Genomic DNA, 115,343 nt, shown 5'->3' on the forward strand with positions numbered 1-115,343 from the left:
ATTGTAACACATTTGAAAAAGGGATACATAACCATAGTTATACTAAGCATAATTAAAGGACCTGTTGTCCATTCACATGTTAAATATAAATCTATCTCTATAGGGAGAATTAAAACAATTTGCTATAAAAGAATCTAATTAGGTTTCCTTTCTTTGAAAGACAACAAACTTACAATAATTATCTAGGCTATACTTGATCAATCCTTCCTCCTCCGAAAAAACATCAGAGGAGGAAAAACAAATTCCTTAAGCCTTATCTCCAGATTTTAATTTAACTGGTATCCATACTTCAAAGTATTCATCCGGTTCATCCATCTTGTAGTAGGCTTCTATTTCCGGGCCTTCATCATGTTCATAGTTAGTGGCAGGGAACCACTCACTGAATATTTTTTTCCATACACTTTGGATGGAATCTGGCATGGGACCTTGTCCAGGAAAGATCGCCCATGTCTTAGCTTCAATAGCAAGAACTGTATCCATCTTATCTGAGGGAGTCTCTCCTTCAACACCAATCAGATATTTGAATTTTTCTTGGGGCATATCAAAATCGTAACAAATACCCAGTAATCCCTGGGATGTTGTCTGTGGAGTGATAGAAGCTATCGTTCCATCGTCCTCTTTTTTCTTCCAGAACTCTGGTATTATCCGTAGGTTTGCCCCATCCTTAGAGGTCACATCTAATGAGACCCCTATGGCTGTGAAGGCCTCTTTCTTTTCTATTCTGTAATCCATTCTTTCTTCTCCTTTCACTTGAATGATAAGTTTTAAGGGAGGCGTTGCTTTGAGGATGGATTGGGACGTTTGAGCCTGTATAGGTGTTTGGCCATGGAAGCGCTTAAAGGCCTTTGTAAAGGCGCTGCCACTTTCGTATCCATACTTGAGGGCTATGTCTATGATCTTTTTTTCCTCAGCCATTATCTCCTGGGCCGCTAGGGATAGACGTCTTTCCCTAATGTATTCTCCTAAGGTCTTCTCTGTGAGCATGGTAAATACTCTAAGGAAGTGAAATTTGGATGAATGGGCCTGTTTGGCAATTAATTCATAGTCAAAGTCTTCCAGTATGTGTTCTTCCACATAATCCAGGGCTCGATTTATATTTTTGATCCAGTCCAAAGCCTGTCTCCTTTGCGTTAATATAATGAATTATTATTGATAGTTTATCTTGTTCTGAATTGCTCTCTTGTGTCCATCTTTTATTTATTCGTTTAAACAATGGAGAGGCCCTTTTGTTTTTACTGGGCTTTTCAAGAATCTCGAAAGGGCCTTTCAAAAGTTTCGAATGGACCTTTCAAAAATCTCGAAAGGGCCTTTCAAAATGATAAAGCAGTACAGACTCCTCTTTTTACTAAGAGTAGAGAGGGACAAGGCCTGGCTGTCTTCTTATATTTTCTTATTTTTTTAGTAAATGCATGGATAGTCCCTGAAGAAAGGCTTAACTGAGATGAGAGTTATGACCAAGCTCATTACCATGTATCAATACAACGCTGGACTGACCTCCTCTTTTTTTCTTTTAAGATAATTCTATAGACAAGGTTCTATTTCCTTTTCAGTTCTTCCTTATACTCTATCTATTTAAAATAACAGAATCATAACTTAGATAAACCTCTGCAGATAAAATAATTTGATAAATAATCATTATTGCTTTGGAAAAAATAATAACCTGGTATATAGTATCTGACTGTATAGTCAATAAATGACTGTTAAGTCAGTTATCTGAAGACTATCGACGTCAATATTTTTGAATGTATTAAAGGAGTTATTTATGAAGAAATACATGGGAGTATTGTTTATTATCGTTGTTCTTCTTCTTTCAGCATGTTCTCAACCCACCAGTGGTGATAGTCCAAGTTTATAGTTTTGCTGAGATAACGTATGATCGTGAGTATAAGGATCTTTCAATTATTGCAAACGGTAAAAATTACTACAAATTTACTCTTCCAAAAGATAAAGATTTCGTGGTTACAACAGTGACACCAATGACTGGAGAGATAGATGTGGCCTTCACTCTCTATAGTGATGCTAAATTGGAAACTTCCATAGACGGTGAAATAGATAAAAAAGGTGCAAATTCTAGCGAGGCAGTTGGTTATCAGCCTCTATCAAGTGGGGGGACTTATTATCTTGTTATAAGTGAAAAATCAGGAAAGGATGGTACCTATGCGATATCTCTCTACCCAGGTTGGTAGATACATTGAATTTAACAATTGATCATGAAGTAAAAGCGCAGGGATTCCTGCGCTTTCATAGTATTCATTTAATCCTATTTCATTTTTTTCATGAACATTAATAATAAAAGTAAAGAAACGATAGCCATGAAAATATCTGAGGCGGCCTGGCTCAAAATGACTCCCTGGTAACCAGCTGCTCGTGATAACAGAAGCATGAAAACGGCAAAGACGATTCCTTGTCTTCCTGCTGACAATATAAAAGCTTGGGCGGCTTTCCCGACAGCCTGGAAGAGCACTGTTGAGACCAAAATCATTGCCATAAAGGTCATGGTTATCACTTGATAGCGGAACATTAGTGTCCCATTAGCGATAACACTGGAATTATCAATAAAGAACGTCATCAATTGGGGGGCCAATCCATAGAATAATATACTGAGAAGAAACGCTAAACCACCTACAAAGGTGAAGGTGAATTTGACAATTGATTTCAGGCGCTTCTTATTCCTTGAACCATAGTTATAGCCCATTAGTGGTTGGGCGCCAAAGGAGAACCCTAAAAGAATGAGGGTAATGATCAGGACAGATTTCATGACAATTCCCATGGCGGCTATCTTGTCTGTACCATAAGGACGTAGGTAATGATTCGTTAAAGCAAGGGAAAAGCCTTGCATGAAGTTCGTAATAGACGCAGGGATTCCAATAAGCAGTACTTGTGTGATATGGAAGGATGGAATTTTAAAGTAAGTTGGGTTAATAGAAAGTTTTTTGCTTTTCTTTAGTACAAACCATAGGAAGTAAATGTTAGTAACACCATATCCAATGATTGTCGCTATGGCTGCTCCAGCAGCTCCCCATTCCATAAGAAAGATAAAGATAGGATCTAGGATAATATTTATTACGGTCCCTAAAATGCTTCCCTTCATACTGGCAGAAGAAAAACCTTCGGATCTGACAATATTACTGGGGGTGAAACTTAAAATGATGAGTGGGGCTCCCAGGGCAATATAGTGATAGTAAGCTGCAGCATGGACCATTGTCGTTCCATCTGCCCCAAGTAGATGTAAAATAGGGGTTTGGAATATAAGCAAAAAGATTGCCACTATGATGCCAAATATAAGGGAACTATAGAAACAAAAGACACTAACCCTTTTACCTTCTTCATCCTTCTTTTCCCCAAATAATCTCGATATAAGGGAAGCTCCTCCTAAACCAAAAATATCTCCAACGGCTATCATAAAAGTGAATAGGGGCGCTCCAATGGATACTCCGGCTACAAGGGCTGTGTTATTAGTTTGGGCAATAAAGAAGGTATCAGCCACATTATATATAAGCGTTATGACCATGCTCATTACTAAGGGCAGGGCTAGGGTGAAGAAAGCCTTTGGAACAGGTGTCTTTTCAAATAATTCATTTGTTTCCATAATTAACCTCTCCTGGACTATAGGCGAAAAGTATATTTGAATAAGTGACATGTGTCACAAAAAGGAGAAAAAGGAAGACTCATGAAACTGATTAGGGATTCTGGTGCTATAGAAGATATTATGGAACAACATAATGTTCTCAAACACCTATATGATAAACAGTATCCTTTGAATTACTGTCATTTCTCCAAAGGGGAGTATATTGTTAATCCTGTAGAAAATCTGGAGAATTTGCTCTTTATTCATTCAGGAAGTATAAAACTATTTGGCATACGAGAAGATTCAAGTGAATATGCTGTGTGTCATTCAGATCAATTTACTTTATTAGGAGAGCTAGAACTTATCACTGGAGCACAGACCATTCTCTGGGTAGAAGCGCTCAGTGATGTAGCCTGTGTCTCTTTATCCTTTCAGTACAAAGAGGCTCTCATGGAGGATGTCGTTTTCCTAAGATATCTGGTTCAGGTTCAGTCTCGCAAGTTTTATGAATTATCCCAATCTATCTTCACTCATCAAAAACTGGAAGATCGATTAATTCATTATATATTAAGTGAATGTGAGGATCTGATCCTTGATAATCTTCAGGCGGCTCAGTTTCAACTTCACTGTAGTAGACGTCAGCTACAAAGAGTTTTAAAAGCTTTAGTTCTTGATCAAAAGTTAAGAAAAGTAGGTCGGGGACAGTATCAATGGAATGAGAATTCGCCTTCCCATCCTTTTTCTTTAGAAGGTTAGTAAATTCAATACCCTTATATTCATTTACTGCACTTAAAAACAAGTATTTATGCACAGAATTGCAAGAAACTCCTTGTGTCTCAATTCTACACTGAACTGTATGTAGATATGTGTAACTGAAAAGTTACTAAAGTATTAGGAGGATAAAAATATGAATTATAAAAAAACACTACTGTTATTTATAGGAGCTATCTTTATTTTTACAGGCTGCTCGAACCCCAGTAGTAGTGATGTAACTAAAACTTATACACTTAGCTATGATGACAATGGCTCAAACACTGGAAGTGTTCCTCAAAGTGGTACTTTTCGTGAAGGTGACAGTGTGACCGTTGCGGGTAATGAGGGAAATCTTGTAAAGACATCCTATCCTTTTTTTGTTGGATGGAATACAGCCCCAGACGGCTCAGGTGAATTCTTTCGTCCCGGAGATACATTAAAGATGCCCGGTAGTGATAAAACGCTTTTTGCTTATTGGGTTGGTGCTCATGAAGTTAATGTTTCTGGTGTGAGTGGAGGAGATGATTTCGCATTCTCTGTTGATATTGATGGAGATTATGCGGTATTCGGCGTTCCACAATATAAGGAAAAGGGAGCTGTCTACGTCTATCACAGAACAGGACCAAACAGTTGGGATTCAGGACATAGGTTGGATGGTAAGAAATCGGATTCTGAGTTTGGATATTCCGTTTCAATCAGTGGAGACTATATTCTTGTAGGTGCTCGATTTGATCTGGATGATACCAAAGGAGCTGCTTACATCTATGAAAGGACGGGAGTTAATAACTGGGGAAATGAAAAGGTCCTTAAAGCTTCTGATGGAGCCAAAGAAGATGAATTTGGTTATTGTGTTTCTATAGATGGAGATTCTGCTGCTATTGGTACTGGTTGGGCGGAGGCTGTTTATGTGTATAAGAAAGGTGATAATGGATGGAGTAATCCAAGTGAAACCATTATTGGCTCCTCTACAGAATTAAGAATACAATTTGGAAAAGCTATTTCTCTAGATGCAGATACAATTGCAATTGGCGCCTACAGTAAAAATTACCGTGGGGTTGTTTATGTGTATAAAAGAGCGGGAGACAATTCTTGGGGGAATAGAACGGAACTTTCTGCTCCAGACCTGAATTATAATAAGAACTTCGGTATCAGTGTTGCCTTGGATGGAGACTACCTTGTAATAGGAGACACAAACTTAAAAATTATGAACAACAGTGCTCAAGGAGGCGCTTATGTGTATCAAAGAATGAGTGGAAACAGTTGGGGAAATATCAAAAACCTAATCGCTTCAGATGGAAGAGCTGGTGACGAGTTCGGAACAGTGGCCATTAGTGGAGATACCATATTGGTAGGGGCTCAAAAAGTAACTATTGGTGAAAATACCTTTCAAGGTGCTGTTTACATGTTCTCCAGGACAGAAAGTAATAATTGGAATGCTGTAAGTAAACTTACCGACCCTAGTGGGGCTATGGACGAGTATTTTTCTATACCTGCTCTGAATGACAAATCTTTAGTTATTGGTGCTTTAGGTACTAAGTTGAATAAGGCTTTTGCATCAATCTACTTATATAAGTAATAAAATTTTATTTGTTTAGGCAAACTCATATTAGGGAAAACAAAAAGTCATCCACAAATGGATGGCTTTTTATAGATCATCATATTTCCTACTGTTTTTTGTGTGATATCTGCTATTGTCGTGAAGATAAATATTGTCGGGGAGAAACATTATACATTTCCTTAAAGCATTTTGAGAAATGGGAAGAGTCATTAAAACCCCATTGTAATGCAATCTCGGTAATCGTCCGTTTTGGATTCTTATTTCTAACAATTTCATGACGACATTGTTCCAATCTTTGTTGCCTAATCATCTGAGATACTGAGGTTTCTGTTGAGGAAAATAGTTGATGAAGTGACCGAAGGCTGATACCAAAGTCCTTTGCAATTTTTCCCGGACATAAATCAGGGTCGTTCAGGTTCTTTTTTATGTGTTTTGATATCTGATTAAATAACTTTGTTCTATGTCCTGTAGTTGTAACTGGATTTAGACGTAACATCCATGTACTCAGGAGTTCCAATGTCGAATCTGTTATAATAGATGTCGAATGTGGATCAAGTGTATCAAAACGGCTACTTAAAGTCATCAGATTTGAGTGAATAAATGGGCCAAGACCCTGTTTCCCATCAAATACTTTACCTATCATCTGAGTCACTTGAGGGAATAGTTTCTCGAGAAAATCTTTTTCAACAAATAAAGTGTTTTTCTCAATAGCTGAATATGAGCGGAAGGATAGCGTTTCATTTGTATCCCATAAATAAATGTCATTGTTTGAAATTTTCTGTTCTTTTCCACGTCTTTTTATGACTTCATAACCGTTCTGTACTGTGAGAATAGCATAGTAAGAGGTATTTTCTCTGGCTATCTGAGTTCCAGCTCTACTTCCACTGCAGGGGGAGTAACAACTGCAATTACTCAATTTGAAACGTCCCATACTATGCATTTTAATATACCCATAGACTGTATCGTCTCTTTTATCTAGAGACCATCCCATATGAGAGTTGTTGAGAGCTTCAGACCAAGCTTCAAATCGCTGTTTTTTATGATAATCTTTTGTCCATATCTTTAAATGTTCATTCATCATGTTTACAAGATGTAATATATCTCATTTGCAATTAAAAACAATTTTTTGTGTACTCCGAGTTATGATGATAATGGCTCAAACACTGGTAGCGTTCCCAAAAGTGGTACTATCACAGGATAGGAACAAACAGTTGGCTTCAAAGTTTTTTGATGCTGGATTTGGGTATTCTGTTTCAATCAGTGGAGATTATCTAGTTGTAGAAGGTCTAAAGTTTGATGTGGGAACAAATTTACGTTAACGAATTCCATAGCTTATCGAAACGGCTATCCATACAAACACTTAAATCTGTTGTCACAAATTTACCATTATAAAACAGGCTGAAGATAGTCGCCGGACTAGGCGCCTTTTGGGCCTGTTCCAAGGTTTCCAGCTTATGAATAGTAAAAGGTATCCCTCGCTTTTTTGCCGTTTCAACGAAGGATGTTCGAATATGATATTCGGAATAAGGACATCGGTTAGAGTAGTAAATAACAAGACCTTCCTGTTCTGGACAGGTTCCCTCAGTAGCCTCAGGAGCAAAAACTGGGATTGATGCTGATGTTGTAATCTTTTTTTCAAGAAGCAGGAAGCCTGACTTCGTTTCATCCACAATTGAGAAACCTTGCTTTTGAAACCATTTACCATCGCTCATAAAGTGAAATTTCTTTTTTCCGGCAACCGTTACAATCCCATCTTTCTTTTGCTCTCCTACAGCGTTCTCAACCTGATTTAAGAGTTTCTTTCCCAACCCCTTGCCTTTATATTTTCCTGATACCCAGAAACAGTTAATATTCAGGTAGTTATTAGCTATAATGGGTAGCCATGCTTTTTCTGCTGGACCATATTCGATAAAGACCTTTGCCCGTTCATTTAGTCGATAGAATACATAACCATTGGACAATTGTTCTTTTAGCCATTCTTTTTTCAATTGATAACTATCTGTGCATTTTTTATCAGAAAATGCACAACAGATATGCTCTGTATCAAGGTTTTCCTTTGTAATATTTGTAAATTGAAGCATATAGTTTTTCTCCTATTTCATTTTCTTTACAGGGACAGCGATTCTCACTATAGATTTTATTAAATCCTTGTCATAACAATCTTTGTAGTAATTTTCAAAACATAAACCATCAACAGGTTCCATTCCCATAGAGGGGAGGGTCTCTCGGAACAAGGATATCCAAGCTTTTCCATATTCCTCATTACTCAGGGTATAGCGGGCTATAAGATAATCATTCTCCCAAATCTTTAAGGCTCCCAGAGAAGCGTCATCAGTGATTTTGTCTTGAGAAATAACACCATAAGAAATCCTCTGTTTGTTATCTTCTGTAATCCCGTAGGAATCATGATATAGGGCAAAAAAACCTTTATCTTCCTCCCAATCAATGGAATTATTATTCAACTCTGCCAATAGCTTAAGATGAAGATCCATAAAGACTTTTGGGCTTCCACTAAAGGGGCCTATATTGCGTATATACACAAGTCGTCTTTCTGATATTCTCGAGACCTTTACCTCTTCTGCTCTTATTTTATTGTAGGGGATGGTCGTTTTGTTGACTTGATGATTCTTGCTATTTTTCTTTTGAATCCATGAAGAGGCGGAGCACCCGAAGCGTTTTTTAAAGGCTCGTGCAAAAACGGAAGAATCACTGAAGCCTACTATATAGGCAATGTCTGTTACATTATTTGTTGAAGTTAATAAGAGGGCTGCTGCTTTTTCTACTCGTAGGCGATTGATATAAGCATAGAGAGATTCTCCTACAAAGGCGGTAAATATTCTGTGAAAATGATAAGAGGAGAAACAAACTTCATTACTGATTTGCTCAATACTGAGTTTGCTGTCTAAGTGGGTATTGATATAATCGATGGCTTTATTAATTCTCAATTGATATAATTTTTGGGTATCTATTGCCATAGTTCTGACCTCCTCATAAAGAGAAATGTTTTTGCTCTGGAAAGGGTAACCTCTTATTATAGCTAAGTATAGATATAATAAGTACTGAAGAAATCAATGTAAATGAAGACTCTAAAAAACTGGGGTAACTTAGTTTTGGGAGATCAGTGTCGATATTATATTTCTGGCCAATTGCTTTTTTATGTAATAAAATATTGAACCATGTTTAATAAATTACGTTCAAATTTATTATTTTACAGCATAACCATTACTCTAATTACTCTTGTATTTGCGGTGTTTATCAGTTTTTTTACCTTCAAGGATCTTAGAGAAAATAATATTAAAGAAACCGTATACAGTAAACTTAAAATCATTGTTGATAACGTGGATATGAAATTAAAACTGGTAGACAATATGATTGTCTGGTTTTCTATTAATTCAGAAATAAATTCTCTTTTACGTACACCAATGGAACCGGAAGAGAACTTAAAACATAAATCTATGAATGCCTATAATTTTATAAGGAATTCTATATATACCAGTGGTCTTCATCAGTATATAAATAAAGTTCTGGTAGGTAATGCTTCGGGCTATTATATCCAGAGTGGATACGTAAATGGCGATTATAGTGATGGTTTAAGAGCTCAACAATACTTGAGTGGTGTCAATAATAGACTGGTAGAAGAACCTTTTAAATATTCAGATGGTGGATTAGTCTATGTAAGGCACAGGGCTTTTACCTCTGATACTAATAAATCAAAATATCTGGGAGATATTTTTATTACTGTTAACAGTAATATCTTTACTCAGTATTTTGATAGAGAAGACTTTTCGGATGATGAAACCTTTTTTATTGGTGTTGGAGATAAAGTCTATCATTTAAATAGGGAAGGACTTTCTCTTAGTTCCACTGTAAAACATAAAGAAATTTCAAATATTCTAATAAGCACTGAAGATAATACGATTCCAACTACAAAAATAAATATTAATGACCAGCAAAGACTTCTTGTCATATATCAAGGTTTGACTGATGGCTTTTTTATTGCAAGGACAGTACCTAGTATGAAATGGGACTGGGAAGGTTATATTTTCCTACGGTTCCTTTTTTTTGTGTTTTTCCTGATAGCTTTTCTAATCTTTTCCATTGTATTTCTTATTGATAAAACAATTAACATTCCTATCCTCCATATAGGAAATAGAATAGAGAAGATCTCAGAAGGGAATTTCACCATAGATAAATCGATAGAGTATGAGAATGAAATAGGTATTATTGGCAAAGGTGTTAATCAAATGATTAGCAGAATAGAGCAGCTTATTAATAAGCGAATTCAAGATGAAGAGATAAAAAAGAATCTAGAGTTCCGGGTCTTGCAAAATCAGATAAATCCTCATTTCCTCTATAACACATTAAACTCCATAAAATGGATGGCTATTGCTCAAAAGACGACAGGTATTCCGGAAATGGTAAACTCTCTCGCTACTTTGTTGAAATATATTTCAAAGGGTACAAATCAAATAATCTCATTAGAAGAAGAAATATTTTTGCTCGAACAGTATCTGAATATCCAAAGTATACGATTTGGAAGTATTGTTAAGACATCAATAGTTTTTGAATCTGAAGATCTTAAAAAATGCAAGATTGTAAAATTCAGTCTACAGCCTATTGTTGAGAATGCCATAACCCATGGTATTGAACCTAAACAAGTTCAAGGAGAGATAAATATCCATATTCATAAGAATAGTGATGATAATCTGGTTATTTCTATTAAAGATAATGGGATGGGAATTCCAGAGCACACACTAGCTAGTATCTTTGATGATCATAAAGGTTCTGAAAAATCCTTTAATCATGTTGGGGTTAGCAATGTTAATCTGAGGTTGAAATCATTTTTTGGAGAGGAATACGGCTTAACCATAGAGAGCCGTCTTAATGAATATACTATTGTTAATATTTTAATTCCAGGTAGGGAGGTTTTGACGAATGTACAAGCTGATAGTAGTAGATGACGAACCTTTAATTATTGCAGGGATTAAATCCATGATTGATTGGGACAAATACAACATAGATATAGTTGGCAGTGCTTCAAATGGAGAACAGGCATTAAAACTCATTGAGAATGTTAAACCTGATATTGTCATTACAGATATAAAAATGCCAGTTTTTACAGGTCTTCAGCTGATTGAAAGATGTCAGAGTATGGAAGATCAATCTATTAAATTCATTGTCTTATCCAGCTATGAAGATTTTAATATAGCAAGACAGGCCATGAGATTTAACACCGTGGATTATCTTGTAAAACTCGAATTGACACCTGATATTCTAATTGATTCAGTGAATAAGGCTTTATCTGGAATAATAAAAACGGGATCTAATAATGGTGATAAACTCAATTCAGCAACCAAGATCTTTAAGGAAATATTTTACATAAAACTCTTAAATAATGTGTTTATAGCCAAGGAGGATGTTTTATCTGCCAAAAAAATTGCCGGTGTTGACCTGGAAGGTTTAGAATATTCTGTTATATACAGCAGGATTACCTATAACAATGCAAAAATGTCTGAAGATGATAAAAATAAAAGTATGATTTCCACCATTCAGGTTATCAAAGAGGTAATGGAGAGATCTGTAAATATATATATTTTACCAATGGATGCTGAAAATTTTGTTACAATAGTTGGGGCAGGACAAGAGCAGGCGCTCGTTCTAAAGAGTGAGGATGAGCTAGGGACTATTCTAAAAAACTGTAATGTTCTGGCAGAAAAGTATTTCAATATAGGAATAGATAGTGGTATCGGCAGTATTTGCTACAATATTCAAGATATTTCCACATCCTATAAAGAAGCGAGAGCTGCCCTTAGTTACTGTAATTCTGAAGACCGAATTATTGTATATAAAAATATACAAGAAAGTGATATAAAAGTATCCCATGATGATCTTTTAGAAAAAAGGGAAAAGCTTAAATTATCTCTGGAAAGTTATGATATAGAGTTATTTACAGAGATTATTGATATTTTTATTACAAAACTTGATTCTGAAGAGGCTTTATTATCTGAAAGTTTTAATATTTGTTCTTCCATACTTTTTGAGATAATGACATATATGACTAATGCAGAAGAACTATTACAAAGGTGTTTTCGAGAAGAGAAGAATGGATATTACTCTCTTTATGAAATGACTTCAGTAAAACAGACAATTGACTGGATTAAAAAGATCAGAGCCGGTTTTATTGAAGAATTTAAAGAGAAACGAACAGGCTACACAGAGCTATTGGCTGATCAAATAAGAAAATATATCGATAGGAATTGCCTTAAAAAAATTGAATTAAAGGATCTTGGTTTGCATTTTAATATGTCTCCCAATTATCTTTGTTCTGTATTTAAAAAACACAATAATTACGGTGTTTCCTACTATCATAATCTAAAAAGAATTGAGAAGGCTAAGGATTTGTTAAAGCAGAAGGTCTACAAGATGTATGATATCTCTGAAATGACAGGTTTCGAGTCACAATATTATTTTAGTAAAGTTTTTAAAAAGATTACCGGAGTAAGTCCAAGCGCCTGGCTGGCTGACAATGAATGTAATGTTTAAACCCTTTTGAAATGATCGAATAAAAATCATTCCCCCGTTTCCCCTCTGTCCTATCTTAATATAGTGCAAAGTAGACATTAATATTTTACATGAAAAATTGGTGAATCATAATTTATTATAAATTTTATAGTAATTATTCACATGTCCAGAATTTTTAAAGTGAACTTATACTGATTGCAGAATTAATTAAGGAGAGCTAGAAATGAAAAGAAACTTATTGTTTGTTTTACTTATTTCTGTGATCAGTCTGGGGCTTTTTGCGAATGGAGACCAGGAAAGTACCGCTGATAATGGAAAAATCAATTTGCGTATGGTTGCATGGGATGTTAAACAGACTGTTTATCTACAACCACTAATAGATGCTTATACGGCACAGCATCCAGAGGTATCAATTGAACTAATCAATATTCCTGCAAACGAATATCAGGATAAGTTATCCATAATGTTGTCCGGTGGTGATGACCTTGATATTGTCACTGTAAAAGATATCCCCGGGTATTCAGGAATGATTAAGCGTAAACTTATAGATCCTTTAAATACTTATATTGACCGTGATAATTTTGACTTATCAAAATATAGTGGTCTCACAGATGATATCACAGTTGATGGTAATTTATATGCTATCCCCTTCAGAAGTGATTTCTGGCTAATGTACTATAACAAAGACATTTTTGATAAAGCAGGTGTTCCTTATCCTACAAACGATATGACATGGGATGAGTATGCTGCTTTGGCCAAAAAAGTATCTTCTGGAGAAGGTGCGGATAGAATATACGGCGGACACCATCATACCTGGAGATCTACAGTTCAATTAGGAACAGTACAAGATGGTAAGCATAGTATCATTTCTAATGATTACTCCTTTATGAAACCAATGTACGATATGATCATTGATCTCCAAAACAGCAAGGCCATAATGGATTATTCCTCATTAAAAGTAGGTAATCTTCATTACTCCAGTCTTTTCTATAATGATCGTATTGCTATGTTACCAATGGGCTCATGGTTTATTAGTACGTTAATTAAGAAACATGAAACTGGTGAAGCAACCATGGACTGGGGTCTTGTCAAATTCCCTCATCAGCCAGATGCTGTGGCAGGAACAACTGCTGGGACAATCACTTCTTTGGCTATAGGTTCGAATTCTAAGAAAAAAGAAGCAGCCTGGGACTTTATTAAATACTATACAGGAACAGAAGGAGCTAAAGTTCTTGCTCAAACAGGAAACTTACCTGCCATTAGAAATGAGAGTGTATTATCTATACTTTCTTCTATGAAAGGTTTTCCTGAAGATCCTGCAAGTAAAGAAGCATTAGCTACTGAGAAAGTAAGACTTGAATTGCCTATCCATCCTAAAGTAGGTGCGATAGAGACTATTTTAAACGAAGAACATGAACTTATTCTTATTGGGGAAAATAGTGTAGATGAAGGTCTTGCAGAAATGACAAGACGTGTTACTGAAGAATTAGCACAATAATAATTAAGTCTGCCCATAAGGCAGACTTATATTTTTAGCTATTAGGAATTGGCTATGACTATCAAACAAAAGAAAGAATTACGAAGCAATCTCGTCGGTTATTCCTTTTTATTACCGAATTTTATTGGATTTTTAATATTTACTTTTTTCCCTATTATATTTTCTCTTTTACTTGGATTTACATCCTGGGATGGTGTGAATGAGATAAAATTTGTCGGTTTGAATAACTTTATTCATATGGCAAAGGATGAAACTTTTAGAATATCAACTTTTAATACAGTTTATTATACATTGGGAACAGTACCTCTAACTCTGGTGTGTTCACTGGGATTGGCTGTTTTATTAAACAGTAAAATACGAGGTAGGAATATTTTTAGAACTATCTTTTTTTTCCCATACGTCGCTTCTTTAGTCGCTGTTGCTGTGGTTTGGAATATGATCTTCCATCCTACAATGGGGCCTATTAATAGCATTTTGTCAAAGATAGGTATTGAAAATCTTCCTGGATGGACAGCCTCCACAAAATGGGCGATGCCAACCGTTATATTAGCATCAATCTGGAAAGGAATGGGATATTATATGATCATTTATCTAGCCGCTCTTCAGGGTATTCCTAAATACCTATATGAGGTAGCTGAACTAGATGGTGCCTCCAAATGGAAACAATTCTGGCATATTACAAGACCCATGCTTACTCCTGCTACCTTCTTTGTCTCGATGATGTTAACAATCTCATGTTTTAAAGTATTTGATTTAATTTTCGTTATGACAAATGGCGGTCCAGGCCGGGCAACCAACGTTCTTGTTTATCACATATATAATCAAGCCTTTATACATTTTAAATATGGATATTCAAGTGCTATCGCTCTGGTATTATTTGCAATTGTTTTAATAGTAACACTGATTCAATTCAGAATGGAGAAGAAATGGGTAAGTTATATGTAAAACAGAAACAGAAAGATAGTATAAACAAGATTTTTCTGTATATATTGTTAATAGGTATATCTTTTACAATGATTATGCCGTTTTTATGGATGCTATCCTCATCATTTAAACTGGATAAAGACGTTTTCAGGTATCCCATTGAATGGATCCCATCAAATCCTCATTGGGAGAATTATGCCCTGATATGGACACGGATTCCCTATTTAACTTTTATTTTAAATACCTTTAAATTAACTATAATTATCACTTTGCTACAATTAGCTTCCAGTAGTTTTGCGGCATATGCTTTTGCAAAATTAAAATTCAAGGGGAGGGATATTCTCTTTCTAGCCTATGTTGGAACTATAGCTATCCCATGGCAAGTCTATATGGTACCTCAGTTTATAATGATGAGGGGCTTTGGATTAGTGAATACTCATATGGCTCTTATTGTTTTACAGGCTTTCAGTGCTTTTGGGGTCTTTATGATGAGACAGTTTTATATGAATGTTCCCAATGAGCTTCTGAATGCCGCTCGTATTGATGGATTAAATGAGTACTCTATCTATTCAAAGATTATGCTACCTCTCTCTACACCTGCCATAGCTACATTAACCATTTTTACTTATGTTTTTGTTTGGAATGATTTTATGGGACCTCTTATCTATCTAAATAGTGAGAAGTTAAAAACTATTCAGCTTGGATTAAGAATGTTCATTGCTGAATATTCTGCTGATTACGGGCTTATAATGGCCGCATCAATGATATCGTTAATCCCTGTAATAATTCTATTTATTTCTCTACAGAAATTTTTTATAGAAAGTGTAGCGTCAACAGGTATAAAAGGTTAATAAATGATCTATAAATCACTTTTTGATAATAAACTTGATAGTTTTGACAGTGCTTTAACTGCATTAAATGATAGTATGACTCCCTATCTAGAATTATTAAATAACCGCATAGATAACAGGGATAAAGGAACCAGTTTTAATAAGAAAGCAATGGATATGGAGTTTGTCTCAAGGTTTTTATGGGGATTTATCTCCTGGCTTGGGGGCAGTTCAGAATATAAACAATTCCAACCAGTTATAGATAAATTATGGTCGGGACTAGATCCGGACAGTAATAATTTCTGGGGGAATCCCAGGGATTTTGATCAGATTATTGTTGAGATGCCAACTGTTGCTTTAGCTTTATTTTTGAAGCCAAAAGTATTCTGGGATCCTGTTAACCCTGAGAAAAAAAAGACGATTGTCAAATGGCTATCTCAGGTTAACAGTGTAAAAGTTCCTCAATGCAATTGGCTTTTTTTCCCTTTACTTGTTAATGGTGTATTACTAAAACTGGCTCCTGAATATGCAAATACTTCTGTTATGGATGAGTGTATAAACAAGATAGAAAGCTTTTATGCTGGTAATGGCTGGTTCAATGATGGGGATAAGAGTGAGAGGAGAAATCGGGATTATTATACCCCCTGGGGGTTCTATCTTCTTGGATTAGTTTTTATCACAATATGTCCTGATTTTAGCCCAGATTTTACATCGACATTTAAAGAAAAAACAACTTTATTTGCACGACAATACAGAACTTGGTTTTCTCCTGAAGGTTCTGGGATAGCCTATGGTAGGAGTCTAACCTATCACTGTGCTCAGAGTGCTTTCTGGGGAGCCTTGGTTTTTGCCAATTTAGAAGCCCTGCCCTGGGACGAAGTACGGGGACTATGGGCGCGAAACATGAGATGGTGGTTTAAGCAGAGTATCTATAGTGAGACAGGAATTCAGCAAATTGGTTATGCCTATCCTAACTTATATATGAGTGAAAGATATAATTCCCCTTCTTCTTTGTTGTGGTCCTTTCAGGCCTTTTTGCCCTTAGCTATAGGAAAGGATCATCCTTTTTGGCAGGCAAAAGAGGCCCCTCTTGTGCAGAATAATAATATTTTTGTACAGAAAGAGACGGGATTTCTTATTCATAATATACATGGAAATAACCACAGTTATGTCATTGCAAATGGGCAGTTCACACCAGGAATAAGTAACGAACATAACCATATGAGTGAGAAATATGAAAAATTCGCTTACTCTTATAATTTTGGATTTAATATCGCAGTTGACCTGTTTGGTATAGACAAGCTGGCACCGGATAACATGCTGCTCGTTTCTAAAGAGGATGAATTCTACAGATTTAAAAAAGAAAGTTATAATCATTTCATATCAGAACAATATGGTTCATCCTCTTGGAAACCTTTTACAGATGTTGAAATAACCACTTATCAAATACCTGTAGATGATTGGATTGTAAGAGTGCATCATATAAAAAATGAAACTTCTCTTCGTACTGTGGAAGGAGGGTTTCCTCTTCCCTATGATGACAGAGATTTCTATAAGGAGATGAATCATTCTTATATCCAAACTGAAGCTGGAATAAGTTGTATCCATAATATAAGACCAGAACGAAATTCCAGAGGGGTAAATTCAGCACCCAATTCTAATCTAATGAGTCCGAATACCTATATTCCTATACTGGAGTGTGACCTTACTCCTGGAGAACATATTCTGATTAGCTGTGTCATTGCTAAAACAGTAAAGGTGTCAGAGAAGGAAATTATGAGTTCCATTCCAGATGTTTATAACTGTTGTCAATGTCTGCCACCAGAAGTGTTAGCTCTAGTGAATAAAAGATGAACAGGGGAGATAAAATGATATTAGAGAGTATACAAAATATCGAAAGATATAAAGAAGAGTCCACTTTTTCAGGGGAAAGTGTAAAAAAAGCTCTGGATTTCATTATAAGTAAAATAGATCAAAGTCTAGATACCTTTACGGATAAATTCCCAGCCGCTTCTAGTATCAATCTTGTCTATCCAGCGATTGACAATACCTGTTGGACTGCTTCCTTTTGGACAGGAATGTTATGGTTGGCATATGAGTATACTGGGGAGAATAAATATAAAGATGTTGCCATGAAACAGGTTAAAAGTTTTAGGGAGAGACTTAATCATGAAGATCTTATCAATACCCATGATATAGGTTTCTTATATACCTTATCCTGTGTGGCTGCCTATAAAATAACGGGAGATGAATTCGCTAAAGAAACAGCTCTATTGGCGGCAGATAAATTAATGAAAAGATATTTCCCTATTGCAGGAATTATCCAGGCATGGGGAGATCTGTCAGATCCCGAACAGCAGGGGAGGCTTATCATCGACTGTTGTATGAATTTACCCCTTTTATACTGGGCTTCAGAAATAACTGGTGATAATAAATACAAAGACGCCGCTGTATCCCATGTTAAACAAGCGGCAAAGTATATTGTGAGGGAGGATTCCTCAACATATCACACTTTTTATATGGATGTTAAAACAGGAGCACCACGGTTTGGCAGCACTTGTCAGGGCTTCTCAGATGATTCTTGCTGGGCAAGAGGTCAAGCCTGGGCCATTTATGGTTTTCCCTTAAGCTTTGGCTATACAAAGGACAGGGATATTCTTAATCTAACGTCCCATGTTGCCAACTATTTTTTAAACAGATTGCCTGATGATGATATAAGTTACTGGGATCTTTCCTTATCAGGAGATAATATTAACAGAGACTCTTCATCCTCAGCCATAGCAGCTTGCGGGTTATTGGAGTATTGCCGTTTTCTGGATAATGATAAGAATCTACAGAAAATATATAAAAACGCATCAATAAGTATGTTAAAAAATCTAACTGATAAGTGCGCAACCGTTACTCATCCCGAGTCCAATGGATTACTTCTTCATGCTGTTTATGATATGCCTAAAAATGTAGGTGTAGATGAATGTAATATATGGGGCGACTACTTCTATTTTGAAGGTCTGATGCGATTGAATAGAGATTGGAAAAAATACTGGTAGCTATATGATACTGAAATACAAATTTCTTGGATATGATGAAGGAAAGCAGACCTTGGGTACTTATGATACGACTAACCCAGATTGGGGATGGACTCTTAATATAGATGATTATCCTCTAGCTCGGGACCTTCAACATATTGGTACTAACTTAGCTCTGGTCGGTTTTGATCGGGGCTATTTTGAATTAGATAGCAAATCAGGCCAAATCCATAAAGTTGTAGATAGATGGAAGGACGTTTCCTCCTGTAGGCGTATGGAAAACGGGAATACCTTAGTTACTGGACTTGATCTTGAAGAGAAAGGAATTAATGTCCTTACTCTAAACCCCAGAGATGAACTTGTAAATGTTGCTACAAGGGAGGGGGTCTATGTCAGAATGATGAGACCAACAGATTCAGGGACATTCCTAATAGGCTCTGATTCTCATTTTCTTGAAACTAACAGTGAACTTATAGAAATCCAAAAACTATCTCATGATAAATTTCTACATGCATGGCTTGCTCATAGATACAAGGATGGATCAACAATTGTTTCTGCAGGATATGGTGCCTTTATGGCAAAATTTGATAAAGCAGGCCAATTGCTAGAAACATTCGGTGGACATAATGAAGTCCCTGAAGAGATAGCCCCTTTTTTCTATGCTGCTTTTGAAATTCTCCCTGATGGTGGTGTCTTAGTAGCTAACTGGCAAGGTCATGGCCGGGATAATGGAACTAAGGGTAAACAGTTAGTGGAATTTGATATAAATGGTAAGTATAGAGGTTCATGGTCAAATCCTGAAAGGATTTCCTCTTTACAGGGACTTTTACTGTTATAGCGAAGGACTATCCCTTCGCTATTTTAGCCCTCTTGGACTTGTATCGTATCCTTATGAATACCCTCTGGATACTCTGTAAATATCTTTTTGACACATATATCAAATATCCGAAATAAAAATCGTCCCCACTGTCTCGGGGTAACCGCATAGGGCTTGAGTTGACCCTGTTGAATCATATTTTACACAGGGTATAAACTGAATATGTCGACATCCCTTTACCCAATATTATCGATAAATTAAATCAGGGTTATCAGCCACTACATTATTCACCAAACATAAAATATTAAACATTAACTAATTCACTGAATTTTTTATTCTCAAAGGGGCAAAGCTATTCCTCTGTGATTTTGGACATAAAAAAAGCACTCTACTAAATAGAGTGCTTAAAATGGGCCCACTTGGACTTGAACCAAGGACCGCCTGATTATGAGTCAGGTGCTCTAACCAACTGAGCTATAGGCCCAACGTGAGAACTATTAAGCCAAAAAATGGATTTTATGTCAACACATAAATTAAAGTGTTTTTTTGACTTTTCTAATAAATGTAATAAACTGTGTAAGTAGGGATATAAGTTTTTCTTAAGAGGGTTCCTGTATGAGTAAAACTGTGATGGTTGTAGAAGATGAGTCAATCATTAGACTTCATTATGAACAGATATTAAGAAAAGCTGGTATGACGATTGTCAAAGGTACTGGCTCAGGTGAACTAGCGGTTGATATGATTATCCATTCAAGACCGGCTTTGGTTTTTATGGATATAAATCTACAAGGTCAAATGACTGGTATTGATGTTGTTGAAAAGGTTAAAGAAAGTATTCCTGAGCAAAAAGTGATCTATGTGACAGCCTACAATGATCAAGAAACACAAAAACGTGTGGAAGCAACAAAGCCTGTTGGAATTTTTGCTAAACCATTGACGAAGCTTGCTATATCGCAGATTATCAGTAATTATCTATAAGGATTTTACTGAAATACTAATATGATACAGACCACAAAGTCTCACTTTATTAAAGATGGTTTTATAGCTGGTATTCCTATTTTTCTGGGATATTTTGCTGCGGCTATCGCCTTTGGATTATTAGCTCAAGAAGCAGGTATTCCCTTAGTTCCAGGTGTAGGCTTTTCCATGCTATGTTTTACTGGGGCTGCTCAATTTCTTATGATAAATTTAATTTCTTCTGGTGTAAGTCCTATTGAAATCATCTTTACCTTTTGTTTGGTTAATTTTCGCTACTTTCTTATGTCTTCCAGTTTGCAACCTCGTCTGAAGAATAGTTCCCTTGGTGTGAGACTGGCTTTAGCTTTTGGTATTACTGATGAGAACTATTCTGTAGCTTCTCTGCGAAAAGGAATTCTCTCCCCTTATTTTCTGGGGGCTCTTGCCTTTGTTTCCTGGTCCGGTTGGGTCGGAGGATCTTTGGCTGGTTACTTAATAGGTAGTGTCCTTCCTAGTAGCCTGCAAGGAGCGGTAGGAGGCAGTTTATATGCTCTCTTTTTGTCCCTTTTGATGCCTGAGATTAAGAAAAATATACTAGCCTTGGCTATAGCCGGTTTTGCAGGTTTATTAAATACAATATTTGTTGTTTGTCTTAAAATATCTATAGGCTGGGGTATTGTACTCTCTATGGTTCTGACTTCAGCGCTTTTTACTTATATAAAATTGAGAAAGGGTAACTAAGTTGAATAATATTTGGGTCATTCTTATTATATCAGCCATCATTACTTATATTATAAGAGTTCTTCCTGTTTTTATTTTTGCCAAATTGAATCTCAAGCCCTGGGCACAGGAGTTTCTTGATCTTATGCCTTTGGCTGCCTTAGGAGCTTTGATTCTTCCTGGTGCCTATCTTGATTTGCCAGGGGAAGCTCTTTCCGTGACCTGTGGATTAGCCGGGGCAGGTTTTATAGCCTGGTTTCGTGGTGGTTTGATCCTTCCTGTTCTGACTCAGATTGTAATAACTTTTGTTATGCTACAATATTTGTGATAAGGAGTGTGTTGTGTCTTTAAATTTGAATGAGGCCTTTGTTCTTATTCTGCTAGGTGGATATATAGCAGGTAAGATTGCGGACAAACTTCGACTTCCCAGTGTATTGGGAATGACCTTATGGGGAGTAGGGCTCTCTTATTTTCTTAAGTCGGCTATGCCAGATTCTTTATGGCAAATTAGCCCTTTCCTTAAGAATTTAGCTTTAATTATCATCCTTTTACGTGCGGGTTTAGGGATAAAGAAGGAAACTCTTCACAAAGTGGGGAAGACGGCAGGATTATTTAGTTTTGTACCGGCTACTTTTGAGGCCACTGCTATTATTCTATCCTGTCATTTCTTACTAGGTTGGTCCTGGGCCGTCAGCGGGATAACAGGGTTTGTTATTGCTGCTGTTTCACCTGCTGTTGTTGTCCCTAGTATGCTGGTACTCATTGAAAAGGGATTCGGACGACGACGAGAGGTTCCTACTCTGATACTTGCTGGAGCCAGTCTTGATGATATCTATGCTATCACCATGTTCACTATGTTCTTGAAGATGGCAACCCAACATTCTGTTGAGATAGGTAAAGCTCTCATTTCTTTACCTATTTCTATAGTAGTTGGTGTGGTTTTAGGATTGATTCTTGGATTTGCTTTAAGTGAATTGTATAAGCGTCTTCATCCTAGTATGAGAGCCACTGAAAAGGTCCTCCTTGTCCTGGGTTGTTCCGTTATTCTACTTCAAATCGGTGATATGACAGGAACCGCAGGGCTTCTGGGAATAATGACTGCTGGATTTATCCTATTAGAACGATCTCCCGAGGTTGCTAAGGAATTAGCTACAAAATTGAACAAGGCCTGGGTTTTTGCTGAGATCATGTTATTTGTTATTATTGGATTATCAGTTGATGTTAATACTGCTGTCTCTGCTGGTCTCAAGGGCTTGATGGTATTAGGAATTGGTTTGGCCTCGAGAAGTGTAGGTGTTGTTCTCTCCACTTTGGGAAGTGGCATGACTATGCGTGAGAGGATCTTTTGTGTGATTGCCTATCTTCCAAAAGCGACTGTTCAAGCAGCTATAGGTTCTGTTCCTCTTGCTGCGGGAGTAGCCGAGGGAGAAATCATTCTGGCTTTTGCTGTTTTATCCATTGTTATTACAGCACCTTTAGGACTTTTAGGAATCCGTTTAGCAGGTGAACCTTTATTAAAAGAACCGGAAGAAGCCTAGAAGGGGCTTCTTACCAATACTGATGAATACCCGGCCTGGCGTAATTGTCGCTTAAGGTCGGGAATTTCCGATTCTGGAACAGCCTTTATATAGACACGAATAACTCCCTCTGCTCGATGAGTGTGGGCATTAAAACCTTTTTCTTTTAGTATATTGACTTGATTTTGAGCATTCCTGGGGCTTTTATAAGAACCTATCTGGATTATTTTTTGTATCTCTTCTGGATGTTCCACTATATGCAATTCAACATAGGCCACACCTGAATTTAGCATATCTAATTGGGAAGCGGCTTTGCGAGTTAAATCAATAATACGACCCTTGATAAAAGGTCCTCTGTCGTTTACCCGTACTTCTACAGATTTGCCATTCTCCAGGTTGGTCACCTTGACAATGGTACCAAAGGGCAAAGTCTTATGAGCCGCTGTCAGGAGATTGGTGTCAAAGACTTCTCCATTTGAAGTTAGCTTGCCTTGGAACACGCCCCCATACCAACTGGCATAACCTTTTTCGCTATATACCATAATGGTTAAGCTTGTTATTAATAATGTTAAACAGATTAGCTTTTTCATAACAAACTTATCGGCATTAAGTGAGTCGTGTTTGATCCAATCCTTCAATCTGTAAAAGTAATGTTTTAAGTTTGTATTCAAGAACCTCATAAGAAAAATACCGTTGGGCTATTTCCAAGTTCCTCTTACCCATCTTTTGGGCTGTTTTTTTGTCCTCTAAAACCGTTCTGAAGTCTTCCACAACTTGATCTGTAACATATCCGTCCATAGCTACCACATCAAAACCTAAAGGTTCTATATCCATTTCATAGATGCTGTATCTATTCACTAGGAGTGGTTTTTGGAACCATATGGCTTCCAGAAGGGCATTCCCAAATCCTTCATAAGTAGAGGGATAGGTCACTATATCAGCATGGGGATAGGCATCCCACAAAGAATAGACCCTTTTTTTATCCTTAGTATATCCCCTTACTTTACCGATCAAGTCGGGTTTTAATATAAGGTCAACTCCCATTATTTGGGCATAAGATTCGATACGTTTCTGATAAGAGTATCCTTCATCTCCTGCTTCGTGGGTAATGACTAATTTTGCTTTTGGATTATTGAGTCGTGCAACGATTTCAATGGCATGTTCAATTCCCTTCCTGGCCACTACTCTCGTAGGTTGCAGAATCAATAAGTCATCATCTTTAATACCTAAATCTTCTCTAAAGTGCTTAGTAAAATCGTCAATTCCCGGTGGTTCGGAATTAAAGTCGATTACATTGGGAATGACCATAGCAGATAAACCTGTTCTAAAACTCAATTGTTGGTCTGCGGGAGTATTGATGACCACATGTCGTATACTGGGAAGGGTGGGGGGAAAGGCCATGGAAAGAAAATCAGGTACACAGTTCACCATAAATCGTTGACGTTCCCAATAGAAGTCATGATGATGAGCTATCGTAGGGATACCTGTTTCTGCTATTAATTCGGTTATAGCCGTTCCCAAAGGTATATTCATGGGTATGGTCAGGGCATTCTCAGGTATGATCAGATCAATGGCAAAGGTCGTAATAAACTCATACAGTGCTTCTTTTAATAAAAGCCTAAGATGGTGTATTTCTCCAGTCAATTGACTAGGACGTTTCTGTTTACCAAAGCATTCCTTCTGTAGTTCTTTAATAGTAGGATGATCAAAGAAGGCCTCAGGGCAGACCATGGTTTTTTCTTTGTCCCAATCAGATTGACCGGCAAAAAAGAAACAGTTGTATCCATTCTTTTCCAATATTGTTACCCATTTTGCTGTTTCTAAGGTGACACCATCTGTACCTTGAAGCCGGGTAGATATGAAACCGATGTTTTTTACTTTTCCTTGCATGAAACCTCTCTTTATCATTTTATGTATCAATATGATTAAAGTATTATAAAAATATAGTGCTTTTGCAAAATTAGGTACCAGTATAACACCTTGCCTTGTCAAAGGTTAATGAAATATCTATAATCGGCCATTATGAAACCAAAATCATCGCATTGGGCGGATATTAATGCCGCAAAGATCGTCCGGGAAAAGGGCGAGAAAGATATCTATGTTTGTGCCTCTGGAATTACTCCTTCCGGTACTATCCATATTGGTAACTTCCGGGAAATCATGAGTGTGGACCTGGTTGTTAGGGCTCTTCAAAGTTTGGGAAAACAGGTCAAATTCGTCTATTCCTGGGATGATTATGATGTGTTTCGTAAAGTTCCCAAAAATATGCCAGCTGAATTGGAACAGTACCTGCGTCAACCTATTACTTTGGTTCCCGACACTACTGGCGTGGCTGATTCTTATGCAAGAGCTAATGAGATTGAACTAGAAACACAGCTTCATAAAGTAGGAATCGATCCTCATTATATATACCAGGCCAATGAATACCGAGCAAGTAAATACGCAGAAGGTATTAAAATCGCCTTACAAAAGAAAGAAGAGATTCGAGCGGCCCTGGATGAGCACCGAACCACTCCTCTTCCTTCAGACTGGATGCCTGTGAGTGTCTTCTGTAATTCCTGTAATAGAGATACGACTAGGGTAACGGCCTATGATGGAGATTATGGGGTAAGTTATGAATGTGAATGCGGTCATAAAGAGACTGTTGATCTTCGGAACACTAAGGCTGTAAAACTTCCTTGGCGTATTGATTGGCCTATGCGTTGGAAACACGAAAATGTGGACTTTGAGCCAGCGGGTAAGGATCATCATTCTGAAGGGGGATCTTTTGATACCAGTCGAAATGTGGTAAAGGTCTTTGATGGGGAGGCTCCTGTCACATTCCAGTATGACTTTATTTCTATTAAAGGGCGTGGTGGTAAGATCTCTTCTTCCAGTGGTGAAGTTATATCTTTGAGGGATGTATTAGAGGTCTATACTCCGGAAGTCTGTCGTTTCCTTTTTGCTGGAACCAGACCTAATACAGAGTTCTCAATTAGTTTTGACCTGGATGTTCTTAAGATATATGAAGACTACGATAAGTGTGAACGTATTTATTTTGGTGTTGATGTTGCTAATGCAAAGAAGAAGGAAAAGAATGACCGAATCTATGAGTTAAGCCAGACCCATGATGTTCCAAAGGAAATGCCTTTTCAAGTCCAAATCAGACACTTAACTAATCAACTTCAAACCTTTGATGGTGATATTGAGAGAACCATCGCTTCCTTTGGTGATCTAACAGAAGCACAAAAAGAGTCTCTTCGAGGACGTGCGGTTTGTGCCTGGAATTGGGTAAAGAACTTTGCTCCTGAAGATTTTCGTTTCTCTATTAGAAAACCTACTGACCCAGCACCTTCTATTAGTGAAGACCATACTGCTGCTGTCAAATCAGTCTATGATCTTATTGATAAAGAAATGGATACCCTGGATGAGAAGGCTTTAAATAATAGAATTTATGATATTGCTCATGAGAATAATATTGAACCTGTTGAATTGTTTAAGACACTTTACCTTTTGATTGTGGGTAAAGAAAAGGGCCCTCGTTTAGCCAGTTTTCTCAAAATCATCGGTAAAGAAAGATTATTACCACTATTAGGATAGATCTGTGAATAAAATGAAACAAAATGTTGGTTATGCTGCTGTTGACCAATTCATAAAATCGGGAATGAAAATTGGAATGGGAACAGGTTCTACTTCTCTGTATGCAGTAGAACGTTTAATTCAAAAAGTAAAGGCAGGAGAAATAACTGATATCTATCCAGTGGCCACTAGTTTTCAGACGGAATTTGCCCTCCAGCAGGCGGGCATTCCTGTTTACACCCTAAATAGTCCTGAAATCGAAGGGAAACTTGATGTCGCCATCGATGGGGCTGATGCTATTGATCCTCAATTGTGTTTAATTAAGGGAGCAGGAGCAGCTCAACTGATTGAGAAGATTGTTGAATCATCAGCTGAACATTTTATTGTTATTGGAGATGAGTCCAAGCTAGTAGAATCGTTAGGTTCCACGGTGCCAGTACCTCTTGAAATTTTACCTGCAGCACGTCAATTTGTGATCAACAAATTAGAAGAGGTAGAGGCCCAGGTAACCATAAGAGAAGGTTCTGGTAAAGCTGGTCCTGTCATATCTGATTCAGGTAACATTATTGCTGATGCTCTTTGGAGTGAAGATATTGATCCTATCAAGATGGATCAGTACATGAATAACATACCCGGACTAGTAGAACATGGTTTGTTCTGCCATATGGCTAAGACCGCCTTGATAGGTTACCAAGACGGCTCTGTTAAAACAATGACAAAATAAAGGCTTTAGGATTGGGATGAGAGATATTCTTCAATGGCTATACCAACCTTTTGATATATCTCTCTTCTTAATCCATCATTCACTTCAAGAAGCGTCATTCTAAATCCCTTAAGAGGACTTGCGAAACCTGATAAGGGAACTACACATATCCCTTGTTGTGCTAATAGGTAATAGACAAAACGTTTGTCCCATTCCAGATTATTTATGTTTGATTCAATGAATATTCTTAAATCATCATTAGGAATACTAAGGTATTGACCGTCCTTTAATACTCCCTCTTCAAAGACAATGGTAAAATATAGAGCTCCCTTTGGTTGAATCATTTTGATGCCGTTAATCTTATCAAATATCTGAGAGGCTTCTTTGGCTCTATCTTCAAAGACTTTGGCTCTCTTTTCTAAATGTCCAGGATAATTAGGATGTCCTAGTAAGGCTGGTATAGCTTTCTGGGGCAGGGATGTGGAACATACCTCAAGGCGTTTGGCATTGAGTAGACTGTTTATGTATTCAGAAAAGTTATCATCACTATCTTGGTTGAATACTTCTATCCATCCACATCGAGCTCCTGGCCATGGGATTTCCTTTGATAGACTACGTAATGCAATTCCCGGTACTTCACCAATGACTTCACTAAGAGCTGCTGTTCTATACGAAGGGAAGACGATATTAGCATAGGTTTCATCGCAGATGATAAAGATATTGTATTTACGAGCGATTTCCACTATCTGAAGTAAGGTCTCTTTAGGATAGACAGCCCCGGTCGGGTTATCAGGATTGATAAGAAGAATACCTGCTATAGCATCATTGTATTTTACTTTATTTTCTATGTCCTTAAGATTTGGTTGCCAACCTTGATCAGGATCTAAATCATAAGTGAGATGGGCATATCCAGAATGAGCCGCTTCAGCAGAGGATAAGGTTGAATAAGCTGGGGAAGGCCCAAGAATTCTTGCTTCCCTTTTGAGAAAACCAAATAATTTGGCAACTGCATCTCCCAAGCCATTAAAGAAAATAATATCATTTGGAGTGATCTGTGCTCCACCCCGTTTATTCACTTGCTGGGACAGAAACTCTCTCGTTGTCTGAATTCCTTGGGTATCCACATAGCCATAGCTGTCATCCTGAAGAGTTAGTTTGCTGATTATCTCTTTGATCCAACTCTCTATCTGTTCTCCCTTTGCAATAGGATCTCCAATATTTTCCCATATGATGGAAATATCCCATTGGCCAAGTTTTTTGGCAAATTCAACTATTTCTCTGATCTCATAGCGTAGTTGCCCGGCACCGGGATGCACAATATCTCGTCTCATGATGTAACTCCTTATAGAGCCACAGGTGGGATCTGGACTTAAAAAAAAGCCGCAGAACCTTAAGGCCTGCGGCTGTTGTTTACTATATAGTGAACACTAATTACCGCTTGCCTGAGTAATGGCTGCGGCTGCGGCTACTGCTTCAATTAATGGAACTGTTTGCAGATTGCTATTAATATTCATTAATTTGATATTAGGTTAACTAATACTTAACTGTCAATAGGTGGCTTGTAGATTTATAATATCCCATAGATCCAAATCCTGGGTTTGTTTTGATATTTCTCCAATATCCCAACCGGGTGTAGTCATCTCTACAAAGTAGTAATTGGTCATTTTCCAGGTTTTATAATAGCCAGTTGATGGTAGGTTAATACCGAGCATGGCATGTTTATAAAAGAAACTAGTGTATATCACACATTCATAGCCGAGTCGGCTTAGAATGACAAAGGCTAACAACGATTTGGAATCACAGTCCCCATAATTCCTCGTTAGAACTTCTATTGGAGAAGCCAGGCCAAAAGGGCGTTCGGGGATTTCATAGGGAATATTTTGAACATAATTGATTACTAATAGGGCCATTTGTCTATCTGTGAGATTGTTTTTTTCCTTAAACCATAGAAAAGCTTCTGCTATATTTCCTAGATAAGGTTCATCCCATTCCCACAAGGATTTGAATACACCGGCAAAGACGGTCTCTCTTCCTTTTGCTGTTGTTGTATAAGGCAAACCTTTTGTATAGAGATCTTTTGTGATGAAAGAATCCATTCTCTCAATATCCTGTTGTAATTGATCTTCTTTCACATGCCAATAAGTGGACCAGTCCTTGTAAAAAGATGGCCATCCTTGTTTGTGGGCTGTGATAGCTGAACTTTCGTAATCAGGGTATCTATCGATATAGTTATCAAGGCTTTCGCTGTAATCTCTATAGGTATAAAGATCCCGGCCGTTGTATCCGTACTTTAACAAGGAGTATAGAAATACAGTAATGATACAAAGAATGATAGTTATATTTTTGCCTTTTAATGCCATAGCAGTCTATCCAAAGGGAGTAAGAGATTGGTTTTGAATTCCCGGTTGGTACATTAGCACCTGCAACAACTTATCTATCCCTTCTTCTATGAATAAGGCCAGAGTAATGATGACCACACCCATTAGGATTGCAATAGCAATATTGTTGTTCTTTATTTCTTCAAACTCATCTATGTCTCTTGTTAAAGCGGTGAAGACCTTAAGTCCTAACCATAGGGATAGTATGGATATAAATAGGGTTATCCCAAATTGGATAAGAATGATGATGATTTGAATCAATAGTGTTTTATAGCTGCTTGATGGGTGGAAAGCTATGCGGAACAATGATTGAACAAGAGGGATTAAGGAGCTTTTAAATATATACCCAATTGAGAAAATCATTGCTCCTGATACTATCGCTACGGCAATGTTGTTATCTAAAAGACATTCTTTTTCATTAATGTTTCTATTGAATTTACCAAATACGGTAAATCCAAAGTAGAGTATAAATACTCCCAGTACTATAGCAATAAGTACGGTTATGATACCGCTTAATAAGATTATTATGTCCATTGATTATCCTTATTTGAATTGTTCCGCATATTTTCCAGGTGAAATACCTGTATATTTTTTAAAAGTTCTAATGAGAGTAGCAGAATTATTAAAGCCTGATTTAGTTGTTAGGACATTCAATTTGATTGTTGGATCTGCCTGAATGATATCTTTACAGGCTCTCACCCGTTCAAGACTGAGCAGATCCTTGAAGTTTCTTCCAGCGTGTTCTTTAAATATTCTACTAATATAGGTGGGCGATAGCTTAAAATTATCTGCTATATCTATAAGAGCTAGATTAGGATCCTGATAATTATCCTTAATGTATTGTACTAATTTGATATTAAAGCTCTCTTCCTGAAAATCTCCTGAGTCTTTAATCTTGTCCACTATCTTTTTAGTTAATTCAACTGCTTTATCGACCTGTTCTAGACGGCTTCCATATTGAAAGTATTCACCAAGGCTTTCGTTTTGTTCAAAGTAATAGGATTCTGATTTATTCAACTGCATGAAGATACGTTTATAGGTTCTTATTAAAGCAGTAAATAAATTGTCCCATTCTTGAGTATTCAGGCCTAACTTACGGTTTTTGTCCAAGATGTTATGAACCAGGGAAGGAGCTTCTGATTTAGCTGTTGTAATATAGTCAATAATGCGTTGTTCTGTTTCCAACGGATAAAAAAAGCTCACCGTTGAAGCGGATACTTCTGGTATAGTGAGTCTTTTGGAAGCAAATAGATAATTATGAATTTTATCTTGTTTGGTCTCGATATGCCAGCTGATACGAAATAACTCGGAAGAATCCAGATAGGGGCTTATTTCGGTCATTAGATCCTGAATATTGATTTGAGGCATTTCCCATATGAGAAGAGCCATTTCAAAGGGTGTTAAATCGAGAAAAGAATATTCCCCAAAGCCTTCAAGAATTTCTCTATATAAAGATTTGATATGATCTTTAATGAGATTAAGATGGTATAAGCCTTCTTGTTCTGTATGAATGGTTAGCAGAAGTAAGTTCTGTAGGGATCGTGTATCTTGTCGATTCCAAAGGCGTCGGAGTTTCTTTTCACCCTTTAAGGCTGTTGTAGATAGTTTTCTTCTTCGAAACAAATTCGTTTTACTCATAATCGTTAATTATTTTTATAAACACTTTTTGTCCTGGTCAACCAATAAAAGCAAAAATCGTCAATAACTTTAAAAACTGGCTCTTCATGAAGATAAAACTCCCTAATAGAATGATATTTACGAAACATTAGTCAAGGAGACCTTCAAAGTGAGTAAAGTTGTTACCATGGGCGAGATAATGCTCAGATTAAAAAGTGCTGATAATCTTAAATTATTTCAGGAAAGTAGCCTAGAGGCAACCTTCGGTGGAGGAGAAGCTAATGTGGCTGTTTCTGTCAGCAATTTTGGCCTGGAAGGGAAATTCGTTTCTGCCATACCAGCTAATCTTATTGGTGATGCTTGTATTGGTGAGTTAAGACGCTATGGGGTCGATACTAGTTCCATCCTACGTCAAGGGAAGCGATTAGGTATATATTTTCTGGAAGCTGGTGCGAACCAGAGACCTAGTAAAGTCGTATATGACAGAGCCGGATCTTCTATCTCTGAAGCTGTTATTGAAGATTTTAACTGGGACAATGTCTTTAAAGACGCTCAGTGGTTTCATATATCAGGCATTACACCTGCCATTTCACAAAGTGCCGCAGATTTATCCCTGTATGCTGTCAAAGAAGCTCAAAAAAGAGGTATTAAGGTTTCTTTGGATCTCAACTATCGAAAAAAATTATGGTTATATGGTAAATCTGCTACAGAAGTTATGACGGAACTGGTAAAACATGTTGATGTTATCATTGCCAATGAAGAGGATTGTCAGAAATCCCTTGGTATTGAGATGGAAGATATTGATGTAACAGCAGGAGAATTATCAACAGAACACTTTAAGAAGCTATCCAGTAAAGTTCTAGAGACTTATCCAAACGTTAGTTCTATTGCCATTACTATGCGAGAGAGTCTCTCTGCTAATCATAATAATTGGGCTGCTTCTTTTAACAATCGATCTGATTTTATAGTCAGTAAGAAATACGAAATTCACAATATAATAGACAGAGTAGGGGGCGGGGATTCCTTTGCCGCTGGTCTCATATATGGTCTAATAAGCTTGCCAACACATCAGGAAGCTCTAGAGTTTGCTGTGGCAGCTAGTTGTTTAAAACATTCTATTTTAGGTGATTTTAACCTGGTAACTAAGGACGATGTCTTGGCTTTAGCAGGGGGAGACGGATCCGGCCGGGTTCAAAGATAAGCAAAGATTTTGTTCCTTGCTATAATATGCCCACCAGCCACCTCCGGGTTGGTGGGCTTTCAGAAACTATTAATCAAGTTTGACGATCTTCCCATTTTTAATTGTATGTGGAATTAAAACAGAATCGTAGTCACCAAACTGATTAAAGTGATATTCAGATATATAGCCTTTTAGATTTTTTCCTTCTAATAGCTCTGCTTTTATTGCTTCTATATCTGGGCTTTTTGCACTCTTATATGCACTATACAGAATATTGACGGCATCATAGCTTTTGAGACTCTGATAGGTAGCCTCACTTCCAAATCTATTATAATATTTGTCTTTGAATTGGAGATAATCCGTATCGTCTTCGAAAGCCTGTTCCAGGAAAAAAACTGTATCTTCAACAGCTCTACCGCCGTTTTGTATCAAGTCCTGGGTTACAGCAAAGGAGGATAACAATATGGGAATGTCATGTTGATACAGTTGTTGACATATCATGGCAGCATCAAAAGGCACTGTTATCAGTAAAATAATTTGTGGCTTTGAATCAATGATTTGAGTCGCTATTTTTTTATAGGATGTTTCCTTAAAAGAATCAAAGTTTATGATATTGATGTCTATATCATCATAAATATCAAACCCTTTTATAAGCATATTAGAATAGGACAAATTGTTTATATTGCGAACAATAGTGAGATACTGATAATTTTGATCCTCTATATATTGTCCTAAAACTTCACCATAGCGGGAGGTTCCATTGGTCAATCTAAAAAAATTATCATCTTTATTAGAGAACTCATCTGAAGATATAACAGGAGAAATGACTAGTATATTATGTTCATCCATGTACTTTTCACTATAACTATAGGCTTCACTTGATGTCGCCAGTATGATTGTTTGACATCCCTTGTTATGGAGCTCTTCCATGGCTTCAATGGTTAAATCGACTTGACTTTGATTATCTGCGACTATTAAATTTACCTTATCCTTTCCCCGTGCATTTAATTCTTCTACCGCTAATATCGCTCCATTTTTATTTGGTATCATAATAGTCCCATACTTACCAGTTAAGCTTCCCAGGTAGCCAATGTTCAGAACTTCCTGTGAACAACTAGAAAGAGTTATTGTTAATACAAAATAAAATAAAAAAGACTTTTGTTGCATGATGATTTTAAGTCTATTATTATAAAATAGTTGATGCAAATATTTCATAGAAGTTTTAAAGGACATATCGTTTTAACCTATATTCTATTCTCCTTTATTACTGTGTTTTCTGCTTCTTTTCTATTCACTTTATTCAATCGCCTTTATACACAAAGAATCCATAACGAAATGTCTAGTGTTGCGGCAATAATAAGTCAGAATGTAGATAATTTCTTTGATAATCCTGAAGGGAATTTACAAGAAATAGAACAAAAAATTGACCTGTATCCCGATGGGGGAGCTATTCTGGATAATTATATAGGGAATATTCTCGAAATAATTCCTAGTTTTGAGAATATATTTTATATGAACTCTCATGGGATAGTGGAGAATATCTGGCCTAAGAATGATGATTTTATTGGGGCGGATTTATCATTACAAACTTTCTATGTAAATTCAAAAAAGAAGGGAGATGTTTATTGGTCTGATTCTTTTATCTCCTATCAGAGTGGCCTTCCCACGATCGCTTTATCAACTAAGACAGATAACGGGGTGGTCGCCGCTTTTTTTAAACTAAGTGAATTAAATAAATTTGTTAACATAAAGCTCAATTTTAATGAAGAGTTTATAGCTATTCTAGAAAGTCGTGGAGAAGTGATAGCTCGAACTGAAAGACTCAATGGAGATCCCACAGTTAATCTTGGTTATATGAATACCTTTAAATCGGCGAAGCAAGGCCAATTTGGTACAGGGGTAGAGTATTATAAAGGTACAAAAGGATTAGTTAATGTGAATCCAGTCCCTAAAAGTGGTTTCTATGTTTTGGTATTTCGGTCGTATAAACACTTGGTTGGTGAATTAGAAAAATTATATTTCATATACCTGGGCATATTACTGTGTATAGTTATTTTCTGGGGGGGAATGAATATCTATTTGGTTAGCAAATCTTTTAAACCATTAGATAATCTGATTGATAAAATGCAACTGGCTACGAAAGGAATTTATGAGCAGGTACAATTAGCTACTTACGATGAGTTTAATATTTTGAATGACAATTTTGGACAGATGGTCAAGAAAATAGAGCAAAGAGAAGTTGATCTCCAGCAATCGGTTAAAGAAAAAGAGACTTTGCTTCGGGAACTATATCATCGGACTAAGAATAATATGCAGGTCATATCCAGCCTAATGATGCTCTATAATGGGCGCTATGATAGCGCTGAAGTGACAGAATTATTGATGAAACTAAGGTCTAAAATTGAATCTATTTCCCTGGTTCATCATAAGCTCTATGAATCAGAGAATCTAACCAATGTGAATCTAGGTGAGTATATTCGTGATGTTATTGATCCTCTTGTTTATGGGATGAGTTATGATCATGGTCATCTTACGTATACAGTTGATATGAGTGGGGTTTACGTTCTCGTTGATTATGCCGTCCCAATGGGCTTGGTTATCAATGAACTGATCATCAACTCATTGAAGTATGCTTTTCCAGAGGGGCGTGATGGTCATATATTAATCACTGGTAGCATAGACTATACAAATAAAAGATTGAAAATATTTTATCGTGATAATGGTGTTGGTTTTCCTGAAGGTCAAGCGATAGAAGCTAGTTTTAATATGGGATTAACGATAGTCCATAACTTAGTAGAGGAACAACTGGCTGGTTATATAAGATTTCCATCCTCAAAAGGCTTTTGTTGTGAAATCGTCTTTCCTCTCACTTCTTATAGTGTGCGAATCTAAAGAGTTGGGTAAACAAAAAAATACTCGAATATGGTTTAGATTAAAAAAAAAGCATCATCCTAAGATGATGCTTTAATTGCGGTCGACTGGACTTGAACCAGCACGGACGCAATGTCCACTAGCCCCTCAAGCTAGCGTGTCTACCAATTTCACCACGACCGCATAAAATGCTCTGCTAACATACCGAAATCGGAAGATCTTGTCAATATATTTATCTATTTAACTAAGCAGCTCTTTGAACTCCTTTAGTAGGGAGTCAAATTGAGTCATAGCTTTATCAATAACACCGGGTGTTCTCAGATCAACGCCAGCTTTTAACAAGGAATCTAGAGGGAATTCACTTCCTCCTGATTTAAGAAAGTTAAGATATTTAGAGGTCGCTGATTCCCCTTCTGTTAGAATATTTTGACTAATGGTGATAGCCGATGAGAGTCCGGTTGCGTATTTATAGACATAGAAAGCATTATAGAAGTGAGGAATCCGCAGGGCTTCTAAATCACTTTTCTCATCTAGATTAACTTTGGGACCAAAATATTGTTCTAGCAACTTACGATAAGTCTTTCTAAGAGACTGTGGTGTAAGGGGTTTTCCTTCTTCCATCATTTTATGAGCTTTGTATTCAAACTCCGCAAACATGGTCTGTCTAAATATGGTGGCAATAAAATCATCGATTTGTTTACCAATAATATAAGTACGAATTTGGGGATCATTATGTGTTTTCAATAAATGGGCTGCCAAGAGTTGTTCATTCACTGTAGACGCTACTTCAGCCTCGAAGATTGTGTAGTTATATTGAGGAAAGGGGTTATTTCTTACGGAATACCAACTATGCATGGAGTGGCCCGCTTCATGGGCGAGGGTAAAGAGGCTTCGAATAACCTCATCCTGATAGTTAATTAATATATAGGGATCTCCTACATAACTTCCTGCTGAGAAGGCACCAGAACGTTTTCCCTTGTTTTCATATTTATCTACCCAGCCTCCAAGTAATCCTTCTTCAAGTGTTTGCTGGTATTCCGTCCCTAAAGGGGCAACAGCTTCTTTTATCACGGATACGGCTTCGTTATAGCTGTGTTTGAGTTCAACATCGTCAACAAGGCTTACATAAGCATCCCAGTGATCCATCTTTTCTTTGCCAAGAAGTTTCCCTCTTAGTTCATAATAGGAGTGGAGTAGGGGAAGGTGATGATGGACTCTTTCAATAAGTGTGTCATATACAGAAGTGGGGACATCATCCCGGAATAGGCTCATTTCCAATGCAGAAGGATAGTTTCTTACTTTAGCTTTATAGATATCTTGTTGATAACTTCCTTCCAATAAACTGGTAAGAACATTCTGATGACCTTCAAATGTATCATAGAATTTGTGAAAAGCTTCCTCCCTAACTGCATTGTCTTTATTTTCCATAAAAAGAGAATAGGTACTTTGTGTAAGTTCTTTTTCTCCTTCTTCTGTTTTGACAGAGCCAAAACTAAGATCAACATTCGTGAGTTGTGCAAAAGCTTTTTGAGGAGTCTGGTTCGCTTCAGATTGAAGGGCCAATAGCTTCTCTTCTGCATCACTAAGAACATGGGGTTTGTAACGGGTAATCTTCTTAAGAAAAACCCAATAGTCCTTTAGGGCGGGAGCCGTTAAATACTCTTCAACTTTGTCTTGTGGTATCAATTGGATCTCAGGGGTTATATAACTGGAAGCACTGCCAATGATGGTGGCCACTCTAACATATCTTGCAAAGCGGTCATTAGAGCTGTCATTTGACAAGTCTTCTGTTTGACGTAAATGGGCATAATAACCCAGACGTTCATCCAGTAAGTCTATTTGAGTCATAAATTCTAGGTTTTTCTTTAATGTAGGAAGATCTGGAGCAAAGTTCCCTTTTAAAGCGGAGATCTTTTCTCCATAAGATTCTAGGGTTTTAAGATCCTTTTCCCATTGCTCATCAGATGTGTATAGTTTATCCAGATTCCACTTATCTGTAGCGGGTATTTCTGAGCGTGATTTAGCCATTTTGTTCTCCTGAAATCATTTGAAATATTTTTCTCACAGCTTTTCCCCGGTGGCTAATAAGATTCTTTTCTTCAGCCGATAGTTCTGCAGCCGTTTTTTCAAGATGGGGAAGGTAGAATATAGGATCATAACCAAAACCGCCTGTGCCTGCAGGTTCACTAATGATTTGTCCATGAAAAGTTTCCTGAACACTATAGTAGTTATCAAAACCTTTGTAATAAACCATATTGCAAACATAATGTGCCTTACGGTTCTCAGTCTTACCCATCTTGCTTAGAAGATACTCATTTCTCTGGGGATCAGTCAATTTTAAGCCATTTTCATTACCAAAACGAGCTGAATAGATACCGGGAGCTCCTTTGAGGTAATCCACAACGATTCCTGAATCATCAGCTAAGGTGGGGATTCCTGTTATATCAAAAAAGGCTTTGGCTTTGATAAGAGCATTTTCTATAAATGTTGAACCAGTTTCTTCTGGATCAATATCAATGCCCTTATCTCGAGGTGTGATGATCTGATGCTCTTTAAAAATTTGTCTAATCTCATCTGCTTTGTGTTGATTATTTGTAGCTAAAAATATTGTCATGCCTAACAGAATAGGCTGTTTTGATCATCAGGAAAAGACTTTTCTATCTCTTTCCTGAGATAAAATAGTGAGGAGTCTACGCTCCCTTTGGGTAGACCAATAACTTCGGCTATTCTACGATGAGAAGGGGTAGGGCTATAGTCCTTAATCCGTTGATTAATGCTATCTAATTTTGCCATGAGCTTTTTTATTTGTTTTGCATTATCATCTTCCTTCTCAGCTTCTAATTGCTTGAGTTTAATCAGTACCTTATTACGTCTTGGAAAGAAGGGTTGTTCATTATATTCGTCAGTTAGTTCTTTACGGACTGGTTCTATAAAATCAAATAATTCTTTTTCTGTTTGTCCCAATAATAGGGCATAACCTTTAATATGATAATCTTTGATAAAGTAGGCATTTTTTACTAGTAAAATAAGTAGTCTTTTTTTTAGCAGATGATTAGTTAAACATCCCTTGTCATTGATCTCCCATTGAGAAGGCAGCTGACTATATTGAAGGGCTGGTTCCTTTTTGAAGTCCGTGTTGTAGGCTACTTCCTGTTCAGCGACCATCCCTATTTCATTATCCCTTAGGCGATTCTTTTCTTCCTTCTGAAACGTTCTGAAACGATAATTAATGGTCGTATAGAGATAGTTTTCAAAAAGAATGCCCCTATCAATAAAGCGTAGTACCATATTAGGAATTTTGTCATGGAAGTAAAGGATAAAGTCCCCAATAAGATCAGGATCGCCACGTTTGACATTGACCAGGAAAGAATAAGTTTTCCCCAATATTACGTTGATCAATTCTGTAGATACTTTTCCTTCTTTTTGGGACAGCAGTACTTTTTCTGTTAATAACATTTTTTATTCTCCTTTTATATCATGCTTATAAAACCGGCAAATCAAGAAGAAAGCTTCACCAATTATTAACAAAAAAGAGTAAAAAAATAAAAAATGTAAATAAAAAGAGATTATTCCTTAGGCGGTAATCTGAATTCCGGTTTCTTAAAAAGCTGAATAAGCTGTGCTTTTATATCATCACGCTTACCTTCATAGGCGAATCCTGCCGCTCTTTTATGTCCGCCACCACCAAATATCTTAGCCATTTCACCCATATCTACGGTTGTTCTAGAGCGTAATCCCACAGAGCCATTGTAGATCGTATCCTCTCTAATGAGAATGATGGCTTCCACATCATCTATGGCCTGAAGCATTTGATAGAGTGAGTCAGAATCTCGATTTTGAATATCTAGTTCAAAACGGTCGCTAGCATCTTCATAAGTGACTACCACCTGGCCCTCATAGTAGGATTCCATTCGTCCTAAAAGGCGGCCAATGAGTTTCTGACTACCAAAAGATTTTCCTGAATACATCTTGGCAAAGGTTTTTTTAGGGTTTGCTCCTGCAGCCACTAAATCGGCTGATACTTGGAAAGCCTCTGATTGTCCAGATTCTAAATGTCTATAGAAGCCCGTATCTGTACATAACCCCAGGTAAAGAAGTTCTGCTTCCTGTTGGGATACTTCTTCTCCCATCGCTTTAATAATACGATGAACAAGAATGGTAGTCGCCGGACAAGTGGAATCGATATATCTATAATCACCAAAAGGATGTCCAGAGGTATGATGGTCGATGACCAAAGTGGGTAGGCCCGCTATTTGATTGGCCAGTTGCCCTGTTCTATCGGCTGTCGAACAGTCCATAACAACTGCTAGAGGATTGTTTAGCTTCTCTGTTGGTGGGATATCCTGTTCAAACTGGCCTGCCAAGAAAGCTATTTCATTTCTTTTAAAAGGGCCGGGACTATACACCAATGCCTGCTTGCCTAATCTTCTTAAAAAATAGGCCATTCCCAACTGAGAACCTAAACAATCACCATCAGGTTCTTCATGCCCAATAATGATGAATTTGTCATTCTTGGTTAATATATCTATAACTTCGTTCAGTTCCATTATCGTTCCTTCTATAGCAAAAAAAAAGCTAGATCCTTATCCAGGTCTAGCTAGGACAGCAAAAATATAATTTTTTTCTGTCTAAAATTCTAGAGTTTCATTAGTAAAAGTTCCATCCAGGTTCTCCGGGTTTTGTAAGGATCCCCAGGATTTATCACTGATATCTGAATTAACAAACAATCTAACATGACTGAACTCACCATTCTCCCAATACACTTGCATATAGGGAAGTGAAGAATCTTGTCCGTACAGAATTTCAGCCTTTGAACCAGCTCCATAGAACCAATTTACAGGAATATAGATAGTCTTTGTGTCAAATCCTCTCTGCATATAGACCACCTTATATCCTTCTTTATGGGGATATATCTTGTAAATTAGATAAGTCTTAGCAAAATAGCTGGGTGCACCTTGGTTTTCCTGAGAGGATATAGGGAATACACTCATAACCAATATAAATAATATCAGAAAGTACTTCAGTTTCACAGGTTCTAGCCTCCTTCTACACCCTACATTATAGGACAGGGTTTAAAGTCAATTCAAGAAAAAACTTAAAGAGTCGCAAGCATCAAAGCTTTTATTGTATGTTTGCGATTTTCCGCTTGATCCCACACTCTTGATTGAGCACCATCAATAACATCAGCTGTTACTTCATAATCCCGTTCTGCTGGTAAACAGTGGAGGAATATGGTGCTATCTTTGCCAGTATTTTTTAAAAGCTCACTATTAACTTGATAAGGACGTAAGAGTTTAATCCTTTCTTGTTTTGATGCTTCTTCCCCCATACTGGCCCATACGTCTGTATAAAGGGCATCAGCCCCTTTTACCGCTTCCAGGGGATCATCTGTTATGACTAATTTTACAAAAGCTTCTTCCGCTTCTTTTTGGCAGTATTCAACCAATCCGGGATCTGGTTGTAATTCCTTTGGTGCCGCAATAGTAAAGTTAACACCCATTTTGGCACAACCAATCATAAGGGAATTAGCCATATTATTACGTCCATCACCGAGATATACCATTTTATGACCTTGAAGCTGACCGCTAACCTCTTCTAAGGTCAACAAGTCTGCTAGTATTTGTGTTGGATGGTAAGTATCGGTTAAGCCGTTATAAACAGGTACACCAGCGTACTTTATCAAAGTCTGTACTGTAGAATCTTTGAAGCCGCGAAAGGCAATGGCATCAAACATCCTACCTAAGACACGAGCTGTATCTTCAAGGGTTTCCTTACCACCTAATTGTATATCATTCTTACCCAGGAATACAGGATGTCCACCTTCTTCTCCAAAAGCTGTTTCAAAGGATGCTCTTGTTCTTGTGGATGTCTTTTCAAATAAAATGGCCAAGGATTTACCTAGAAAGCGGCTATGAACTTCACCATTGTGTTTTTCATGTTTAACTTTATGAGCCAAGTTAAGTAGTAACCTGATATCTTCGGCACTATAGTCTTTGAGGGAAAACAGGGATCGTCCCTTTAAATCTCCAATCATAACCATCCTCCGTTTTTATGTGTTTTCCATTTTAATGGCAAATCATTTAGGGTCAAGAGGATTCTGAAAATAATATTTTCAATGCTTCCTGTACAGAATCAGTGAATTGAAAAGTCATACCTCTACGGACTTCCATAGGCAGCTCATCCAAATCCTGTTCATTTTCCTGAGGAAGTAGAACTTCAGTAAAATGATTTCTATGAGCAGCAAGAACCTTTTCCTTGACGCCACCTATAGGTAACAGTCTGTCGGTTAAGGTCACTTCCCCGGTCATGGCGATATCTTTTTTGACATTCTTACCAGTAAGAGCACTGGTGAGGGCACAGGTCATTGTTATACCAGCACTGGGCCCATCTTTAGGAATAGCTCCTTCAGGAAAGTGAATATGGATATCATTTTTTTCATAGAAATCGGGATCAATACCTAAGGCTTCTCCATGGGATCTTAAGAAGGACAGAGCAATTTGAGCACTTTCCTTCATAACGTCACCTAAAGATCCTGTGAGAATTAAGTTCCCTTTTCCCTTTAATAGACTAACTTCAACTGGAAGGACTGTTCCTCCCACTTCTGTCCAGGCTAAACCATAGGCCAGACCGGGACGTAATTCCTGTTTTACTTCACTGCGTTTTGGTGGAGGCCCCAGGAACTCTATGACATCCTTGATCTGGACATGATAACGGAACCCACCGAGATTGAAGGGATATTTAAAGGGAGTAGGATAGGTATGATACTCATAGGAACTTTTTATCCGTTCTTCCTGTAATATCTGCGTTCCCTCTTCCAGAGCTTTCCGGGCAATCTTACGCATAACCTGACTAATCCGACGTTCCAGATTACGAACTCCCGATTCCATCGTATAGTGTTGTATAATATAACGAATGGCTTCATCATCAAAGCTCAAGATGCCTTTATCGAGACCGTTCTCTTTTTGTTGCTTTTGAATAATAAATTGTTTGGCTATTTCAGCTTTCTCAAACTCTGTATAGCCTGGTATCTGGATGATTTCCATTCTATCCAAGAGTGGTCGAGGAATAGGGTGTAAGCTATTGGCTGTCGTTACGAACATAACCTTACTGAGGTCATAGTTCACTTCCAGATAATGATCCATGAAGGTTGCATTTTGTTCTGGATCCAACACTTCCAAAAGGGCCGCTGCCGGATCACCACGGAAATCAGAACTCATCTTATCAATCTCATCTAGTAAAAAGACAGGATTAATCGTGGCGGCTTTTTTCATTGACTGAATGATCTTACCAGGGAGAGCTCCAATATAGGTTTTACGATGTCCCCGTATTTCTGCTTCATCCCTCACGCCACCTAAACTGATTCGTATAAATTCACGACCCAAGGACCGGGCAATAGATCGTCCTAAACTGGTTTTACCAGTACCGGGAGGGCCTACAAGGCAAAGAATGGGACCTTTAGTTGTTTCTTTTAACTGACGCACAGCTATAAAGTCTAAAATCCTTTCTTTTGCTTTCTGCATATCATAATGATCCGCATTAAGGATCTTTTCTGCTTTAATAATATCTTTATTTTCAGCGCTAATCTCTGTCCATGGTAAATCTACGATCCATTCCAAATAGGTTCGTAGAATACCCGCTTCAGGAGCCATAGGCTGTAATCTGCCTAATCGTTTAGCTTCTTTCAGGGCTTTTTCTTTGACTTCCTCAGGTAAGTTCTTAGCCTCGATTTCTGCTAAGAGTTCTTTTGATCCTGAAGGGTCTGAATCCCCATTACCTAATTCTTTTTGTATTTCCTTCATTTGCTCATTAAGGAAATACTCCTTCTGTGTCTGTTCAATCCGTTTTTTGACTCTTTGATCAATATCATTCTGGAGAGCCTTAACTTCATTTTCCACTTCCAGGGTTATGGCCAGGTTTTCTAAACGTTTGGCTGTATCAATTTCCAAAAGTAGATCAAGTTTTTTGTCTAGTTTGAAATCAACAGCCCCAGTTATAAGGTCAACAAGCTTATCCGGAGTTTCTGCTTTCTTAATAGCATCTATGTTATTACGTGATACTTTCTTACCCGTTTTGAGGTATTTTTGAAAAGAATTATGAACGGCCTGCATACGGCTAGCCATTTCCTGGGTAACTGAAGGGGCTAAGTCAAGTGTCTCTACCTGGGCACGGAATATACCCTTCTTTTCAAAGGACTTTTTAAGGGTAACCCTTTGCTTTGCTTCCGCTAAGACACGAATAGATCCATCAGGTAACTTAAGGATCTGCATAATATGGGCTTGAACACCTATTTTATGTACATCCTCAGCATCAGGATGATCACTGCCAGATTTTTGGGGTACTAAAAGGATCTTACGATCTGCAGCCATAGCTTCTTCTATAGCTTTTTTAGAAATATCCCTTCCTACAAAGAAGGGACTTACCATATGGGGAAAAATAATAAGCTCCCTCATAGGTATGAGAGGGAGCTCCATGCGTTCTTTCTTACGCAGAGAATTGATCGGTAATTTCATGTAGTTCTCTATTCCAAGGTTTATTCATTTCTTCAGGATCTGTAAGAACTACTGGATTTTCACCATCTTCGATTACTTCTTTTGTGACAACTACTTTCTTTTTGCCTTCAATAGAAGGAATCTCAAACATGACATCGATCATGGCGTTTTCAACAATAGACCTGATACCTCTAGCACCGGTTCGTTGTTTAATTGCTTTTTCTGCAATGGCATCAATCGCTGCTGCTTCAAAAACAAGGTCAACACCGTCAATAGCCAAACTGGCCTGATATTGTCGTAATACAGAATTCTTAGGCTCTGTAATGATTTTCTTTAAGGCATCCTTATCCAATTGATTCAAGGAAACATGGATAGGTAAACGACCTATAAATTCAGGGATCAATCCGAATCGTACAAGATCATCGGGATGAAGATGCTTATAAAGCTCTTCTGCCTCTGTAGAGGCTTTGTCATTAAGCTGTGCCCCAAAACCCATAGGTTGTTGAGCTACACGTCTCTCTATGATCTTATCAAGACCAACAAAAGCTCCACCAGCAATAATCAAAATATTAGCCGTACTGATCTTGAGCATTTCCTGATTAGGATGTTTTCTTCCTCCCTGGGGAGGTACTGATGCTTCAGTTCCTTCAATAATCTTAAGAAGAGCTTGCTGAACACCTTCACCGGAAACATCACGTGTAATACTGACGTTTTCACCTTTACGGGCTATCTTATCGATTTCATCAATATAGATAATACCCCGTTCTGCAGCGGCAATATTATTACCAGAGGCCTGAATTAACTTAAGAAGGATGTTTTCTACATCCTCTCCAACATAACCGGCTTCCGTGAGTGTTGTGGCATCAGCAATAGCAAAGGGGACTTTGAGCTTACGTGCCAAAGTCTTAGCCAGGAGAGTTTTACCTGTTCCTGTTCCTCTCAGTATAAGGACATTTGCTTTTTCAAGTTCTACATCTTCTTTGATGGAATCTTTCTGGGCAATTCTTTTATAGTGATTATAAACAGCAACTGAAAGAACTCGCTTAGCATCATCCTGACCAACGACATATTGATCTAGGTACTCTTTGATTTCCTTTGGTAAAGGAACTTCATCCAGGAACTCATCATCAAGAACATCGCCTTCTTCGTCTAGAATCTTTTTGCAGACATCAATACATTCGTCGCAAATATAGACACCAGGTCCGGCAATGAGTCTTTTAACAAGATCACTTCCCTTACCACAGAAGGAACAAACTTTTACTTCGCTTCCTCTCGTCCTTGCCATTCTTTATCCTTATTATTGTATACTTTATCAATGATACCGTATTCTACACCTTCTGAAGCTGACATGAAATAATCTCTTTCCATATCTTTAGCTACTTCTTCAGCGTTTCGCCCTGTATGACTGGCAAAAATATCAATGCTGAGTTTCTTTAATCTTACAATTTCACGTGCATGAATATCTATATCCCTTGCTTGACCCTGTGCACCACCCCATGGCTGGTGAATCAAGATTCTGGAAGAGGGGAGGGCTAATCGCTTACCAGGAGCCCCTCCAGCTAGCAATAGAGCTCCCATACTGGCTGCCTGACCAATGCAGATAGTCTGTACGTCAGGTTTAATGTATTGCATGGTATCATAGATAGCCAAACCAGCAGTAACGGAACCTCCAGGTGAATTGATATATAAGCTAATATCCTTTTCAGGATCTTGTGACTCAAGAAATAATAGCTGAGCTACAACTAGGTCTGCATTTTCATCATGAATCTGACCATCTACAAAGACAATTCTATCTTTGAGTAGTCTAGAAAATATATCGTATGACCTTTCCCCAATTCCCGTTTGTTCAACTACCATGGGAACTAAGCTGTTCATTTGCTCGTTCATTTTTATGGGACCTCTTTGTTTTAGATTCTAAATTAAAACTACTGCTTTCCTTCCATCAAGTCCAGGTATTTTATTTTTTTCCCTTTCTTCACATTAGCATTTTCCAATAGAAAATCTACTACTTTTTTGTCTGTAATACTGTGAACTAAATATTCTTTCATTTGGGGAGATTGAAAATACTCTTTTGCCTGATCTAAAGGAAGATTAGCTGCTGTAGCCTGATTTTCGATTTCCTTATCCAATTCATCATCGGAAGCTTCAATTTTTTCGTTTTCGATGATACGGCCCATGATCAATCTTTCTTTAAGTCCTTTAATGGCGTTAGGTTCCCATTCTTTAAGAAGATCTTCTTTGCTTCTACCATCAGCGGATAAGAATTCAACCAACTGATCAGGTGACATTCTTGTCTGGCCAGCAAAGTTGTTCCAGCTGTTTTCTAATTCTGCTTCTATCATGCTTTGAGGAATGACAATTTCTGTGTTTTCAACAAGTTTAGTCATTAATTGCTCAAGAGTTTGGCTTTTTAGCTTTTCTTCAGCTCGTTTTTTCATCTTGTCTTTGATGTCTTTTGTCAAATCTTCCAATGTTTCAAAATCATCAGAGATGTCCTGAGCAAAATCATCATTGATTTCAGGAAGCTGCTTTTCTTTTACAGCGGTTATTTTAACTTGAAGTTTAATACTCTTACCCGCAAGGTCAGAATATTCAAAATCTTCTGGATATTCTTTTTCAATGACAAATTCTTTGTCTTTCTTCTTACCAACAAGGTCATCATCAATTTTGTATAGGTTGTAACCTGTACCAATTGTAAATACAAAACCTTCCCGTTTCGTGTCTTCTTTGACATTGCCTTCTTCATCAAGCTCTGCAAAGTCGATTGTTACGATATTGTCTTTACGAACAGTACCATTTTCTTTGTCCATAACTATGGCTTGTTGATCTTGAAGCTTTTTAAGTTCTGCTTCTTCGTCTTTTTTAAGTATACTTACGGAATCCTCTTCTACTTCAATACCTTTGTACTCGCCTAATTCAAAATTAGGGAAAGTGTCATATTTAACACTGAAAGTAAGATCCTTATCCAAATCAATATCCAATTTCTCGTCAACTAATTCAGGTTGTGCATAAGGAAGTGGTTTTTCTTCAATAGTATCAAAGGCTTCTTTTAAGGCATCATCCACTACATTATTTAAAGTTTCTGCCTTAAGGCTTTCACCGAATTTAGAAATCAATACATTAGCTGGTACTTTACCTTTTCTAAAGCCAGGGATTTGAGCTTGTTTTGAGTATTTTTTGACAAGTTCATCATAATTTGATTTGATATCCGCGCTGGCTACAGTGAGGGTCAGTTTCACAGCGGATTTCTCTAAAAGTTCTACGTCTTTCTTTGCAATCACCTTTGCTACCTCTTAATTTTTCTTTGTGAATCTGAAAAAACAAAAAAAAAGCGATCCAGATACAACATCCGGATCGCCTTAACTAAAAAGCGAAAGACGGGATTTGAACCCGCGACATCCACCTTGGCAAGGTGGAGCTCTACCACTGAGCTACTTTCGCAAAAGAGTTGCGGGAGAAGGGACTTGAACCCTTACACCTCACGGCACTAGATCCTAAGTCTAGCGTGTCTGCCAATTTCACCACTCCCGCGTTATATCGACTGAAAGCAGGTTAATAATTCTTGCTTTCTTTGTCAAGGCGTTGGCCTTAAGTGAGCCGCAGAGGGATCGAACCTCTGACCCGCAGATTAAGAGTCTGCTGCTCTACCAGCTGAGCTAGCGGCCCATACAAGTAAAAAAAAATTAAAATATACGCCCGGCAGGATTCGAACCTGCGACCTACGGATTCGAAGTCCGGCGCTCTATCCAGCTGAGCTACGGGCGCATAATCTTAATCTATAGGGTGGATGACGGGATTTGAACCCGCGACAACCAGAACCACAATCTAGCGCTCTACCACTGAACTACATCCACCATGTTTTAGGCTTCGGTATATTGCATGAGAAGTGTTCTTTTGTCAAGTAACTTCGTTTGCAATCTTTATTAACCTACAGTCCATTTTCATGACGTGTTAAATATTTACCTACTTTTAATTAAAAAGTCAATATTTTATACTTTGAAAATCAACTGCTTTTGGTTCCATGTTACAGGCCTATTAACTATATCATCAGCCAAGAGTTTATATATATCTTCTACTGGTGCGTTTATACTCTGTAAATATCCAGCCAATCCTTTTTTGTTAGATCCGCCTTTTATAAGCCATGCCTGAAGCATTTCCTCGGTTATAAACCTTTCTTCCTTTATGGTCAAGCTTTCTGCTAATGTCAGTTCCATAGAGTCTTCCTGAAAAGCCTTTTGCAAAGACTCGATCGTCCAAAAGAGAGGATGCTCTGTTTGGTAAAATCCATCTTCCCATTCTTTGAACTCAGGAAAGCTTGTATTTAAACGGGAAGATAAATCACTTAAACGTTGACCTTCCAAGGGCCAAACCTGGCTAAAAACCAGTTTTGTGTTCTCTTTGCGCCAACGGTGGATATCAGAGAGAACCTGGTTCCATCGTGTATGGTCTGTAAAAAGATCCCTGAAGAGCAGAGCATCATATGGTTGGTCTAACTCTTTTATTTCCTCACCTAAAAGGAGGGGCCTCTCTGGTTCATCCAGACTTGAAGCATAGGCGTTTAAAATGGCCAAGTCATCCTTATTGGTTACATAAGCAGTTACACCACCTTCGGGAACCTTTCTCAGGGCTTCCCACAGGAGTAATCCTGTTGATTCCTTTATTATAAGAAGACGATCATGTCTTTGAAGAGACAGGTGTTCAAATATTTTATCTCGAATGGCATAGAGTATATCCCTTTGACCGCTTTGGGTCCGTTTAAACCATTGTTCTTTGTTCTTATCCGGTTTGGTATAGGTAAGAACTTCCTGTCTGGATTCTTGCATAGCGGCCAATGCGGCTTCTCTTTTTCTTAACACTTCTTCTCGAATCTCATGTTCATAACCTTGTTTGGAAGGTTTATAGAAGAGACGGCCTCTTAAGTTTTCGGGAAGATAAGCCTGGGATACCCAGTGATCCTTGAAAGCATGGGGATATTTATAATCCTCACCGTGACCAAAGGCATGTTTATCCCGGGAAGAATCTTTTAGGTGATTCGGTATATCCTGGAGTTCTTCTGCTTCAATAGACTTGAGCGCATCAAAATATCCAAGTGAGGAATTAGACTTAGGAGCTGTTGCTAGATAAAGCGCCGCTTCGGCCATGAAGAATTGTCCCTCAGGCATTCCTACCCTATCAAAGGCTGAGGCTGCTGAAGAGACGATAGAAATGGCTCTGGGATCGGCTAATCCCACATCTTCTGAGGCGGAAATGAGCATACGTCTAAAGAGGAATTTGGGATCTTCTCCTGCCCTGACCATTCTGGCGAGCCAGTAAAGAGCCGCATCAGGGTCACTACCTCTTAAGCTTTTGATAAAAGCACTTATTGTGTCGTAGTGATAATCCCCCTCTTTATCATAGAGGACAACTTTCTTTTGGATGCTTTCTTCGGCCGCTTTCATGGATATAAAAAGGGGAGTGGCTCCTGAAGATTCCACAGCCAATTCTAAAGCACCCAACAAACTTCTGGCATCGCCGGCTGCTGTTTTAACGATATGTTCAAGGGCTCCTTCTTCAAAGCTGATATCCAGCTTTCCATAACCCCGTTCTTTATCTTTTAATGCTTGATGAGCAATCTTCATGAGATCCTCATCGGTTAAACTAACTAACTGGAATACCCGACTTCTACTAACCAAAGCGGAGTTCACTTCAAAATAAGGATTTTCTGTAGTAGCCCCAATGAGAATGAACGTCCCATTCTCGACCCAGGGAAGTAAGGCATCCTGCTGGGCTTTATTCCAGCGATGTACTTCATCTACAAAGAGGATGGTTTTCCTGTTATGGAAATTCATTTGATCTTTGGCTTCTTTAATGGCTTCCCGGATCTCTTTGACACCACTTAGTACAGCATTCACTGTGACAAAACGACTCTTCGTCGTTCCAGCGATCACTCTGGCAAGAGTCGTTTTTCCTGTCCCTGGTGGTCCATAGAATAAAACCGAACTAAGTCTATCTACTTGAATGGCCCTTCTTAACAGGCGTCCTTCTCCTACAATATGTTCCTGACCAATGTATTCGGATAGGTTACGAGGACGCATTCTAGCGGCTAAAGGTTCTGATTCTGAGCTGGTGTTTGACTGAAACAAATCCATGGAGGCATCATAACAACAAATAGATTAAGTAGAAAGGGATAAAAAAACCCCGATCACAACGTAATCAGGGCCAAATAAAAAAGGAGGGCTTTGTATGAAAAGAATTCATATCAAAACTCATGTACGGCTGGACATAGAATCTCTAAAAACAAAAAAAAAGTCAATAAAATTTTGAAAAAAAGCTTGTCAAAATTGAATTTTCCTCCTTTGTTACATTTATGTAAGGAAAATCTTAGTTCCGACTTAATAATTGGGGAAAGAAAACCCTCTCATCACTTGATGTGGGATTCCATTCCAGACTAAAGGCTTCCTCAAAGGGACGAGGAGGAGAGTAATAATAACCTTGTCCAAAAACCCCTCCTATTTGCAGTACTCTTTGGTTGGTAGACTCTGAATCTATACCTTCGATGATGACCTGGGTGTCGAGAGTCTCCCCCACTAAAAGGACGAGGGTTTTCAAAAGATTAAAGGATTTTTCTTTTTCGATATTTGATATAAAGCTTTTATCAAACTTGATTGTTTTGAAGGGAACTCGTCTGAGACGTTCTATGGAAGATTCTCCCGTTCCAAAATCATCCATAGATAGGTGAAAGTCACGTTTAACCAATTGATCAATGCTTAGTTGAAATATTTCCGTTAATTGTTTGCTAGAGGATTCGGTGATTTCTAACTTGAGTTTGTCCTTTGGTATCCCTTCTTCTGTGATTAATTGGTCTAGCTTTTGAGCAAAACCAGATTCAAGAAACTGTAAAGGGCTTATATTGATGGATAGAAACCATTCCTTTTTGAATTTGGGATCTTTTATTATTTGGCAAGCTTTTCGTATCACTTGCCAACCGATGGATATGATTTGGCCATTTTCTTCGGCTAAAGGAATAAATTCTATAGGTGATATAAGGTTTTCCTGAAAGCTAGGTTGCCAACGTGACAACATTTCATAGCCCACAATACCCTGGGTTTTAATATTGACAATAGGTTGATAGTGATAAATCAATTGGTCAGGGAAAAAACTGCTTTTCATCATGCTTTCTAAACTTCGCAGGTAACGACTGCGTTTTTCAAGATGCTCTGTGTAAAGTAAAATATTATCCAGCTGGTGGTTGGATTGACTTAAGGTCAAGTTACCCTTACTTATTAGTTGCTCCATATTATCACAAACATGGAAAGGGCATATTCCAATACGCGTTTTGATCCATAATTCCTGTTCTTTTATATGTATGGCATCTTTGAAGAGTCTGCTTAAGTCTTTAGCCAGGGTATGAGCCTTGTCTTCTGATTCTGCAATGAGGTAAAAGTGAAATCCAACACCTCTGTAGATGAGCCGGGAATCGTGACATTTTGATAATTCAGCACTAAAGGACCACAGAATCGTATCCACATAGTTTTTATCTAATGTTCCTGTTAATTTTTGAATGTTTTCTGGAGATATAATAACCAAGAAACGCTTATCCTTTTTTTTCACACTGATCTCATCCATGAAGGCTTTCAGATTGGGGAGATCGGTTATGGGATCATGATAGGCCAGATATTGAAGTTTTGATTCTGCAGCTTTCCTTAAACGTATCTCTTCTTTTAATAGGGTATTTTCCCCATTGAGCTTCCTGTAATTCCTCCGGGATAGTATGACCATAATGACTAACAACCATAATCCCATGGTTACTAAAGCCAGGGTAATCGGCTTTTCCATGCGTTTATAGAGTTGTTCCTTATCCATAAAAAAGTAGAAATGAAGAGGATTCCCTTCCACATCAATGGATATCTTGTCCATAAAATAAGGCTTTTGTGTTTTTGTCTTTATCCTGTTAAGACCCAGGTCCTCTTCCTGATTAGCATAGATAACCGTATTGTTTTCATTAGTTATATAGAATCCTGTAATACCCTGTAAGTCCTGTGCCAGGAAGAACTGATCCATTTCTTCCCTATTAAGATCAAAGGTAAGGATACCTGATTTTTTGTTGTCAATAAGAAAAGGTGTCCCAAAGCGTACCCTCATCCTGTTTTTCATTCCGTCAAACACTTGAACTAATGTCATTGATCCTGAAGGGGTATTAATTATCTTTTTATACCAGTCTTTTTGGGTGTAATCTTCGTCGTGTATCGTATATTTAAAGGGAGCATCCCCCTCGAAGTTCTTAATAATCTGTGCGGCATACAAAGGTTGTGATCCAGGATAAGCATTTTCTTCGAACCATAGCCCCACACCACTTAATAAAGAGCTTTGGGAGGTATTAAGTATATCTGTAATGAAACGTTGATAGTTGGAGGACGTATTGGGTATCCATTCTACTATTTGTGAGGAGAGGATGATTTGCTGTTCCAAAGAAGATATATTTCGTCCAGTGTAATCAATGAGATTCCGATAATTGGATTGAAGGGAACTGCGCTGGGCTTCATACTCCTTTTGGCCAATAAAGAATATGAACAGAATGTTGATAATAAAGATTAGGGAAAATATTACAATGTAGGGATAATGTTTTAATTCATTTCTGTTCTTCATGGGCTGCATACTATATGTTTATGAGAAAATGAAAAGAAGGTCGATATGGTTTTAACGAAAAAATTACCCTGGTACTTAAAAAAAAGCTGGGGATACTTCAAATATTGGTTTTCCCTCCTTATGAAAGATTCCTGTCCCGCCAGAGCGGCTGGTCTGGCTTTTAATTCTATCTTGGCTCTAGTCCCTCTGTCCGCCTTAGTTTTTAGTATTGTCAGTGCAATCGGCGGGTTGGATGATATGTCCTCCTCTGTACGAGCCTTTCTTCTGGATACTCTTGTTCCGAGCAGTCAAGGTGAGGTTCTCTCTTATTTTGAAAACTTTATAGCCAACACAAAAACTTTAGGTGTGACAGGTTTAATGATTTTTCTGGTGACCAGTCTTATGCTGATTATGAACATCGATCAGAACTTTAACGATATATGGAAAACCAGGAAAAGAAAGAATATGATAGAAAAGATATCTACCTATACAGCCGTCCTTATCTTGGGAAGTTTATTCGTCGCTGTTAGTTTTAGCCTCTCCTCCTGGATTCATAATCAAATTCAAGCGGAGATTTTCTCCCAATTCAATCATCTCATCCAAATTCTTATTCGATTTAGTCCTTGGTTCGCTATGTTTATGGCCTTAGTGATCATGAATATGTTTATCCCTCATGATCCAGTGAATATCCGCCATGCTTCTCTAGCGGCTATTGTCGGGGCTACGGCATGGGAAATTATCAAATATTATTTTGGGCAATGGGCCGGATGGAGCGTACGAAATTCTATTATCTATGGATCTTTGGCCTTGATCCCTATGTTCCTCTTTTGGCTGAACTTAGCCTGGATGGTTGTCTTAGGGCAGTTGGAGATCGCCAATGTGATGGATAAAAGGCTCAAGGGATTGTGGAAGCATGTCCATGGTGAGACAACTTCCTTTGATCAGTTTGTTGATACTGTAGCCATTATGAACTGTGTCCAGAACTACTATGATACAGAACAGAAACCTATCACCTTACAGAAGATCAATAGAATAACCCAATTAGGACAGGGGTATATCCTGCTTCTACTGGATAAACTTGTTGATCTTGATCTGGTGTACGAAACAACCAAAGCGGGGTATATGACCAAGAAAGACTATTCTCTTGAACCTGTCTGGAGAGCCTTTGTTGGTGATCCTAAGGCCCTGGATGACCTTCCTGGCCTGGAGGAATTCTCAAAGGATCTAAAAAGCATGATAGAAGAACATTTATAGGACTTAGTCCTTGCTGTTCTTCACCTTAACCCGGGCTAAAGCCCATTTTGTATACTTCTGAACCCTTTTGTCAGGATCATTGAGGAGTTGATTGAGTAGCTTTTCTGATTCTGCATTGGCTAACTTTTCTAAAGCTTTTGTAACCATCACACGGACTTCTTCATTTGGATCACGGGCGGCCAGTAGTATTCCCCGGAATGCCCCCTGACTTTCAATAAGGGCTAAGTAAGAGGCTGCTTCCTGTCTCACTTTGGCATTCCTGTGTTTTAGCCTTCTTATAAGGTGATCGATATAGCCTGTGTGATCTAGAATATCTCCCAGATAGGGTTTGATAGAGTCCATGTCTGCTTCCAGAAGTTCCTGTAGATGAGGCTCTATTCTTGGGCCAATGTGATTAAAAATCCCCTGTATTTTGCTTCTTAAAGAAGGGTCGGCGTCTTTGAAAGTTTTAACTAAATAAGCAAGGTGAGGGGAAGACTCTATTCGTTCCAGTTCTTCCTGAACGATTATTCCTTTATCTTGAGAACTTTCCATGAGGCTTATAAGGGGATCCATCAACTTAGGATCTTTGTTATAAGTGATGCCTGATATGGCCATCCGAATCACTTCTTCTGTCTCATTTTCATCTTCTATGAGACTCATTAATTCTTCGATAGCCTTATTGGTTGCATATTCCCCAATCATCCGGGCGGCCTTACGTCTCACCTTTTCAATAGGGTCTCTTAATAATTGGGTTGCTGTAAGGAGGCTTTTGGAATCTCCCAGATCCACCAGTGATCCAATGGAGGCTTCCCTTACTTCAGGATCCGGGTTACCCAATCCGTCTTTGATCTGCTTGGTAAAATGTTTTTTTAAGGAAGAGGGAAGGGCTTTTAATAGACTCGCTCTGATGGGCCCATCAGGCTGATTCAGCTGTTCTTCTATACAAGGTATGATCTTTTCTTCCTCAAAACTACTCAGGGCCTGACCTAATTGGGTTGTCTGTTCCAGAGGAAGGGTGGGCAGTTGTTCCAGTATGTAGCTAATGGTATAACTTTCGTTTGCCTTTCCCAGAAGAAGCAAGGCCTTCATCCGTACTTGATGGGAGTAGTTTTGTCTTCCCTCTGCCAGTATTTGTATCACTTCTCCCATCCATAAGGAACGATCTACCTTCATAAAAGCTTCGATCAGCTCTTCTGTCATGGTGAATTGGGGATTCTTCAAAAATCCCAGGAGGGTATAACTAATATCCGAACTACTGTTTTGGGGGATATTGGTCAGTAGATGCTGGAGTTTTATTGGATTGTCCCTATGTTTATGTAATTCACTGCTGATCAGGTTATGACCTTCTGTGAAGTTTCTCATTTTCAAAGTATCAATGGCTCTATACCAGAGGTCTTCTGTCTGTATATGAGGTTTTTGAAGTACTCTTTTGGTATAGGCCAGACATAATTCCTGACTTCCCCATCGCTGGAGTAGGGCCAGCCCCAGATAAAGAGGTCCCTCTTCATCGGGTATGGGCCTAAGGTAATTGATAACCTTCACTTCCCCTGCACAGAGAAGGATGTTTTCAATGCGTTCCAATTCTGAGCGATCTTCAAAGCTTCCTTTATTCATAAGAGACCTAAGACGGTTGTGCTTGTTGAGAAAGAGAGCGGCACTAAGTCGGATTTCCCAATCATCGCCTTGTACCAGTTTTAAAGCTCTGTCACTGTCTTCACTTTTTTCTATCTGGAAGAACTCTATATAATGGCGAACCTGTGTGGTTGTGAGATCATTAATGCTTTGGGTTAGTGTCTCTTGTTCCTCTTTTATCAGTCGTTGGAAAGCTTGGCGCCTGACTTCCTGATTTCCATCATTAAGAACCATGGATTGGAGGTCCTTAAAAAAATCTTCATCAGTGGCCTGACAATACTGACAGGCCACAGCCCTAATGAGGGGATGTGTATCTTGAAGGGATTCTCTGACCGCCCTAAAGGAACGCTGATCTTCATGATGTACTAGCATATTGAGAGCAAAATACCGGATGTTCCAGGAAGGGTGGCCAGTGAGTTCCCGGATCTCATTTATATGTTCCATAAGTAGGTTCAGACCTGCTTGACCATCAAAACTTTGGCCCTGACAGGTTTGCGCTATAGGGAGTATACCCCTTTCTTTTATAATCTGTCTGAGTTGATCCTTGAGCTTGTCCTTAGAGAGCGCTGCGTTGAAGGCAGCAAATAAACCTTCATCTCTTAAATAATTAGTGACTCTGCGTAGGTTCTTTCTGGTAGGTTTGTTCAAGAGCTTATTAATCCATAGCTGATCCCTTCCTGTTAGGAACAAAAGCTCCCTATCTCCCTGGGTGGCTTTTTTTTCAATATAATGATCTAAGTAAGATTGAAAACTCCCTGAATGATAGGGGATGGGGATACCATCCCTTTGGTACATACGGATGGCTTTCTTATAACCTCCCTGAATAAATGAACGAACAATAAAGAAAATCAAGATGATACCCAGGGCCAGAAGGCCCCCTTGAATGTATTCCATTTTTTACCTTCCTTTGTATGACTTAACTAACTAATTTTAATACCTTGAATATGGGCAGAGGCTTTTCTTTGCCTTTGACTTTGACAGGAGTTAATTCTTCCAGCTTGAAGTGATCTCCTAATAAATCCCTGGTGGTATGGTTGATGATCACTTCCCCTCCCTTAGCAATCCCTTCTAAACGGGCGGCTACATTCACAGTGTCTCCTATGATGGAGTAGTCCATCCTGGATTGACTTCCCAGGTTCCCTGCGACTAAGGGGCCGGAGTTCATCCCAATACCAATCTGAAGATGTTTGGCTTCTCCTTTGAAGAAATCACGTTTCTTATTATTGACCAGTTCTTGAACGGCTAAGGCACAGGTAACGGCTTTCCGGGCATCTTGGGCTTCACTGTACATGGGGACACCCCAGGCGGCCATGATACAATCTCCAATGAATTTATCTATGTACCCGTTGTATTGGATGATAACGTCTACTGCCTGGCTGAAATAATCATTGAGGACATCGACAATATAGGCTGGGTCTTTCCCTTCACTGAAGGAGGTATAACCGCGGATATCTGCAAAAAAGAGGGTAGCTGCTTTTTTGTCTCCTCCTAACTTGACCAAGTCTGGTTGTTCCATCAAATGCTGCACCACATCCTGGGACAGGTAACGGCTAAACATGTCTTTAATAATACGTCGGTCTTCTTTGACATTCGCCATCTCACTGGCTAAGGCTTTTTCCCTGCTTTGATCTGTAAGGATCATAGTCAGACCTTCTTTCTTGCCTCTTTTACCCAGAAGTGGGCTGATATTCAGACTAAAATCAATGTCCCTGGGTTCTGTTTTATAGATCCCTTCATAGCCCAGGAACTCTTTACCCGTATCTAAGGCTTTATTCATAAGATTAATGGCTTTTTTAGTGACCTTTCCTTTGAACAGATCAGAATAGGGTCGGCCTAGATCTTCTTCTTTTAGGGCTAATGTCCGGGCGGCCTGATCATTATAATAGGCTAGTTTCCCTTCTCCATCTGTCGTTAAGAGTAGATTGGTCATGGAATTAAATACCCGTTCCTGATAACGCTGTAGATCATCTATAGCCTTCATTTTCTGCTTTAGGCTTTGAAATAGTTCTATATTAAACAATAAGCTGGCTACTGATTCACAATAACCATCAGCAAAGGCCAGATCGTCCTTTCCATACCAATCAGATTCCCGGGCATTGAGGATGAGAAACCCCTCGAGATTATTATTTTGTTTAAGTGGTAGAACCAAGGCACTAGTCATATCAGGATGGAGGAGGAAGAGTTCAAAATCTCTATCCCTTTTGGGTAATAACAGGACCTGTCCACAGTCTTCTAAAAAGATGATACTCCCCTGTTCCGGGTCTAGCTTGGGGGGAACTTCGTAACGCCCCCTTTGGTAATAGCGTCTGTAGCAATGATCATATTGATTGTCCTTCAAATAAAGAACGGCTATATCCGATTCAGTAGCATCCATGCTGTGGTCGGTTAGACCTTCGGTGAGACGGGTTTTTTCCTGATATTGGGACAAGATAGCGGTTGTCTTAACCAGGTATTGGACAGGATTACGTTTTTTCACTGGTAATACTCCTAGGGAGGTCTCCCCTTAGGGGAGCAGCTGGGAACGTATCACACTTGTTGAACCTCGTACTTATTGCAATTGGCTTTCTAAATTTTTAAGAACCCTTTTGGCTTCCTTATTTAATATTTTGATAACTGGTTGAATGTCATCAATACTCCCTTCTTTGCCCCGTTGCTCAATGTTCGCCGCCAGATCTGCCAATCGGTCGGCTCCGGTTAAGCGGCATGTGGACTTTAGGGTGTGTGCTGCTATTTGAATACCTCCTGCATCCATGAGTTTGAGTGATTCATCTATCTCATTTAAGAGTCTGTGCGTGTCTGCTACAAATAGTTTTAGTATCTCCGGGTCCTTAGATATTTCTACTGAGTTGTCTGGTGTTTCCTTCACTGGTTGTTGAGGGAGTTCTTTCCAAAGCTCGGATTGATGGTTTCCCACTACCCCTTTGAGAACTTCCATGAGTTTGGGGATCTCCACTGGTTTCTTGATGTAATGATCCATTCCGGCATTGAGGTATACATCCCTGCTTTCGGGCATGGCATTAGCTGTGACGGCTACAATGATGGGCTGTCTTTCTTGAGGAAGGATCTGGCGAATATGTCCTGTTGCTTCTACTCCATCCATCATGGGCATGTGATCATCCATGAGGATGAGGTCATATTTTTTTAACTTAGCAGCTTCTATGGCTTCGATACCATTATTAGCGACATCTGCTTTATAACCTAGTTTTCTGAGTATCATCAGAGCTACCTTCTGGTTAACACCATTATCTTCCACAAGAAGGATTTGTAAGGGGTGACCCAGGGCGAAGCCCTCTTCTAAATGTGTTCCTTTTGAACGGTTTTGATCATGGGGCTGTTCTGTTCCTAGATAGCGATTGAGAGTGTAGAAGATATTATTGATGCGTAGGGGCTTACGAATAGAATCGGTGTAGAGGCTCAGTGGTTGAGACAGGGGAAAGAAATCTAAATTGAAGACATAACAATTATGATCTTCCTTATGCTGTCTGATCGAGGTGATCAGTTTTGAGCCCTGGATGATTTCCTGATCCAGGAAGATCAGGGTATAGGTTTTGTTCTGTAAGAGTTCAATACCTTTTTCCTCAGATTCGGCTGAGTCCATAGGAATATTCCAATAGCGGGCAAAATCTTTGATAGAATCACACATAGCCTGAGTAGGCAAGAGGGCAAGGGCTCTATGAGAATCTCCCCAGTTCTGAGGTGTCAGGTAGGCCGGATTAGAGGACTGACGATGTCCTTCTGCGGCTTTGATGTGAAAACGGAATATGGAGCCCTTATTGGGAACGCTGGTGACTTCTATATGTCCTCCCATGATTTCACATAATTGCTTACTAATGGCCAAACCTAATCCACTACCTCCGTATTTACGGGTCGTAGAAGAATCTACCTGGCTGAAGGTTTTAAAAAGGCGGTCTAACCTTTCCTGGGGAATCCCTATTCCTGTGTCGGTAATGGTAAATATTAAGTTGATTCGCTGGTTTTCAATAGGTTCGGAGTGGATTCTCAAGTTAACCTCACCATGATTGGTGAACTTAATACCATTGGACATGATGTTAAGGAGGATTTGTCTGAGACGGGAAATATCTGCTCTTATCACAAGAGGTGTGGATTCTGTAATGCAATAGGAAATGTTTATTCCCTTTACATTGGCTTTTGTGGCTGATAGATCCATCACGTCTTCAATACACTCTCTGAGCACAAAGGGGGTGTTGTCCAGTTCTATTTTCCCTGCATCTATCTTCGATAAATCCAGTATATCATTGATGATAGAGAGTAGGGTTTCCGATGATGAGCGAATGGTTTCTACATACTCCTGCTGTCGAACAGGAAGATCCGTATTGAGCAGCAAACTGGACATTCCTATGACTGCGTTAAGAGGGGTGCGGATTTCATGACTCATATTAGCCAGGAATACACTCTTAGCCCGGCTGGCTTCTTCTGCTGTTTCTTTAGCCCGTTTCATGGTTATCTGAGCTTTTTTACGTTCGGTTATATCTCTGAAAAAATAGAGATAGATAGATTCACCCGGTAGGTCGAGGGGACTAACCGTCACTTCTACAGGAACAATATAACCAGATTTATGACGAAGTTCAGATTCAAAGAGGGGTTCCTCAGGGATGTCCTGGAACTTGGTTGTATGGGGATTCTCATCCTTTACATAGATATCCGTCAGATTAAGTTTGAGGAACTCCTTCTTAGTGTAACCCAGTAGTCTTGTGGCCGCCGGGTTTACTTCAATGAGACGTAAATCCTTGTCTGTCAATATGATACAGTCATAGGCCTGGGTGAATAAGGTTTGATATCTCAGGACACTGGCTTCCAAAGCCTTATCAATGTCCTTAATGGCCGTTACATCCCGAAGGACCATGAGCTGGCCATTGTCACGACCTGCTCCCACTCTCATGGGCATTACATTCACACTATAGTAGTGAGGGGAATCGGCATCGCCTAATTGGAGCTCTGCATGAAAATCTATCTTATCTTCTTGATGGGTAATGAACTCAAAAAGGGGATAGGATACCTGGGCTAAGGAGCGGCCAATAGCCCATTTTTCCGGGACTTTTAATATATTCTGAGCAGCTGGATTGATATCCAGTATGATGTAATTAGAACTTATCAAAAGGATGAGATCCGGGATGCGTTCGATAACTTTTGAGTATTTGACTGGAGCTGCATCGAAAATATTGAGCTTAATCAAGCTGGGCAGAAGGAAGGCAAAGAAATAGCAGAGAAGAAAAGGGGTTATATATAAGGGAAAAGGACTTAATAGATGATCAAAAAGGTCCATTAGGAAAATGAAGCCAAAGAGTAAGGTTAGAGGGAATATCTTCCTTCTGAAATAGATATTGGTTCCAGGTATATAGATAATGAGCAGAATAAGATCGGCTATGAGAATGATTAGACTCAGACTCAAACTCAGGAGAGAAAAGAGAGTCCATCCAGGTCTATAATAGGTCAAATATCCTAAGGTATTGTGGGTGATATCCTTAAAAAACAGGTGGTGAAGAGGATCTGTTAGAATTAATAGTATCAAGAGGGCCGGGACTAGGAGAATGGCTGGTTGTCGTTCTCTTACTTCATCAGGTGTCATATGCAACCCTAATATGGTAATAAACCATAAATAGGGTATGAGAATGGTCAATCCTGCAAAAAGGATAAAGAGGCATTGCTCAAATAAACCTGTAGCTAAAAGCCCCATGACATAGGACAATCCCCATAATATTGTCACTGGTATGGCTAACTTACCATAACCGGTTGTAATAATCTGCTCTTGGGATAACTTTATGAATGTCATAATCAGGGACAGTAGTCCCGCTGCAGCACTCATGGCAGTGAGTAAAGTTACGGGATTCATCATATCACCCTTTACTTTAATTCACCAAGAGATTAACAGCAAGTGATTGTTGTGTAATTTAATAGGAGCATAGGTTTCTATTTGTTTTCTCAGGAGGCTGAAAACTTAAGATTTTGCTAAATAGGCAAATAAATGGTAAAAATAACAAAAAATATGGGAGAAAAAAGATGATTAAATACTATTTGCACCAAAATAAACTAACCACAGCTAAGGAAGAAAGCCGTTACCTGGCTAGGATTAAAAGCCATAGAAATATTAGCCAAGAGGATCTTCTGTCCATTATGGCTCACAAAAATACGACCGTATCCCGTCAGGATATCCTTGTAGTAATGGATCTCCTGGAAGAAGTGGTGGGAGAACAGCTTCTACAGGGGAATATGGTCGATACGTCTATCGCCCGATTCAGCCTCAGTGTCAGGGGTGGTTTTAGTAATCCCCAGGAAGATCTTAGCTCGGATAAGCATAAACTCCATTTGAATGCCCAGCCTAGTAATAAGTTGGTCAAGTTAATAGATACGGAGGCTCGCTTGTCCCGTGTGAAGCATTCTGCCATTAGGCCCCTTATTGATAGACTATATGACATGTCCTCCCAAGAGTATGGAGAAGAGTTCAGTAGGGGAACGCTTATGGAAATAAGAGGGAGTATGTTAAAAGGAGAGGATTCGGATAAGGCGGGGGTGTTCTTCATTCACAGGGAAACAGGTGTTGTGACGAAGGTTACCCTGGTATATCGCTGTTTACCCGCTAGTGTCTTGATTGCTGTTCCTGATGATCTGGTTCCTGGTTGTTATGCTTTGGAGGTTCGCATTCAGGATAATGGGGTTAAGAAGGTTGGGCGGTATTATATGGATATCAGTGTTGTTTAAGGTGGGATACGGCTGTGGGTAGGGGTAAGGGACAGGTGTGGGTAAAGGTGATGCACAGCTGTGGTGGTATGTGTAGCACACTTGTGGGTGGGTGGTAGGCACAGTTGTGGGTTAAGGGTGAAGGGAAGGGGGGAAGTCATAGGTAACACCTTCCCATTCTCCTAGCAAGCTTGAGGTATGTATGGATAAAGCTGATCAGTTCAACTTTAGTCTGAATAACAATTTGAGTTTATGATCTCAATTATGGCCTTTACATAACCTTTAATCCCACTAGCGAATATTTAAGAACTAATGGTCGTTTCGTAAGTCAAACAGATTCTACTAATCATAATTATTCCTTTCATAATAAGTTCTATAGGAATTACATGGGTAAAGCCTTCTATAGTCAAGATGGACTTGGTTCGATCAGTAGTCTGTTTAACTCCTTGGGATTTGAATCATAGAGCTATGATTATGATGCCTTTGGTCAGGCTATTAATGGTAGTTTTGTAGGTCAGAACCAGATGGGATATAATGGTAAAAGAGTCGATAGCTTTACTGGTAAATATGATTATGGTTTCCGAGATTATGATCCTATGAGGATGAGATGGATGACGATAGATCCGATTAAAGATGGGGTTAATTGGTATGTGTATGTTGGGAATGATCCAATTAATTTTATTGATTTGTGGGGGGTGGAAGATATAGTTGTCATAAATATGATAGATAGAGATAATAATTTTAACAATAGGGCATATAACTTACTCGTTGATACTTCGTTTGATGATATTATTGGAGGTGATGAGGCAACTGCTGAAAACTTAATTAATAATGAATTGACAAATGATGAATCAAAAAAGAATAGTTGTTGTAGTCCATGGAGATAAAGATGGAAACTTGTATGATACAAACGGGGAGAAAATAGCTCCCAATTCTTTTGAATCAAGTAATACAGGTAGTAACTTAGAAACTATAGATCTTGTAGGATGTTATGCATCAGAAGATGCTGAAACTTAGAAAAAAGCAACTGAGGTATCTGATGTAAGAACTTATAATCCTACTATACCAGATGCTTCTACCATACATTGGAATCAGACTAATGATGCGCTTCAAGATTTGATTCCAGAATCCATAGAAAAAGGAGTGGATAATTCTGGTGAACCTATAAATAAGCCAAATCCTATAACTAGTTGGCTGTCTGATATTGTTGGTAGTGAAGACGGGGGGAGTTTGAATTCTGAAGATTAAGAGCATTTTACTTTTGTTATTTGTTGCTAGAGTTTCTCTTTTTGCCAGTGGGATATCTGATAATAAATTTGTTTCTAAATTAAATGATCGTTATAACATAGATGTAATTACTACATTAAAAGATAGATCTCTTAGTTATACATTTATATCCGATCATGAGTACGTGTATGCAACTTCTAAAAGTTTATGTTTTCTGAACTTACTAACTTCAGAAAAAAAACAAATTTCTATTCCCTCTGTAATGTTGGAAAAGAGAATATTAAGTATAAAGAATTTAGATTATGACCATGTGAATAATTACTTGTATATGAATTTCATTATCGATGGAAATAAAGATATACACTCTTTTCTTTATAGATACTCTTTAAAGAATAGTAAGTGGGAAGAACTAAAAGAGCTTTATGATAATGTATACAAATTTAAAAGCCATAATAGTTCTCTAATTTTAACTACGATGAAAGATTCTTATTATTATTTATATAATATTTCAACTGGTTCTATGGATAATCTAAAAATAGAAAAGCAGAATGGAAGGTTTTTAAATCATGTTCTATCTTTTAATAAATCCACTAATGATTTATTATCTAAATTTATTTTTGACGATGATAGAGAAATGTATTGTCTATACAATCTTGATTCAGAAGATATAAGATTCTTTGATGCTAGTTGTACCAAGCGTAAAATATCTTTTGAAGATTACGCATTGTACGATAACTTTTTTATAGCTCTTAACAAAGTGTACCAATATACTTCAGATATCTATATGTATTCCTTTGCCACATCATCATATAAAGAAATATTAACAGATTTGCCTTTTAGCATTTATTCCTTAAAAAAATACAATCAGGATAAAGTAGTTTTCTTAGCTGTAAATGAACGAACTGATAATATGTTTCTTTGTACTAAGAAAATTGTTGAAGAAGGTGATTGATGATTAACTGTCCCTTCCCAAAATCTGATCGCATTTTTTCCCAAATTAAATGTGTATGGATTTCCGTTTAAATCATAAGATTCCCGAATTACAGTAGGATTAGGGTACTCATTTCCAGGTGATATTACAGAAAATCAGATTAGACAAGAGAATGGTTTATGTCAAAGGGCGGCATATTGATGAAAAATAACTTTCCACTCCAGGAAGAGAAAAATTGTTGAACACTCTAATATACCACTAGTGAAATTAAATACCGTTCCCTTATTATCTAAAGAACTAATATCGTTCTTGAATATCAGTAAGCGTCAAAAAAACATCATAAAAGCTAATATATCAAGTTAAACATTATCTTTACAGTTCCAAGGCAGAAGTTTTTCCATTCTGTTTTATCAGTAATCAAAGGCACCTGGTTAAAAATATAGGCTAAATACAAATGTGGATTAAGTCCATTCTGTTTTGCGATTTCTATCAAGGAGTAGTAAAAACAAGAAGCCTCTGCTCCCTTAGGACTTCCAGAAAATAACCAATTCTTACGACCAACGACAAATGGTCTAATAGCATTTTCAGCTCCATTATTGTCTGGGGTTAACTGGGTACAATCTATATACTTCATTATCTTACTCCATTGTCCAAGGGCATATGATATGGCTTCTCCTGTTCTACTTGAATCTCTAACCGTTAAGGATTTTTTAGCTAGCCATTGTTTTAACTCCTTTAGTAACGGTAGAATCTTAATCTTTCTTTGTTCTAAGAACTCTTCTTGTGAGGAAGCTAATTCTCTAAGTTCTTTCTCAGTTTTATGGTGGCCGGAAATTCCTAGCGCACGATAATAAGTGTAATAGCAGAGTATGATCATCTGAAGCAACGTCGCTATCAATGTCCTAAGCTTAAAATAACAAAAGAAGATTGGAAGCGTATTATACCAAAACTTGAATTGAGATGGTCTCCAAATCAAATTGCTGAATTGTTTAAAAGGGATTATCCTACTCAAAGTATGAGCGGGAAAACCATTTATAACTGTATCCACTTTCATATGCATGGGGAACTGAAAAGGCTTGCTCTAAAAGATCTGTGCCAAAGAGGGACACAACATAAAACCTCAATAAATAGAGATAAACGTGGCAAAATCAAGAGTATGACGTTAATAGATGATCGCCCAACTGAAGTAGAGTCCAGAGAAGTACCAGGCCATTGGGAAGGAGATCTAATCATAGTAAATGTGTCATTGTAGAAAGACAAAACCGTTACATTCAATTAGAACTTTTAACAAAATATGATGCCACAACAGTAAGAAAAACAATTGAAAAACGCTTCAAGAGAATTGAACCACACCTGAGAAAAACCTTGACCTTAGATCAGGGAACGGAAATCCAGATTCTCTAAAAGTAACGATTGAAGATAAGGAAACAAATTAGATGAAAAAGGTTATGTTATTTATATCTCTAATTCCACTAGTTAGCTGTCTCTGGGCAAATGACCTTATCGGTAAAAAATATAATAGTCGAACAGGATACATCTCCTTTTCTGATTCAAAACTTGAATATGTTGCTATAAATTTAGAAGATAGGTCAAAGACAGAAATAAGGGCTGATTATGAAGTTCAAAAAAAAGATGGATTGAGTTACCTAGTATTTACCTTAAACCAAGAAGAACAGAAATGGTTGATGCTTTATTCTGAAGATATTTTGATCTTATATTCAAATGAAACTGATTACCCTTTTTTTATTGGGATTCCATCAAAACCATCAAAATTGGAAGGACTTTATATTGATCCAGATATTTTTAGTGCCACTAGTGAATTGAAAAAAGGGGAGACCATTTTTTCTCCCAAAAATCTTGGTTTGGTGAAGCTAGATACACCATGGGTGGAGGGTGTGAACTCTGTTGGTATTGGAGAAAGCATCGAAATAAATTCTTACAATGCTAATTCTTTTATTTTAAGTAATGGTTTTGTCAGTTACCGCAAACCTCATCTTTTCAGAATGAATTCAAGATTGAAGATGGTTTTGATTGAAGATTTAGAGAATAATACTTCTAAAGAATATTCTATTCCTGATTCTCCAGATCCTGTTACAATAAGACTTGAAAAAGCATCAACTAAGGTTCGTATTTCAATATTAGATGTTTATCCAGGTGAGAAATGGGAGGATACCTGTGTTAACTTCATTCTCATAAAGGCATTCTAATCGATAAGCTCATCAGATAAACCAAGGTTTATGGGTACTTGTTAGCTTACTTAGCTAGACTCCTATTGGCTTGTTCTCCTCCGATAATTTAGGTGTCTTTAAAATATATCCAAAAGATATGGAAGCATAAGAATTGATAATGTCGAATATACCTGAACTTGTAAATGATGTTATAGTTACCGGTGGACATGGTAGTGATGCTTTTAATTTAATAGAACCAGCTTTTATAGTGCCCCTAAAAAGTTGTACATCTTGCTGTGTAATGGACAGCAGAAGGAGTACAACAGCTGCAAAAGAAGTGGAGTGATTCAGAAAAAGCCAGAATAGCACTATGGCAATTCGAGAAGAGAAACCTATCATCGAAATAGCTCAAGAAACTGGAGCTCATCCCAACATGATTTCAAAGTGGAAAAGGGAACTTCTCTATGAAGCAGATTCGGCCTTTAGAAATGGGAAATTTGTTCAGGAACAGGACCTTGAAAAAGTGTGGGATGCGCTTTTCAAACAGATTTGAAGACTCCGTGCAGAGAATGATTTCCTAAAAAAATTTGAAGAAAATGGGACTCCTATGAAGTCCATGATTGAACCAGAGCGTGAAGACCTTCAGATCGTCTTTTTCATCATGCACATAAATTAGCTTAAAGGGTGATTCCTATAGAATTACGCTTTAGTTGATGGCTTAGATTTTCTTGAATGTGTTTTGGAATCTGATTTTAATAAAAAGGATTCTTTATGGAATCCTATATTAATATTAGACCATTAGAAATAGTAATGATTCTCTAGATCAGGTGTACATTGACTATCAAGGTAGATATTCTCACAAAGTTTATGTAATCGATGAGAATAAAGAGTTTAATACCTCATTACATTAATTCTTATATATCAGATCAAAGAATGATAGAATAAACAATCAGGTATTGTTATTATTTATTTAGTAAAAATAGTTAATAAGGTAATGAAATGAAAAGGTTTTTCTGGGTAATGACAATCTTTCTTTCTTTTAATACTGTATATGCAGAGGACCAAAGTGCTCTCATAATATATACATATACTCCCATAACTAGAGCAATTAATACTATTTATGAAGTAGATTTTTATAGTGATGGCTTAGTAAAAGAAATCAGAAAATATCTTAACCCACAAGATAGAACTATACCTACCTCAGAATTGAATAAATTAAATGATATAAGACTATTAGAAACAATCAGTGTTAGCAGATCAGATTCTAGAATATCTGTGTATAAGAAATCGAAGAACGCAACAAAAGAATTGATTGAATATTATGATTATCTAAATAGCGGAATGATTCAACGAATGAAAGTGAATGATTTGCAAACAAGCAGATTAATAGAGATTTATGATAACTATGGTAGCTTTAATTATAATTACAAAAATGAACTTACTTTTTCTTTTAGTAATGAAAAAAACAAAATGACTTGGGAATACCCTACCCATAAAAGTATTACTAGCTATTTAATTAGTGATAATGCTAGTCTTGAAAAAATCATAATAGATGAACCCAAAAATATTAGTTGGATTAATATTACTCATTCTAAGTCAAATGAATACCAAATCGAAAACCGTGATGATGAATTTGAGCCTTTTATATCAAAGTATGACATTTTTAATTCTGGGGATTATGAGATATCTCCCATGACAGTCCCAATAAATTTATTTTTATGTCCCAATGATACAACTAATAAAATAACAGCTTTCTTTATTAGAAATGTATTTGATAGGAATAGAGATGTTCTACGTGCTGGAAAAACGTATGAATCATCTTCCATTCTTGTAGAAGGAACTATTAACTATAAAGCTAGTAATCTAGGAAATTCTCTTTTTGCAAAACCTTGGGTAGAAGGAGTTAATGGGTATGGTATCGGTGAAACTATAACAATTAGTGATGATAGGGAATTTACTGAATTAATTCTATCCAATGGATATAAATCCTATGATAATCCAACACTATATGAAAAGAATAGTCGATTAAAAAAGATTCAAATAAAAGGAATGGATACGGAAACTGTTCTTGATGTTGACATTAAGGATTCCTCTGGGCCTCAGAGTATCAAACTACCAAAATCTGAGACTAAAGTTGTGATTACTATTTTAGATATCTATCCTGGTTCAACGTGGGAAGATACATGTGTGAACTATATTTTGGTTAGATAGGTATATTTTGAAAACAAAATTTAAAGCTCGTTATATAACTATTTAGTTATGAGATAGAAAAGAATAGAGTCTAAGAGGTCAAAACTAATAGGGTTTTTAATCTCACTAGTGAATATCTAAGAACTAATGGTCATTTCGTAAGTCGAACAGATTCTACCAATCATAATTATTCCTTTCATAATAAGTTCTATAGGAATTACATGAGAAAAGCTTTTTATTGTCAAGATGGCCTTGGTTCGATCAGTAGTCTGTTTAACTCCTTGGGATTTGAATCAGAAAGCTATGATTATGATGCCTTCGGTCAGGCCATTAATGGTAGTTTTGTAGGACAGAACCAGATGGGATATAATGGTAAAAGAGTCGATAGCTTTACTGGTAAATATGATTATGGCTTCCGAGATTATGACCCTATGAGAATGAGATGGACGACAATAGATCCTATTAAAGATGGTTCTAATTGGTATGTGTATGTTAGGAATAATCCTATTAATTTTATTGATTTGTGGAGGTTGAGCGCTACTACTGAGAATGATGGAATTCAAATTGACTCTCAAACGGCTATTCAGGTTGGTGCACAAGTAGGCGCAAATATAATTGAATCAGAGTTAAATCATGTAAAAAATATTATTGATCCTAGTCGAAATATTGTACAGAAAGGTATTGAGGCAAATCTAATAAATCTAGATTTACATACCCAAAATATTGATGATACCATGGAGATACTGGAAGGAACAGGTAGTAAGACTACAAATTTTCCAGAACAAATTCAGGTGATTATACTGATGTGTATGTCAATAAGTCTATATCTACAGCAACTGAGGGATCTGTAAAATCTCTTATTCGACCAGATGTAATGGGTAAGAAAGAAGATGCTACTATAGATGTAGTAGAGGTTGCAAGTACAAAAACACAGACAGAGACAATGCTTGAAGCTAAGGTCGCGATTATTGAAATGAGATTAGGTGATTTATCGGGGGATAGCTCTGTTCTTATACCAGAAGGAACAAGTAAATGAAAAGAAATGTGTCGCTAGTTACCTATGTTGAAAAGTCAGTAAATAGTCAAAGCATTGAAACATTTTTTCCAATTATAGATAGCTTTAAGAAGTGCTTCAAAAGTAATGAATTTAACTATACGCGAATATCTGGTTTTGATTTAAGAGATGATTTAGCGATATTAAATGCATTAAGTAATCCTCCAGTTTATAAATTTGATTTGTTTGATGAGAAAGCTATTAAAGATAGTTTATCATGTACAATTGAAGAAGATCTATTCATTTACTCAATCACCTCGGCTTCTAAGAGTTTAAAAAATGACTTTGTGTTTAGTTATATGAATCAGGAAATGGTAAAAAAGTCGAGATATAAACGGATTTATTTACAGTTTCCATTTAAAATTAATAATATTGATTTTGATGAAGTTTTAAGCCACTTGAATAGCGAATTTGTATTGAAAAATGCATTTATTGAAGTAATGGATGGGGATATTTTAGCAAGTTCCTATTTTAATGAAATCTTAACACCAAATATTACTGTGGAGCAAAAAGATGATCTTAGACAATGGAAAAAAAACCTTAAGAAGTTAGATTCAATTTTTAGGAATGTTTTTTATGGTAATATTATTACTAATTCAATGATAACAGAAGTGAATGGACTAAAACGAATATCTACTTCACTAGATAGATTAAACATATATAACAGATTTATTGATAAAAATATTTTATATTTTGAATGGCAGCAAAAAGAAGATATTGTGCCTAAGTCAGAACTTATACATCTCTTGAGGGAATCTGGTGTGCACTTTTCTAATTAGAATATTGTAAGCCAATATTACAGGTGATTTGTATGTAGATACTTATTTTGCTTTTTCTATTAATTATAGGAATCATGACGGACACATTGAATAAATATTCATAATCATACCTGTCCAAAATAAATCACTTCAATAAACAGGACCTAACTGTCCAGTATTTCTTTCACTAAAATCATCGATTAATTTAGGCTTATTTAGCCATATCCATATATCTTGTTTTATGAATAGTAAAGTAGATATTATGACCATTAAAGATTGTACGGTCCAATTTCGATTCGCTTCTTTTGCTATATATTTTAATAACAAACTGGTTATCATACATATCAAGATTTGTGTCATGACGGCGTTTTGACTAGTACCGAGAAAGCTTTTAATCTTTAGATTCTGCTTAATTGTCTTAAAGAGGATTTCTATTTGCCATCTATCCTTGTAAATTGCTGCTATTGTCTTGGCAGACCATGTCAATTGATTTGTTAATAGGCGTATGGTCTTGTTTGTATCAGGATCATAACTTTCTACAATCCTTATAGGTAGAATATCCAGCCATTTTTATATCCTGATCACAATTTATATTTTCATAATGATCAACATCATAGTCTTCAAGTATGTCAAAGACTGAATTGGATTTTAACCTAGTCACAAAATAAATACCTCTAGCGCAATAGTTTGAAAAGATCTTAAAGCTATTGTAGCCTCTATCAAATACTAAACTGTCACCGGATTGAACCTTCATTTGTGTTAACTGATTTACTTCATGTTCTTTAGCGTCTGTCATGGTTAAAACAGAAGGAATATATCCTGAGTGATTGCGTTTGACATGGAGTTTAATTCCTCCTTTCTTTTTTCTAAAAGAAGCCCAAGGAAACATATTCAAACATAAGTCTATCGTGGTTTCATCAATACTATTCATAGATTTTAGAATCACGGTTCTTATTAGCATAGGATAGTGTAGATCTTTTGACTTTGGATAATCCCATATGATAGAGCTTGCTATTATTGACTTCTAGTCCTTTTTGTCCTGAAAGATGAGCAAACAGCATTGCAGTAAATTGGTTCCTACAGCTAAATCCTTTGGAGTGAAAGTCTCCTTTATACTTTTTAACTAACTTAGCAAAATCATGTCTTGGAATAAATTGAAGAAGTTGTGAAAAAGTGGTATTTGATGTCTTATTAGCCGATTCCCTTTTATAGTAATCTTTTAGTCAATTTTATTTTAATTGGAGATCGATTTTTATAATACACTTTTTAGTATTTATTTTGGACAGCTGTGGGCATATAACTTATTTGTTGATACTACGTTTGATGATATTATTGAAGCTGCTGAAAGTAAAGGAGAAACTGTAAGAGTCGTTGGAGGTGATGAGGCAACTGCTGAAAACTTAACTAATAATGAATTGACAAATGATGATACACAACGTTTAATTGTTGTAGCTCACGGCGGAAGCTCAGGAAGCTTTTATGATACAAATGATGACCCAATTGACTTATCTTCATTTGACTTAAGTAATACAGGAAGTATTATGACAACAATTGATCTTGTAGGATGCTATGCGTCTACTGGTTCAGGATATTGGGAAACTCAAACAGGATTATCAGATATAAGGACATATAATCCTTCTTCCCCTTCTTCTCCAATTCATTGGAATCAGACCAATGATACTCTTCAGGATTTGATTCCAGAATCCATAGAAACAGGAGTCGATAATTCTGGTGAACCAATTAATAAGCCATATATGATTTATATCTAATGTAATAAAATTTGTTTCTGAGATCGTAGGATCTAAAGAAGAGGGAAGCTTGAATTGTGAGAGTTAAGATCAGTATACTTTTGTTATCGATTGGTTTACTTCCCCTTTGTGCCAGTGGAATATCTGATAATAAGTTTGTGTATAAATTAAATGATCGTTATAGGATAGATGTAATAAGTACCTTAAACGATAGTCCTAATACACATGAGTTTATATCTGATCATGAGTATGTGTATGCGACTCATTCAAATGAAAAGATATTATTGGATTTACCAATTAGATTAAAAGAGGAAGTGATTTTAAGTATTAATAATCTTAATTACGATAATATAAGCAAGACTATTTGGTTATCAGTTATTGTAAAAGGTGATAAGGAAATTCTTATGTTACTTTTTTATTATTCATTAGAACATAATGAATGGAAAGAAGTTCCTGATTTATATGATACTGTATATAAGTTTGTAGTTAATAATAATTTTTTAATTATAAGCGCACAAAGAGAACCATATTATCGTACCTATGATATTTTAAATCAGTCAGTGAAGGATCTTAATATAGAAAGAGATACGGGAAGATTTTTCAATTCCATTCTATCTTTTAACATAGAAAATCAGAATATATTGTTAAAGTTTATTTCTAATGATGGTAGAGAAAAATATTGTCTATATAATTGGTATTCACAAGATATGAATTTCTATGATGATCCTTTTTATGATCGCAGAGTATCTTTTGATGATTACACATTGTTCGATAACTTTTTTATAGCGGTAAACAGACAACACCAATATACCTCAGATATTTATTTGAAACCTCATCATATAAAGAAATATTAACAGATTTACCTTTTGAAGTATATTCTTTAAAAAAGTACGATCAAGATAGAGTGGTTTTCTTAGTTGTAAATGATGTAACAAATCATGCATTTCTTTGTACTAAAAAATTTTGATGACATATAATAATCCCCCAAGAGTTAAGAGTCGATATTTGTAGAAAATTCGTAGATGTCAAAATCTTCACTCCTACAATTGCTTAAGTTAAATCTAGTGTCATCTTTGTAGAGGGGCAATCATGAAAAGAACAGGAAAGCAGATGACTGAACATCTTGAAACATGGAAAAGATCTGGTTGAAATGAATCAAGTGTTACTAACGCGTTTTTTCCCTGGACTTGGGGAAGGACTTTGTCCAGATAGATAATTCCTAACTGTTCTATCAATCACTCTATTCTTGGAAACGAACTTATGACGAGCATGGTCGATTGTCTATAGAAACAGATCCCATGAATAATGAAACACAATATACCTATGATGCCTTCGGTCAGGCCATTAATGGTAGTTTTGTAGGACAGAACCAGATGGGATATAATGGTAAAAGAGTCGATAGCTTTACTGGTAAATATGATTATGGCTTCCGTGATTATGACCCTATGAGAATGAGATGGACGACGATAGATCCTATTAAAGATGGGGCTAATTGGTATGTGTATGTTGGGAATGATCCTATTAATTTTATTGATTTGTGGGGGTTGGATACACTGACAACCTACAATAAGGATCCAACTCCTGGAAGTGATATAATAGTTGATGAGTATGGTAATCCTGGCCATACATGGATTTGTATAGATACCGATGAAGATGATGATAAATGGTTTGGATAGGGACATCCTAATAATGAAGATCCATCTATTGATGGAGTGAACAAGTTAATGAGGGTTCAGGCCATAACTATGGTGGAAGCCAGTCTGATGAAGAGGCAATGATGTGTTCAGAGGCGGTCGCTGATTGTTTAAAAGAGACAGATACTTTGACAAGCGAATAGGAAGCTATAATAGATGATGGATTGGATGAATGGAGTAATCATTTTCCTGATCCTGTACCAGAATCTTTAGAAGAAATAGCAAAGAAAGTCGGTGAAGATACTAATCCAAATCCTAGTAGTATGGAAGATATTATAAGCGAATTAAATGAGTCAAAAGGAGCCTGTGTTGGAAAAAGTAAAAATTAAAAGTAGATACTCTATACTTTTTCTTTTTATCTACTTAGTAATGGCTCCAAGTTTAAGTGCAGACAATTTCAAGGTCTTTCAAAAATTGGAACCAGAAGTAGATAACATGGAATTAGAACTTAATCCAGAGCGTACTCTATTCTTTTATGATCTAAGTGGTTCTAACAGACAAAAGGAAAATATTTTACAAGTAACTCTTCCCACAATGGAAGAGTCTTTAGCTCACACTGATTCAAAACTTAATCCTGCGGAGGTATTATATGGCTTTTATAATCCAAATACAAACGAGTCTTATTGCTATCTGATGCCAGTTGATACTTCTGATTATCCGCAAGGTTGGTATAAACTTCACTATGTTAACGAAGTATTAAGTTTTGTTAAAAATAAAGCTATGCTAAAATATTTCCATCGCTATCGAAGCCAAACTATCTTTTCGATTCCTGGTACTAATGATTTACTTAGCTCTCAATATGAAATTAATATAAATGGTGATAAATTAAAACATGAGAGTATTCGCATTATTTCCCAAGTAGGGCAAAAAGTAATATGGAGTTTATCTCCTGATCCAAAGGAATTAAAAGAATACCATAACGCTTTGTGGATTAAGGATACTTGGTTGCTCATAGAGGATCTAGGTATTATCAAAACTGATGAAACATATGTTGATACTTTGGTGAATTATAAAAATGGTCAGGTAAAATCTTTTGCTCCTGATATAATCATTGGAAATGGAAATAAAAATATAATTACAACATCTAAGGATCTAATGGGAATTAATGTACAAGATCCCTATGGGAATATAGAATATAAAGATAGCAATTTAGATCTCATTCAACCAATTCGTGATAAATTCGGATATGATGGCTTTCTATACTTTGCCTATTATGATCCTCCGTACCTATATTATGAAGTTTATGATGGGTTCGGTTTTTATGCTCCTATTTTCAGTGTTATAATAGATCTCATTAACAAAAAATCTTACTACAATATGGGTAGTAGATACTCTTCTATTCTTGGTGTTTTTTAGTTTGAGAGAGTAGTAAAACTTTATGTCAATGTTTAATATGAATACAATAAGAAATGCACTATTTGAGTTCTATGACGTGGTTATAGTTAAAAGTGAGAAATATACTAAAAAACCTGATTTATTTTAACTCGGGTAAAAATACTGGTAGGTCCCAAAATGATTAAAGATATAATTTTAGCTCCTTTCTTAATACTAATACAACCAAAGACTAATTGGGAAAAGTTAAAGAGTCTTGATATTAATAAGTTTGGTCTAATAATTTATTACTTTTCTACATCAATAGTAATAACTTTGTTCACTACTCTATTAGCAGTATGGGGTAGGCCATTATGGGGCGTTGGATCAGCTCTACACAGTTTCCTTTTTGTTTCTGAACTTACTCTGATAATGATCCTAACTGACCTAGCATTATTTCTCAGTCTAAATATCATACTCAAAGTTTTTGATATAAAACCAGAAGAAATTGATATTATGAAGCTAGTTTGTTTTTCAAAAATGCCATTTCTAATATCTAAGCTCATAAATGTATTTTTTTCTCTCGGCTCTTTTGTCTTCGTACCATTTTTATATAACCTTGTATTAATCTTATTTGGAGTAAAGGTTTTATGGGAACTAACATCGAAGGATTCCTTTTTGGTATCTGTTAGCTGTTATGCAATATATTTAACATCTTATATTCCATTAACATTTTTCCTTAAGTGGTTGTTGTTGACTACAATTTAGCTTGTTCGCAATATTTATTCAGTTTAATTGAATACAAAATTGTAGTTGTATTGTTTATATTGTGGTAGCACAATGAACAGAGAAGTTATGATTATGATCCCATGAGGATGAGATGGAGGACGATAGATCCTATTAAGGATGGGGCTAATTGGTATATGTATGTTGGGAATGATCCTATTAATTTTATTGATCCTTTTGGATTAGCTGAAGTAGAGGAAAATGATGTAGATCCACAGGTAGTTGATGATCTTTTCGATTTCCATTTTGATATTATGTCTTGGAACACAGCGTTAGAAAATGAAAAAAAACAACAGGACAGAATGGCGAATCCTGGGATAGCACTGATGGGATACAAGATCCTCCCGAACAAGAAGTGCGTTCTATTGATAATCCACTAAATAATAATTGGACTTATGTTCCATTACCAGATTTGTATAGGAGTTAGCCATGAAAAAAATTATATTTTGTGTATACATTCTTTTAATATCAACAGCTTGGTCTGAAACGGTATCCTTAGAACTCATAGGATTGAATCAATCAAAGACTATACATGTTAATAGTGATATTGTAGAACTTAAACTTACCAAGCCGGATATGATAGTGCCTAACTTAGTCAGTATCAGAGGATTGGACTCTCTTAAACGGTTAGATAGCTTAAGTATAGAGTTTTCTAATTTAACTAATTTTGAAAATATATGGAGACATTTTAATGGAATAACTGAACTTCACTTGGGGTTTGTTACATTACAAGATTTAAATTTTCTTAAAGAATTGACTTCATTAAAAAGGTTGCATTTGTATGAAGGAATTAATATTCAAAATATGAACATTAACTTAAATAGCTCAAGTAAATTAGAGTATATTCAAATATGGGGATATACATTAGATATGATTCCCACTATTAACAATCCTCCATCTAGTTTCGGATATTTAGATATTGCTTGGAGTAAATTACCTGTTGGATTTAGTTATACCGATTTTTCAAATAACATAATGTATGTCATAAATGATGATGACTATGAAAAATTAAATAGAAGTTTAGATAATGTAATGGGATATGGTAATGCAAAAAAACTACTATCATATTATCAATATTTAGAATGATTGGAATTCCATTAGGACATTATGGAGAGTTGGATAAGTTTTACAGAGCTTTCTCTTTGTTTCTGAACTTACTTTTATCATGATCCTAACTGTTATGCAGTACATTTAACATCCTTTACTCCATTAACTTATTTGGTGATAATCCCCATTTTTAATATTTTAAAAATATTTTTTTTATGGTTTATTTATCAAAGGAGTAAAAAGTGAAAAAATTAATTTTCTTTATTATTGCTATATTATTAGTATTATCAAGTTGTGATATCATCGATGAGGAAGATGTAGATGATACCCCCTCGTATATAGGAACATGGATATCTACTAACAGTGGAAAGTATGCAAATGGTGATAAATTTAAAGCAACTACCACGTTAAAAATATCGAAGAATGAGATTACCAAAATATATGTAATTAATCGTACATCCAGTGAAGGAACAATCGTTAACACACATAAAGATGAAAATAAATATTCTTTTAGATCCGAAGGATCTAATAAGTTGATATTAACACCAGCGGAAATGACAATTGGTGACAGATGGTATGATATTAGTGATGAGAGAGCATTACGGACTGCCTTTGAAGCATATGATGAGTATAAATATCCTGATGATGAGTGGGCTAGTAGGTACAAAGGTATTACTGATGTTAAATCATGGGAGTATTCAATATCTGGTGATATTATAACAATCTATGAGATAAAATACACTAAACAATAAGTGGACTACCTAATAACCGTTTCTATGATTAAATTTCAAAAACAAAAAAGCCAGAGCTATTGCAATGGCTTTTTTAATATTTAGTTATCTTACTTATTCTGCTGTTTGTACTTGTAGAGGAACAGTTACATTCAAGGATTTCCCTTCTGCATCAGTAAGATAGACAGATACATTCATTGAGTTATTTTCATCAAAAGCTAATGGAATAGATAAACTTGCTTTTTGATCATACTTCTTTGTATTATCCCAAAAATAATGATGAATAATCATTTTAAGTTCAATTTCTCGAAAATTAATATCCACATTACCTGCTTTTTGAAGATCTTCATAATCTGTAGCATTTAGGTCTACATCATAGTTCTCTAACAAATGTTTTTGTACAATATCTAATATATTTGGTATTTGCTCGTCAAAAAACTTTTGTCCCTGTTTTCCTTCGTCTACTTCTTCAGTTACCACTACAGATATTCCAGTCAAATGAAATTCTTTGTTTTCTAATGTTGATAAATCTAAGGGGGGGGTAGAAGCACAACTGAACAATAAAGACGATAGAAACGCTAAAACTAATATCTTTTTCATTTTTTCTCCATATTTTGTTATTGTTATGTGAAGTCTAGCACGGTATTAATTCTTAATCTATTGGGAAAACCATGGAAAATGGTAACTGACTCTCTTGATAAAAGTCCGAATAAGGACTATATGTGTCGGGAGGTGTCTATGAATACTAAACGAAAACAACAAATCCAGGCGATCAACTCATCCATGAGTCGTGCTAATGAACTATATGGTAGATGGGCTAAGCAACATGGTTTGAATTATAACGCCTTATTGATTTTTTATATCCTTCACGAAAAGAAAGAATATTCCCAAAAGAGGATCTGTGAGGAGTGGTTGTTACCCAAGCAAACAGTAAATACTGTATGTAAAAGTCTTGAAAAGTCAGGTTATATAACAACGGAAACCAACAAAGAGGATAGAAGAAGTAAAACAATCAGATTAACCGAAAAGGGGCAGGAATATACCAATGATGTTATATCAAAACTCTATAAAATAGAAGAAAGAGTTATGGAGCATATGGGTAATGATCTATGTGAAATGTTTGTTAAGACTAACGAATTATTTGCTCACTATTTGAGTATTGAGGTAAATAATGATTAGTGTTTTCCAAAGGAAGCAATCCTTTGTCAGATTAATTTCTTATGCCTTTCCTAATATCATTATGATGTTAGTTTTATCATTGTATACGATCATAGATGGTATATATATTTCCCGTTATATTGGTACGACAGCATTGTCCGCCATGAATATGCTCATTCCATTGTTAAATACGGAATTGGCCATTTCTATTATGTTTGCCTCTGGTGGAAGCGCTATCATTGCTCGAAAGCTTGGGGAAAATAAAGAGGCAGAGGCTGTTAATGATTTTTCATTAATTGTTATTGCTGTTGGTGTTTTGTCAATTGTTTTCGCGGTAACGGGAAGTTTGTTTCTTAGAAACATTATTACTATGTTGGGAGCTAATGAAGAGCAATATGAATTAAGTCTGGAATATGGAAGAATCTTAGTATTCTTTTCACCATTCTTTTTCTTACAAACACTATTCCAGGTTATCTTTGTAACAGCCGGAAAGCCAAAGGTTGGATTGTTTCTGACCTTAATGGCAGGTATTACTAATATCATTCTCGATTATGTATTTGTTGCAAAATTACAATTAGGTCTTAGTGGTGCTGCCTTGGCCACGGGGATAGGGGCTTGTATCCCTTCCCTGGCAGGACTATTTTATTTTGGAGTCATTAGGAACAATACTTTAAAATTAGTTAAACCCTATAGGAATATACCTATGTTGATCAAAGCTTGTTATAATGGATCTTCTGAGATGGTTACTAATTTTTCTAATGCTATAACGACCTATTTGTTCAATTATTCTTTTTTAAAATATTTTGGTGTTGATGGTGTCGCTTCTATCACTATCGTTCTTTATTATCAGTTTATCTTCAGTGCTGTTTATATTGGATTTTCTATGGGGGTAGCTCCCATCATCAGTTATAACTTTGGTTCCAGAGATTTTCCTCAATTGAAACGAATCTTGTTAAATAGCTTCCTGTTCCTTTTTGTGAGTGCTTTAATATCCTACGGTGGATCAAGAATTATTTTTGTTAATACTCTGAAAGTCTTTACTCAGGTCGGGACTCAAGTCTTCAATATTACTTTAGAGGGTTTCAATATATTTGCTTTTTCATTGTTCTTGATGGGATTTAGTATTTTTGCCTCGGCCCTATTTACAGCATTGTCGAATGGGAAAGCCTCATTAGTCATTTCCTTTTCAAGAACTTTTCTCTTTTTGGCAAGTGCTATCATTATTATTCCCCAATTAATAGGGGGACAGGGGTTGTGGCTTGCCGTTCCTGTAGCAGAAGTTCTGGGAATTGGTGTTTCTGGCTATATATTATTGTTGTACAGAAAAAAGTATCATTACTTTTAAGTATCTCTTCAGCTCATAAGAGCTGAAGAGATCTTATATCTAGAATAACTTAATTTTGATTAGTCCTAATAGAGCAACAATACAGAGTAGATCCCCGATCATTAATCCAATAAACCAAGGTGAAGGGGTATACTTGATCAGCGTACCTGGAGCCGCTCCTTCCATTAGGTTACTATTAGCATATGCGTAACTTATGTGCTTTATGGCATTTCTATAAGTCCATTTTGCTGTAGCACTATTAAGGTCGTTTGCTTTTGTCGGTAAGAACCACATTTTTAAGTCTGAACCAGCTCTAAAAACCTTATCTGTGATATTGGGTGAGTTCTGAAGGAACATATCTGTTGATACAACACCTTGATATCCCCATTCACCTCGTAAAACTTCCGTTATGAGAGGGTAGTTTGCGGCATTCCATTCCCCATTTACCATATTGGCTGCTGCCATCATCCCTGTAGCAGCTCTCATTCGCTTGGTTTTCATTTCCCCTTCAGTGTCATCAATGAACTTTAAATTCATCCTGGCTTCTTTTACCGCTATCTCGAATGGTTTTAAATATATCTCTCGAATGGTTTGTTCTGTAGCCCAAACTTGTAATGCTGTCGCAGGGCCTTCATAATCATTAAGGGCAAAATGTTTCATATAAGAGATCACACCCTGATCCCCAGCGCCTGATACTACTTGTGCTGCTAATTTTCCAGACAATAAAGGATCTTCAGAGTAATACTCAAAGTTTCTACCATTAAAGGCTGATCGGTGAAGATTCAATCCTGGACCGTACCAACCTGTATATCCCAATACCAATGCCTCTTGTCCAATCGCAACACCATATTCATAGGCCAAGTCCACATTCCATGTTGAAGCCACTATCACTTCACTGGCAAAAGCTGTTGTGTCTGGGCCTCCATCAGCACCTGTCAAGCCCCAACCTTGCGGACCGTCATGATCTACAGATTCTGGCTTTCCTATGGAAGTTAATGCTCCTGTTCGAAAGGCTGCCATAAAAAGTGTATTTGTTAGTTCATTACTATCATAATCAATTTGATCTAGTAGTGTATCCCATGATTCATCAGAATAGGATTTGCCTCGCATATCGCTAAGTGTTAATCCATTTTTTATTTTGGATTTTGGTTCTTCGGAGTGATAGATAAGACTTTCTTCGTGGTTTCCTAATAGACGATCTGTTTCTATGTCAAAGGATGATGCTTTTTGTAGACGGGATTCGGATAGACTTTTCTCTTCTGGTGTTGATGGTTGTGTATTTACCCAGTTAGCTCGGCTTAAAGGAGTTGTTTCTTCTGCCATATACTGATTACTATCTTCAAATTTATTACTTGCTGCTACAAAGTTGACAGTCCCCGTTTCTGGTATATAGGTAGGATTCCCTTTGTCATCTAATTCTGACTGACTTCTTTTTTCACTATCTCTTGGATTGTCATTATTATACCAGATCGTAGATGCTAGATTAACACTCTTCTCTTCCCAAGAGTCATGACTGTTTTTTCCGAGGAACAACGAATAATCACCTTCTTCTAGCATATAACTTCCTATTGTACCATCTGAGTTTTTAACTAGATAATTATAGGACGCCATGTCCTCCCAGTTAATACTTATGGTTTTGCTTACGCTTTCACCTGCTGGAACAAAGATTTTATCAAAGGCAATTAAATTCTTGGTGGGCTTCTCCACTTTCATCTCAACATCTAATCTGGTATAAGGTGCTGAATAATAAATCTGTATAGTCTCTTTGCCATCCAGGCTTCCTATATTGTTTACCTTGATTGTCAAATCGATACTATCTCTATTTTGCTTAATTTTGGTAATCTCTTGAGTGAAGTTACTATAGGATAACCCATATCCGAAGGGGTAATTCACCGACTTATTATAATCAATAAATCCAAGATCTGATGCTGTTTCAAAGAATCTATATCCATAATACATGCCTTCTTCATATTCAATAAAATACAAACCTTTGTAGTTACTTGCTATTTGGGTTGATTCCGTATTCGAGTAGGTTCGATCAGGTAGGAAGTTTGCCGTTGTTGGATTTGCTAAAATATGACGATCCCAGATGTCAGAAGTACGACCTGAAGGATTTACCTCTCCAGAAAAAATATCTGATAGTGAATCAAAACCAGTTCCTCCTGGGCCTCCTATCCAAACAATGCTATCCACTTCCAATTCGCCTTCCATGATAGGTTGGACTTCCATAACATTTGAGGTGTTTAGAACAACAATAACAGCTTTGCTATACTTCTTTGCTATGGTTATCATGCTTTTCTCATAGTCCGTTAATTGAAGTTCGTGTTCAGTACCGTCAACATAAGCATTATCCTGAAGATTTCCTCCTTCTCCTCCAACACGTCCTATATAGATAATAGCTGTGGTATCTTTTAGGGACTTGACAATATCAGTGTAAATACTTGGCTCATATTCAACAATACTAGTTGTAACACCTGAAAATCCTTTGAAACCACTTGTATCTTCGACTTTCAAGTCTTTTATCGCTGTACTGGTAATCTCTTTTGGTTTGGCCTCTTTAAGAACTTTGACAATTTGCTCATTGAGAACAAAATATTTCTTTAAAGATTCTTCTGGGGTTTTAATATACTCTTTACTTGGATCTACGGATCCAGATCCTGTTCCCCCATAGACAGGAGTTATAAAGCGATATCCAAAAGGTGATACTTTGCTGTTTTTTTCAAGAGGCAACACACCATTATTCTTAAGAAGAACAATTCCTTCATCTGTCACTTTTTTACTAATTTTCATCCCAAAACCGACAGAACCAGTTACAGAATCTGTATTGGTAAACATTTGGTTGTAATACTCTGGTTTGCTTGATGATTCATCAAAACTTTCATAGACTCTTTTACCCTGTCCAAGGTAGGTATCCAATGAGTGGGAAAAGTATAGAGCTACTCCGTTCAGTATTGCCACTATTGCTACAATACCTAGGATGACAATTAACCATATGGTTTTATTTTTCTTATTGTTCATGCCTTCCTCCTAAATAATATTCGCTATAAAGAGTAGGGAAGGACTGAATAATGACAATTGTTTTGTTCTAGTTTACCTATTAATCGACGTAATTTACAGGAAGTGGAAATAGAATATCAAGAATAAATGTGTGATTTTCCTGGTATAGACTGAGAGCTCCTTTATATTGGGAGACAATGTATTTGATGGAAGGAAGTCCATATCCATGATTATATAAATCGGATTTTGTGGAAACTGGTAAACCATTTATAAAATTAGCTTCTTCTGTGGTGTAGTTTTCCATATGAATAGATATAAAATTGTGTTTTTGACTAATGGATAAAGACATAGCACGGTCTTCCGTTTTTACATTTTTCTCCAGGGCTTCTATGGCATTATCTATTATATTACCAAAAAGGGTGTATAGATCTAAGGGTTGTATAAAATCCAGGAGTGAACCTTTAGCCACAATAGAGAAGCTAATGTTTTTTGTGACACATATTAGCTTTTTCCTCGTTAGTATCGTATCGAGGGTTTTATTGCCGGATTTAATATAGGAATCATAATGTGATATACCTTTGTTGAGATCTTGGAATACGATCTCTGTGTCATCTTGAATATTATTAAGTAAATAGCTTAGTTGATATTTCAAATCATGTGCTTTGTAATTGATATAATCCATACTCTTAGAGTGCATTGTCGTAAAAAGGTCTTTCTCTAGAAGAATGTTGTTCAGTATCTTCAGTGATACAGTATTAAATAATAAATACAAAGCCATAATAGATGAGGTCAAATTGTAGAATAAAATGACCAGAACATAGTAATTATCAGGTCTATCATCATCGTACACTACTAAAAAAGAACTCAAAACTATGCTTACTAAGAGAATTATAAGGGATATTAAGAAGACAAGTTTATTCTTAATGTCAAAATCGTATATCCCATTAAGGTGTTTGGGGAATGCCTTATAACATAAACCATAGGTTAGGAGTAGTGTTAGTATCAGGATTAACGTTCTAATATAGATAAGATTAGAGCCACTATAGATGTATTGATTTATGATCCAGGTACACATGGAATCTAGAGCACTAGCAATGTGCTCTATTCCATAACTAGCCAATCCTAATAGAATGGCTGCCTTCAATTTTATTTGAAAACAACTAAGTAGATATAGATTTAATAATATAAAAATCAAAAAGTAATATAAAATGATTTGATAGTAACTATTTCTAATCGGGTAGTATTGCACGAATAGAAAGAAAATACTCAAACTAAAAAGAAGTCTAAATGCGAAATTCCTTCTCAGAGGGATATTAGGTGTAAAAAATAAACTTGCTATGTATAATTTTGCTATAATAAATAAGTTGATAGCTTGGACTGGGATATGAGGCATTATCTACATAGTCCCTAAGAATCTGGCCATAACTACCTTAAAAGCTTCTTTTCTTTTTCGACTGATGGATATTTGGAGGCCTGTATTCAATGTTATCGAATTACTTGTCATGGACCTTACATTATTGAGATTAACAATATAACTGTTATTTATTCGGAAAAAATGATTAGGTGGGAGACGTGGTTCCCAATCTCTTAATTTTCCTCGAATACTTATGATTCGTTGAGGCATATGGAAGTCTAAATTGTGATTAATAACTTCTACATATTGGACATCACCCATATTAACTATATGTGACCCAGAGCGAGATGGAAGTTTGATTTTTTGATTTATATTACTATTTTGTCGTCGTATAAATTTATCCATTTTAAGGAAGAAATCTCCTGACTTAATGGGTTTTAACATATAATCAAGAGCCTCGACTTCATATCCCTTGATAGCAAATTGAGCTAGATTAGTAACAAATATAATATCGATATGGGAATTTTGATTTCTTAATACTCTTGCAGCTTCCATTCCGTTGATGCCCGGTAGATCAATATCCATAATAGCGAGATCATAGGAACGACTATCCTCTATTAAAAAATCATGGGCATTGTTATATGTGTCAATATGAAAATCCAGACTATTACTAATCTGATACTTGTCTAAAATATCATGTATATGGACAACTTCCATCGGTTCATCTTCAATAATTGCAATCCCGATTTTCATGAATCAGATATTATTATGAATAAAGGAAATTAACAATCGTCGAGAAAGCCATGGTGATGTTATTACAGCTTGTAAACTTACTTTTTAAACAAGGACTATAAAGCTCTAAGGAAGCTCTTCCTTAGAGCTAAATAAATATTAACGATTCAGAACGCAGATATGTTCCTTGGGGAAATGGAGATGCATCATATCTCCTCTGTGATAGACATCCTTATCGCTAGTATGAACGACGATATCACCGATTTCGGTTTCTAGTTCATACTGATAACTGTCTCCCAGATAAGTACGCACCTTAACTTGTCCACTAACTAAGGCTTTGTTTTCTTCTGTTAGGACAATTTCCTGAGGACGGATGGCGATCTTAAGAGCGCCCTCTAGCTGAACAGAGTCTATTCTCTTACCATTCTTCAGAGTATAGCTTCCTTCGTTGCTAAGATTGATGTCCAGTAGATTCTTAAATCCGATAAAGTCCGCTACAAAAATTGAGCTAGGATTATGATATATGGTTTCAGGACTGTCATACTGTTCAATCTTCCCATTGTTCATGATGGCTACCTTATCAGAGATGGAGAAGCACTCTTCCTGATCATGGGTGATGAGAATGGTGGTGATATTGAACTTTTGCTGCATTCTTTTAATGAGGGATCTCATCTCAATTCGCAGTTTGGCATCCAGGTTCGATAAGGGTTCATCCAGCAATAGAAGTTTGGGGGATATCACTAGCGCCCGGGCCAGAGCTACCCTCTGTTGTTGACCACCACTTAGATTTTCTGGCTTTCTATCTTTTAAGGATGTTAGACCAACCGCTTCGAGAAGTTCAGTGACTCTGTCTTGAATTTCCTCTTTTGACATGCCTCTAAGCTTCAGTCCGTAGGCCACATTTTGAAACACCGTCATATTGGGGAACAAGGCATAGGACTGGAAGACAATACCAAAGTTACGTTTGTTAATAGGGGTATGGGAAAAGTCCTCATTATCAATAAGGATCTGTCCGTCCCGGGCTTCTAGAAATCCCGCTATGGCTTTGAGGGTTGTTGTTTTCCCACAACCTGAAGGACCTAGGATGGAGACTAACTGGCCTTCATCGATATCCAGATTATAGTCTTCCAGGACATTTGTTTTTCCATCATAGGATACTTTTAAGTTATTAAGTTCTAATCGTGCCATGTTACCTTCCATAATTTTCAAGACCAAGAGTCTTCTCTATGATCCATGTGAGTAGTATTGTCACTAGCAGTAGTAAAACAGAAACCGCCGCAACTCCCGGATCTCCATACTTTTCCACATCTTGCATCATGATGATAGGCAAGGGTGTGGCCCCTCTTCCGTATAAGAACATAGAAATAGGGATGTTGTTAAATGAAGTTATGAAAGACAGTACCGAAGCGGAAAGGATAGCTGGTGTGATACAGGGAAGTAGAATGTGGAGGATAAAGTCCTTCCTACTGGCGCCGAGGCTGGTAGCGGCATCTTCAATGACGAAGTTAAACTTATCAAAGGCTCCTCCTACCACACGGATCGTATAAGGAAAAAGAATAATAATGTGGGCCAGCATTAAAATCAGCACCTTAGGTAGCTTTGTATCCCATTGTCTGGCAATAAAGACCCAACCTAGAAAAAGGGCATAACTCAATACAATACCCGGGATAAGAACGGGGGTAAAAAAGATATTCTTAATGAGTCCCGTACTTCTGTCATTATATTTGGCTAGTCCATAGGCTACAGGAACACCAAAACAGAGAGATATAAAAGTAGCCAGAATGCCCACTTGAAAGCTAATGGCGAATCCAGATAGATAATTGCTACTAAAGGCAACCTTGTACCATTTGAGAGAAAATCCCTCGATGGGATAGGTCAGACTCTCTTTTCCATTAAAGGAGGCAATGATTGTAATCAACAAGGGATAAAGGAGAAAAAAGAATACCAGACAAACAAAGATGATCAGGATCTTACTTTTTTTCATGATTTCCTCCTACGAGATCAGCGCCTTTGTTTATCAGATTGATAACTATTACAGTCAAGACAAACATAAATATTGAGATAGAGGATACCAGTTCCCATCTCCCTAGAGTATTTCCATATTGTTGTACCAGGGTTGCTAGGACGACTGTCTTAGTTCCCCCTAGGATACTAGGCGTTGTATAGGCGGTTAAGGTGGCGGTAAAAACCAGAACCATTCCCACAATGATACCGCTGAGGGAATTAGGGATGATGATTGTAAAAAAAGTCTTCAGACGAGATGCTCCGAGACTAATGGAGGCATTCTCCAACTCTTCTGAGATATTATCCATGACCCCAATCAAGGATACGATCATTAGTGGTAAGAAAATATAGGTTGAACCAATGATGACCGCAAATCGGGAATACATGAAACTTATCGGTTCAGACAGGAGTCCCAAGCGATTGAGAAAACGGCTTAAAATGCCGTCATAGCCCAGGATTATCATCCAGGAAATGCTTCTAACCACAGCATTAGTGAGTAAGGGAAACATTACCAGAAGCATGAGTATATTTTTCGTCCTTCCCCGGGTACGAGAGATAAAGTATGAAGTAGGTAGCCCAAGGACGAGGGTCGACAATACGACATAAAAGGATATGGTGAAGGTGTTTTTTATTGCCTTCTGAAAGGTTGAATCTATAAATAACTCACGGTAATTGTTAAAATTAAAAGCATCACCTACTTCTAGGGATTTATACGCCAGCATAATTAAAGGAATAAAAACCAATAGGCTGACTAAAAACAGGCTGGGTATAAAAAGGATTCCTTTTTCTTTATTCATCATCTTGTACCATCTGCAATAGCTCCAAGCTCCTGTTGTTCACAACATTACAAGCTTCGGTGAATTGGTGGAGTACTTCAGCTTCTGTAATGTTGACTAGTTTACTCTGTTCTACCACCAAATTCCCATTCACAAAAACAGATTCCACGTTATTCGTTTGCATGGCATACACGATGGCCGCATAGTAATCGTAAAGGGGCAGCATATTAATGGTCTGGGGATTGATGATCACCAAATCAGCCTTCTTTCCTTCTTCTATACTACCTACGAGATGATCGATATTCAGTGCTTTAGCCCCATTGATGGTGGCCATCTTCATGACCTCCCTGGCTGGACAAAGGCTGCGGTCTTGGTATTTGACCTTCTGCATCTTGGGAGTCATATTCATCACGCTCATCATATCCATATGATTGCCACTCATCGGGCCATCAGTGGCCAAGCTAACATTCACTCCCAGCTCTATATATTCTGTCACAGGGGCAATGGCTCTTCCACTTTTACTATTCCCGGCGGGACAATGGGATAGGGAAGCTCCATGCTTGGACAGGATCTCCATATCTTCTTTGTCTACCAATATCCCATGGGCGCCGATGAAGCGTTCATTAAGAGCTCCGATATTTTCCAGATATTTAACTACCGAACCATGTTTCTCCTGATAGGGCTCAGCTTCCCAGACCTGTTCAGCTAAATGCAATAACAAAGGAACCTTGTGGCTATCGGATAATTCCCGACACTTTTTTAATAACGGTTCTGATGCCATGTAGACAGAATGAGGTGCCAGAGCTCCATTAATCAGAGGATTATCTTTGTGAGTCTCAAGGAATTGCTCAAAGAGTTCAAAGCCGTGTTCGCCGTTCTTCTGCTCACCGCTAGGGGCATCTGTTATGCCCTGTCCTATAAATGACCGGATTCCTAATTGCTTCGCCGCTTTGGCTGTACCATTTATGTAAGTATACATATCGGCAAAGCATGTGGTTCCTGATAGTAGCATCTCCGATAGACAAGCTAAGGATGATTGGTAGACGATATCTTCATTGAGACAGTCATTTTCCAAAGGAAGCAAAAGGCGAGTGAGCCTGTCTTTCATATCATCCCCTAAACCTCTGAATACGGTCATAGGGACATGGGTATGGGTGTTAATAAATCCGGGGATTAGTAATTTGCCTGTACCATCTATTATCTTGTCATAATCCTCTGATACTTCATTAAAAAAAATGCGAGATATCTCATCATTATCGATGAAGATATTCGCATTTTCTAAAATATCAAGAGTATTATTCATTGTAATAATGGTAATATTCTTAATTAATGTTTTCACTATTTTGTGAACAACTCATTCCACTTGTTTACCCAAGCGGCTCTGTTCTCATTCACTACGGTGATATCCGATAGGATTACATTGGGGAAAGCAGCCAAATTGGTCTTGCTATCACCTTGGCTCTCTTCGAATACAACGGTTTTATTGACAGGAGAGTCTATTCCCCGATTTAATGCTTCTTTTTGAACCTCTTCGGAGAGAAGAAAGTCTATAAATTTCATCGCGAGTTCTTTGTTCTTAGAACCTTTAACGATATTGGCCGTATTTCCATTTAGTAAAACTCTGTCCAAATCCCCCCAATTCAGATCGGGTGTGTATCCGAAATCCGCAAGTAGGGCATAGTCATATTCACCGTTGGCTACGGCTGTTCTGGTCCCAAAGGTACTTACATAGGCATCAACCTTTCCAGCTTTAACCCAGTTTTCTACTATTGAGATAGCTTCAGATCCGTCACCTGTGACGTCTCCTGTTCCCCACAATAAAATAGGACCAAAGGTGGAAGTCATGTGAGGAATGGCAATTTTGCTATCTGTGTCTGCAAAAATCTCCGCCCAGGTAGTAGGGAGGTTTTTGGACTTGCTGGCTACTCTCAAACGGTTAACTGTGTAGCTTACACCATAATTGGCTCCATTTGGATTCTTGGCAATGTCGTAAAGATTGGCGTAATTGCTTAATTTAGATTTGTCCTGAGTTTCAAACAATCCGTCAGCAATCGCTTTCTGTGCAGTGGCTTGAGTTGCTAGAAAAACATCAATGTCTGAGATATCTCTTTCATTTGATAATTTTGTGTAACGATCACTGTCTCTTCCCAGATCCAATTCAATAGTTACATTATATTGTTCTTCGAAAGGCTTGAATAAAAATTCTTGAAATTGATCAATGTTACTGTCCCAAGTTGAAATAACAAGTGTGGTCGGTTTCGTCTCACTAGTTCCGTTTGCAAATAATTGTGGTAGAGCTAGTATAGTGATTATGGCTACAAAAAAACCTTTTCTCATTTTAATCTCCAATATAAAAATTATGAAAATAGTAATGGTAAATAAAATGGGCTGTCAACTAGAGGGCCAAGGTGTATATTGCTGTGATTCAAGGAATATTATGAAGAAATTAGCTTTTATCAATAGAAGAGAAGGATAAATATGAAAGTACTACACTATGATGCTTTTACTACTGTACCTAATAAAGGAAACCCTGCGGGAGTCGTATTAGATGCTCCTCGTCTGAGTGATTCAGAGATGCAAAAAATTGCTGCCAAAGTTGGATTTAATGAAACGGCTTTTATTTGTCCTTCTGATAAGGCAGATCTTAAGTTGAAATACTTTACTCCTGGACATGAAATGAATTTATGTGGACATGGCACGGTTGGTGCTTTAGTCGCTGCTTATGAAAACAAATTGTTGACGCAGATTCATACTATTGAAACCAAGGCTGGTATCTTAAATATAAGTTTAGAATCCCATGATGGAACAGCTTATATAAGAATGGCTCAGAGTCCAGCTCACTTTGTTGATTTTACAGGGGATGTAATAAAATTGGCTAAAGCTATAGGAATAGGTGTCCCTGATATAGATGATTCCTATCCCATTGTTTATGGTAATACAGGTATATGGACATTGTTAGTTCCTATTAAACATTTAAGTACATTTAAAAGGATGAAACCTAGTAATAAAGATTTTCCTTCGATTTTAAATCAATATGATCATGCCTCTATCCATCCCTTTTGTCTAGACACTTATCATAAAGTGGAAATGCATGGTCGACATTTTTCTTCAGCCTATTCTGGTACGATTGAAGATCCTGCTACAGGAACTGCCTCAGGTGTTATGGGAGCCTATTGGCTGAAATATATTGACCAAAAAGATTCCATCAATATGAGAATCGAACAAGGACAGGAAATAGATAAAGATGCCATTATTGATGTAATGGTACAAAAGTCTGGTGAAAAGTATTTAGTAGAGATTGGTGGTACCGCGATCTATGTGAAGGACATAGAAATAAGGCTATAGGGTCGTATGCATTTTAAAGAATATAAAGGAATATTATCCTCTACAAATGGTATGAATCTCAGTCGCGGATGTACCCATGGTTGTATTTATTGTGATTCTCGTAGTGAAGTCTATGGAATGGATCATGACTTTGAAGATGTGGAAATCAAGATCAATGCTCCTGAATTATTAGAACAGAAGTTACGATCCAAACGAAGCAAATGTATGATAGGGACAGGGGCTATGTCTGATCCCTATATTCCCATTAAGGAAAACTTATCCAACTTAAGATCCTGTCTTGAGATCATCGATAAGTACGAGTATGGAATATCACTGACCACGAAATCCAGCTTGGTCCTACGGGACTTGGATATCCTTACCTCTATCAACAAGAAATCCAAGTGTGTCGTTCAAATGACCTTAACGACCTATGATGAGGATCTCTGTCGTATTATTGAGCCTAGAGTATCAACTACGAAGAAGAGATTTGAAACTCTGAAAGTCCTGAAAGAAAATGGGATAGAAACGGTCGTTTGGTTGTGTCCTATATTGCCTTATATTAACGACACCAGGGAAAACATTGAGGGAATACTTAACTACTGCATAGAGGCTGGGGTGAAGGGAATTCTGTGCTTTGAGATGGGCGTCACTTTGCGAGAAGGGAATCGTGCTTACTTCTATGAGCAACTGGATGCACATTTTCCTGGTCTAAAGTCCAGATATCAAAGACGTTATGGTAATAGCTATGGCTTGCCAAGTGATCATAATCGGGAACTGATGGATATATTTCATAGGACATGTGAGAAGCATAGTATTATGCATGACAATGATGAGATCTTTCGGTATTTGAATGAGTATCCGTATAGAAAGGATGAGGGGCAGTTGAAGTTGTTTTGATAAGAGCCACCACGGAATCAACCTGAATCTGAGTGCCTCCAGCGAGCTCAAGAATCATCTGGAAAATGAATGCCCTTTTGGGAAACTGCGCCATCAAGTAAGAATCCCTCGATTTGTCTGCTATGTTTTAGAGAACCTTTCCTGCCTTCAAAAATCAGCTTAAAAGCAGTATAGACTCGGTCAAGTTATGCGCAACCTTTCACCAGGCTATCGGGAGTTCTTCTTCTGTATCCTCGTATTTTCATTTCCGATTCAAATTTTTCTGTGTATTTAAGCATACTAAGTCCTCTATAGTTAATAGGAAGTCTTTTAGTCGTTTATGGCGTGAAATTAAGAAACAAGAGTATTACTTTTCAGGAGAGGGGAAAATCGTTTAATATGAGTTACAAGCAATAATGGTGAATATTTTGTAATTAAGTCCGATTTGCTAAGGTAAGACGTATATTATGATAATAATTATTTCCTTGTAAATGAGTCTGTAATCATAATAAAAAACAAATAATCCATATTTAAACTGTAACCGCTCGACATTGTGTCTTGCTAATCGAAAAAATCCGCCACTTACTGCATGTAACAGCGAATAACTGGTTCGCCTTCAGCTCTCCCAAATTGTTCAAGCCCACAAGGGGCCGAAGCAACTTCAGTTATTCGCGAAACGTTAGGAGCCTTTTTTAGCTTTTTTCTGAAGAAAACAATGTTGAAATTATATAAAAGAACAAAAAATGAATTTAAATATTTGGAAACCTGGGATGAATCAGACAAAGTTGGAATTATTCATTGTGGTGAAGTTGGGACACGAGGAAAAGATAAGAAAATAAAATCAACACTAATTTCTGATCATCATAAACTCATACAAAAAGAAATTGATACTATGGTCCAAGATGGTTGAACCAATTGAACTTGATCAACATTTCATTTTGCTAATTGAATATGAAATTAATGGAATAGGAAACGATACAGACCTTCAAAAGAGACACAATCTTGAGAATAGAATGAATGAAACTTTAGGATGACCTGACCTTGGACACTGTGATGGTGGAAGTATTGGGAATGGAACTATGGAAGTATGTTTCTTTTTTGTTGATTTTGATATTGCAAAAACCATAATTAAAGAAGATTGAAAGAATACACTCTATTCTGATTACAGCAGAGTTTATGAAGAAAACGCTGAGTAAAATGACTACTAATAGGAAATATGTGCTGCGTCCTGTGGACTTGGTCTTGAGCAAATGTGGCGTGGCCGTACTTCACATATTTCTGAAACGTTATATGTAATGCTTATTTTCAAAAGCATTTTTTAGGAGAAGTAAATGGAAGAGATATACATTCCACAGTAATAATCAAAACTCTCTCGATTTATATTAGATTGGGCACCAACTATATGGCTAACTTATGCAGAAGAGCTAATGGATTCTGCAGAATTATTATGGAATAAAAATGATCAATCAATTCGATTTGAAGTTAGTGGCGTCCGCTCATCTCAGAACGGAATAGTCCCGCAAAATATAAATAAAGTATCAGGGATTTCGCGTACATATTTTTTGCTTGTTGGTTATTCTATTGAGAACTTACTAAAAGGTTTTATTGTTAATAATGATCCTTCAACGATTACCGATGGTAAACAAAAAAATAATCTCATAAAATTATTTACTATCGTTATTTAATAGACTTTCAAAAAAATTGCATGATAAATTGATAGATGGTAGGGAATCAGGTCGAGGTGAAAAAGTTATGTCGTATAAAAGTGCGAGATATGGAGATCTTATTGATCCAAAATAAACACTTCTCTAACACTTGAAAATGAGCACTACATATATCAGCTAATATGCGGCTCCGCTTCGCTCCGGCCTAAATTGAGCTTTTGTCTAACAACTTTTTATGGTAGAATAGGCAAGGAGAAAAGCCGCAAGTTGTTCATCAATACCTACGGGCCAATCAGTTTCACATGTTCTGGAAACGTTAGATGAAATAAAACCATGTTTTTTAAGAAAAGAAAAATCAGAATTTCTGTTGGATAAGGGGATAATACAATTATGAAATTAAAAATGATAATATTCCTATTGGTTATTGTGGACTTCTCTATTTTTTCTACTAATCAAGAATATGATTTAATAACTTTGGAAAACAGAACTGGTTTTCTTGAAACCAATTTAAATGTTCAAACTCCTCTTGAGGATTATTACTACAATAAAAATATTCCGTATCCATTTGTTAGTAATAGTTCTGCAAACCATAGAGGTCATATCGCAGAATGGGAAATTGTAGATAAAAAGCTATACTTAATTAAAATTTCCATTAATGGCCAAGATTTTGATAAAAGTACTATATTCCCCGGAGCTGAAGAAAGTGTTCCATTGTTTGCAGATTTTTTTACTGGATATCTTCTTGTAAAGTATGATCAATTTCTTCGCCCGTATGATGACATAAGCATCATAGATTTTAAGGAATATGAAATCATAAAAGTTGAAAATGGAGTTGTATGTAAAGAGTACATATTTTCATACAAGGAATACTGGAAAATAAAATATAAGTATGAAAATGACATGATTTTGCCTGAGAATATTGAAATGATATTTGATGAATTATACAGATTTACGAAGCCAGATCTGTATTCAGAGATATTTACAGATGAAAGTCTATCTCTTGATTTATCCTCCGAATAATTTTTTTACTGTAAGCGTTCGACATCCTTGTCTAGCTACTTGGTTACACTCTGGTACTTACTTTACCTAAAAACAAATAAGTGATATAGCCTTCGACTTCTCCCAGTTTCTCAAGCCCGCTAGGAGCGGGACAACTTCGTATATTCCCAGAACGTTAGGTGTAATAATAAGTTTGCCCAACCAAGACATGGTTAACGGTTTAACTTCAGGACATAGTAGCACTTTACCAGGAATTATTCCGAATCCTTACATATACAGAAGGAAAGAAATACCCTGGAAGGAGTCTTATGTAATGGATCAAAGTGAAGAATTTGTATTAAAAGCCATGGAATCCTCACTGCAATTTCACACATCCAAAAAAATAGCATGAATCTTCTGGTCTGTTATTTCACTTAAAATAGTTTCCTCCATACATCCTATAAGAAATGCACTTGCCTTCAGTTAGGGGGTAGGTATAGTATGCTCGTATACGTGAGTGATTATAGAAGATGACTATATCATTAGCTCTAGATGAGATGAATTCTAATATTATTGCAAGACATCTCTTAAATTGGAACACAAGATCGCCTGGTACCGATGTAAATATAAAAGATTTTTTTAACACAGATAAATTGAAGATTTATCAGAGTGGTAATTGTTTTTATGGAAAAATGCCTTATACAGGAAAAAGGATTCCTCCATTCATGTATTTGTCATTAAATTATATCTATAATCCGTTATTCAATTAAAATACATGTACAATAATCTATTTTCTCATATATTTAAGAAGATAAAGTCAAAATCGTGATAGAAACCTTCAAGGATGGTTTCTTCTGGAATAAGACAGTACATTCAGAGACCTGTTCGTAGAAATCTTCTTGCTTAAAGCATACGGTAGGTATACTATATTTGCCATATTAGAATTTTCTTGATAATTCAAAAGGAATATTTAATGGCATCTACAACGGGGGAAGAGAATCTTTCTAATTTTAAATTTATTATTAGTATAATAATAGGATTTTTCATCTTTATGTTTTCTGGTGAGCCTGGAACCACTATAGTTAATCTAATAGTAAAATATACAAAATTTGATAATCATGCCTTTTTTATTATACTACACTCTGTCCTAAAAATATCTGTATTCTTAATCTTGCTTAAATTATATACTTCAAAAATATTACATGTAAAGTTGAGCTATTTTCGAGTAGGGAAACCTAATGTAGATCTATTTATTATCATACAAGCTCTATTATTACCTGTCTTAGTGATTGCTTTTTATTTATTCTTTCTTGATGGAAAAATAGATTTCCTAGAAAAAGATAAGATTCCTCTATCTCTGGCTTTTGTCGTAAAAACTGGACTAGTAGCTGGAATAACAGAAGAGATCTTTTTTCGTGGCTTTTTAATGAAATTACTTGAGAATAAATGGAATGAAAAAATAGCCATACTACTACCTTCTTTTCTATTTGCATTATTACATATTTTTAAAGGCATGGGACTAATAAGTACCATACTACTTGTCTCAGCAGGCACACTAGTAGCAATAATGTTTTCATTAGTAACTTATTGTTCAAATAATGTATGGAATTCCGTAGTATTTCATGTATTATGGAATACTATAATATTAAGAATATTCACCATAACTCCAGAAGTGAAACTAAGAGGAATATTTAATTATTCACTCGATCATAAATCTGTGCTTTTAACAGGTGGAAACTTTGGTATAGAGTCAGGAATACCTGCAATAATAGCCTATCTTCTGATAATTCTAATAACAATAATTCGATATAAAAGAAATAGAAAAACAGGAAATTCTACATTCAATAAGCACTCTCATGTAATGAATCAAAAGGTATAGAGGTAATCACAAGATTAAAATGAGATTAAAATAATTCTAAATTTAGAACTATAAATAATAAAATAATTGTAGAGCGATTTATCCCTAATATTCTTAAATCGTTATAGAAAAATTTATAAACATTGATTATGAGTAAGAAAGAACGAAAAGAAACATTCATAGAGGCGCAATTTTTTGAAACAGGATTTGAGAAGTCCATTGAATGGGCAATATCTCAAATAGAAGCTGGATGTGATGATAGGAATATAAATATCTTAGCGGGTTTAGAGTCCAAAAATCATTTTGAAATAAAAGTATATATTGAAAAAATACTTGAGGAAGAATTGACAGTTTCTAAAGTGGATTTGGAAGAGTGGGCTGGACAATTAATTATAGAACTAAAGACGCTTTTTACTGATCAAGCTATCGATATTTGGAAATTTGATGAAAAAATATCAAGACTCTACTATAAACTGGATTATCCCAATTGGATGGTTATGCTTGCTAGAAATTGTGAATACGCAACGGACATTGATCCAAGACCATTTGAAGACGAGTTAGAGTATATAACGGAACTTTGGTCAAAATACCCTAAGTATTCAGACTTCATTAAGCACTATAATAGCGTGATTTCAAACACTCATGATTTTAAATAACTTAGAAAAGATATTAATATTTTGTTCAGCCTGAGCATCTAAGCCATTCACACACATCAATATCCAGGAGGCCCTCCCGGACCAACAACACCATCAATCAATTAAGCAAATCACTAAACAGAAATCGAATCCCCCTAGAGTACTTCAAAACTCCAGAAGCCTTACTGTCCTACCTAACGAATTTCCTCACTTCAACTACTACTGTAGGAGTAGTCGACTCTAAAACCATAGAACAATTAGGCCTTTACGACCTGTTAAGGAATGCTCCCTGTCAGTTCCTAGATAAATACAAACCTGATATTACCAAAGAAGAAAAGGCCAAACTCTATCGCGACAATTTTTCAACTGATATCTTCTTAAGTGGGATAAATGCTATAACATTAGAAGGGAAGATATTTAATCTGGATGGTAATGGTAGTCGGGTAGCCCCCATCATCTTTGGTCCTACCAAAGTATTCCTAATAACTGGTACCAATAAAATAGTAGCAGATAGTAAATAGGCCATTAAAAGAATCAAAGAAATAGCTGCTCCTATAGATGCTAAGCGTCTTGGAAAGAAGACTCCCTGTGTCAAAACAGGAGTCTGTATGAATTGTAAGTCTCGTGATAAGATATGTAATTACTATTCTATCATTCCAGGACAATTTGATTCTCAAAGGATCAAAGTTTACTAGTAGTAGGAGAATATGGATTTTAGCACAACGAAGGGAGCATCATTGAAAGACAAAATACTTCTCTCTGACATACCTTTTTACTCCCAATGGATATCCAGCGAATTAGTTGGTGATATCGTGACAGGATCTTTTGATCCCATCAATGATCCCCTATGGCAACTCTCAGGAGCTGACACTCCAGCAGATTATGATTTCTGGGCGAAGAATATATGTGGTATGGCTTGTCTTAAGATGGTACTTGATTACTGGCAAATCGACTCTGACCCTTTGATTCCTATGGCAAAGGAATGCGCCAGCTATGGCGGCTATAAAATACAAGCTGATCATGTGGATGGCTTGTATTATGTTCCCTTTACTCAGTATGTACAGGAACGATTCCAAATCTCATCCCATTCCTTATCACCTTTAAGCACAGAGCAAATTGTTGAGGAGACCCTAAAAGGAAATCTTCTTATTACTTCCGTTCATTGTACCATAAGAGAAGCGTCTCCGACCTATGAAGGAAGTAGGGGAGGACATCTTGTTCTCATCACAGGAGTCGATACCTCCCAACAATGTTTCTACATCAATAACCCTTCTGGAATATCCGTTGAAACTCAAAGAAACTTCAAGATTCCTTTTGACATATTTGAAAGGTATTTTGCGGGAAGAGGAATATTACTATGTTGCACGTAACTTTTCCATTACAGGGGAAATGCATGACCCCCAACACTCCTGGATCGAATGTTCCCAGTCATGGTACAGATCTCTTTGGTGAGACTTATGCTATTGATTTTATTATGATAGGTGAGAAAGGGAAGCTCCCCTATAAAAGTTCTTTTCTTAGATATTTATTAAAAGGTTTACCCCTTGGGAACTTTTATGGATGGGGGCAAAAGATCTATTCACCCGTTGAAGGTGAAGTAGTGGATATAGAGAATAATATTGAAGAAAGAAATCCTGTTAATATCTTCCATGATTATCGTAATACCATGAGAGTAACAAAACAATTTATGGAAGGTTCGATCTCTCATAAACTTATTACGGGCAATTATGTGACCATCAAGATAAGTGATAAACAGTACGCTCTGCTGGCTCATTTGAAGCAGAACTCAATAGCAGTCGAAGTAGGTCAGAAGGTTCGGGTGAATGATATCATTGGAGAACTAGGCCACTCGGGTAATTCCACTATGCCCCATTTACATATGCAGTTCATGGATTCCTTAGATTACAAGCATGCCCAAGGAATCCCCTTTGTGTTTAACCATTATGAATGTAAGAAAAAGGGTAAATGGATAAAAGTATCGAATTCTCTTCCTTTAAAAACTGATATTATTAGAAGTGATAGAGAAGAATAGAGGGGCCGGAATTAAAAGTACTCCCAGGGATGTATTAAAATTAGCATCTTTGTTCATTAATAAGGGAACATTTAATGGGGTTAGGTTATTATTTTATAATACACTGATGTGAGGTCTTAATTTTGGAAGTATCTTTATTTACAAGAATATTAGGACTTGGAGGTGAAGATTTAACCACTGAGGTCCTTGTGTATTTATTACATAATGAACACTATACAACTCTTAAGAAAGAGGTCTTAACCAGAATCTTTCATATAAGTATTCTATTACGACTCAAAAGACTTTTAGCTTAGGACGACCAGATATTGTTCTTAACTATAATGAAAATGTGATAATTATTGAAAACAAATTTTTTGCTGACTTTTCAAAAGGTGATCAAATAAAAAGATATCTAGAAATACTTGAAAATGATTCTGAACATCAGAATAAAAGTCTATTTTTACTAACTATCAAAAATAGAAAGGATTACCTGGAAAATAAGATAAAAGAACAGTTAGGCTCTTCAAATTTAAAGGTATACTTCCAGGATAAAAATGTTAAATATGAAACAGTCTTTTGGGATGATATCTTTAAGTTATTTCAATCAGAAGATATATTTTTATCAGAACTAAGCAAGTTTGTTAGAGAAAATTATATTGTGAATTCAAAAATAGGAGCAGAAGAGGTGGAGCTCATCAATAGTATAAAAATACCAAATCTATTAAAACAGATTAATGAGGCAATCGTTATTAACAGAGATTATATGGCGAATCATGGGTATAAGGTTACCAGGATGACTAGAGCTAAAGATTGTCTGTACTATTTAGAATTCAGCTGGGGGCTCGTCTGTGTAGAATATTTTCAAGATTTTTGGCATGAGTATCACACGCCATTTTCTCTTCAGTTAATGGACGTATGGAATAAAAAAATATTGAATTTAAACAAACTACGTGAATTGGAATTTATTGAAAATAAGACTTATGGATACATCCTTCCCATTTCTATATCTGGTGAAGACATTAATGATTCATTTAACGATCAGGTTCTTCATAAGGTAATGATGATTCAAGAATTATTTGGTTCATAATAAAGTATGTAATATATTTTTTAGATAGTTATTGGTTTCAATCCATATCATTTTCAAAAGTCTGATACCTAGGGTTCTATTGGCGCTGAAGGTAGATAGTTGTCTCTTAGGTACTGTTTTTTTTCTTCTCTTCAATTCACTTTTTTATTATTTTTGTGAGAGCCTAAGTTTGTAGGTCTATCCCGTATTACGAACTTACGGGATGCGAAAGAGTAGGAAAGATATCTATAGATTGATCTAAGAAATAAGAAAGAGGTAGAAAAATCAATAATATTAATCAACTAAGTAAGGCTCTAAACAGAAATCGAATCGGCTTGGAATACTTTGAAAGCCCAGAGAGTCTTCTGGATTACTTGAAGGAGCTGTTCTCCTCAGATAGTACTATAGGTGTGGGTGACTCTAAAACCTTAGAAAAATTAGGAATTTATGATCTTCTCAGGAATAGTAATTGTCACTTCCTGGATAAATACAGGCCTGACATCACAAAAGAAGAAAAAGCCAAGCTCTATCGAGATAATTTTTCTGCTGATATCTTCTTGAGTGGTATAAATGCCATTACTTTAGAAGGACGGATATTAAATCTCGATGGCAATGGGAGCCGGGTAGCTCCCATTATTTTTGGACCGGACAAAGTATTTCTCATAACTGGTACTAATAAAATTGTTGCTAATGATGAAGAAGCCATTAAGAGAATAAAAGAGATAGCCGCTCCCCTTGATGCTAAGCGCCTGGCAAAGAAAACTCCCTGTGTGAAAACAGGAACATGCAGGGATTGTAAATCCAGTGACAAAATCTGTAATTACTACTCTATCATTCAAGGACAGTTTGATTCTCAAAGGATCAAAGTCTTATTAGTAGAGGGAGAATATGGATTTTAGACAGGGAAGAGAGCTCTATTGAAAGATAAAGTACTACACTCTGATATCCTCAATTTTTCCCAATGGATATCTAGTGACCTTTACCCCCTCTGGTGTATCAGTTTAAGAGCATACTCGGGTAGTGGGTGTATACCGTCCCTTCTCTTCACAAAAAGACTGATTTGCCTATGGTAATGAGTATGATTGAATAACAGATATAAAAAGTCCTTTTTTTACCCGTTTATTTGTGCCCACTGTGATAAAATCCTAGACCAGTTAAAAGTTCAGTAACAACAAGGAGACTGTGGTGTACAACAAGTTCATCAAAGAGGATAACTACAAGACCCTCTCTATTATGCAAGGTATATCATCAAGTGATGCTGATTTTATGAAGCTTGATGTTCTAATCAATCGCATACATGCAAATAGCGAATTCAGTGATCTGGAATATCAAAGTTATGATGAGGATTCTGCTCACTTAAATTTTGTGTACCGAGGGCAGAAGTTTAGCGCTGATATTCTCAGCGAAAAGCCCCAGTTCAATGAAATGCTTATCGTTAAACACGACCTAACTTCTATTGAGCATAAGCGACTGCAAAGTGCAGGCTTAGCCCTGACAGTAAAAATGCTTTTTGGTGAGGACAATCTTATGTCTTTTCACCTACAAGTTAAATTAATCTATACAATGCTTCCTAACATATGTGGAATCGTAGATCATGCTTCCTTTAGTATCTTATCAGGAAGATGGGTTCGTCTAACCTCACAATCTTCCATTCCTCCAGCTCCTAGTTATTTATATCGTATTCATGCTGTAAATGATGAGGATTCTGTTTGGCTTCATACTCATGGTTTGAACCGCTGTGGCAGTATAGAGTTAGAAATCATAGATGCTTTTCTAGAAGATAACTCTTATAGAACCCTTGGTACTTTGATGGAAATTCTAGCGACCAGGGCTATTGATGGTAATCTTAAGACTGAACCAGAAGAGCCTATACCTGTTGGAGCAGGTATTGTAGTCACTTGGAAAAAATGGGAGGAGGCTATCAAAGAGTTTGATGGTTTGGGAACAACTGATAAGGATAGGGATAGTCATAGATATCCTTCAGGTGTGCTCTATCTGTATATGGAAGAGGAAGGAACTAATAAAAAGCTCTTCTTCCACCCTAATCAAGCGGTTAAACACATACAGGATAATCCCCTCTTCTATCTTTCTAACAAAGAAACAAAGCGAATGTCTGATCTGGCCAAAGAACGTCTTGAGTATTTTAAAGCTCATTGTCTGATGGAAGGTAATAAGGGTTTAATTAAAGCGGGCTTACTAGTGGATGAGGAATATCAACAGGAGGATGAGGCTAATAAAGAACATCTGTGGTTTGAGATCACCGACCAAAGTGAAGGCCTGTTTAAAGGAATTCTGCTGAACCAACCTTATCATATTGCCGCTTTAAATGAAGGTGATGAACTTAATATCAAAGTTGACGATATAAGTGACTGGATCATTTATACCCAAGAGGAATCTATAACTCCTGATAGGGTTTACCTCTTGGAGCAGGATAAGGGCGTCCCTCAGAAATTCCTGGAAGACAGAGAGGCTCTTATAGCTCTTCTGGATGATTGGCATGACAAAAACCATCCTGACAAGGTTATTGAAATTTGTTCCCAACTGGAGAATCCTGATTATGAGATTGTCTCCAGCTATGCCAGAGCTTTAAATAACCTGGGGGATTTTCAAGGTGCCATTGATAAGCTTATGGAGGTGGAAGAGGAAGGCCTTAAGGATGCTCGATGGCATTATAAACTGGCCTATGCCTATGATTCCTTGAATGATCATGATAAATGTCTTGCTTGTTTAAATAAAGCCTTGGCCATAGATCCTCATTATGCTCCGATCTATATCCAAATGGGGTTCGTTCAGGACAAATATGGTCACTATCAGGAAGCTTATGATGCTATTCGAAAAGGTTTAGAGGTTGATGCTGACCAAGTTAACTATAGTGGTGATGAAAGGGAATACTTACGGGAATGTATGAAAGATTGGGAGAACAAGATCCACCATGAGGAACAGGTCAAGCTGTATCACTCGATGGTGGAACGGTTCGAACAAGCTGATTATACCGGGGTTATTTCCTGTTTCGAAGCGATTAGTGATCCCTATTATCAACAGGCCATGTTAACAGTTGAAGCTCATATCCATTTAGGAGCCTGGAAGGCCGCTTTCCGCCTGCTAAAGGAATGGGAAGAGTCAGGTAAAGGGAACAGTCAATGGCATTTCCTTATAGCCCAGGTCTATGAAGGTGAAGGATTGGATGCCAATGCTGTTGAATCTAGGCAAAAGGCCTTTGAGCTTAAAGAAAAGGAAGACAGTTATATACAAGTTCTGGAGTCTGATGACAATATCAGCCTCTGCTTTTATATTGAAAAAGACAAAATCATGGCTATTGGTAAAAAAATGGGTGAAATCAATGACCAGGCTTATATGAATGGGTATAACTGGGAAGCTTTCTTTAGGTATTACCTGGTAAAAGTGGATAAGGATTTAGCAGATAACATAGAGCATGATCCGGAAGCTGGTATGTATGCTGCTTATTTTACTCCTGATGAGAATGGTCAAAATCGTGCTAAACGTTTTGAGGCGATTATTACCGATTTGATTGAGAATGAAAACAAACTTTTCACTTTAATAGAAGTGGATGGTGACAAGATTGAATGGGATTAAAGTTCTTAGTATTTGAGTAACTTAGTCTTTCCAAACTATCTACCATAGAGTATAAGTTTCTTTATGAAAAACAAACAGAAACTTATACTCAGCATTCTTATTATAGAAGTGATCTCTCTTGGTGTGGCTCTACCATTACTAGGGGCCAGTCATTTAGCATTATGGGCCTTGATTAACGCCATTCCTCTCATCTGTATAAGTATATTTTATTATGTCTTTCTCTTCCGCCCTATGGATAAAGGGACAGCCCCTTCAGGATTTAAATCTTCAAATAAACTCTTTACCAAGATAAGTCAGGGATCAGAATCGTATGATAGCTTCAGACAGGATGTTAGACAAGCCACCCAACAGAATTATCAGGTAGGTGAGGCCCTTAGCATTAATACATTATCTTCCTTGGAGTTGGTTAAGGATATTACCGGCCAAATTGACTTGATGGAAGATGGGGTTAAAAACCTTGATGAAAATGTTACCCAGAACACCCAAGCTGTTAAAGATATCTTTAAAGCTATTCAAGAATTAGCCAGTCAGTTAGAACAGCAAAGCAAATCTCTTGAATCCTCTTCCTCAGCTGTAGAGGAAATGACCTCCTCATCGGATAATATTGCGCGTATCACAAAAAGCCGTAAGGATTTAACAGATTCTCTGGTTGATTTAACGAGAACAGGTGAACAAAGGTTAAATGAAACCATTCGCTTTGTAAAAGATATAGCTGGACAAACAGGGGATATATTACAGATGACTTCTGTGATTAATGATTTGGCTAGCAGAACGAATTTGCTGGCCATTAATGCTTCCATCGAGGCTGCCCATGCTGGAGAATCAGGTAAGGGATTTGGTGTTGTAGCTAATGAGATTCGTTCCCTGGCTATCAACTCAGCTCAGAATGCCAATAACATAACAGAAGTTCTTGAAGATATAGCTGATCGTATTAAGAATGCGGAAGACTCCAGTAGTCAAACTCTTAATACTTTTAAAGAGATCTCTGACAAAACCAGAGAAGTGGCCGCAGGCCTTAATGAAGTATCTGCAGGAATGGAAGAGCTGGTTGTCGGAGAAAGGGAAATTCTCAATTCTACTTCGGAACTCCTTAATTCTAGCAATACTATCAATTCTGTTAGTAGAGATATAAAGACTCAAACAGGGACTATAGAACAGACTATGGAAACGTTAAACCAAATATCTCATTCAACGAGTAGTCGTTTTAGGCAAGTCGTCCAAAGCACGGAAAAACTCAACAACCTATTTATGCAATTCTCTACTTATGTCAGTCAGAACTTGATTAATATGGATGATCTTGTTCGTAAGTATGGCAGAGGCAAGGTCCTTAAAGGCCAGGGGGCCGTAGATATTGGAATCAAATGGTCCACTACCTTATCTGTTCTGAATAATATAATTGATGAACAGCATCAAGGTTTATTCGATACTCTTAATAAATTCCTTAAGGGAATGTTAGAGGGAATGACGAAGGACCGGTTAGAAAAAGTAATAAGCGATCTAGGGGATTATGTGGTAAAACACTTCAATGATGAAGAGGATTTTCTTAAGAAGAATCACTACCCTGATCTACAGAAACACCATGAAATACACCAGCAGTATATTAAGAGAATGAATGAACTTATCCAAGAATTCCGTAATGATGGAGCTTCTCCTTCTTTAGCCGCAAAGGTTCAAAAGGACATTGGCTTAGGTCTTATCAGGCATATCTATCATGTTGATATGCGATATAAGGAATATTTTGTGGAACAAGGGATCTTTTCAGACCCCCATTAGGGTAAATATCTTGATTGATTCTTTATGGCTTCCCCCGAGAGGGAAGCCATCAGTTATTATTTGTAAAATCTACCAATTAACTTCTTGAAGTCTTCTGGATCCTGAATCCAGGGTAAGTGGCCGGCATTACTGAATTCATAATATTCCCCATTGGCAAGGCGTTCAATATTATCTTTTCTTGTCTTTCCATAGATGTCATAGGCTCCGTAAGTAATCATAAAAGGGATAGTCATGTTGATTATCTTTTGAACAATATCGTTGTAGTTTAGTTTCAACACTTCTTTTCTCGTTTTATTAATAGCTGCACTCCGAACTCCTTTTAGCCATTCCGTATCGACTTCAGGAGCTTCGCTAGGTTTTTTAAAATAATTTTTCCATACTTGGGCAAAAACCCGTTGGTAAGAACTATTATGTCCTAATGCTCCAAACAAAGAGTTCAAACCCAAGCGCAGCCATTCTATATTAGAGCACTGGCTTCTATTATGCTCCATTACTTCCCTTTCCATAAGCTGCCATATTGTACCTGTTCCAGAGGATGGACTGCATTGGAACAAGCTTTTTACACGTTTTGGTCGGGAGGATGTATAGATTAGTGCTAATAAACCTCCCCAGGAATGGCCAAAAACATGAACTTTATCCACGTTTAGAAAGTCGATAACAGCATCAATATCGCTTATATAATCCTTCATAGAATATTGATTGTTAATGGCTTTAGATTGGCCCACTCCTCTTTGATCAAATCGTACAGTCTTAAATTGGGGGGTGAGCATACGAGATACTTCTTCAAGATAATCAGGGACACCGGGGCCTCCATGCAGTAATAAGATGACTTCTGTACTATCTCCTTCAACAGTCATGGCCAGTTTTGATGTTGTTGTTTCTAACGTAAATTTATCGATGGTCATTAAGTTCTCCTACGAAGTATAACAACCTATATAGTAATAAAGATCACAAAAAAAATCATATTAATAATTTATTCCGGCTCTCACCACATTCTCTGCAGAATCAGCATGGCAGGGGGTAACCCCATATACTTGTCCACAGTCACAATGCGACTCAAAGGTTCTCATGATAAAGGATTGGCCGCAATGAGAACATTCCAGTACCAGGGGAATGGGTAAGTTTTGATCTGAGAAGCCCATCATTCTGATTTTATCAATGACCTGTGATCCTTCTTTAAATTGTCCTGTACATCCTTCATGCATTGTTCTAACTCCTTATTGTAATGTGTCACCAAGTCTGAGCTTGTGTCTTAATGTATTTAATCTTCTATCTATATCCTCCAATTCATCCAGGAGGGTTCTTTCTTCTGTTGTTGTGTTTATAACCTTATGGATACCACCATTTTTAATAACTATCCTTCTGTCCCCCAACAGGGCCAATACGGGATCATGGGTAGCCATTAGGATTATCTTGTCCTTTTTGATGAGAAGTTCTAGAGCTTTCTTCCTGTCAATGCCTGCATTCTCGATCTCATCGATAAGGATGACAGGAGATTGGCTTAAGATCGCCGTATCAGCGATCATAAGAGCTCGACTCTGACCTCCACTCAGGCTTGTAATTGGTGTATTAAGGGTAAAGGGTTCACCTGCCAGGGCTATCGCTTGTTCCCATATGTCTTGAACGACCTTATCCAGATCGTTTACAAGACGGCTTTCTCCATGGAGGCGCAGGAACTCTTCTACACTCATGTCCATAACAAAGTTCATATTTTGGGATAGTTGGGCCACCAGTTTATTGGATAGGGAGAAGCGCCATTTACTGTCAGGTATCTCCCCATTTATCATGATGCGTCTGGAAGTTGGTGTATCCCCCTGGGCTACCCATTCTATATCTCCCAGCAATCGGCTTTTACCAGAACCTGTAGGCCCTACCAAACAGGTAACTTCACCAGCTTTGAGTACTAATTTTTCAAAGGTTTCTGTCTCGCCTGCTTTATTTGTTCCGGGATAAATCGTTATGGATTGTACTTCTTCTTGATCTTCCTTAAGAAAAGATTCCATTTCCTGTAGGAAGTTGTGGAGCTTTTCCATAGTAGTAGGGGCGTCATGTCCTGATTGTTGAATTAGATCTTCCAGTATTAGGTTGTCATTGTCCTCTATACTAATGTCATGTTCTAGAAAGAAACTATCTATATAAGGATAGCGATCACGAATATCTACTAGTTTGGTCTTGTCTATCATTGGTTTGACTCCAGTTTGATTTTACGAACATTGCCCATTTGATAGGATTCGCCTATTCGGGTTTCTCCTAGACAGTAGGAACAGAGGGCACTGGGCATGCTAAAGCGTAACTTGTAGCCCTTTAGACTTGTGAGGGATTCCTTTTGGGAATAGAGAAGGGTGCCTAATTCATAACATCCCTGACCAGTTAAGCCATTTACATTAAGAATAATGGCTTTGGGATTAACCACCTGAACCCGGGCGGCAAAGACTTCCCTTTCTGCCTGGCTCACGATATCTCCCTTTGTGATGACAACAATATCCGCTGTCTTTAGCATGGGGCCTATCTTTTTAGGTGTGTTGATTCCACTTAGGTTGTCAATAACACAAATTGCTTTGATATCCTTTATATAGGGTGAGCATCGATTACAGAGTCCAGCAGATTCACTGACTAGAAGATCGTACTGTCCTTCAAGTCCCCAGTTAACTACATCTTCTATGTTGCTAATGAAGTAATGGTCTGGACAGAGAGAGCCTGATAAGCCTTTTCGTACGGGAATTCCTGCTTTCTGATAGAGAAGATCATCATCTGTATACAAACAATCGAATTTTACCACACCCGGTTTGATACCTTGCTTCTGGAGAGTTTCCAAGGTTTTGAGGATAACCGATGTTTTTCCCGAAGATGGGGGACCTGAGAAGGTGACAAGGTTCATGAGGCCCTCCCTGATGTCTTATTGAAATGTTCTGTACATAGTTCTATGGTTTCTGTCAAATCGTGGTCATAGATAAAATCCCATCCTACCCATTGAAATCCTTTTCCTTCTGGGATTTTGTTATCCACATGAGGATTCACGACAGGAAAATACCCTCGGTCTCTCATCAGTCTACCAACTTCTTCACTTTCAAAATACCTGATTATCTCCTTGAGCTTTGCTTCTTTCTTTCTTTTTCCAGCCACAAATATGGGGCTCAGAATCGCACCATCCTCAGGCCAAATCATTTCAAGAGCTGTACCGGGGAGTATCATCTTTGTGAAGAACCAGGGGAGTACTGTAACAGCCGGCTTCTCTGAGTGATTATTCTTAACCATTTGGGCTGGATGTAGAGAGGACAGTAGATTCCTTCCTAAAGCTTCAATACTTTGAGTCCCTTTCTTATGGTAGAGTGTAAGAATAACAGCATTAAATAGGTCAAGATCTTCAATGGGAAGACTAATCGAACCTGTAAATTCTTCAGATAGGAGTTCATCCCATGTACGGGGGGCTTTTCTATCTCCTAATTGCTGATGATCAACTAAGAATACTGCAGGGACACCGGCTATAATAGAGTAATTACCTCTAGAATCCTTTAAGTCCAATTCGTCAAAACAGGAGTTGAATTGCTTGAGGGAACTCATATCTTTAAAGGTCTTCTGGTCACGAAAACGACCTATGAGATCCTTATCGAAGAATAACTCAAATCCAGCAGAAATAAATAGATCGGGAATATCCTTTTCTTCCTGGGCTAGTTTGACTTCCTCTTCTAACCAGTTGATCCCTCCTGAGGCGGATTGGAGCCTATAGCTAATCTTTTCCTGAGTCTTTGATCCATATTCTTTAACGAAGGTTTCGAATCCTTCTATCAAAGGGATTTTGACTGGACAAGGGAGGACGCCTGCTACTTCCAGGGAAGCTTTTTTTGATGGGGATTGGTATATTTCTTTTTCATCTGAATTCTGTTTGATGACTTCATTTAGAAGTTCTGAGAAGACTTGTACATTCTTATTCTTCATCTTCATCGCTGCTTCAAAGCTTAATCGCGAGCCTAAGCTTTCGAGTTTGGAAGCCTCTTTAAATTGGGGATATCCATTGGCAATGAAGATATCTAAGGTCATAGGATACTGGCTTATGATCTGATGTACCGAATCGGTAATGCTAAAATATTCATTATTCATAGCCCTATCCTAGGGGAATTCCTATTTAGATTCTGTAACCAATGTTACGAAATAAGACTTTTTTTATATATATTTTTACGAAAACACTCTCTTAATTTGTGGGATTGATAAGTCCTGTTTGTGTAGAATCAAAGAATAGCCAAAACACTGTATTCGGGCTATGATATGACCTTACGGAGTGTTTATGCGATTAATTACTATTTCTGGTTTTGTTATTGTTTTATTGATGATTAGCGGGATGACTTTATTCGGCGATGATCATGATATAAGTTATAACACAGTTATTGTTACTGACCCATTATCCACTTTGTTATTAGGAACAGAAGAGAAAATTTTATATCTACCCATAAGTATCGAACACAGAATTATGAGTTCCGTATCTCTTCAGGCTGATTTTGCCTATATAAATACGCCAGAATTGCAGAAAGATGGGGGGAGTTATATTATAGATCTTATGGATGGAACAGAATCAAGTCATTATTTTAATTGGGGGACAGGTTTTAATTTGTACCCTTTAAGTCTTGATTTAGATGGTCTATCAGTTGGATTACGCTATTATGGTAAACTTATCTATAATAAAGATTTTACTAAACAGAGATATGTCAGTAATGGTGCCATTACTACAGGTTTTAATTTTGTTCTTGATAATGGTTTAACCTGGCGGGTGAGAGGTGGATGGCCCTTCATTGGAGACGGTGATATAAAATTCCTGGAATTAGGTTTGGGATATGCCATCGGAGTGAAGAAAGAAATCTGATTATGAAGAGCTTTATTTCTGTACTATTTATTATATGTATCCTTCCCCATTACTTATGGTCTGAAATAGTTGTGACAATTCAGAACGATAGTGATCGTCCTGTTCATGGTTTCTATGTTGATAAAGTGGTTGATAACCGTGATCATTCCCTACTGGGAGAGATTGATAACGGGCCTCTGTATAAGAAGGAAGACATATATCTGGATACAGATCTCAATCAGAGCCTAGGTTCTTATTTTAATTCTAATAGTGCCTATTTATATCCCATTACTATTTCTGTCAGGGAACTTAAAGTTAAGCTGATAAAACAAAATAGTCATTATCTTATCACCGGGGATATCATGATAGACTTTTTTAAGGATGGTTCTAAGTTATACACTTATTATACTCTTATAGAAAATGATACGTATAATGATGTAAAGATTGAGGTCTCTCAAATTATTAAAACTCTTCTTGATTTGAGTACAGAACAGCTTATAGCAAGTGAAAGCAGTCATTCAAATCAATATACTGATAGTGATTCCTCCCAATGGAAGCCTAAAACTCAAGACAAAAGCCTTATTATCCTCATAAATCCAGTAGCCACTTTCGTATTAGCATATGATGAGGCTGTTCATTACTTTCCTTTATTATTTGAAAAAAAACTCAATAAACGGATCGCTGTAAAATTCGGCTTGTCTTATTTTGATATTCCTGAAGATAGCCCTTCTTCGAGTGGGACCTTTTATGATGATTCTGATATTGGGACAAGATTTCTTGAATATGAAACTGGCTTATTGTTCTATCCTCTTACTAATTATCTCGAAGGCCTGGGACTAGGTTTTAACTATCGTGGTCAGTTCTCTTGGAATGGGGAGTATGACTCTGATGGATTCTTAACTGTTGATTATCATTTTACCTTTAGCAACAACATTACCGTTGGATCTCATGGTGATCTCTCTATTCTTGATGAGGGAAAAGCCATCTTCAGGGGTATCTATATTGGATATTCTTTTAATTAATTTTTTGCATTACAGATTCTGGCCCATTATCCTTTAAAGCATGATTGATATTAAGTTGATGATCGTAGAGGATGACGCCATTCTTCGATTGCACTTGGATCGGATTCTGGGCCGTGAAGTCAAGGAAGTGACAAGCTATCCCAAACCCTCTGAGGCCTTAACGGCTATAAATGATAACACTCCGGACCTAATAATTACAGATATTAAAATGCCCGGCATGGATGGCCTGTCCATGGTGCAGGTTATTAGAGAGACCTTTGGTGATATTCCTGTAATTGTGGCTTCTGCTTTTAGCCATCAGGATTATTTTTTAAGAGCTATTCGGGCCAAGGTAGATCATTTTATAATCAAACCTATTGATGTAGAAGTTCTTTTGGAATACATCAAGGAGATCTCCAACGAATTGGTGGTTAAACGCGAACGGGATGAACAAAAGAACCTATTAACTCAATACAAAAAGATTGTTGATAATAATTCCCTTGTGCTTATATCTAATAAGGATGGTGAAGTTGTTTATGTGAATAAGCAGTTTAGTAATTTAACTGGCTACTCGTATCAAGAATGGGTTAGTCAGAAGTCTGTCTTACCCCAAAGTCTCCTAGAAGATGAATTATTATATAAGGATCTGATAGCTCATATTCGTAAAGGTCAAATATGGAAGGGGATTCTTAAGGGTGCTACTAAGGATCATAATCCATTCTATGTAGATACCACCATATCTCCTTTACTAACCCCTGAAGAAGAAATAAACGAATATCTGGTTCTCATGTATGATGTTACAGAGCTAATCAATAGTCGAACAAGTTTGGAACGCAGTATTGTAACTGATACTTTGACAGGATTATCCAATCGGATTGAATTACAAAGGGATCTTGAAAAAAAAGAAGTATCTACTGTGATGCTTTTAAATGTCGATCGTTTTAAAAGTATTAATATTCTCTTTGGTATCCATTTTGGAGATAGCGTTTTACGTTATCTGGCTAATGCTATTAGTTCTGTTTCTACACAAGAGCATGTTGAGGTCTATCGTATTGCAGCGGATGAGTTTGTTCTTGTCAAAGAAGGAGATGACCAAGAGGGGATGGTTAGGGTTGCTACCCTCCTTAAGAAATATACAGAATCCCATCCTTTTTCTAAGGGGCAAGTGAGTTTTGAAGTAGATTTTAGCTTGGTCTATATGGTGTATAACAAAAAATATACACATCCTATTGAATCCATGCAAAATATTATGGAATCAGTAAAAAAGAGCCACAAATACTTGCAGTTCTACGATTATGAGCAGAATGCAGAGCGAAAGCATAGAGAAAACTTTCTCTGGACCCAAAAGATTAAGGAAGCCTTGCTGGATGATAGGATCAAAGTCTTCTTTCAACCCATATGTGATTTGAAAACAGGACAGATTCACAAATATGAGTCTCTTATTCGCATGATAGATAAAGATGGTCAAATCATTGCTCCCCAATCCTTTCTTCCTGCTGCCAAGATGTCGCGGTATTACAAGGATCTAACTTATAGAGTTATATCCTTAGCTTGTGCCACTTTTGCTGCCCGTGATGATACGTTTTCCATTAATTTGTCTATAGAGGATTTGCTTGATAAAGAGACCCTTCAATATCTGATTGATGCAGTCCACAAATATCACCTTCAAGATCGACTGATCGTGGAGATTCTTGAGTCAGAAGGGATAGATAACTTTGAGTTTATACAGAAAGTTCTTCTTTCTTTAAGTGCTGAAGGAATCCAAATCGCTATCGATGATTTTGGAAGAGGTTATTCCAACTTTTCCTATCTTGTTAACTTACCCATAAAGTATCTTAAAATTGATGGTTCTCTTATTAGTAATATAGTAGAGGACTATAGTGCCATGATTATAGTTCAATCAATCAGTATGTTTGCCAAGCAATTAGGGTTAACAACCATTGCTGAGTATGTATCTGATGATAAAATATTGGAAACCGTCAAACGTTTGAATATTGATTTTGCTCAAGGTTATGGTATATCTCCTCCTAAACCTGAGCTGTTGGCTCATTCTTTGTAGGAGTATTGGATGCGTAAGGTATATGCCCTCCTATTGATTATTGGCTTCATAGTATCAGTCATTTGTTTTTATTTGTTTGCTGTCTATAATTATCGATCGGGTATGAATAACATGCTTGGTGATATTGAGCAACAACATCAATTCATCAAAAAAGAGATAGAATTCCTCAAAGAAAAAGAGTCTAGTCTTATTAATATGTTGGCTTCTGATGAATATGTTCTAAGTGTTCTGGACAAGGGGACTACAGATTTTACAAGACATTTGTTTCTGGATTTGGTTCATAGCCAGGTTGAAATTATGCAACTAAGGCTTTTGTCTTCTAAAGGGATGGAGATTATTCGTGTTGACCGCCTTCGTAATGGTGACATTAAGATCATTCCTAATAATGAGCTCCAGAATAAATCCAACCGCTATTATTTCTTAGATTTTATGAATTTACCTCCTAATGTAACGGGATATTCCCCTTTAGACCTGAATGTGGAGCAGGGGATGATTGAATATCCTTTTAATCCGACTTTGAGAGTAGGTACCAGAATACAATCAACAGGAGGAAGGGAAGGGGTTATTGTTGTCAATCTATACATGGAAGAATGGATTAAACGTTTAACAAGCCTTCCTTCCTTTAAGTTTTATCTCTTGGATAAAGAGGGCTTTTATTTGATTCACCCCCAGTTAGATAAATCATGGTCACGATACAGACAAAAACAGTTTACTGCAGAGGAATATTGGAATCTTCCCCATTTGATGGAAACATTGCAGGATAATAAAGAATTAGTTTGGGTCAATAAGCATTTGGCTGGTATTCCTATAGATATTTTAAATCATAGATATTATGCCGTATATGAACTAGATAGAAATTACCTATCTTTGTTGTTTCGAAGTTTGGCTGAGTTTGCCTTTATTACTGTTCTCACCCTTATTCTTATTCTTGGACCTATTATTTTGATCCTTGTTAATACTTATCATCGACTTATATCGGAGCAGAAAGGACGTCAGGAAGATAGTATTATCATGCTCAAATCAAAGTTAGAAGCTCAGGGGGAAATGTTAGGAGCTATTGCTCATCAATGGCGTCAACCTCTTAATTCTATTGGGTTAATTATTCAGGATTTGTTTTCGGCCTATAGACATAACAGTCTGGGGCCTGATTTATTTATCACATCGAAAAAGGAAATCTTTGAACAACTTAATTTCCTGTCTGAGACTATTGATACGTTCCGTAATTTTTTCACTAAAGACATCTCTGTTCGTAAGGTAAACCTTTATGTACTGATTAATGAAATCCTTCATTTGTATCAGCCCCAACTAAAAGCCCGAGAAATAGAAACCAATGTTATTGTTCAAGGTTTGGCAGAAGATGTGGAATGGGAGAATAATCCTAATTTGGAGGTAATGACATTACCAGCAGATATAAAACAAATTGTCCTCATCTTTTTGTCCAATTCAAGAGATGCCATAAGTTCTATAAAAAGTGCCGATGAAAAACAGAGTTGCATTAATATTGAAATTAAAGTCAGTAACAGTTCTAGTTCTATAGCTTTCATCGATTGGGCTGGGGGCATTCCTGATTCTATAAAGGACAGGATCTTTGAACCTTATTTTACATCGAGAGAAATGGGTACCGGTCTTGGTTTATTTATCGCTCTAACCATGACCAAAAATAGATTAAAAGGCTCTCTGATTTATGAGAGCTTTGAAGATTCGGGATATAGGGGATCTAAATTTATTTTAGAAATTCCCAAGAATACCGAGTTAATTGATTAAGGCCTAACTCAATAAGTCTTTGACAAGATTATCCTTCCTACGCCATTTAGGATTCACTTTTACTCTTAAGTCCATATGGATACGTTGGGTAAATATTTTTCCCAGGGATTTTTGGCTGGATTGACGTATTTCCTTAATTTGTTTACCCCCTTTTCCTACAACAATACCTTTTTGGGATTCTTTTTCTACTTGAATAAAAGCACGTATCCACATAATGTTTTTTTCTTCGTCTATTTCAATATCACTTACTTCTATGTAGACC

Annotated in this window: 103 protein-coding genes, 7 tRNA genes and 3 pseudogenes (1 of these 113 running past the window's edge); 60 read left to right on the top strand and 53 right to left on the bottom strand. The window is 37.0% G+C overall.

The features are described 5' to 3' along the window. Window positions 1-246: 246 nt before the first annotated feature. Window positions 247-1,113, bottom strand: coding sequence for an AraC family transcriptional regulator (locus tag K345_RS0115560; RefSeq protein ID WP_028974959.1), 867 nt, complete (start codon window positions 1,111-1,113; stop codon window positions 247-249). A gap of 719 nt (window positions 1,114-1,832) precedes the next feature. On the opposite strand from K345_RS0115560, the gene K345_RS0115570 reads away from it, so the two are divergent. Further along, window positions 1,833-2,186, top strand: coding sequence for a hypothetical protein (locus tag K345_RS0115570; protein ID WP_211227905.1), 354 nt, complete (start codon window positions 1,833-1,835; stop codon window positions 2,184-2,186). Window positions 2,187-2,260: 74 nt separating this feature from the next. Here K345_RS0115570 and K345_RS0115575 read toward each other — a convergent pair whose 3' ends face one another. Next, window positions 2,261-3,589 (bottom strand): MATE family efflux transporter, encoded by a 1,329-nt coding sequence (locus K345_RS0115575; RefSeq protein WP_028974962.1) that lies wholly within the window; start codon window positions 3,587-3,589, stop codon window positions 2,261-2,263. An 81-nt stretch (window positions 3,590-3,670) separates the two neighbouring features. On the opposite strand from K345_RS0115575, the gene K345_RS0115580 reads away from it, so the two are divergent. Together K345_RS0115580 and K345_RS0115585 are read left to right on the top strand one after the other, a co-directional pair. After that, window positions 3,671-4,324: a Crp/Fnr family transcriptional regulator gene (locus tag K345_RS0115580; protein ID WP_028974963.1), complete on the top strand. Its 654-nt coding sequence runs from the start codon at window positions 3,671-3,673 to the stop codon at window positions 4,322-4,324. A gap of 151 nt (window positions 4,325-4,475) precedes the next feature. Beyond that, complete coding sequence (locus K345_RS0115585; protein WP_028974964.1) at window positions 4,476-5,897, top strand: InlB B-repeat-containing protein; 1,422 nt, start codon at window positions 4,476-4,478, stop codon at window positions 5,895-5,897. Window positions 5,898-6,009: 112 nt separating this feature from the next. Here K345_RS0115585 and K345_RS0115590 read toward each other — a convergent pair whose 3' ends face one another. Further along, window positions 6,010-6,957 carry a helix-turn-helix domain-containing protein gene (locus tag K345_RS0115590; protein WP_211227906.1) on the bottom strand — a complete coding sequence of 316 codons (948 nt, stop codon included), beginning with the start codon at window positions 6,955-6,957 and terminating at the stop codon, window positions 6,010-6,012. Between the two features lie 64 nt (window positions 6,958-7,021). Between K345_RS0115590 and K345_RS23195 the strand changes: the two genes are divergently transcribed. Beyond that, window positions 7,022-7,198 carry a hypothetical protein gene (locus tag K345_RS23195; RefSeq protein ID WP_211227907.1) on the top strand — a complete coding sequence of 59 codons (177 nt, stop codon included), beginning with the start codon at window positions 7,022-7,024 and terminating at the stop codon, window positions 7,196-7,198. On the opposite strand, the gene K345_RS0115600 is transcribed toward K345_RS23195, so the two are convergent. Both K345_RS0115600 and K345_RS0115605 read right to left on the bottom strand, forming a co-directional pair. Next, window positions 7,190-7,960: a GNAT family N-acetyltransferase gene (locus K345_RS0115600; RefSeq protein ID WP_028974966.1), complete on the bottom strand. Its 771-nt coding sequence runs from the start codon at window positions 7,958-7,960 to the stop codon at window positions 7,190-7,192. The genes K345_RS23195 and K345_RS0115600 overlap by 9 nt on opposite strands. Window positions 7,961-7,972: 12 nt before the next feature. Continuing rightward, entirely contained in the window at window positions 7,973-8,854 is an 882-nt protein-coding gene (locus K345_RS0115605; RefSeq protein WP_028974967.1) for an AraC family transcriptional regulator, read from the bottom strand. Between the two features lie 201 nt (window positions 8,855-9,055). On the opposite strand from K345_RS0115605, the gene K345_RS22535 reads away from it, so the two are divergent. The 8 genes from K345_RS22535 to K345_RS22540 all read left to right on the top strand — a co-directional run bounded on the left by K345_RS22535 (window position 9,056) and on the right by K345_RS22540 (window position 19,517). After that, window positions 9,056-10,840 (top strand): sensor histidine kinase, encoded by a 1,785-nt coding sequence (locus K345_RS22535; protein ID WP_053228380.1) that lies wholly within the window; start codon window positions 9,056-9,058, stop codon window positions 10,838-10,840. Then, window positions 10,815-12,422 (top strand): response regulator, encoded by a 1,608-nt coding sequence (locus K345_RS0115615; RefSeq protein WP_028974968.1) that lies wholly within the window; start codon window positions 10,815-10,817, stop codon window positions 12,420-12,422. The genes K345_RS22535 and K345_RS0115615 overlap by 26 nt, the downstream gene beginning before the upstream one ends. 202 nt (window positions 12,423-12,624) lie before the next feature. Beyond that, a complete protein-coding gene (locus K345_RS0115620; RefSeq protein WP_028974969.1) occupies window positions 12,625-13,899 on the top strand; it encodes an ABC transporter substrate-binding protein in 1,275 nt (424 codons plus the stop codon). Window positions 13,900-13,953: 54 nt separating this feature from the next. Beyond that, on the top strand, window positions 13,954-14,844 hold the full coding sequence (locus K345_RS0115625) for a carbohydrate ABC transporter permease (protein ID WP_028974970.1): 891 nt from the start codon (window positions 13,954-13,956) through the stop codon (window positions 14,842-14,844). Continuing rightward, window positions 14,826-15,674: a carbohydrate ABC transporter permease gene (locus K345_RS0115630; RefSeq protein ID WP_053228381.1), complete on the top strand. Its 849-nt coding sequence runs from the start codon at window positions 14,826-14,828 to the stop codon at window positions 15,672-15,674. The genes K345_RS0115625 and K345_RS0115630 overlap by 19 nt, the downstream gene beginning before the upstream one ends. Window positions 15,675-15,677: 3 nt before the next feature. Continuing rightward, window positions 15,678-17,507 carry a DUF2264 domain-containing protein gene (locus tag K345_RS0115635; protein ID WP_028974972.1) on the top strand — a complete coding sequence of 610 codons (1,830 nt, stop codon included), beginning with the start codon at window positions 15,678-15,680 and terminating at the stop codon, window positions 17,505-17,507. Between the two features lie 14 nt (window positions 17,508-17,521). Further along, window positions 17,522-18,700, top strand: coding sequence for a glycoside hydrolase family 88 protein (locus tag K345_RS0115640; RefSeq protein ID WP_211227908.1), 1,179 nt, complete (start codon window positions 17,522-17,524; stop codon window positions 18,698-18,700). 4 nt (window positions 18,701-18,704) lie between these two features. Beyond that, window positions 18,705-19,517: an NHL repeat-containing protein gene (locus K345_RS22540; RefSeq protein ID WP_053228382.1), complete on the top strand. Its 813-nt coding sequence runs from the start codon at window positions 18,705-18,707 to the stop codon at window positions 19,515-19,517. A gap of 389 nt (window positions 19,518-19,906) precedes the next feature. Here the strand turns inward: K345_RS22540 and K345_RS0115655 are convergent. Next, a tRNA-Ile gene (locus tag K345_RS0115655) sits at window positions 19,907-19,980 on the bottom strand. Between the two features lie 131 nt (window positions 19,981-20,111). On the opposite strand from K345_RS0115655, the gene K345_RS21410 reads away from it, so the two are divergent. The 4 genes from K345_RS21410 to K345_RS0115675 are packed head-to-tail and all read left to right on the top strand — an operon-like array spanning window position 20,112 to window position 22,711. Next, window positions 20,112-20,474: a response regulator gene (locus tag K345_RS21410; protein WP_053228383.1), complete on the top strand. Its 363-nt coding sequence runs from the start codon at window positions 20,112-20,114 to the stop codon at window positions 20,472-20,474. 21 nt (window positions 20,475-20,495) lie between these two features. Beyond that, window positions 20,496-21,194 (top strand): AzlC family ABC transporter permease, encoded by a 699-nt coding sequence (locus tag K345_RS0115665; protein ID WP_028974974.1) that lies wholly within the window; start codon window positions 20,496-20,498, stop codon window positions 21,192-21,194. 1 nt (window position 21,195) lies between these two features. Further along, entirely contained in the window at window positions 21,196-21,501 is a 306-nt protein-coding gene (locus K345_RS22545; protein ID WP_053228384.1) for an AzlD domain-containing protein, read from the top strand. 13 nt (window positions 21,502-21,514) lie between these two features. Next, window positions 21,515-22,711: a cation:proton antiporter gene (locus K345_RS0115675; protein WP_028974975.1), complete on the top strand. Its 1,197-nt coding sequence runs from the start codon at window positions 21,515-21,517 to the stop codon at window positions 22,709-22,711. Here K345_RS0115675 and K345_RS21420 read toward each other — a convergent pair. Together K345_RS21420 and K345_RS21425 are read right to left on the bottom strand one after the other, a co-directional pair. After that, on the bottom strand, window positions 22,708-23,280 hold the full coding sequence (locus K345_RS21420) for a septal ring lytic transglycosylase RlpA family protein (protein WP_211227909.1): 573 nt from the start codon (window positions 23,278-23,280) through the stop codon (window positions 22,708-22,710). The genes K345_RS0115675 and K345_RS21420 overlap by 4 nt on opposite strands. A gap of 16 nt (window positions 23,281-23,296) precedes the next feature. After that, window positions 23,297-24,580 carry a glycosyltransferase family 4 protein gene (locus K345_RS21425; RefSeq protein ID WP_053228386.1) on the bottom strand — a complete coding sequence of 428 codons (1,284 nt, stop codon included), beginning with the start codon at window positions 24,578-24,580 and terminating at the stop codon, window positions 23,297-23,299. A 132-nt stretch (window positions 24,581-24,712) separates the two neighbouring features. Here K345_RS21425 and lysS point away from each other — a divergent pair, with 132 nt between their 5' ends. After that, window positions 24,713-26,269: a lysine--tRNA ligase gene (lysS, locus tag K345_RS0115690; protein WP_028974976.1), complete on the top strand. Its 1,557-nt coding sequence runs from the start codon at window positions 24,713-24,715 to the stop codon at window positions 26,267-26,269. Window positions 26,270-26,282: 13 nt separating this feature from the next. Next, entirely contained in the window at window positions 26,283-26,972 is a 690-nt protein-coding gene (gene rpiA, locus K345_RS0115695) for a ribose-5-phosphate isomerase RpiA (protein WP_028974977.1), read from the top strand. A gap of 5 nt (window positions 26,973-26,977) precedes the next feature. On the opposite strand, the gene K345_RS0115700 is transcribed toward rpiA, so the two are convergent. The 4 genes from K345_RS0115700 to K345_RS0115715 form a co-directional block, all read right to left on the bottom strand. Next, complete coding sequence (locus K345_RS0115700) at window positions 26,978-28,282, bottom strand: pyridoxal phosphate-dependent aminotransferase (protein WP_028974978.1); 1,305 nt, start codon at window positions 28,280-28,282, stop codon at window positions 26,978-26,980. Between the two features lie 216 nt (window positions 28,283-28,498). Continuing rightward, window positions 28,499-29,311: a hypothetical protein gene (locus tag K345_RS0115705; protein ID WP_028974979.1), complete on the bottom strand. Its 813-nt coding sequence runs from the start codon at window positions 29,309-29,311 to the stop codon at window positions 28,499-28,501. Window positions 29,312-29,317: 6 nt separating this feature from the next. Next, on the bottom strand, window positions 29,318-29,863 hold the full coding sequence (locus tag K345_RS0115710) for a DUF350 domain-containing protein (protein WP_028974980.1): 546 nt from the start codon (window positions 29,861-29,863) through the stop codon (window positions 29,318-29,320). A 9-nt stretch (window positions 29,864-29,872) separates the two neighbouring features. After that, entirely contained in the window at window positions 29,873-30,967 is a 1,095-nt protein-coding gene (locus K345_RS0115715; RefSeq protein WP_028974981.1) for a helix-turn-helix transcriptional regulator, read from the bottom strand. A 148-nt stretch (window positions 30,968-31,115) separates the two neighbouring features. Here K345_RS0115715 and K345_RS0115720 point away from each other — a divergent pair, with 148 nt between their 5' ends. Beyond that, window positions 31,116-32,147 (top strand): sugar kinase, encoded by a 1,032-nt coding sequence (locus K345_RS0115720; RefSeq protein WP_028974982.1) that lies wholly within the window; start codon window positions 31,116-31,118, stop codon window positions 32,145-32,147. A 69-nt stretch (window positions 32,148-32,216) separates the two neighbouring features. Here the strand turns inward: K345_RS0115720 and K345_RS0115725 are convergent, their stop codons facing one another. After that, the gene (locus K345_RS0115725) at window positions 32,217-33,293 is read right to left on the bottom strand and encodes an ABC transporter substrate-binding protein (RefSeq protein ID WP_169714826.1); all 1,077 of its coding nucleotides are present in this window, start codon (window positions 33,291-33,293) and stop codon (window positions 32,217-32,219) included. Window positions 33,294-33,326: 33 nt separating this feature from the next. Here K345_RS0115725 and K345_RS22550 point away from each other — a divergent pair, with 33 nt between their 5' ends. Further along, complete coding sequence (locus K345_RS22550) at window positions 33,327-35,018, top strand: histidine kinase dimerization/phosphoacceptor domain -containing protein (RefSeq protein WP_083963809.1); 1,692 nt, start codon at window positions 33,327-33,329, stop codon at window positions 35,016-35,018. Window positions 35,019-35,095: 77 nt separating this feature from the next. On the opposite strand, the gene K345_RS0115735 is transcribed toward K345_RS22550, so the two are convergent. From K345_RS0115735 to K345_RS0115825, 18 genes are all read right to left on the bottom strand, one after another. Then, window positions 35,096-35,180, bottom strand: a tRNA-Leu gene (locus tag K345_RS0115735). 57 nt (window positions 35,181-35,237) lie between these two features. Next, window positions 35,238-37,025, bottom strand: a complete 1,788-nt coding sequence (gene pepF / locus K345_RS0115740) for an oligoendopeptidase F (protein ID WP_028974985.1) — start codon at window positions 37,023-37,025, stop codon at window positions 35,238-35,240. Then, the gene (rdgB, locus tag K345_RS0115745; protein ID WP_028974986.1) at window positions 37,018-37,611 is read right to left on the bottom strand and encodes an RdgB/HAM1 family non-canonical purine NTP pyrophosphatase; all 594 of its coding nucleotides are present in this window, start codon (window positions 37,609-37,611) and stop codon (window positions 37,018-37,020) included. Before rdgB ends, pepF begins: the two co-directional genes overlap by 8 nt. A gap of 2 nt (window positions 37,612-37,613) precedes the next feature. Next, the gene (locus tag K345_RS0115750; RefSeq protein WP_028974987.1) at window positions 37,614-38,453 is read right to left on the bottom strand and encodes a hypothetical protein; all 840 of its coding nucleotides are present in this window, start codon (window positions 38,451-38,453) and stop codon (window positions 37,614-37,616) included. A 110-nt stretch (window positions 38,454-38,563) separates the two neighbouring features. Further along, window positions 38,564-39,544, bottom strand: a complete 981-nt coding sequence (locus tag K345_RS0115755) for a DHH family phosphoesterase (RefSeq protein WP_037572801.1) — start codon at window positions 39,542-39,544, stop codon at window positions 38,564-38,566. Between the two features lie 81 nt (window positions 39,545-39,625). Next, on the bottom strand, window positions 39,626-40,027 hold the full coding sequence (locus tag K345_RS22555; protein ID WP_053228388.1) for a hypothetical protein: 402 nt from the start codon (window positions 40,025-40,027) through the stop codon (window positions 39,626-39,628). Window positions 40,028-40,092: 65 nt separating this feature from the next. Beyond that, window positions 40,093-41,031: an ornithine carbamoyltransferase gene (gene argF, locus K345_RS0115765; RefSeq protein WP_028974989.1), complete on the bottom strand. Its 939-nt coding sequence runs from the start codon at window positions 41,029-41,031 to the stop codon at window positions 40,093-40,095. 52 nt (window positions 41,032-41,083) lie between these two features. Further along, on the bottom strand, window positions 41,084-43,507 hold the full coding sequence (gene lon / locus K345_RS0115770) for an endopeptidase La (protein ID WP_028974990.1): 2,424 nt from the start codon (window positions 43,505-43,507) through the stop codon (window positions 41,084-41,086). Then, window positions 43,479-44,771, bottom strand: coding sequence for an ATP-dependent Clp protease ATP-binding subunit ClpX (clpX, locus tag K345_RS21440; RefSeq protein WP_037572804.1), 1,293 nt, complete (start codon window positions 44,769-44,771; stop codon window positions 43,479-43,481). The genes lon and clpX overlap by 29 nt, the downstream gene beginning before the upstream one ends. Beyond that, entirely contained in the window at window positions 44,744-45,373 is a 630-nt protein-coding gene (clpP, locus tag K345_RS0115780; RefSeq protein ID WP_028974991.1) for an ATP-dependent Clp endopeptidase proteolytic subunit ClpP, read from the bottom strand. The genes clpX and clpP overlap by 28 nt, the downstream gene beginning before the upstream one ends. A gap of 38 nt (window positions 45,374-45,411) precedes the next feature. Continuing rightward, entirely contained in the window at window positions 45,412-46,767 is a 1,356-nt protein-coding gene (gene tig / locus K345_RS0115785; RefSeq protein WP_028974992.1) for a trigger factor, read from the bottom strand. A gap of 88 nt (window positions 46,768-46,855) precedes the next feature. Then, window positions 46,856-46,927, bottom strand: a tRNA-Gly gene (locus K345_RS0115790). A gap of 8 nt (window positions 46,928-46,935) precedes the next feature. Continuing rightward, a tRNA-Leu gene (locus tag K345_RS0115795) sits at window positions 46,936-47,017 on the bottom strand. Between the two features lie 62 nt (window positions 47,018-47,079). Further along, window positions 47,080-47,152: transfer RNA gene (locus K345_RS0115800), tRNA-Lys, on the bottom strand. A 25-nt stretch (window positions 47,153-47,177) separates the two neighbouring features. After that, a tRNA-Arg gene (locus K345_RS0115805) sits at window positions 47,178-47,251 on the bottom strand. Between the two features lie 17 nt (window positions 47,252-47,268). Next, window positions 47,269-47,340: transfer RNA gene (locus tag K345_RS0115810), tRNA-His, on the bottom strand. A gap of 135 nt (window positions 47,341-47,475) precedes the next feature. Next, entirely contained in the window at window positions 47,476-49,614 is a 2,139-nt protein-coding gene (locus K345_RS0115815; protein ID WP_028974993.1) for an AAA family ATPase, read from the bottom strand. Between the two features lie 232 nt (window positions 49,615-49,846). Next, window positions 49,847-52,111, bottom strand: a complete 2,265-nt coding sequence (locus K345_RS0115825; RefSeq protein ID WP_028974994.1) for an EAL domain-containing protein — start codon at window positions 52,109-52,111, stop codon at window positions 49,847-49,849. Window positions 52,112-52,156: 45 nt separating this feature from the next. Between K345_RS0115825 and K345_RS22560 the strand changes: the two genes are divergently transcribed. Beyond that, window positions 52,157-53,344 carry a YihY family inner membrane protein gene (locus K345_RS22560; protein ID WP_053228389.1) on the top strand — a complete coding sequence of 396 codons (1,188 nt, stop codon included), beginning with the start codon at window positions 52,157-52,159 and terminating at the stop codon, window positions 53,342-53,344. A 3-nt stretch (window positions 53,345-53,347) separates the two neighbouring features. On the opposite strand, the gene K345_RS0115835 is transcribed toward K345_RS22560, so the two are convergent. From K345_RS0115835 to K345_RS22565, 3 genes are all read right to left on the bottom strand, one after another. Further along, window positions 53,348-55,852, bottom strand: coding sequence for a HEAT repeat domain-containing protein (locus K345_RS0115835; protein ID WP_028974995.1), 2,505 nt, complete (start codon window positions 55,850-55,852; stop codon window positions 53,348-53,350). A 22-nt stretch (window positions 55,853-55,874) separates the two neighbouring features. Beyond that, window positions 55,875-57,434, bottom strand: a complete 1,560-nt coding sequence (locus K345_RS21450; protein ID WP_053228390.1) for an adenylate/guanylate cyclase domain-containing protein — start codon at window positions 57,432-57,434, stop codon at window positions 55,875-55,877. A gap of 72 nt (window positions 57,435-57,506) precedes the next feature. Further along, window positions 57,507-60,809, bottom strand: a complete 3,303-nt coding sequence (locus tag K345_RS22565) for an ATP-binding protein (RefSeq protein WP_053228391.1) — start codon at window positions 60,807-60,809, stop codon at window positions 57,507-57,509. A gap of 167 nt (window positions 60,810-60,976) precedes the next feature. Here K345_RS22565 and K345_RS0115850 point away from each other — a divergent pair, with 167 nt between their 5' ends. The 3 genes and pseudogenes from K345_RS0115850 to K345_RS0115870 all read left to right on the top strand — a co-directional run bounded on the left by K345_RS0115850 (window position 60,977) and on the right by K345_RS0115870 (window position 63,833). Next, window positions 60,977-61,675 (top strand): HU family DNA-binding protein, encoded by a 699-nt coding sequence (locus K345_RS0115850; RefSeq protein ID WP_028974996.1) that lies wholly within the window; start codon window positions 60,977-60,979, stop codon window positions 61,673-61,675. Window positions 61,676-62,139: 464 nt separating this feature from the next. Continuing rightward, window positions 62,140-62,541 (top strand): annotated as a pseudogene (locus K345_RS0115855) (RHS repeat-associated core domain-containing protein); the annotation flags it as partial. A gap of 605 nt (window positions 62,542-63,146) precedes the next feature. Further along, window positions 63,147-63,833: a hypothetical protein gene (locus K345_RS0115870; protein ID WP_211227910.1), complete on the top strand. Its 687-nt coding sequence runs from the start codon at window positions 63,147-63,149 to the stop codon at window positions 63,831-63,833. A 325-nt stretch (window positions 63,834-64,158) separates the two neighbouring features. Here K345_RS0115870 and K345_RS21460 read toward each other — a convergent pair whose 3' ends face one another. Then, on the bottom strand, window positions 64,159-64,710 hold the full coding sequence (locus K345_RS21460) for an IS66 family transposase (protein WP_211227911.1): 552 nt from the start codon (window positions 64,708-64,710) through the stop codon (window positions 64,159-64,161). 39 nt (window positions 64,711-64,749) lie between these two features. On the opposite strand from K345_RS21460, the gene K345_RS23915 reads away from it, so the two are divergent. The 7 genes from K345_RS23915 (at window position 64,750) to K345_RS0115910 (ending at window position 70,003) form a co-directional block, all read left to right on the top strand. After that, window positions 64,750-65,064, top strand: coding sequence for an IS30 family transposase (locus K345_RS23915; RefSeq protein ID WP_425423297.1), 315 nt, complete (start codon window positions 64,750-64,752; stop codon window positions 65,062-65,064). 184 nt (window positions 65,065-65,248) lie between these two features. Then, a complete protein-coding gene (locus K345_RS0115885; RefSeq protein ID WP_028975000.1) occupies window positions 65,249-66,019 on the top strand; it encodes an NADase-type glycan-binding domain-containing protein in 771 nt (256 codons plus the stop codon). A gap of 331 nt (window positions 66,020-66,350) precedes the next feature. Continuing rightward, window positions 66,351-66,533 carry a hypothetical protein gene (locus K345_RS21470; RefSeq protein WP_083963814.1) on the top strand — a complete coding sequence of 61 codons (183 nt, stop codon included), beginning with the start codon at window positions 66,351-66,353 and terminating at the stop codon, window positions 66,531-66,533. Window positions 66,534-66,979: 446 nt separating this feature from the next. Then, on the top strand, window positions 66,980-68,191 hold the full coding sequence (locus tag K345_RS22575; protein ID WP_028975001.1) for an NADase-type glycan-binding domain-containing protein: 1,212 nt from the start codon (window positions 66,980-66,982) through the stop codon (window positions 68,189-68,191). 200 nt (window positions 68,192-68,391) lie between these two features. Further along, the gene (locus K345_RS0115900; RefSeq protein WP_028975002.1) at window positions 68,392-69,021 is read left to right on the top strand and encodes an RHS repeat-associated core domain-containing protein; all 630 of its coding nucleotides are present in this window, start codon (window positions 68,392-68,394) and stop codon (window positions 69,019-69,021) included. Window positions 69,022-69,044: 23 nt separating this feature from the next. Further along, the gene (locus K345_RS23210; RefSeq protein WP_156888441.1) at window positions 69,045-69,206 is read left to right on the top strand and encodes a hypothetical protein; all 162 of its coding nucleotides are present in this window, start codon (window positions 69,045-69,047) and stop codon (window positions 69,204-69,206) included. Further along, on the top strand, window positions 69,203-70,003 hold the full coding sequence (locus K345_RS0115910) for a hypothetical protein (protein WP_028975003.1): 801 nt from the start codon (window positions 69,203-69,205) through the stop codon (window positions 70,001-70,003). The genes K345_RS23210 and K345_RS0115910 overlap by 4 nt, the downstream gene beginning before the upstream one ends. A gap of 129 nt (window positions 70,004-70,132) precedes the next feature. Here the strand turns inward: K345_RS0115910 and K345_RS23685 are convergent, their stop codons facing one another. The 3 genes and pseudogenes from K345_RS23685 to K345_RS23920 all read right to left on the bottom strand — a co-directional run. Continuing rightward, entirely contained in the window at window positions 70,133-70,546 is a 414-nt protein-coding gene (locus tag K345_RS23685) for a transposase (protein WP_083963815.1), read from the bottom strand. Further along, window positions 70,509-70,943 carry a transposase gene (locus K345_RS23690; protein WP_083963816.1) on the bottom strand — a complete coding sequence of 145 codons (435 nt, stop codon included), beginning with the start codon at window positions 70,941-70,943 and terminating at the stop codon, window positions 70,509-70,511. Before K345_RS23690 ends, K345_RS23685 begins: the two co-directional genes overlap by 38 nt. Then, window positions 70,906-71,154, bottom strand: a pseudogene (locus K345_RS23920) (DUF4372 domain-containing protein); the annotation flags it as partial. The gene K345_RS23690 and the pseudogene K345_RS23920, both read right to left, overlap by 38 nt. A 66-nt stretch (window positions 71,155-71,220) precedes the next feature. Between K345_RS23920 and K345_RS0115930 the strand changes: the two are divergent. The 8 genes from K345_RS0115930 to K345_RS0115970 all read left to right on the top strand — a co-directional run bounded on the left by K345_RS0115930 (window position 71,221) and on the right by K345_RS0115970 (window position 77,320). Beyond that, on the top strand, window positions 71,221-71,751 hold the full coding sequence (locus K345_RS0115930; RefSeq protein ID WP_028975006.1) for a hypothetical protein: 531 nt from the start codon (window positions 71,221-71,223) through the stop codon (window positions 71,749-71,751). A gap of 56 nt (window positions 71,752-71,807) precedes the next feature. Further along, window positions 71,808-72,584, top strand: a complete 777-nt coding sequence (locus tag K345_RS0115935; RefSeq protein WP_028975007.1) for a hypothetical protein — start codon at window positions 71,808-71,810, stop codon at window positions 72,582-72,584. Between the two features lie 444 nt (window positions 72,585-73,028). Continuing rightward, window positions 73,029-73,406: an RHS repeat-associated core domain-containing protein gene (locus K345_RS0115940; RefSeq protein ID WP_156888448.1), complete on the top strand. Its 378-nt coding sequence runs from the start codon at window positions 73,029-73,031 to the stop codon at window positions 73,404-73,406. Between the two features lie 182 nt (window positions 73,407-73,588). Next, window positions 73,589-73,753 (top strand): hypothetical protein, encoded by a 165-nt coding sequence (locus K345_RS23215; protein WP_156888442.1) that lies wholly within the window; start codon window positions 73,589-73,591, stop codon window positions 73,751-73,753. Then, window positions 73,734-74,780, top strand: a complete 1,047-nt coding sequence (locus K345_RS0115950; protein ID WP_028975009.1) for a hypothetical protein — start codon at window positions 73,734-73,736, stop codon at window positions 74,778-74,780. The genes K345_RS23215 and K345_RS0115950 overlap by 20 nt, the downstream gene beginning before the upstream one ends. 824 nt (window positions 74,781-75,604) lie before the next feature. Continuing rightward, window positions 75,605-75,901: an RHS repeat-associated core domain-containing protein gene (locus tag K345_RS0115960; RefSeq protein ID WP_083963818.1), complete on the top strand. Its 297-nt coding sequence runs from the start codon at window positions 75,605-75,607 to the stop codon at window positions 75,899-75,901. A gap of 49 nt (window positions 75,902-75,950) precedes the next feature. After that, window positions 75,951-76,607, top strand: coding sequence for a hypothetical protein (locus K345_RS0115965; RefSeq protein WP_028975012.1), 657 nt, complete (start codon window positions 75,951-75,953; stop codon window positions 76,605-76,607). 203 nt (window positions 76,608-76,810) lie between these two features. Beyond that, window positions 76,811-77,320, top strand: a complete 510-nt coding sequence (locus K345_RS0115970) for a hypothetical protein (protein WP_028975013.1) — start codon at window positions 76,811-76,813, stop codon at window positions 77,318-77,320. Between the two features lie 93 nt (window positions 77,321-77,413). On the opposite strand, the gene K345_RS0115975 is transcribed toward K345_RS0115970, so the two are convergent. Beyond that, window positions 77,414-77,899, bottom strand: a complete 486-nt coding sequence (locus K345_RS0115975; RefSeq protein WP_028975014.1) for a hypothetical protein — start codon at window positions 77,897-77,899, stop codon at window positions 77,414-77,416. Window positions 77,900-78,037: 138 nt separating this feature from the next. Between K345_RS0115975 and K345_RS21480 the strand changes: the two genes are divergently transcribed. Continuing rightward, complete coding sequence (locus K345_RS21480) at window positions 78,038-78,478, top strand: MarR family winged helix-turn-helix transcriptional regulator (RefSeq protein WP_053228394.1); 441 nt, start codon at window positions 78,038-78,040, stop codon at window positions 78,476-78,478. Further along, entirely contained in the window at window positions 78,471-79,802 is a 1,332-nt protein-coding gene (locus K345_RS0115985; RefSeq protein WP_028975015.1) for an MATE family efflux transporter, read from the top strand. Before K345_RS21480 ends, K345_RS0115985 begins: the two co-directional genes overlap by 8 nt. Before the next feature lie 39 nt (window positions 79,803-79,841). On the opposite strand, the gene K345_RS21485 is transcribed toward K345_RS0115985, so the two are convergent. The 8 genes from K345_RS21485 to K345_RS0116025 all read right to left on the bottom strand — a co-directional run bounded on the left by K345_RS21485 (window position 79,842) and on the right by K345_RS0116025 (window position 89,981). After that, window positions 79,842-82,799, bottom strand: coding sequence for a glycoside hydrolase family 3 protein (locus K345_RS21485; RefSeq protein ID WP_053228395.1), 2,958 nt, complete (start codon window positions 82,797-82,799; stop codon window positions 79,842-79,844). A 79-nt stretch (window positions 82,800-82,878) separates the two neighbouring features. Then, window positions 82,879-83,973: an ATP-binding protein gene (locus K345_RS22580; protein WP_169714827.1), complete on the bottom strand. Its 1,095-nt coding sequence runs from the start codon at window positions 83,971-83,973 to the stop codon at window positions 82,879-82,881. A gap of 201 nt (window positions 83,974-84,174) precedes the next feature. Next, on the bottom strand, window positions 84,175-84,885 hold the full coding sequence (locus tag K345_RS0116000; protein ID WP_083963820.1) for a LytR/AlgR family response regulator transcription factor: 711 nt from the start codon (window positions 84,883-84,885) through the stop codon (window positions 84,175-84,177). A gap of 138 nt (window positions 84,886-85,023) precedes the next feature. Further along, entirely contained in the window at window positions 85,024-86,052 is a 1,029-nt protein-coding gene (locus tag K345_RS0116005) for an ABC transporter ATP-binding protein (protein WP_028975017.1), read from the bottom strand. Between the two features lies 1 nt (window position 86,053). Continuing rightward, window positions 86,054-86,848 (bottom strand): ABC transporter permease, encoded by a 795-nt coding sequence (locus K345_RS0116010; RefSeq protein WP_028975018.1) that lies wholly within the window; start codon window positions 86,846-86,848, stop codon window positions 86,054-86,056. Further along, the gene (locus K345_RS0116015) at window positions 86,835-87,668 is read right to left on the bottom strand and encodes an ABC transporter permease (protein WP_028975019.1); all 834 of its coding nucleotides are present in this window, start codon (window positions 87,666-87,668) and stop codon (window positions 86,835-86,837) included. Before K345_RS0116015 ends, K345_RS0116010 begins: the two co-directional genes overlap by 14 nt. Further along, a complete protein-coding gene (locus tag K345_RS21495) occupies window positions 87,658-88,983 on the bottom strand; it encodes an amidohydrolase (protein ID WP_053228397.1) in 1,326 nt (441 codons plus the stop codon). The genes K345_RS0116015 and K345_RS21495 overlap by 11 nt, the downstream gene beginning before the upstream one ends. After that, the gene (locus tag K345_RS0116025) at window positions 88,983-89,981 is read right to left on the bottom strand and encodes an extracellular solute-binding protein (RefSeq protein ID WP_028975020.1); all 999 of its coding nucleotides are present in this window, start codon (window positions 89,979-89,981) and stop codon (window positions 88,983-88,985) included. Before K345_RS0116025 ends, K345_RS21495 begins: the two co-directional genes overlap by 1 nt. 141 nt (window positions 89,982-90,122) lie before the next feature. Here K345_RS0116025 and K345_RS0116030 point away from each other — a divergent pair, with 141 nt between their 5' ends. From K345_RS0116030 to K345_RS0116100, 15 genes and pseudogenes are all read left to right on the top strand, one after another. After that, window positions 90,123-90,989 (top strand): PhzF family phenazine biosynthesis isomerase, encoded by an 867-nt coding sequence (locus K345_RS0116030; protein WP_028975021.1) that lies wholly within the window; start codon window positions 90,123-90,125, stop codon window positions 90,987-90,989. Between the two features lie 6 nt (window positions 90,990-90,995). Continuing rightward, window positions 90,996-91,865, top strand: coding sequence for an SPL family radical SAM protein (locus K345_RS0116035; protein ID WP_028975022.1), 870 nt, complete (start codon window positions 90,996-90,998; stop codon window positions 91,863-91,865). A gap of 694 nt (window positions 91,866-92,559) precedes the next feature. After that, window positions 92,560-92,754 carry a hypothetical protein gene (locus tag K345_RS23520; protein WP_211227912.1) on the top strand — a complete coding sequence of 65 codons (195 nt, stop codon included), beginning with the start codon at window positions 92,560-92,562 and terminating at the stop codon, window positions 92,752-92,754. Window positions 92,755-93,271: 517 nt separating this feature from the next. Next, window positions 93,272-93,529 (top strand): hypothetical protein, encoded by a 258-nt coding sequence (locus K345_RS0116045; RefSeq protein ID WP_028975023.1) that lies wholly within the window; start codon window positions 93,272-93,274, stop codon window positions 93,527-93,529. 369 nt (window positions 93,530-93,898) lie between these two features. Further along, complete coding sequence (locus K345_RS0116050; protein ID WP_028975024.1) at window positions 93,899-94,528, top strand: hypothetical protein; 630 nt, start codon at window positions 93,899-93,901, stop codon at window positions 94,526-94,528. Between the two features lie 931 nt (window positions 94,529-95,459). Then, the gene (locus K345_RS21505) at window positions 95,460-96,365 is read left to right on the top strand and encodes a CPBP family intramembrane glutamic endopeptidase (RefSeq protein WP_053228398.1); all 906 of its coding nucleotides are present in this window, start codon (window positions 95,460-95,462) and stop codon (window positions 96,363-96,365) included. Window positions 96,366-96,493: 128 nt separating this feature from the next. Beyond that, a complete protein-coding gene (locus tag K345_RS0116065; RefSeq protein WP_028975026.1) occupies window positions 96,494-97,000 on the top strand; it encodes a hypothetical protein in 507 nt (168 codons plus the stop codon). Window positions 97,001-97,092: 92 nt separating this feature from the next. Further along, window positions 97,093-97,674 (top strand): annotated as a pseudogene (locus K345_RS23925) (lactate utilization protein). Window positions 97,675-97,686: 12 nt separating this feature from the next. After that, a complete protein-coding gene (locus K345_RS0116070; protein WP_053228399.1) occupies window positions 97,687-98,349 on the top strand; it encodes a C39 family peptidase in 663 nt (220 codons plus the stop codon). Between the two features lie 23 nt (window positions 98,350-98,372). Beyond that, complete coding sequence (locus K345_RS0116075) at window positions 98,373-99,011, top strand: M23 family metallopeptidase (protein WP_053228400.1); 639 nt, start codon at window positions 98,373-98,375, stop codon at window positions 99,009-99,011. 122 nt (window positions 99,012-99,133) lie between these two features. Further along, window positions 99,134-99,304: a hypothetical protein gene (locus K345_RS23220; protein ID WP_156888444.1), complete on the top strand. Its 171-nt coding sequence runs from the start codon at window positions 99,134-99,136 to the stop codon at window positions 99,302-99,304. Window positions 99,305-99,339: 35 nt separating this feature from the next. Beyond that, window positions 99,340-100,077 carry a PD-(D/E)XK nuclease family protein gene (locus K345_RS0116085; RefSeq protein ID WP_028975029.1) on the top strand — a complete coding sequence of 246 codons (738 nt, stop codon included), beginning with the start codon at window positions 99,340-99,342 and terminating at the stop codon, window positions 100,075-100,077. A 272-nt stretch (window positions 100,078-100,349) separates the two neighbouring features. Then, window positions 100,350-100,955 (top strand): lactate utilization protein, encoded by a 606-nt coding sequence (locus K345_RS0116090; RefSeq protein WP_281169338.1) that lies wholly within the window; start codon window positions 100,350-100,352, stop codon window positions 100,953-100,955. A gap of 286 nt (window positions 100,956-101,241) precedes the next feature. Next, window positions 101,242-103,650, top strand: coding sequence for an Imm51 family immunity protein (locus K345_RS22585; RefSeq protein ID WP_053228401.1), 2,409 nt, complete (start codon window positions 101,242-101,244; stop codon window positions 103,648-103,650). Between the two features lie 63 nt (window positions 103,651-103,713). Next, window positions 103,714-105,423: a bacteriohemerythrin gene (locus K345_RS0116100; RefSeq protein ID WP_028975031.1), complete on the top strand. Its 1,710-nt coding sequence runs from the start codon at window positions 103,714-103,716 to the stop codon at window positions 105,421-105,423. 56 nt (window positions 105,424-105,479) lie between these two features. Here K345_RS0116100 and K345_RS22590 read toward each other — a convergent pair whose 3' ends face one another. Genes K345_RS22590 through K345_RS0116125 form a run of 5 tightly spaced genes read right to left on the bottom strand, consistent with a single transcriptional unit; the run spans window position 105,480 to window position 109,521 of the window. Further along, window positions 105,480-106,328, bottom strand: coding sequence for an alpha/beta fold hydrolase (locus tag K345_RS22590; RefSeq protein ID WP_028975032.1), 849 nt, complete (start codon window positions 106,326-106,328; stop codon window positions 105,480-105,482). Window positions 106,329-106,388: 60 nt separating this feature from the next. After that, window positions 106,389-106,628: a hypothetical protein gene (locus K345_RS0116110; RefSeq protein ID WP_028975033.1), complete on the bottom strand. Its 240-nt coding sequence runs from the start codon at window positions 106,626-106,628 to the stop codon at window positions 106,389-106,391. Between the two features lie 12 nt (window positions 106,629-106,640). Then, complete coding sequence (locus tag K345_RS0116115) at window positions 106,641-107,606, bottom strand: ATP-binding cassette domain-containing protein (RefSeq protein WP_028975034.1); 966 nt, start codon at window positions 107,604-107,606, stop codon at window positions 106,641-106,643. Further along, window positions 107,603-108,301, bottom strand: a complete 699-nt coding sequence (locus K345_RS0116120) for a GTP-binding protein (protein ID WP_028975035.1) — start codon at window positions 108,299-108,301, stop codon at window positions 107,603-107,605. The genes K345_RS0116115 and K345_RS0116120 overlap by 4 nt, the downstream gene beginning before the upstream one ends. Continuing rightward, window positions 108,298-109,521, bottom strand: a complete 1,224-nt coding sequence (locus K345_RS0116125) for an ABC transporter substrate-binding protein (RefSeq protein WP_028975036.1) — start codon at window positions 109,519-109,521, stop codon at window positions 108,298-108,300. The genes K345_RS0116120 and K345_RS0116125 overlap by 4 nt, the downstream gene beginning before the upstream one ends. Before the next feature lie 184 nt (window positions 109,522-109,705). Here K345_RS0116125 and K345_RS0116130 point away from each other — a divergent pair, with 184 nt between their 5' ends. The 4 genes from K345_RS0116130 to K345_RS0116145 are packed head-to-tail and all read left to right on the top strand — an operon-like array spanning window position 109,706 to window position 115,081. Then, window positions 109,706-110,278, top strand: a complete 573-nt coding sequence (locus K345_RS0116130; protein WP_028975037.1) for a hypothetical protein — start codon at window positions 109,706-109,708, stop codon at window positions 110,276-110,278. A gap of 2 nt (window positions 110,279-110,280) precedes the next feature. After that, window positions 110,281-111,279 carry a hypothetical protein gene (locus K345_RS0116135; RefSeq protein WP_028975038.1) on the top strand — a complete coding sequence of 333 codons (999 nt, stop codon included), beginning with the start codon at window positions 110,281-110,283 and terminating at the stop codon, window positions 111,277-111,279. 40 nt (window positions 111,280-111,319) lie between these two features. Continuing rightward, window positions 111,320-113,317, top strand: a complete 1,998-nt coding sequence (locus K345_RS0116140) for an EAL domain-containing response regulator (RefSeq protein ID WP_083963823.1) — start codon at window positions 111,320-111,322, stop codon at window positions 113,315-113,317. A 9-nt stretch (window positions 113,318-113,326) separates the two neighbouring features. After that, window positions 113,327-115,081, top strand: a complete 1,755-nt coding sequence (locus K345_RS0116145; protein ID WP_028975040.1) for a sensor histidine kinase — start codon at window positions 113,327-113,329, stop codon at window positions 115,079-115,081. A gap of 3 nt (window positions 115,082-115,084) precedes the next feature. Here K345_RS0116145 and era read toward each other — a convergent pair whose 3' ends face one another. Beyond that, a protein-coding gene (era, locus tag K345_RS0116150; protein WP_028975041.1) for a GTPase Era crosses the window boundary here: on the bottom strand, window positions 115,085-115,343 show its end. Its footprint extends 620 nt past the window's final position; only the last 259 of its 879 coding nucleotides appear in the window; its start codon lies beyond the right edge, outside the window — the gene reads right to left on this strand; it ends in the stop codon at window positions 115,085-115,087.

The organism is Spirochaeta cellobiosiphila DSM 17781, from assembly GCF_000426705.1.
Lineage (GTDB): Bacteria > Spirochaetota > Spirochaetia > DSM-17781 > DSM-17781 > Spirochaeta_E > Spirochaeta_E cellobiosiphila.

Coding starts and splice junctions, on each gene's coding strand:
- K345_RS0115575 (WP_028974962.1), bottom strand. CDS start 3,589: ATGGAAACAAATGAATTATTTGAAAAGACACCTGTTCCAAAGGCTTTC.
- K345_RS0115580 (WP_028974963.1), top strand. CDS start 3,671: ATGAAACTGATTAGGGATTCTGGTGCTATAGAAGATATTATGGAACAA.
- K345_RS0115585 (WP_028974964.1), top strand. CDS start 4,476: ATGAATTATAAAAAAACACTACTGTTATTTATAGGAGCTATCTTTATT.
- K345_RS0115590 (WP_211227906.1), bottom strand. CDS start 6,957: ATGAATGAACATTTAAAGATATGGACAAAAGATTATCATAAAAAACAG.
- K345_RS23195 (WP_211227907.1), top strand. CDS start 7,022: ATGATGATAATGGCTCAAACACTGGTAGCGTTCCCAAAAGTGGTACTA.
- K345_RS0115600 (WP_028974966.1), bottom strand. CDS start 7,960: ATGCTTCAATTTACAAATATTACAAAGGAAAACCTTGATACAGAGCAT.
- K345_RS0115605 (WP_028974967.1), bottom strand. CDS start 8,854: ATGGCAATAGATACCCAAAAATTATATCAATTGAGAATTAATAAAGCC.
- K345_RS22535 (WP_053228380.1), top strand. CDS start 9,056: ATGTTTAATAAATTACGTTCAAATTTATTATTTTACAGCATAACCATT.
- K345_RS0115615 (WP_028974968.1), top strand. CDS start 10,815: ATGTACAAGCTGATAGTAGTAGATGACGAACCTTTAATTATTGCAGGG.
- K345_RS0115620 (WP_028974969.1), top strand. CDS start 12,625: ATGAAAAGAAACTTATTGTTTGTTTTACTTATTTCTGTGATCAGTCTG.
- K345_RS0115625 (WP_028974970.1), top strand. CDS start 13,954: ATGACTATCAAACAAAAGAAAGAATTACGAAGCAATCTCGTCGGTTAT.
- K345_RS0115630 (WP_053228381.1), top strand. CDS start 14,826: ATGGGTAAGTTATATGTAAAACAGAAACAGAAAGATAGTATAAACAAG.
- K345_RS0115635 (WP_028974972.1), top strand. CDS start 15,678: ATGATCTATAAATCACTTTTTGATAATAAACTTGATAGTTTTGACAGT.
- K345_RS0115640 (WP_211227908.1), top strand. CDS start 17,522: ATGATATTAGAGAGTATACAAAATATCGAAAGATATAAAGAAGAGTCC.
- K345_RS22540 (WP_053228382.1), top strand. CDS start 18,705: ATGATACTGAAATACAAATTTCTTGGATATGATGAAGGAAAGCAGACC.
- K345_RS21410 (WP_053228383.1), top strand. CDS start 20,112: ATGAGTAAAACTGTGATGGTTGTAGAAGATGAGTCAATCATTAGACTT.
- K345_RS0115665 (WP_028974974.1), top strand. CDS start 20,496: ATGATACAGACCACAAAGTCTCACTTTATTAAAGATGGTTTTATAGCT.
- K345_RS21420 (WP_211227909.1), bottom strand. CDS start 23,280: ATGAAAAAGCTAATCTGTTTAACATTATTAATAACAAGCTTAACCATT.
- K345_RS21425 (WP_053228386.1), bottom strand. CDS start 24,580: ATGCAAGGAAAAGTAAAAAACATCGGTTTCATATCTACCCGGCTTCAA.
- lysS (WP_028974976.1), top strand. CDS start 24,713: ATGAAACCAAAATCATCGCATTGGGCGGATATTAATGCCGCAAAGATC.
- rpiA (WP_028974977.1), top strand. CDS start 26,283: ATGAAACAAAATGTTGGTTATGCTGCTGTTGACCAATTCATAAAATCG.
- K345_RS0115700 (WP_028974978.1), bottom strand. CDS start 28,282: ATGAGACGAGATATTGTGCATCCCGGTGCCGGGCAACTACGCTATGAG.
- K345_RS0115705 (WP_028974979.1), bottom strand. CDS start 29,311: ATGGCATTAAAAGGCAAAAATATAACTATCATTCTTTGTATCATTACT.
- K345_RS0115710 (WP_028974980.1), bottom strand. CDS start 29,863: ATGGACATAATAATCTTATTAAGCGGTATCATAACCGTACTTATTGCT.
- K345_RS0115715 (WP_028974981.1), bottom strand. CDS start 30,967: ATGAGTAAAACGAATTTGTTTCGAAGAAGAAAACTATCTACAACAGCC.
- K345_RS0115725 (WP_169714826.1), bottom strand. CDS start 33,293: ATGCAACAAAAGTCTTTTTTATTTTATTTTGTATTAACAATAACTCTT.
- K345_RS22550 (WP_083963809.1), top strand. CDS start 33,327: ATGCAAATATTTCATAGAAGTTTTAAAGGACATATCGTTTTAACCTAT.
- pepF (WP_028974985.1), bottom strand. CDS start 37,025: ATGGCTAAATCACGCTCAGAAATACCCGCTACAGATAAGTGGAATCTG.
- rdgB (WP_028974986.1), bottom strand. CDS start 37,611: ATGACAATATTTTTAGCTACAAATAATCAACACAAAGCAGATGAGATT.
- K345_RS0115750 (WP_028974987.1), bottom strand. CDS start 38,453: ATGTTATTAACAGAAAAAGTACTGCTGTCCCAAAAAGAAGGAAAAGTA.
- K345_RS0115755 (WP_037572801.1), bottom strand. CDS start 39,544: ATGGAACTGAACGAAGTTATAGATATATTAACCAAGAATGACAAATTC.
- argF (WP_028974989.1), bottom strand. CDS start 41,031: ATGATTGGAGATTTAAAGGGACGATCCCTGTTTTCCCTCAAAGACTAT.
- lon (WP_028974990.1), bottom strand. CDS start 43,507: ATGAAATTACCGATCAATTCTCTGCGTAAGAAAGAACGCATGGAGCTC.
- clpX (WP_037572804.1), bottom strand. CDS start 44,771: ATGGCAAGGACGAGAGGAAGCGAAGTAAAAGTTTGTTCCTTCTGTGGT.
- clpP (WP_028974991.1), bottom strand. CDS start 45,373: ATGAACGAGCAAATGAACAGCTTAGTTCCCATGGTAGTTGAACAAACG.
- K345_RS0115815 (WP_028974993.1), bottom strand. CDS start 49,614: ATGGATTTGTTTCAGTCAAACACCAGCTCAGAATCAGAACCTTTAGCC.
- K345_RS0115825 (WP_028974994.1), bottom strand. CDS start 52,111: ATGAAGAACAGAAATGAATTAAAACATTATCCCTACATTGTAATATTT.
- K345_RS22560 (WP_053228389.1), top strand. CDS start 52,157: ATGGTTTTAACGAAAAAATTACCCTGGTACTTAAAAAAAAGCTGGGGA.
- K345_RS0115835 (WP_028974995.1), bottom strand. CDS start 55,852: ATGGAATACATTCAAGGGGGCCTTCTGGCCCTGGGTATCATCTTGATT.
- K345_RS22565 (WP_053228391.1), bottom strand. CDS start 60,809: ATGAATCCCGTAACTTTACTCACTGCCATGAGTGCTGCAGCGGGACTA.
- K345_RS0115850 (WP_028974996.1), top strand. CDS start 60,977: ATGATTAAATACTATTTGCACCAAAATAAACTAACCACAGCTAAGGAA.
- K345_RS0115885 (WP_028975000.1), top strand. CDS start 65,249: ATGAAAAAGGTTATGTTATTTATATCTCTAATTCCACTAGTTAGCTGT.
- K345_RS21470 (WP_083963814.1), top strand. CDS start 66,351: ATGGCAATTCGAGAAGAGAAACCTATCATCGAAATAGCTCAAGAAACT.
- K345_RS22575 (WP_028975001.1), top strand. CDS start 66,980: ATGAAAAGGTTTTTCTGGGTAATGACAATCTTTCTTTCTTTTAATACT.
- K345_RS0115900 (WP_028975002.1), top strand. CDS start 68,392: ATGAGAAAAGCTTTTTATTGTCAAGATGGCCTTGGTTCGATCAGTAGT.
- K345_RS23210 (WP_156888441.1), top strand. CDS start 69,045: ATGGGTAAGAAAGAAGATGCTACTATAGATGTAGTAGAGGTTGCAAGT.
- K345_RS0115910 (WP_028975003.1), top strand. CDS start 69,203: ATGAAAAGAAATGTGTCGCTAGTTACCTATGTTGAAAAGTCAGTAAAT.
- K345_RS23690 (WP_083963816.1), bottom strand. CDS start 70,943: ATGCTAATAAGAACCGTGATTCTAAAATCTATGAATAGTATTGATGAA.
- K345_RS0115940 (WP_156888448.1), top strand. CDS start 73,029: ATGAATAATGAAACACAATATACCTATGATGCCTTCGGTCAGGCCATT.
- K345_RS0115960 (WP_083963818.1), top strand. CDS start 75,605: ATGAGGATGAGATGGAGGACGATAGATCCTATTAAGGATGGGGCTAAT.
- K345_RS0115965 (WP_028975012.1), top strand. CDS start 75,951: ATGAAAAAAATTATATTTTGTGTATACATTCTTTTAATATCAACAGCT.
- K345_RS0115975 (WP_028975014.1), bottom strand. CDS start 77,899: ATGAAAAAGATATTAGTTTTAGCGTTTCTATCGTCTTTATTGTTCAGT.
- K345_RS21480 (WP_053228394.1), top strand. CDS start 78,038: ATGAATACTAAACGAAAACAACAAATCCAGGCGATCAACTCATCCATG.
- K345_RS0115985 (WP_028975015.1), top strand. CDS start 78,471: ATGATTAGTGTTTTCCAAAGGAAGCAATCCTTTGTCAGATTAATTTCT.
- K345_RS21485 (WP_053228395.1), bottom strand. CDS start 82,799: ATGAACAATAAGAAAAATAAAACCATATGGTTAATTGTCATCCTAGGT.
- K345_RS0116000 (WP_083963820.1), bottom strand. CDS start 84,885: ATGAAAATCGGGATTGCAATTATTGAAGATGAACCGATGGAAGTTGTC.
- K345_RS0116005 (WP_028975017.1), bottom strand. CDS start 86,052: ATGGCACGATTAGAACTTAATAACTTAAAAGTATCCTATGATGGAAAA.
- K345_RS0116010 (WP_028975018.1), bottom strand. CDS start 86,848: ATGAAAAAAAGTAAGATCCTGATCATCTTTGTTTGTCTGGTATTCTTT.
- K345_RS0116015 (WP_028975019.1), bottom strand. CDS start 87,668: ATGATGAATAAAGAAAAAGGAATCCTTTTTATACCCAGCCTGTTTTTA.
- K345_RS0116025 (WP_028975020.1), bottom strand. CDS start 89,981: ATGAGAAAAGGTTTTTTTGTAGCCATAATCACTATACTAGCTCTACCA.
- K345_RS0116030 (WP_028975021.1), top strand. CDS start 90,123: ATGAAAGTACTACACTATGATGCTTTTACTACTGTACCTAATAAAGGA.
- K345_RS0116035 (WP_028975022.1), top strand. CDS start 90,996: ATGCATTTTAAAGAATATAAAGGAATATTATCCTCTACAAATGGTATG.
- K345_RS23520 (WP_211227912.1), top strand. CDS start 92,560: ATGTTGAAATTATATAAAAGAACAAAAAATGAATTTAAATATTTGGAA.
- K345_RS0116045 (WP_028975023.1), top strand. CDS start 93,272: ATGGATTCTGCAGAATTATTATGGAATAAAAATGATCAATCAATTCGA.
- K345_RS0116050 (WP_028975024.1), top strand. CDS start 93,899: ATGAAATTAAAAATGATAATATTCCTATTGGTTATTGTGGACTTCTCT.
- K345_RS21505 (WP_053228398.1), top strand. CDS start 95,460: ATGGCATCTACAACGGGGGAAGAGAATCTTTCTAATTTTAAATTTATT.
- K345_RS0116065 (WP_028975026.1), top strand. CDS start 96,494: ATGAGTAAGAAAGAACGAAAAGAAACATTCATAGAGGCGCAATTTTTT.
- K345_RS0116070 (WP_053228399.1), top strand. CDS start 97,687: ATGGATTTTAGCACAACGAAGGGAGCATCATTGAAAGACAAAATACTT.
- K345_RS0116075 (WP_053228400.1), top strand. CDS start 98,373: ATGACCCCCAACACTCCTGGATCGAATGTTCCCAGTCATGGTACAGAT.
- K345_RS0116100 (WP_028975031.1), top strand. CDS start 103,714: ATGAAAAACAAACAGAAACTTATACTCAGCATTCTTATTATAGAAGTG.
- K345_RS22590 (WP_028975032.1), bottom strand. CDS start 106,328: ATGACCATCGATAAATTTACGTTAGAAACAACAACATCAAAACTGGCC.
- K345_RS0116110 (WP_028975033.1), bottom strand. CDS start 106,628: ATGCATGAAGGATGTACAGGACAATTTAAAGAAGGATCACAGGTCATT.
- K345_RS0116115 (WP_028975034.1), bottom strand. CDS start 107,606: ATGATAGACAAGACCAAACTAGTAGATATTCGTGATCGCTATCCTTAT.
- K345_RS0116120 (WP_028975035.1), bottom strand. CDS start 108,301: ATGAACCTTGTCACCTTCTCAGGTCCCCCATCTTCGGGAAAAACATCG.
- K345_RS0116125 (WP_028975036.1), bottom strand. CDS start 109,521: ATGAATAATGAATATTTTAGCATTACCGATTCGGTACATCAGATCATA.
- K345_RS0116130 (WP_028975037.1), top strand. CDS start 109,706: ATGCGATTAATTACTATTTCTGGTTTTGTTATTGTTTTATTGATGATT.
- K345_RS0116135 (WP_028975038.1), top strand. CDS start 110,281: ATGAAGAGCTTTATTTCTGTACTATTTATTATATGTATCCTTCCCCAT.
- K345_RS0116140 (WP_083963823.1), top strand. CDS start 111,320: ATGATTGATATTAAGTTGATGATCGTAGAGGATGACGCCATTCTTCGA.
- K345_RS0116145 (WP_028975040.1), top strand. CDS start 113,327: ATGCGTAAGGTATATGCCCTCCTATTGATTATTGGCTTCATAGTATCA.